The sequence below is a fragment of the Nitrosospira briensis genome (assembly GCF_900115125.1).
GTDB lineage: Bacteria > Pseudomonadota > Gammaproteobacteria > Burkholderiales > Nitrosomonadaceae > Nitrosospira > Nitrosospira briensis_A.
This window is the reverse complement of sequence record NZ_FOVJ01000003.1, coordinates 56829-172171: the sequence shown is the minus strand read 5'-3', so window position 1 is coordinate 172171 and position 115343 is coordinate 56829. Positions and strand designations below refer to the sequence as shown.

Annotated in this window: 92 protein-coding genes, 1 tRNA gene, 1 pseudogene and 1 riboswitch (2 of these 95 cut by a window edge); of the genes and pseudogenes, 29 read left to right on the top strand and 65 right to left on the bottom strand. The window is 54.2% G+C overall.

The window, feature by feature from the left end:
- A protein-coding gene (locus BMZ14_RS08830) for a GNAT family N-acetyltransferase (protein ID WP_074797057.1) crosses the window boundary here: on the bottom strand, nt 1–367 show its 5' end (the start). 794 nt of this gene lie to the left of the window's left edge; 367 of the gene's 1161 nt are visible here — the first part of the coding sequence; the start codon lies at nt 365–367; its stop codon lies off the left edge, out of view.
- A 124-nt stretch (nt 368–491) separates the two neighbouring features.
- Between BMZ14_RS08830 and BMZ14_RS08825 the strand changes: the two genes are divergently transcribed.
- The 10 genes from BMZ14_RS08825 (at nt 492) to glgX (ending at nt 14440) form a co-directional block, all read left to right on the top strand.
- Nucleotides 492–2108 (top strand): NAD+ synthase, encoded by a 1617-nt coding sequence (locus BMZ14_RS08825; RefSeq protein ID WP_074796830.1) that lies wholly within the window; start codon nt 492–494, stop codon nt 2106–2108.
- A 116-nt stretch (nt 2109–2224) separates the two neighbouring features.
- Nucleotides 2225–2563, top strand: coding sequence for a P-II family nitrogen regulator (locus BMZ14_RS08820; protein WP_074796828.1), 339 nt, complete (start codon nt 2225–2227; stop codon nt 2561–2563).
- A gap of 239 nt (nt 2564–2802) precedes the next feature.
- On the top strand, nt 2803–4449 hold the full coding sequence (locus tag BMZ14_RS08815) for a M48 family metalloprotease (RefSeq protein WP_256208520.1): 1647 nt from the start codon (nt 2803–2805) through the stop codon (nt 4447–4449).
- A 243-nt stretch (nt 4450–4692) separates the two neighbouring features.
- Nucleotides 4693–5841: an efflux RND transporter periplasmic adaptor subunit gene (locus BMZ14_RS08810; protein WP_074796827.1), complete on the top strand. Its 1149-nt coding sequence runs from the start codon at nt 4693–4695 to the stop codon at nt 5839–5841.
- A complete protein-coding gene (locus BMZ14_RS08805; protein ID WP_074796825.1) occupies nt 5841–6590 on the top strand; it encodes an ABC transporter ATP-binding protein in 750 nt (249 codons plus the stop codon). Before BMZ14_RS08810 ends, BMZ14_RS08805 begins: the two co-directional genes overlap by 1 nt.
- A complete protein-coding gene (locus BMZ14_RS08800; protein ID WP_074796823.1) occupies nt 6587–7810 on the top strand; it encodes an ABC transporter permease in 1224 nt (407 codons plus the stop codon). Before BMZ14_RS08805 ends, BMZ14_RS08800 begins: the two co-directional genes overlap by 4 nt.
- A gap of 23 nt (nt 7811–7833) precedes the next feature.
- Nucleotides 7834–8643, top strand: coding sequence for a potassium channel family protein (locus tag BMZ14_RS08795; protein ID WP_074796821.1), 810 nt, complete (start codon nt 7834–7836; stop codon nt 8641–8643).
- Between the two features lie 236 nt (nt 8644–8879).
- Nucleotides 8880–9812: a hypothetical protein gene (locus BMZ14_RS08790; RefSeq protein ID WP_143071937.1), complete on the top strand. Its 933-nt coding sequence runs from the start codon at nt 8880–8882 to the stop codon at nt 9810–9812.
- A 157-nt stretch (nt 9813–9969) separates the two neighbouring features.
- Nucleotides 9970–11853 carry a glycoside hydrolase family 15 protein gene (locus tag BMZ14_RS08785; protein WP_074796818.1) on the top strand — a complete coding sequence of 628 codons (1884 nt, stop codon included), beginning with the start codon at nt 9970–9972 and terminating at the stop codon, nt 11851–11853.
- Between the two features lie 457 nt (nt 11854–12310).
- The gene (gene glgX, locus BMZ14_RS08780; RefSeq protein ID WP_256208519.1) at nt 12311–14440 is read left to right on the top strand and encodes a glycogen debranching protein GlgX; all 2130 of its coding nucleotides are present in this window, start codon (nt 12311–12313) and stop codon (nt 14438–14440) included.
- A gap of 178 nt (nt 14441–14618) precedes the next feature.
- Here glgX and BMZ14_RS08775 read toward each other — a convergent pair whose 3' ends face one another.
- The 5 genes from BMZ14_RS08775 to glmU form a co-directional block, all read right to left on the bottom strand.
- Nucleotides 14619–19787: a malto-oligosyltrehalose synthase gene (locus tag BMZ14_RS08775; RefSeq protein ID WP_074796814.1), complete on the bottom strand. Its 5169-nt coding sequence runs from the start codon at nt 19785–19787 to the stop codon at nt 14619–14621.
- A gap of 58 nt (nt 19788–19845) precedes the next feature.
- Nucleotides 19846–21711: a malto-oligosyltrehalose trehalohydrolase gene (treZ, locus tag BMZ14_RS08770; RefSeq protein WP_256208518.1), complete on the bottom strand. Its 1866-nt coding sequence runs from the start codon at nt 21709–21711 to the stop codon at nt 19846–19848.
- Nucleotides 21712–21719: 8 nt separating this feature from the next.
- The gene (gene treS / locus BMZ14_RS08765; RefSeq protein WP_074796811.1) at nt 21720–25031 is read right to left on the bottom strand and encodes a maltose alpha-D-glucosyltransferase; all 3312 of its coding nucleotides are present in this window, start codon (nt 25029–25031) and stop codon (nt 21720–21722) included.
- Nucleotides 25032–25395: 364 nt separating this feature from the next.
- Entirely contained in the window at nt 25396–27240 is a 1845-nt protein-coding gene (gene glmS / locus BMZ14_RS08760; RefSeq protein ID WP_074796809.1) for a glutamine--fructose-6-phosphate transaminase (isomerizing), read from the bottom strand.
- Between the two features lie 67 nt (nt 27241–27307).
- Nucleotides 27308–28699, bottom strand: coding sequence for a bifunctional UDP-N-acetylglucosamine diphosphorylase/glucosamine-1-phosphate N-acetyltransferase GlmU (glmU, locus tag BMZ14_RS08755; RefSeq protein WP_074796808.1), 1392 nt, complete (start codon nt 28697–28699; stop codon nt 27308–27310).
- Nucleotides 28700–29171: 472 nt separating this feature from the next.
- Between glmU and BMZ14_RS08750 the strand changes: the two genes are divergently transcribed.
- Nucleotides 29172–30251, top strand: a complete 1080-nt coding sequence (locus BMZ14_RS08750) for a GNAT family N-acetyltransferase (RefSeq protein WP_083396727.1) — start codon at nt 29172–29174, stop codon at nt 30249–30251.
- A gap of 172 nt (nt 30252–30423) precedes the next feature.
- Here BMZ14_RS08750 and BMZ14_RS08745 read toward each other — a convergent pair whose 3' ends face one another.
- From BMZ14_RS08745 to BMZ14_RS08705, 9 genes are all read right to left on the bottom strand, one after another.
- The gene (locus tag BMZ14_RS08745) at nt 30424–30843 is read right to left on the bottom strand and encodes a F0F1 ATP synthase subunit epsilon (protein WP_074796804.1); all 420 of its coding nucleotides are present in this window, start codon (nt 30841–30843) and stop codon (nt 30424–30426) included.
- 62 nt (nt 30844–30905) lie between these two features.
- Nucleotides 30906–32285 carry a F0F1 ATP synthase subunit beta gene (atpD, locus tag BMZ14_RS08740; RefSeq protein WP_074796802.1) on the bottom strand — a complete coding sequence of 460 codons (1380 nt, stop codon included), beginning with the start codon at nt 32283–32285 and terminating at the stop codon, nt 30906–30908.
- 30 nt (nt 32286–32315) lie between these two features.
- Entirely contained in the window at nt 32316–33197 is an 882-nt protein-coding gene (atpG, locus tag BMZ14_RS08735; RefSeq protein ID WP_074796800.1) for a F0F1 ATP synthase subunit gamma, read from the bottom strand.
- A 3-nt stretch (nt 33198–33200) separates the two neighbouring features.
- Nucleotides 33201–34742, bottom strand: coding sequence for a F0F1 ATP synthase subunit alpha (gene atpA / locus BMZ14_RS08730; RefSeq protein ID WP_074796799.1), 1542 nt, complete (start codon nt 34740–34742; stop codon nt 33201–33203).
- 11 nt (nt 34743–34753) lie between these two features.
- Complete coding sequence (locus BMZ14_RS08725; RefSeq protein WP_074796797.1) at nt 34754–35290, bottom strand: F0F1 ATP synthase subunit delta; 537 nt, start codon at nt 35288–35290, stop codon at nt 34754–34756.
- Nucleotides 35291–35293: 3 nt separating this feature from the next.
- Nucleotides 35294–35764 (bottom strand): F0F1 ATP synthase subunit B, encoded by a 471-nt coding sequence (locus tag BMZ14_RS08720; RefSeq protein WP_074796795.1) that lies wholly within the window; start codon nt 35762–35764, stop codon nt 35294–35296.
- Between the two features lie 37 nt (nt 35765–35801).
- Complete coding sequence (gene atpE, locus BMZ14_RS08715) at nt 35802–36074, bottom strand: F0F1 ATP synthase subunit C (protein WP_074796793.1); 273 nt, start codon at nt 36072–36074, stop codon at nt 35802–35804.
- Between the two features lie 64 nt (nt 36075–36138).
- Nucleotides 36139–36945: a F0F1 ATP synthase subunit A gene (gene atpB, locus BMZ14_RS08710; RefSeq protein ID WP_074796791.1), complete on the bottom strand. Its 807-nt coding sequence runs from the start codon at nt 36943–36945 to the stop codon at nt 36139–36141.
- 15 nt (nt 36946–36960) lie between these two features.
- Entirely contained in the window at nt 36961–37350 is a 390-nt protein-coding gene (locus BMZ14_RS08705; protein ID WP_074796789.1) for an ATP synthase subunit I, read from the bottom strand.
- Nucleotides 37351–37634: 284 nt separating this feature from the next.
- On the opposite strand from BMZ14_RS08705, the gene BMZ14_RS08700 reads away from it, so the two are divergent.
- On the top strand, nt 37635–38636 hold the full coding sequence (locus BMZ14_RS08700; RefSeq protein WP_256208517.1) for a PEP-CTERM sorting domain-containing protein: 1002 nt from the start codon (nt 37635–37637) through the stop codon (nt 38634–38636).
- A 164-nt stretch (nt 38637–38800) separates the two neighbouring features.
- Here the strand turns inward: BMZ14_RS08700 and BMZ14_RS08695 are convergent, their stop codons facing one another.
- From BMZ14_RS08695 to cysC, 4 genes are all read right to left on the bottom strand, one after another.
- Nucleotides 38801–39355, bottom strand: coding sequence for a DUF3565 domain-containing protein (locus BMZ14_RS08695; RefSeq protein ID WP_256208516.1), 555 nt, complete (start codon nt 39353–39355; stop codon nt 38801–38803).
- Nucleotides 39352–40374: a polysaccharide deacetylase family protein gene (locus BMZ14_RS08690; protein ID WP_083396726.1), complete on the bottom strand. Its 1023-nt coding sequence runs from the start codon at nt 40372–40374 to the stop codon at nt 39352–39354. Before BMZ14_RS08690 ends, BMZ14_RS08695 begins: the two co-directional genes overlap by 4 nt.
- Before the next feature lie 79 nt (nt 40375–40453).
- On the bottom strand, nt 40454–41794 hold the full coding sequence (locus BMZ14_RS08685; RefSeq protein ID WP_074796787.1) for a putative O-glycosylation ligase, exosortase A system-associated: 1341 nt from the start codon (nt 41792–41794) through the stop codon (nt 40454–40456).
- A gap of 125 nt (nt 41795–41919) precedes the next feature.
- Nucleotides 41920–42594, bottom strand: coding sequence for an adenylyl-sulfate kinase (cysC, locus tag BMZ14_RS08680; protein ID WP_083396725.1), 675 nt, complete (start codon nt 42592–42594; stop codon nt 41920–41922).
- A 444-nt stretch (nt 42595–43038) separates the two neighbouring features.
- Between cysC and BMZ14_RS08675 the strand changes: the two genes are divergently transcribed.
- Nucleotides 43039–43254: a hypothetical protein gene (locus tag BMZ14_RS08675; RefSeq protein WP_218145002.1), complete on the top strand. Its 216-nt coding sequence runs from the start codon at nt 43039–43041 to the stop codon at nt 43252–43254.
- On the top strand, nt 43244–44221 hold the full coding sequence (locus BMZ14_RS08670; RefSeq protein WP_143071936.1) for a sulfotransferase family protein: 978 nt from the start codon (nt 43244–43246) through the stop codon (nt 44219–44221). Before BMZ14_RS08675 ends, BMZ14_RS08670 begins: the two co-directional genes overlap by 11 nt.
- Nucleotides 44222–44326: 105 nt before the next feature.
- On the opposite strand, the gene BMZ14_RS08665 is transcribed toward BMZ14_RS08670, so the two are convergent.
- Nucleotides 44327–45268: a glycosyltransferase family 2 protein gene (locus BMZ14_RS08665; protein ID WP_074796781.1), complete on the bottom strand. Its 942-nt coding sequence runs from the start codon at nt 45266–45268 to the stop codon at nt 44327–44329.
- Nucleotides 45269–45728: 460 nt separating this feature from the next.
- On the opposite strand from BMZ14_RS08665, the gene BMZ14_RS08660 reads away from it, so the two are divergent.
- Complete coding sequence (locus BMZ14_RS08660; RefSeq protein WP_074796779.1) at nt 45729–46775, top strand: glycosyltransferase family 4 protein; 1047 nt, start codon at nt 45729–45731, stop codon at nt 46773–46775.
- A 295-nt stretch (nt 46776–47070) separates the two neighbouring features.
- Nucleotides 47071–48612 carry a hypothetical protein gene (locus BMZ14_RS08655; RefSeq protein WP_143071935.1) on the top strand — a complete coding sequence of 514 codons (1542 nt, stop codon included), beginning with the start codon at nt 47071–47073 and terminating at the stop codon, nt 48610–48612.
- A 3-nt stretch (nt 48613–48615) separates the two neighbouring features.
- Here BMZ14_RS08655 and BMZ14_RS08650 read toward each other — a convergent pair whose 3' ends face one another.
- Nucleotides 48616–49581: a hypothetical protein gene (locus BMZ14_RS08650; protein ID WP_074796775.1), complete on the bottom strand. Its 966-nt coding sequence runs from the start codon at nt 49579–49581 to the stop codon at nt 48616–48618.
- A gap of 132 nt (nt 49582–49713) precedes the next feature.
- Nucleotides 49714–51207 (bottom strand): lipopolysaccharide biosynthesis protein, encoded by a 1494-nt coding sequence (locus BMZ14_RS08645; protein WP_074796773.1) that lies wholly within the window; start codon nt 51205–51207, stop codon nt 49714–49716.
- Between the two features lie 200 nt (nt 51208–51407).
- On the opposite strand from BMZ14_RS08645, the gene BMZ14_RS15465 reads away from it, so the two are divergent.
- Nucleotides 51408–51539, top strand: coding sequence for a hypothetical protein (locus BMZ14_RS15465; RefSeq protein ID WP_256208513.1), 132 nt, complete (start codon nt 51408–51410; stop codon nt 51537–51539).
- A gap of 425 nt (nt 51540–51964) precedes the next feature.
- On the opposite strand, the gene BMZ14_RS08640 is transcribed toward BMZ14_RS15465, so the two are convergent.
- From BMZ14_RS08640 to BMZ14_RS08615, 6 genes are all read right to left on the bottom strand, one after another.
- Nucleotides 51965–52912: a lysylphosphatidylglycerol synthase transmembrane domain-containing protein gene (locus tag BMZ14_RS08640; protein ID WP_177186950.1), complete on the bottom strand. Its 948-nt coding sequence runs from the start codon at nt 52910–52912 to the stop codon at nt 51965–51967.
- An 8-nt stretch (nt 52913–52920) separates the two neighbouring features.
- Nucleotides 52921–54006 (bottom strand): CapA family protein, encoded by a 1086-nt coding sequence (locus BMZ14_RS08635; protein WP_083396724.1) that lies wholly within the window; start codon nt 54004–54006, stop codon nt 52921–52923.
- The gene (locus BMZ14_RS08630; RefSeq protein WP_143071934.1) at nt 54003–55358 is read right to left on the bottom strand and encodes a phenylacetate--CoA ligase family protein; all 1356 of its coding nucleotides are present in this window, start codon (nt 55356–55358) and stop codon (nt 54003–54005) included. Before BMZ14_RS08630 ends, BMZ14_RS08635 begins: the two co-directional genes overlap by 4 nt.
- Nucleotides 55313–56647 (bottom strand): ATP-grasp domain-containing protein, encoded by a 1335-nt coding sequence (locus tag BMZ14_RS08625; protein WP_074796765.1) that lies wholly within the window; start codon nt 56645–56647, stop codon nt 55313–55315. Before BMZ14_RS08625 ends, BMZ14_RS08630 begins: the two co-directional genes overlap by 46 nt.
- Nucleotides 56644–57378 carry a class I SAM-dependent methyltransferase gene (locus tag BMZ14_RS08620; protein ID WP_074796763.1) on the bottom strand — a complete coding sequence of 245 codons (735 nt, stop codon included), beginning with the start codon at nt 57376–57378 and terminating at the stop codon, nt 56644–56646. The genes BMZ14_RS08625 and BMZ14_RS08620 overlap by 4 nt, the downstream gene beginning before the upstream one ends.
- A gap of 262 nt (nt 57379–57640) precedes the next feature.
- Nucleotides 57641–58549, bottom strand: a complete 909-nt coding sequence (locus BMZ14_RS08615; protein ID WP_218145001.1) for a glycosyltransferase family 2 protein — start codon at nt 58547–58549, stop codon at nt 57641–57643.
- Nucleotides 58550–59165: 616 nt separating this feature from the next.
- Here BMZ14_RS08615 and BMZ14_RS15275 point away from each other — a divergent pair.
- Nucleotides 59166–59387 (top strand): hypothetical protein, encoded by a 222-nt coding sequence (locus BMZ14_RS15275; protein WP_218145000.1) that lies wholly within the window; start codon nt 59166–59168, stop codon nt 59385–59387.
- An 81-nt stretch (nt 59388–59468) separates the two neighbouring features.
- On the opposite strand, the gene BMZ14_RS14820 is transcribed toward BMZ14_RS15275, so the two are convergent.
- The 12 genes from BMZ14_RS14820 to BMZ14_RS08545 form a co-directional block, all read right to left on the bottom strand.
- Nucleotides 59469–60845 carry a phenylacetate--CoA ligase family protein gene (locus BMZ14_RS14820; protein ID WP_074796757.1) on the bottom strand — a complete coding sequence of 459 codons (1377 nt, stop codon included), beginning with the start codon at nt 60843–60845 and terminating at the stop codon, nt 59469–59471.
- Nucleotides 60842–61963, bottom strand: coding sequence for a glycosyltransferase family 4 protein (locus BMZ14_RS14815; protein ID WP_256208504.1), 1122 nt, complete (start codon nt 61961–61963; stop codon nt 60842–60844). The genes BMZ14_RS14820 and BMZ14_RS14815 overlap by 4 nt, the downstream gene beginning before the upstream one ends.
- On the bottom strand, nt 61960–63177 hold the full coding sequence (locus BMZ14_RS08590) for a TIGR04063 family PEP-CTERM/XrtA system glycosyltransferase (protein ID WP_074796756.1): 1218 nt from the start codon (nt 63175–63177) through the stop codon (nt 61960–61962). Before BMZ14_RS08590 ends, BMZ14_RS14815 begins: the two co-directional genes overlap by 4 nt.
- Nucleotides 63178–63240: 63 nt before the next feature.
- The gene (gene rffA / locus BMZ14_RS08585) at nt 63241–64362 is read right to left on the bottom strand and encodes a dTDP-4-amino-4,6-dideoxygalactose transaminase (protein ID WP_074796754.1); all 1122 of its coding nucleotides are present in this window, start codon (nt 64360–64362) and stop codon (nt 63241–63243) included.
- 52 nt (nt 64363–64414) lie between these two features.
- Nucleotides 64415–64780, bottom strand: coding sequence for an EamA family transporter (locus BMZ14_RS08580; RefSeq protein WP_143071946.1), 366 nt, complete (start codon nt 64778–64780; stop codon nt 64415–64417).
- 14 nt (nt 64781–64794) lie between these two features.
- Nucleotides 64795–65499 carry a WbqC family protein gene (locus BMZ14_RS08575; protein WP_074796751.1) on the bottom strand — a complete coding sequence of 235 codons (705 nt, stop codon included), beginning with the start codon at nt 65497–65499 and terminating at the stop codon, nt 64795–64797.
- Nucleotides 65500–65511: 12 nt separating this feature from the next.
- Nucleotides 65512–66192 (bottom strand): acetyltransferase, encoded by a 681-nt coding sequence (locus BMZ14_RS08570; protein ID WP_074796750.1) that lies wholly within the window; start codon nt 66190–66192, stop codon nt 65512–65514.
- Entirely contained in the window at nt 66189–66425 is a 237-nt protein-coding gene (locus BMZ14_RS08565; protein WP_074796748.1) for an acyl carrier protein, read from the bottom strand. Before BMZ14_RS08565 ends, BMZ14_RS08570 begins: the two co-directional genes overlap by 4 nt.
- A gap of 8 nt (nt 66426–66433) precedes the next feature.
- Nucleotides 66434–68212, bottom strand: a complete 1779-nt coding sequence (locus BMZ14_RS08560; RefSeq protein WP_143071933.1) for an HAD-IIIC family phosphatase — start codon at nt 68210–68212, stop codon at nt 66434–66436.
- Nucleotides 68213–68229: 17 nt separating this feature from the next.
- On the bottom strand, nt 68230–68643 hold the full coding sequence (locus BMZ14_RS08555; RefSeq protein ID WP_177186948.1) for a VOC family protein: 414 nt from the start codon (nt 68641–68643) through the stop codon (nt 68230–68232).
- Between the two features lie 58 nt (nt 68644–68701).
- The gene (locus BMZ14_RS08550) at nt 68702–69424 is read right to left on the bottom strand and encodes a class I SAM-dependent methyltransferase (RefSeq protein ID WP_074796743.1); all 723 of its coding nucleotides are present in this window, start codon (nt 69422–69424) and stop codon (nt 68702–68704) included.
- Between the two features lie 18 nt (nt 69425–69442).
- Nucleotides 69443–70369 (bottom strand): glycosyltransferase family 2 protein, encoded by a 927-nt coding sequence (locus BMZ14_RS08545; RefSeq protein WP_074797051.1) that lies wholly within the window; start codon nt 70367–70369, stop codon nt 69443–69445.
- A gap of 297 nt (nt 70370–70666) precedes the next feature.
- On the opposite strand from BMZ14_RS08545, the gene BMZ14_RS08540 reads away from it, so the two are divergent.
- Both BMZ14_RS08540 and BMZ14_RS08535 read left to right on the top strand, forming a co-directional pair.
- Nucleotides 70667–72214 carry an MBOAT family O-acyltransferase gene (locus BMZ14_RS08540; RefSeq protein WP_074796742.1) on the top strand — a complete coding sequence of 516 codons (1548 nt, stop codon included), beginning with the start codon at nt 70667–70669 and terminating at the stop codon, nt 72212–72214.
- Between the two features lie 27 nt (nt 72215–72241).
- Nucleotides 72242–73489, top strand: coding sequence for a hypothetical protein (locus BMZ14_RS08535; protein ID WP_074796740.1), 1248 nt, complete (start codon nt 72242–72244; stop codon nt 73487–73489).
- 169 nt (nt 73490–73658) lie between these two features.
- On the opposite strand, the gene BMZ14_RS08530 is transcribed toward BMZ14_RS08535, so the two are convergent.
- A complete protein-coding gene (locus BMZ14_RS08530; RefSeq protein WP_256208501.1) occupies nt 73659–74987 on the bottom strand; it encodes a PEP-CTERM sorting domain-containing protein in 1329 nt (442 codons plus the stop codon).
- Nucleotides 74988–75858: 871 nt separating this feature from the next.
- On the opposite strand from BMZ14_RS08530, the gene BMZ14_RS08525 reads away from it, so the two are divergent.
- The 5 genes from BMZ14_RS08525 to BMZ14_RS08505 all read left to right on the top strand — a co-directional run bounded on the left by BMZ14_RS08525 (nt 75859) and on the right by BMZ14_RS08505 (nt 79495).
- Nucleotides 75859–76590: a GNAT family N-acetyltransferase gene (locus BMZ14_RS08525; RefSeq protein WP_143071932.1), complete on the top strand. Its 732-nt coding sequence runs from the start codon at nt 75859–75861 to the stop codon at nt 76588–76590.
- A gap of 24 nt (nt 76591–76614) precedes the next feature.
- Nucleotides 76615–76866, top strand: coding sequence for an acyl carrier protein (locus tag BMZ14_RS08520; RefSeq protein ID WP_074796737.1), 252 nt, complete (start codon nt 76615–76617; stop codon nt 76864–76866).
- Nucleotides 76863–77723, top strand: a complete 861-nt coding sequence (locus tag BMZ14_RS08515; RefSeq protein WP_074796735.1) for a hydrolase 2, exosortase A system-associated — start codon at nt 76863–76865, stop codon at nt 77721–77723. Before BMZ14_RS08520 ends, BMZ14_RS08515 begins: the two co-directional genes overlap by 4 nt.
- Entirely contained in the window at nt 77720–78592 is an 873-nt protein-coding gene (locus BMZ14_RS08510; RefSeq protein WP_074796733.1) for a hydrolase 1, exosortase A system-associated, read from the top strand. Before BMZ14_RS08515 ends, BMZ14_RS08510 begins: the two co-directional genes overlap by 4 nt.
- Nucleotides 78593–78883: 291 nt before the next feature.
- The gene (locus BMZ14_RS08505; protein WP_074796731.1) at nt 78884–79495 is read left to right on the top strand and encodes a tetratricopeptide repeat protein; all 612 of its coding nucleotides are present in this window, start codon (nt 78884–78886) and stop codon (nt 79493–79495) included.
- A gap of 21 nt (nt 79496–79516) precedes the next feature.
- Here the strand turns inward: BMZ14_RS08505 and BMZ14_RS08500 are convergent, their stop codons facing one another.
- Nucleotides 79517–80608 (bottom strand): SDR family oxidoreductase, encoded by a 1092-nt coding sequence (locus tag BMZ14_RS08500; protein ID WP_074796730.1) that lies wholly within the window; start codon nt 80606–80608, stop codon nt 79517–79519.
- An 18-nt stretch (nt 80609–80626) separates the two neighbouring features.
- Complete coding sequence (locus BMZ14_RS08495) at nt 80627–81907, bottom strand: nucleotide sugar dehydrogenase (protein ID WP_074796728.1); 1281 nt, start codon at nt 81905–81907, stop codon at nt 80627–80629.
- 370 nt (nt 81908–82277) lie between these two features.
- On the opposite strand from BMZ14_RS08495, the gene prsT reads away from it, so the two are divergent.
- Nucleotides 82278–85028: an XrtA/PEP-CTERM system TPR-repeat protein PrsT gene (gene prsT, locus BMZ14_RS08490; protein WP_256208499.1), complete on the top strand. Its 2751-nt coding sequence runs from the start codon at nt 82278–82280 to the stop codon at nt 85026–85028.
- A 269-nt stretch (nt 85029–85297) separates the two neighbouring features.
- Here the strand turns inward: prsT and BMZ14_RS08485 are convergent, their stop codons facing one another.
- The 6 genes and pseudogenes from BMZ14_RS08485 to BMZ14_RS08460 all read right to left on the bottom strand — a co-directional run bounded on the left by BMZ14_RS08485 (nt 85298) and on the right by BMZ14_RS08460 (nt 90690).
- Nucleotides 85298–86440, bottom strand: coding sequence for a fatty acid desaturase family protein (locus BMZ14_RS08485; protein WP_371265682.1), 1143 nt, complete (start codon nt 86438–86440; stop codon nt 85298–85300).
- Between the two features lie 53 nt (nt 86441–86493).
- Complete coding sequence (gene rfbC, locus BMZ14_RS08480) at nt 86494–87045, bottom strand: dTDP-4-dehydrorhamnose 3,5-epimerase (RefSeq protein ID WP_074796726.1); 552 nt, start codon at nt 87043–87045, stop codon at nt 86494–86496.
- Entirely contained in the window at nt 87042–87929 is an 888-nt protein-coding gene (rfbA, locus tag BMZ14_RS08475) for a glucose-1-phosphate thymidylyltransferase RfbA (RefSeq protein WP_074796724.1), read from the bottom strand. Before rfbA ends, rfbC begins: the two co-directional genes overlap by 4 nt.
- Nucleotides 87926–88828, bottom strand: a complete 903-nt coding sequence (gene rfbD, locus BMZ14_RS08470; RefSeq protein ID WP_074796722.1) for a dTDP-4-dehydrorhamnose reductase — start codon at nt 88826–88828, stop codon at nt 87926–87928. Before rfbD ends, rfbA begins: the two co-directional genes overlap by 4 nt.
- Nucleotides 88828–89889: a dTDP-glucose 4,6-dehydratase gene (gene rfbB, locus BMZ14_RS08465; protein WP_074796720.1), complete on the bottom strand. Its 1062-nt coding sequence runs from the start codon at nt 89887–89889 to the stop codon at nt 88828–88830. The genes rfbD and rfbB overlap by 1 nt, the downstream gene beginning before the upstream one ends.
- A 68-nt stretch (nt 89890–89957) precedes the next feature.
- Nucleotides 89958–90690 (bottom strand): annotated as a pseudogene (locus BMZ14_RS08460) (pseudouridine synthase).
- A gap of 117 nt (nt 90691–90807) precedes the next feature.
- On the opposite strand from BMZ14_RS08460, the gene BMZ14_RS08455 reads away from it, so the two are divergent.
- Nucleotides 90808–90884: transfer RNA gene (locus BMZ14_RS08455), tRNA-Val, on the top strand.
- A gap of 427 nt (nt 90885–91311) precedes the next feature.
- On the opposite strand, the gene BMZ14_RS15115 is transcribed toward BMZ14_RS08455, so the two are convergent.
- The 4 genes from BMZ14_RS15115 to wecB form a co-directional block, all read right to left on the bottom strand.
- A complete protein-coding gene (locus BMZ14_RS15115; RefSeq protein WP_177186947.1) occupies nt 91312–91881 on the bottom strand; it encodes an FxDxF family PEP-CTERM protein in 570 nt (189 codons plus the stop codon).
- A gap of 205 nt (nt 91882–92086) precedes the next feature.
- Nucleotides 92087–93535, bottom strand: coding sequence for a mannose-1-phosphate guanylyltransferase/mannose-6-phosphate isomerase (locus BMZ14_RS08445; protein WP_074796718.1), 1449 nt, complete (start codon nt 93533–93535; stop codon nt 92087–92089).
- A gap of 130 nt (nt 93536–93665) precedes the next feature.
- A complete protein-coding gene (gene galE, locus BMZ14_RS08440) occupies nt 93666–94706 on the bottom strand; it encodes a UDP-glucose 4-epimerase GalE (RefSeq protein WP_074796716.1) in 1041 nt (346 codons plus the stop codon).
- A gap of 203 nt (nt 94707–94909) precedes the next feature.
- Nucleotides 94910–96016 (bottom strand): non-hydrolyzing UDP-N-acetylglucosamine 2-epimerase, encoded by a 1107-nt coding sequence (gene wecB, locus BMZ14_RS08435; RefSeq protein ID WP_074796714.1) that lies wholly within the window; start codon nt 96014–96016, stop codon nt 94910–94912.
- Nucleotides 96017–96546: 530 nt separating this feature from the next.
- A riboswitch (cyclic di-GMP riboswitch) is annotated at nt 96547–96633 on the top strand.
- A gap of 532 nt (nt 96634–97165) precedes the next feature.
- Here wecB and BMZ14_RS08430 point away from each other — a divergent pair.
- Complete coding sequence (locus tag BMZ14_RS08430; RefSeq protein ID WP_074796712.1) at nt 97166–100312, top strand: right-handed parallel beta-helix repeat-containing protein; 3147 nt, start codon at nt 97166–97168, stop codon at nt 100310–100312.
- 210 nt (nt 100313–100522) lie between these two features.
- On the opposite strand, the gene BMZ14_RS08425 is transcribed toward BMZ14_RS08430, so the two are convergent.
- The 11 genes from BMZ14_RS08425 to xrtB form a co-directional block, all read right to left on the bottom strand.
- Entirely contained in the window at nt 100523–101296 is a 774-nt protein-coding gene (locus tag BMZ14_RS08425; protein WP_074796710.1) for a WecB/TagA/CpsF family glycosyltransferase, read from the bottom strand.
- Nucleotides 101289–102530 carry a glycosyltransferase family 4 protein gene (locus tag BMZ14_RS08420; RefSeq protein WP_074796708.1) on the bottom strand — a complete coding sequence of 414 codons (1242 nt, stop codon included), beginning with the start codon at nt 102528–102530 and terminating at the stop codon, nt 101289–101291. The genes BMZ14_RS08425 and BMZ14_RS08420 overlap by 8 nt, the downstream gene beginning before the upstream one ends.
- A gap of 202 nt (nt 102531–102732) precedes the next feature.
- Nucleotides 102733–104976: a beta-galactosidase gene (locus tag BMZ14_RS08415; protein WP_143071931.1), complete on the bottom strand. Its 2244-nt coding sequence runs from the start codon at nt 104974–104976 to the stop codon at nt 102733–102735.
- 154 nt (nt 104977–105130) lie between these two features.
- Nucleotides 105131–106462 (bottom strand): methyltransferase domain-containing protein, encoded by a 1332-nt coding sequence (locus BMZ14_RS08410; protein ID WP_074796704.1) that lies wholly within the window; start codon nt 106460–106462, stop codon nt 105131–105133.
- A 100-nt stretch (nt 106463–106562) separates the two neighbouring features.
- A complete protein-coding gene (locus BMZ14_RS08405) occupies nt 106563–107816 on the bottom strand; it encodes a glycosyltransferase (protein WP_256208498.1) in 1254 nt (417 codons plus the stop codon).
- The gene (locus BMZ14_RS08400; protein ID WP_074796700.1) at nt 107783–109312 is read right to left on the bottom strand and encodes a lipopolysaccharide biosynthesis protein; all 1530 of its coding nucleotides are present in this window, start codon (nt 109310–109312) and stop codon (nt 107783–107785) included. The genes BMZ14_RS08405 and BMZ14_RS08400 overlap by 34 nt, the downstream gene beginning before the upstream one ends.
- Nucleotides 109309–110802, bottom strand: coding sequence for a hypothetical protein (locus tag BMZ14_RS08395; protein WP_083396722.1), 1494 nt, complete (start codon nt 110800–110802; stop codon nt 109309–109311). The genes BMZ14_RS08400 and BMZ14_RS08395 overlap by 4 nt, the downstream gene beginning before the upstream one ends.
- Entirely contained in the window at nt 110789–111838 is a 1050-nt protein-coding gene (locus tag BMZ14_RS08390) for a GDP-L-fucose synthase family protein (protein WP_074796698.1), read from the bottom strand. Before BMZ14_RS08390 ends, BMZ14_RS08395 begins: the two co-directional genes overlap by 14 nt.
- 6 nt (nt 111839–111844) lie before the next feature.
- Nucleotides 111845–112948 (bottom strand): GDP-mannose 4,6-dehydratase, encoded by a 1104-nt coding sequence (gene gmd, locus BMZ14_RS08385; RefSeq protein WP_074796696.1) that lies wholly within the window; start codon nt 112946–112948, stop codon nt 111845–111847.
- A gap of 3 nt (nt 112949–112951) precedes the next feature.
- Nucleotides 112952–113638 (bottom strand): exosortase-associated protein EpsI, B-type, encoded by a 687-nt coding sequence (epsI, locus tag BMZ14_RS08380; protein ID WP_074796694.1) that lies wholly within the window; start codon nt 113636–113638, stop codon nt 112952–112954.
- A 1-nt stretch (nt 113639) separates the two neighbouring features.
- The gene (xrtB, locus tag BMZ14_RS08375) at nt 113640–114560 is read right to left on the bottom strand and encodes an exosortase B (RefSeq protein ID WP_083396741.1); all 921 of its coding nucleotides are present in this window, start codon (nt 114558–114560) and stop codon (nt 113640–113642) included.
- On the opposite strand from xrtB, the gene BMZ14_RS08370 reads away from it, so the two are divergent.
- Nucleotides 114487–114954 (top strand): VanZ family protein, encoded by a 468-nt coding sequence (locus BMZ14_RS08370; protein ID WP_083396740.1) that lies wholly within the window; start codon nt 114487–114489, stop codon nt 114952–114954. The two genes, xrtB and BMZ14_RS08370, sit on opposite strands and share 74 nt — an antisense overlap.
- Nucleotides 114955–115104: 150 nt before the next feature.
- Here BMZ14_RS08370 and epsG read toward each other — a convergent pair whose 3' ends face one another.
- Nucleotides 115105–115343, bottom strand: partial view of a chain length determinant protein tyrosine kinase EpsG gene (epsG, locus tag BMZ14_RS08365; protein WP_083396721.1) — the 3' portion only. The gene runs 691 nt beyond the window's last position; only the last 239 of its 930 coding nucleotides appear in the window; the start codon falls outside the window, past its right edge; its stop codon occupies nt 115105–115107.

Genomic DNA, 115343 nt, shown 5'->3' with positions numbered 1-115343 from the left:
GGTGCGCCACAGTCTCTGCCATTAGCCGCCGTCCCGTTACCGGGCTGAAAGGTATCGCGCTCAACAGTTTGGGATAATAGGCATGGCCATAGCGTTGATAGGCGTTTGCCCAGGCCCAATCAAAAACATACTCCCCATACGAGTGGCTTTTTTGATATAGCGGCATACCGCCACGCAAGATACTTCGTTCCCACAACGTAATGAATTGCGGTGACCATCCGGTTTCCCTGGAGACGCATCCGGATTCATGCAGAGCGGAGAAGAACTCATGCCGGAGAAATGGATCATCTCCCGCCAGCGTGTTCCATGCGGCGACAGGGATATCCTGAAGAGAATCGGCTATATGTATCGTGAACTTGGACATCATGAGGATTGTCGCGCCTGCGCGCCATCCGCGCAAGACGGTTCGTTCTGGTATTATTCGACCGGTTATTACTTGCCCTATTGCCCGATTACCACCTAAAGAGTCGGAATCCCATCCCTCCCTCACCATGAAGCTCGCCATCGCCCAAATCAATTGTACAGTCGGCGACCTTGGCGGCAACGCCAGGAAGATCCTCGATTACGCCAATCGGGCGAAACAATCGGGTGCAAAGCTGGTTATTACGCCCGAGTTGGCGCTGTCCGGCTATCCGCCGGAAGACCTGTTATTGCGCGAGGGATTCCGCGAAGCGTGCGGAAAAGCGATGGCGAACCTTGCAGCAAGAATAAATGGCGTGGCTTTGCTCATAGGCCATCCTCATCTCGCGGATAATAAACTGCATAATGCCGCCTCACTGATACGCGACGGTAAAATAATCGCAACATATTTCAAGAATGAGCTCCCCAACGATTTTGTATTCGATGAGCGCCGTTATTTTGCGCCCGGCGCCCATCCCTGCGTATTCGATCTGGAAGGGATAAAGTTCTCCATCAATATTTGCGCCGATATCTGGCAAAAAAGAACGGCGGCTTGCGCCAAGGAGGCGGGAGCAGACATAATCCTGGTACTGAATGCTTCCCCCTACCATATGCGCAAGCAAGCTTTGCGTTATGAGGTTATACGCGAGCGTATCAATGAAACGGGGCTTTCCTTCGTTTACGCCAATATGACTGGTGCACAGGATGAGCTGGTATTCGACGGCGCTTCCTTTGCCATGAACCACAAAGGTGAATTGACCCACCAATTTGATGAGTTCAAGGAAACCCTCGGCCTCATCGAACTTCAGAACGGCATCCCCATACGCGGGAAAATGCCCACGTCCCGACCTCTGGAAGCGTCGATCTATAGCGCACTGTGCCTTGGCGTCAAGGATTATGTGGGTAAAAATGGCATACCGGGCGTCCTGCTCGGTCTCTCCGGCGGAGTAGACTCGGCACTCACGCTGGCAATCGCCGTGGATGCGTTGGGCGCCGATAAAGTGAGGGCAGTAATGATGCCATCTCGATTTACCGCAGATATCAGCCTGTCGGACGCGCGCGCCATGGCGCGGGCAATGGGGGTGCATTACTGCGAAATTCCCATAGATACGGTATTTGAAGAATATCGGCAAACGCTGGCCCATGAGCTCCTGGCCCTGCCCCAGCACGGCCGGGCCGACGTCACGGAAGAAAATTTGCAGGCACGCATACGCGGCAATCTGCTGATGGCGTTATCGAACAGGTATGGTTCCATCGTGCTCACCACCGGCAACAAGTCCGAAATGGCGGTGGGGTACTGCACCCTGTACGGCGACATGGCGGGCGGCTTCGCGGTATTGAAAGATATAAAAAAAACCATGGTGTATCAGCTTTGCCACCACCGCAACACTCTGGGAAGTATTATCCCCGAGCGCGTGATCAACCGTGCGCCCTCAGCTGAACTCCGGCCGGACCAGACCGATCAGGATAGCCTGCCACCGTACGAAGTACTCGATAGCATCATCGAAGCGTATATGGAGCATGATTTGTCGCTCAGCGAAATTCTCAGCATGGACTACGCCGAAGCCGACGTGCGACGCGTGGTGCATCTTGTCCGCCTGAGTGAACACAAGCGCCGCCAGTCGCCCATTGGCCCTCGCATCACTCAACGAGGCTTCGGTAAAGACTGGCGCTACCCTATCACAGCACGGTATCTGGACGAGTTTTAATGAACCGCCAAGTTCACCTGGCACGAATCGCGCGAGGTTTTTCTGATATCTTTTATTTATAAACAAAATAAAATCCGTTCCGGTTTTACAAAAACACAACCCGATCAAGGAATTTCATGAAAAAAATCGAGGCTATCATCAAGCCTTTCAAGCTCGACGAAGTGTGCGAAGCCCTTAATGAGATCGGCATAAGCGGGTTGACAGTTACAGAAGTAAAAGGTTTTGGAAGGCAAAAAGGTCACACTGAGCTCTACCGCGGCGCCGAATATGTAGTGGATTATTTGCCGAAAATTAAGATCGAGATAGTGGTGGCTGAAAAACTTCTGGACAGCGTTATCGAGACAATTATCAATACTGCGCGGACGGGCAAGATCGGTGATGGCAAGATTTTCGTCACCTGCGTCGAGCAGATAGTGAGAATACGCACGGGGGAGACGGATGAGGCGGCGATCTAGGGTGTTTGCCTGCGACAGGGAAAAGTTATACCCGAGCAAATAAAAAGCTTTGTTCCAGACAGTTTCAGCCGGAAAAAACAGCCCGCTTTTTTTATATGTTCACCCCACCGGTCCTTTCCCTGCGCCGCACGGTCGCCGCCGAAAAGCATACTCCCCCTTATCTCTCCCCACCTCAGCACCTCCGAATATCCGCCCTGCTCGGCGAAGGAACTTCGCCCTGAGAGAACTATCTTATCGACATGAAAACGCGCTATGTAGCGGCTATATTGGCAATGATATTTACACAAAATGTTTTTGCCGATGGACTATTCAAACCCGATGCATCACCAACCACAATCTTGCACCGGCAGGAACAGGAGCTCGGCCTGGAAATCATGTCGAGTATCCGCGCTGGCAAAAGTTACCTGAAATTGTTGACGCCGGACGTTTTTGCCAGCGAGCTACCCGAACTTGGTGACGTATCGCAGGCAACTATTTCACTAAAGCAGGAACGAGACCTCGGCCTCAAGATCATGACGCAAATCCGCGCCGACCCGAGCTATCTGGATGACGCGGAAATCGCCGGCTATCTCGGCAACCTCGGCACAAGGCTGATCCTCAGCTCGAACGAGGCCCACTCCGACCAGGAGTTCGAATTTTTTGCGCTGCAAGATCCGACCATTAATGCGTTTGCCTTGCCCGGCGGCTTCATGGGCTTCAACACCGGGCTTATTCTTGCGGCGCAAACCGAGTCCGAACTGGCCGGCGTAATGGCGCATGAAATCGCGCATGTTACCCAGAAACATCTCGCGCGCATGATTTCCGCGCAAAAATACAACATCATTACCTCGCTAGCGTCGATGGCATTGGCGATTCTGGCTTCACGTTCCAATTCCCAGGCAGGGCAGGCCATTCTGGTCGCCTCGCAAGCACGCCAGATTCAATCGCAACTGGACTTTACCCGTGACCATGAAAAAGAGGCTGATCGTATTGGCCTGAACATATTGGTCGGCGCAGGGCTTGATCCGCGCGGGATGCCTGCATTTTTCGAGCATCTGCAAAAAGCCTCGCGGTTCCACGAGAATGGTGCTCCGTCTTATCTGCGCACGCATCCAATCACATATGAGCGTATCGCGGATATCGAGAACCGCACTCACAATATGCCTTACCGGCAGATTCCCGACAGTCTGGATTTCCAGCTCGTGCGCGCCAAGCTGCGTGCGTCTGTCGAAAAGCCTGTCGATGCGATAAGGTATTTCGACTCGATTCTGTCCGAGAAGCGATACACCAATGAGGCCGTGGAACGTTACGGCCTCGTCCATGCCTTGCTGCGAGGCGGGGACTATCTGCGCGCGGATAAGGAGTTGGGACGTCTGTATGATGCCTTGCAGTCTGACCCAATGGATGAAATGCTGGAAAATCACAGCCTGGGTACCTCCATCCAGGTTAAAAGCGTAGCAACGCCGCTCAATGCAATGATCGAGACCCTGGCTGCTCGAGTAAAACTCGCAGCCGGACAAACCAGCGAAGCGCTGGCCATCTATGAAACCGCGCTGGAAATATTCCCTCAGCACCGGGCCTTGGCATACGACTATGCCAAGGCACTCCTGCGCGGTGGCAATGCAGGCAGTGCGCTCGAGTTCATAACCCGGCAATTGCAGTTCAACCCGAATGACGTGCGTCTCTACAAATTACAGGCCGAAACACACGAAGCGCTTGGCAACCTCACGTCGCAGCATCGCGCGCAAGCGGAAGTTTACACACGGCAGGGAGAATTCCCCGCCGCCATTGAACAGTTGCAGATCGCGCTGGAAAGCGGCGATGGCGATTTTTACCAGATGTCGAGTGCAGAAGCACGCCTCAAGGAATTGCGCGAGCTCGCCGCCAGCCAGGCCGATGCGAAATAAGCTCCGGCAAGCCACCTTGTTTCGGCGATGGACGACAATCGATCCTGCCATTGCTCAGCTGGAGTGTCCTCCGGCCTTCACCCGTTCCCAGGTTTCCCTGAGCCGCCATGCCTCAATGCCCCGTGCCGTGCCGTGCCGCGGGATTATAAACTCCCTGATTCATAAACTTCTTATACTCAGGTAACATTCTGCCTTTTTGTTTTTGCCGCCTGGCATCGCTATCCCCGGTCACCACGTTTCCATATGTCTCTTAACCCACGCACCAGGCTGCTTACCATCCTGTTCACCCTGCTGGCAGCCACTACGGCAGGCTTATGGTACTGGACAACCAAACCTGGATCGGTACAGGAAAAGTACAAGACGCAAGCAGTTGACCGCGGTGATATCGTACAAGTCATTTCGGCAAACGGTACGCTTAACCCGGTCGTACTGGTTAATGTCGGTACGCAGGTATCGGGCACTGCTTACAAATTGCATGCTGACTTCAATGACCCGGTCAAGGCGGGACAAATATTGGTTGAACTTGATCCATCGTTGTTTCGAGCCCAACTGCGGCTTTCGGAAGCCAATGTCAGCAATGCTCGAGCTACCCTGGAGCTGGCAAAAAACAGGATGATACGTAATCGCGTCCTGCGGGAACAGGGCTTTATCTCCGCGGAGGCACTGGATACATTCGAACAACAACTGGAAGCAGCTCGCGCCCAGCTTGCGGCAAACGTGGCCCAACTGGAGCGCGACCGAACCAATCTCAATTACAGTGTTATCCGTTCACCGATTTCGGGCGTAGTGATCGCACGTAATGTGGATATTGGCCAGACCGTAGCAGCAAGCTTCCAGACACCCACCCTGTTCCAGATCGCGCAGGATTTGCGTGAGATGCAAATCGATACCAGCATAGCCGAGGCGGATATCGGGCAGATACACCTCGGTCAGGCGGTACATTTCACGGTGGACGCATATCAGGAGCGCGAGTTCGCCGGTACTGTGGAACAGGTACGCCTCAACCCCACCATTCAGCAAAATGTGGTGTCATATAATGTGATCGTTGCGGTACCCAATGAAGATGGGGCTTTGCTGCCTGGCATGACCGCCAACGTACGCTTTACCACGAATCAGAAAAAAGCAGTGCTACGGGTCGCAAATGCGGCGCTACGCTACAGGCCCGCCGCGGCCGATCTGGTTTCCGGGACAGTCGCTGGGCAGCCAGGCAAGCACCTGCTTTACCGAGCGGAAGAAGGCAAAGCTATGGCTGTGGATGTGAAAACCGGTATTTCCGATAACAACTTCACGGAAATCGTGGAAGGCGAAATCAGGGAAGGCGATAATCTGATAATCCGGGAAGCCACCGATAAGGAAAAATCCGGCAGCAAACTCAAGTTCAGAATGTTCTGATGGCGCTACCTGAGCAAACCGGCTCCGGCGAACCGCTGATCCAGGTAGAGAATCTCTGCAAAATTTATAGTCTGGATAGCGGCGCTGCTGGAAGCAAGGGGGGCGGGACGGTGAACAGCCAGGTACTGTTTGACGTGAGCCTCTCCATACATCGCGGAGAGTTTGTCGCAATCATGGGACATTCCGGTTCGGGGAAATCCACGTTGATGAACATACTCGGCTGTCTCGACACACCCACCAGCGGGCACTACTGGCTCGACGAACGCGATATTGCCCTGCTTTCGGATGATGAGCTTGCGCGCGTGCGCAATCGCAACATCGGATTTGTATTCCAGGGCTTCAATCTGTTGAAACGCATGACGGCGCTGGACAACGTGGCAACGCCGTTACTGTACGCAGGCGTGAACCGCTCGGACAGCCGCAAGCGCGCCCTGGAACTATTGCATCAGACCGGCCTGGGGAATTTTGCCGCGTATCAACCCAATCAACTGTCTGGCGGACAGCAGCAGCGCGTTGCCATCAGCCGCGCATTGGTCAACAATCCACAGCTTATACTTGCCGACGAGCCCACCGGCAATCTCGATACCCAAACCAGCCGTGAAATCATGGCGGTTTTTCAGCAGCTCAATCGCGAGCAGGGCATTACCATTGTGCTTGTCACTCACGAGGACGATATTGCCGCCTGTACACGCCGCCTGGTCCGTTTGCAGGATGGCCGCGTAGTGCATGACGCCGGGGTGTTGGCGTGAGCCTGCTCGCTATTATTGGGGAAGCGCTTCGCGCATTGCGGCTCAATCGCATGCGCACCGGCCTGACCATGCTTGGCATGATCATCGGCGTGGCTGCGGTCGTATTGATGCTCGCTGTCGGTCAGGGGGCGCAGACCATGGTAAATCAGGCTATCAGCTCGATGGGCAGCAATCTGCTCATTGTCGTGCCAGGTGCAACCTCCTCGGGCGCGCTGCGTTCCGCTAGCGGCAGCGTGCAAACCCTGACCATGGGGGATGCGCAAGCCATCGCCAGCCTGCCTTCAGTCAAGGCTGCGGCCCCGCTCATTACCGGTACCGCACAACTCAATTACGGTGCCAATAACTGGAGTACGGTAGTCACCGGTGTTACCCCGGATTATTTCCAGGTGCGTGACTGGGGGACGGATAGCGGCGCTTTATTTACCGAGGTGGATTTGCGTTCGGCCACACGCGTTGTCCTTCTGGGGCAACTCACGGCGAAAAACCTGTTCGGCGACGAAGATCCGACAGGAAAAACGGTGCGGATCAAGAACAGCCCTTTTCTGGTAGCCGGCGTGCTTGGCGTCAAGGGCCAGAGTCTCGATGGGCGCGACCAGGACGACGCGGTTTTTATTCCCCTTACCACCGGGCAACGCCAGGTTTTCGGCAACCAGTTTCCCGGAACGATACGTTTCCTGATGGCGCAGGCCGAATCGGCCGAGATGATGGAGGAAGCCGAAGCGGAGATGAATCAGTTGCTGCGCCAGCGCCATCGCATTGCTGAAGGCGTGGAAAACGATTTCACGGTGCGTAATATGGCAGCGCTTACCGCCGTCGCCTCGGGAGCAGCCAAGGTGATGTCCGTCATGCTCGGTGCAATTGCCTCGGTATCACTGTTGGTGGGCGGGATCGGCATCATGAATATCATGCTCGTATCGGTGACCGAGCGTACACGGGAAATCGGCATTCGCATGGCAATTGGCGCAAACCGCCGCGCCATCCTCGCGCAATTTCTGCTTGAGGCCTTGGTGATCTGTATCCTGGGCGGCGTTGCAGGTATAGCCATTGGTATCGGCGGCGCCTGGGCTGTAAGTCAGGCGGTGGGCATGGTGGTCGTGATAACGCTTGGCACCGTGCTACTTGCCTTCGCCTTTGCTTCCGCAGTCGGCATATTTTTCGGGTTTTATCCCGCGAGAAAGGCGGCAGCGTTAAAACCAGTGGAGGCGCTGCGGTATGAATGAAATCCAGTCGAGGAGGTTAGACGATGGATGAACAACCGGTCCCCTCAAGGGATAACATCGCAAGCGAGCGCCAAACACTCCTGCAGCAGTTGCAGGAGTGGTTCGAGATACCCATGCTGGTGCTGGCTTTCATATGGCTGGGGTTGCTGGTCGTCGAAGTAATCTGGGGACTAAACCCGCTTCTGGAATTTACCGGATATATTATCTGGGGAATCTTTGTTCTCAATTTCGTCCTTGAGCTATGGCTTGCGCCACGCAGAGTTGATTATCTCAAGAGGAATTGGTTAAGTGCAGCCGCGCTTCTCGCCCCGGCCCTACGGATATTTCGTATTATAAAACTGCTCCGCTTGACTCGCTTGGCGAGGCTGGGCGGTGTTGCTCGCGGCATGAAGGTGTTGCGCGTGCTCAGCAGCATCAATCGAGGCATGCGTGCCTTGTCGGCCGCCATGAACAGGCGCGGGTTCGGCTACGTTTTCCTGCTGACACTGATTGTTACTTTCGCGGGCGCGGCGGGAATGTATGCTCTTGAGAACAACAACCCGGAGGGCCGCAGTCTGACCAGTTACGGCTCCGCTTTATGGTGGACGGCAATGATCATGACAACGATGGGGTCGGAGTACTGGCCCCAGACCTCGGAGGGTCGTGTGCTATGTTTCTTTCTTGCGCTCTACAGTTTTGCAATGTTCGGCTATGTCACCGCGACCCTTGCCACTTTTTTTATTGGCCGGGATGCTGATAACCCTGACGCCGAATTACCGGGAACCACGTCTATTGATGCCCTTCGAGTGGAGGTAATGGCGTTACGTGACGAAATTCGAAGACTGAACAGGTGACTGGCAAAATGGGAGTCGTAGCGACTCAGACCAGGACAAACCGGGGGAAATAAACACACCTTGTATTCAAGCAAGAGATACGAAACCGTGCCGTCTCGCCATTGTTTCAGAAAATCATGCAAGTTCCCTACCGCTTGAATTGCAGTTTCAGTATTCATCGAGCAGAATGTCGTCGTTAAACCGGCTTTGGTCACCGTCACCACAGCCTGCCAGGCGCCTTATTCAAGAATATGAGCATGCACTTCACAGACCAGGTTACGCCTGCGGCAATCCTCGCAGAACTCGTTTGCCATCCTAAGGCGCAGCCCGAGGATACCGAGGGCTTTTGCCACCTGAAGCACGAAAGGGACTTGTGTCCCCGCTTCTATGACAAGGCTGAGCGAATTCTTTCCTCCTTCGATAAGTACACTGATATCACCTATGATATTCGGCGCCCGAACGGGGGGGCCGATATAGTCATGAGATATTCAGGCACGGCAGGTCCGGGTGGCGAAGAACGCTGCATTGCGATCCAGATAAAATCATTTGATGAATTCGAGTCGGACGAAGACTTCTTGCCGGAAATCAAGGCGCAAATCGAGGAGTTGGAGAAGGACTATGGGACGTCTCTGGAGCGTTACGTCCTGCTGCTTTGCACGGAATACAGCAAGCATCTCAACAGGGTACGTGCTATTTCTGACGAATTAAGGGCAAACGACAAGGTCGTTGTAGCTGAACCGCACTCTGCGTGGTCTCTCTTTGCCATGGATGACGCAATGATCGACGCCGTATCGGACAGATTGATTTATTCCAGGGATTATGTACGGCGGCAAGCCCGGGATGAAATAGCAGGCATCGGTAAAAGAAGACTCATGCTATTGCTGTCGTGCTTGATCGAGGGGATTGAAGAAAGGGGAGGCTTCGCCGTTTCCGATGACTTTGTCATGCACAACAGCCATGTCCAGGAATTTGAAGAACAATACCCCGGGGGCCAGGGCTCCCTGCCTGAAGATGTCACGGCAATGGAGGGCAAGTTCTTCTTTCGCGAAGCTGATGTGGATGGATTTGAAATCTATCAGGATAGTGTGTCCGCGGTTGTGGCTCTGTATTATGACGCAAAGGTTCGTTATGCGCATACGGGTGATGAAGCAGTACATTATTTGTTCACGTTCCTGGAACAGGATGCCTGATGCTCTGGATGAGGCTGTGGAATGCGAGAGTGATCGGGAAACTTGCTCGGCGATTGACAAATAATTATCGACTGCTATTTCCCCTCGATCAGCCACAGCAAGGCTGCAACGTTTGCCACTGGCGGAACGACGCTTTCCCGGTGGCCCGAGGTGCAGGATGAGCAAGCCCATCGAGGATTACGGATTCATCGGCAACATGCTGAGCGGGGCCCTTGTCGCACAGGATGGGTCGATGGATTGGCTTTGCCTCCCGCGGTTCGACTCCGACGCCTGCTTTGCAGCTCTGCTAGGGACACGCGAGCATGGTTACTGGCGTATATCCCCTGCGGGCGGCCCGCAGCGGTCCAGCCGGCGCTATCTTCCTCACGCGCCGATCCTTGAGACCACCTTCGAGACGAGGGATGGTACGGCGGTCCTCGTGGATTTCATGCCGCTTTCCGATGACCCCGAGAAAGTCGATGTAATCCGCCTGGTACGGGGCGTGTCAGGCCGGGTGACGATGCGGATGGAAATGGCCCTGCGGTTCGGCTACGGCAAGACTATCCCCTGGGTGCGCCGCCGCGACTATGGAATACACGCGGTGGCCGGGCCGGACGCAGTTGAGCTCGTGACCCGTGTCCCCCTTCATGGCGAGGACATGTGCACCATAGCAGAGTTCGACGTGAGAGAGGGCGACGTAGTCCCCTTCACGCTCGCTTATCATCCACTGCATCGCGAGCCCCATTTCATCGGCGACGCCCAGATGAGGCTCGAGCACACGGAAACCTGGTGGCGGGACTGGGTTCGCATTTGCAGACTCTCCGAATTCGAGAGTCCGGTGTGGAAGGACGCTGTGGAGCGCTCGCTTGTCACGCTCAAGGCGCTCTCTTACCAGCCCAGCGGTGCAATCGTCGCAGCCCCCACGACCTCCCTTCCGGAGGAGATCGGCGGGATGCGCAACTGGGATTACCGTTACTGCTGGATTCGCGACGCTGCCCTTACGTTATACGCGTTCATGAATGCCGGTTACTTCGATGAAGCTGGCGCGTTCAGGGAATGGTTGCTGCGCGCCGCCGCAGGTGCGCCCAATCAGATGCAGATCATGTACGGCGTGGATGGCGAGCGCCGCTTGACGGAAATCGAGTTGACCTGGCTGCCCGGCTACGAGAACAGCGTCCCTGTACGAATAGGCAACGGCGCCTGCGACCAGATTCAGATCGATGTATTTGGCGAATTGATGGACGCGCTTCATACCGCCCGCAAATCGCAACTTGGTCCAAATCAGGACGCCTGGCGGTTTCAGCAAACGCTGCTTTCGCGATTGGAGGGCCTGTGGCGGGAGCCCGACGAAGGCATCTGGGAGGTGCGCGGCGGACGCAAGCACTTCGTCCATTCAAAGGTGATGGCCTGGGTCGCATTTGACCGGGCGATAAAGGCCGTGGAGCAAAGCGGCTTCAGCGGACCAGTCGAGACATGGCGCGCACTTCGGGAGGAGATCCATCGGGAGGTCCTGGTGCGGGGCTATGACAAGGGCCGGAACACCTTCGTTCAGCATTATGACGGGACAGCGCTTGACGCTTCGCTCTTGCTGATCGCGGAAGTCGGATTCCTGCCGCCGGAGGATTATCGCTTTCGTGGCACTGTCGAAGCTATCGAGCGCGAACTCCTGGAAGACGGGCTTGTGCTGCGCTATCGTGTCGAGGAAACCGAAGACGGACTTACTGGCGAGGAAGGGACCTTTCTCGTTTGCAGTTTCTGGCTCGCCGACGCCTACACCATGATCGGCCGCACGGGCGATGCCGAAGCCCTTTTCGAGCGCCTCTTGTCTTTGCGCAACGACCTCGGGCTTCTTGCAGAGGAATACCATCCCCGCCTCCGGCGCCAACTTGGAAACTTCCCGCAGGCATTTTCCCACATCGGTCTGATCAACACCGCATATAATTTGCGCCGCGTCAGTGGTCCGGCACAACAGCGCGCGGATCTCGGCGAGCCGCCTCGCGCGGACGACGCATCCAGGAACAGAGCCGCCGGTGCGCCACGCGATGAGCCTTCCCTGGATTGAGCTGGTTGAGAACTGGTACAGCGAAGGATTTACTGTCGCATGTGATGCGTTCCGCAAGTAAATCGTACTCGCGGCAAGGATGTTCGAGCTAGCCATAATAGACGACATGCCGCCGAACAAACAGGTCGGTACCCGGTGCTGAAAGCGAGCGATAGCGTTCTGACAGAGCCAGACAGTGCGTGCTATAGTTAATTTCATCTATTTTTGGCTAGCCTCGAAAAGTAATCAAGTAATCTGAGATGACTAAAATTGGTGTTCGCGCGTGCGCTCGACTCAGCTTTGCGGACCCCTCGGGGCAGACTCGGGGGCCCTGCTTCCCTTCGCTCCCGGGGACCTACATCCACCGTACAGCCTCCAGCATGCGCCTGGTGATCAGCCGGATTTTTGCGGTAGCAAGCCCCACGGAGAATTTTTTTGGAGGCTCCTTGGCAACCGCCTGTTCTGTCCGCTGGAACCCATGTCTCCGATGAAAATATGGCCGGGAAACCCTTATCCGCTCGGGGCGACCTATGATGGCGCGGGAACGAACTTCTCGCTATTTTCGGAAGTGGCGGAGCGTATCGAGCTGTGCCTGTTCGATGAGCGCGGCAGGGAAACGCGGTTAGGCCTGCCAGAGGTCACCGGACACTGCTGGCACGGATACCTCCCCGGCGTGGAACCGGGGCAGCGCTACGGCTTCCGCGTGCACGGCCCATGGGCGCCTGAACAAGGGCACCGCTGCAATCCTTCCAAACTCCTGCTCGACCCTTACGCGAAGGGTATCGATGGGGATGTTACCTGGGACGAAGCCGTATTCCCCTACCATTTCGATGCCGACCCCGACGCATCGAATGACAGGGATAGCGCGCCATTCATGCCCAAGTGCATTGTTCAACAGCCTTTCTTCAACTGGGCCGGCGATCACCGGCTGCAACGGCCATGGCATGAAACCGTTATTTATGAGTTGCACGTCAAGGGCTTCACGGCACAGCATCCCGACATTCCACCCGAGTTGCGTGGCACCTATGCAGGGCTTGCTCACCCTGTCTCCATCGGATATCTGAAACAACTTGGCGTCACTGCTGTCGAGTTGTTGCCGGTGCACTATTTTGTGCATGACAAGCACCTTCACGACCGGGGCCTGCGGAATTACTGGGGCTATAACTCCATGGCATACTTTTCGCCGCATGGCGACTATGCCGCGGACAAGCGGCCGGGCGCCGCCGCCGCCGAGTTCAAGACGATGGTCAAGGCAATGCATCAGGCCGGTATTGAGGTGATCCTGGATGTGGTGTACAACCATACCGCCGAGGGCAATCACCTGGGGCCGGTGCTGTGCCTCAAGGGGATAGACAACGCCTATTATTATCAGCTGATGGAGGATCGGCGCTATTACAGGGATTACAGTGGCACTGGCAATTGCCTCAGTATGCGCCAGCCCCACGTACTGCAACTGATCATGGATTCGCTTCGTTACTGGGTGCTGGAAATGCACGTGGATGGTTTCCGCTTCGACCTGGCCTCGGCGCTGGCGCGCGAGCTGCACGAAGTGCAGATGTTGAACGCATTTTTCAACATCATTCAGCAGGATCCGGTGACAAACCAGATCAAGTTGATCGCCGAACCGTGGGATCTGGGCGAAGGCGGTTACCAGGTAGGCAACTTTCCATCAGGCTGGTCCGAATGGAACGGCAAGTATCGTGACTGTGTGCGCAACTTCTGGCGAACCCAGGCTCCGACTCTGAGCGAATTCGGTTACCGCTTTACCGGGAGTTCCGACCTCTACGGCGGAAACTCGCGCAGTCCGTTCGCGAGCATCAACTTTGTCTCGGCGCACGATGGGTTCACCCTGCGCGATCTGGTGTCTTACAACGAGAAGCACAATCTGGCCAACGGCGAGGACAACCGGGACGGCCACGACGATAACCGTTCCTGGAATTGTGGCGCCGAGGGTCCCACGGACGACCCCGAAGTGCTCACCCTCCGCGTCCGGCAGCAGCGCAATTTTATGGCTACTCTGATGCTGTCGCAAGGCGTCCCCATGTTACTTGCGGGGGACGAGTTCGGCCGCACACAGCAGGGGAACAACAATGCCTATTGTCAGGACAACCCGATTTCCTGGGTAAACTGGAGCAACGTGGATGAAGATTTACAGGAATTCACCGAGCGCCTCATTCGATTCCGTCATGAACACCCGGTCTTCCGCCGCCGCCGCTGGTTTCAGGGCCAACCCATCCACGGCGGGGACAAGGACGACATCGCCTGGTTCAATTACATGGGGGAACAGGCGAGCGAGGAGTTATGGGGTGGCGAGACAATCCAGACCCTGGGGGTTTTCCTCAATGGAGAAAGTTTTCCCAACCCGAATGCCCGTGGCGAGCCGGTGACGGATGACAGCTTTTACCTGATCTTCAACGCCCATTTCGAAGAGATGGATTTCATCCTGCCTCCTAACCACTGGGGGTTGCGTTGGCTGAAGGTGCTCGACACGGCTCAGGGTTGGCTGCAGGGTGGGGATGAGGATGCGCACGGCGCATCACCGCTCGAAGCCGGCGCGAGCCTGACAGTGGTGCCGCGATCGTTAGTGCTCCTGCAACGCCAGGCTTGAAACCACCCGCTGTATGACAAACGACATGTAGCGTCGCCGCATGAGACACACTCTGTCGGGATTTGCCCTGCATCACCAATCCACCACGTAGAAACGCAGATACCCGCTTTGGCTGGCAGGACACGTCTTGACGGGTCCTGCCAGACTTCTTCGGCTTCCAATGCCTGGTGATCACTCATCAGTCATTTGGTCTGTTTCCATATAACAGCGCATAGGGAAACGTTCCGAAAATTTGAGCCAGCTCCAGCCTCTGGCCCGCGAACGTCTCTTCGGTCAATATATTGGTCCACTTCCCGCGCATACAATCCGGCGGTAACTCAAGCCATGTGTCGGCCCAAGCAGCCTTGCCGACTGGAAAACCGCGCTGCTCCCCTATGAGCCCGACAAACAACCGGGGCACAACCACCAGCAGGACCTCATTTCCATGCCGCCGCGCGTAGGCGCACACATGCTCCGCGCGCAGGCCATGCGCTTTTAGAGTTACGTAGTCGCCATTACGGAAAAGCTGTTCGCGCTCGCGCCGAAAAGTGAGCGCTTTCCAGCTCAGGTAGAGCTTGATCCGGCCATCCCGGACGTTCTCCAGCAGACGTCGAGCGCATACGCTGGCGCCCTCTTCGGCGCATATCGAACGGATCGCAGACAGCGCGGCACCGCGCGTGCTGTAGTCCACCGGACGCCGGTTATCCGGATCCACCAGGCTGAAGTTCCATACTTCGTTGCCTTGGTAGATGTCCGGCACTCCAGGGGATGTGAGTTTGAGCAGCACCTGCGACAGGCTGTTGAAAGCGCCAATCCATGCAATCCGCTGCTGGAACGGCAGAAAATCACGCAGGAACAGATTGACCGGTTGGGGGGAGAGAAGCGTACGCACAAAATCTTGCGTCGCCTCCTCGTACTCCTTGTTCGGATTGATCCACGAACTATGCACTTTCGCTTCACGACCAGCCTTGAGCATGTAGGCGGCTACGCGATCCGAGAGTTGGGCCAGCTCGCCCGCAGCAGGCTTGTCAGAGGTGTCCAGGATGTCGAATGGCCATACGCCGAGCAGAGTCTGATATAGCAGATACTCGTCGTTGCGACTCGGCGCGTACCCGCTATCCAGCTTTCTGCGGCTACTGCGGTTGAGTTTCCTCCAGCGCAAAAGGACGCGGCTCCATTCGTCGGGTATTTCGGAGAGCACAGTAATGCGCCCACGCACGTCTTCCGATCGCTTGCTGTCGTGGCTGGAGGTGGACAGCATGGCATGCGGCCAACGGGCCAGCCGCTCCTGATTCTCCCGGTGAAATGCCGCGAGCGACACTCCAAAACGGCCCGGTTCGCTGCCAACCTCATTCTGCGATATCAAGCGGTTGTACTGATAGAAAGTGGTGTCCTCCATTGCCTTGGCCATTACCGGGCTCGTGTACTGCTGAAATTTCATTGCAAAGGTGCACACTGCATTTTGGTATGCCTCGCTCTTGCCCTTGGCCTGCCGCGCCAGCAGCACGTCCCGCACGAAATCGAAAATACCGGGATCTGCCGCCTGGCTTCGCTTTTTCGCAATCCCCACCGCCCAATCCACATAACGGGCGTCGGCGGCGGAGCTTTCGCAGCGAGAAACATAAGTACGGTAAACCGGAAAGCTGGCCACGATCTGGGCCAGCGCACTGTGTTGGCTATTGAAGGTAAAGTCGCAGGTGCGGCGATCGCCTTTAGCGATGCGAGCAAGTTGCGTAGCCAGCACCTGCAGTTCGCCGGAGAGGGCGTTTTCCATGATTAGATGCTTGTTCGCCTGCACCATGGCGTCAAGGTCCGGCCGTGCCCGAATAAAGTTCTCATAGATATGGGTGAAACGGTCAGCAGAATGGCCGTCGACAAACAGGCCGGTGCAAATCGCAGCGAAGTCATAACCCGTCGTGCCGTGGACCGGCCAGGATTCGGGAAGATGTTCATGCGCAGCGAGTATTTTTTCCACCACAATGTATAACGGCTGTGCATTTTCCTTCAGGGTCCCGGGAGAGAGCATCGCCGCCATTGCCTGCAGCCGCTCGAAGTATTCCTTTGGAGCGTATAAACCGTCCGGATGGTCGATGCGCAACCCGCCGACATACCCCCTTGCCAGCAACTCGCGTATCAGCCGGTGTGTGCTCTCGAACACCTCCGGATTGTCCATCCGCAGTGCTGCCAGATCATTGATGTCGAAGAAACGGCGGTAGTTGATTTCATCCGCAGCCGCACGCCAGAAAGCCAGGCGGTAGGCCTGGGCTTCCAACAGTTCGTGCAACAGGTCGAGATTCCCCTTGTCATCCGGTGCACGGTCGTTGAACGCGTTGAATACCGCCACATTCTCCTGGATGAATTGCGCAATGTCCGCACTGGTCGCGGAAAGGAAGGCGAGGCGGCGCTTGTGTATCTCCTTGTCACGAGCGCGCTCGGCCACCGCCTCGGGCACAACATTATCGCGCAATGGCAGGTGGCTGAAAACGGTGATCAGAGACTGCAGCTCCAGAAACTCCGGGTGCTGGCCGCCCAGCCGAGTCTCGAGACGTTCGAGGCCATTGCCAAGAATGCGCGGATACTCCCGGGGGTCAACGGGGAACCGGTGCTCGTAATAGAAGACGCTGAACGAGCCCTGTTCCGGGTCAAACGCAAGTTTGAGTTCGCCGCTCTCAAGGATTGCGCCATAGTGGTCGCCGAGTACGGGCAACAGCACCCGCCCTGGCAAGTGCTCCCCAAAAATATACCAGTCGATGTCGAAGTAGCTGGCGAACCGTGACGCCGGCCCGTTTTCCAGCACGTCGAGCCACCAGCCGCTATCAGCACCCGTGATACACATGTGGTTCGGCACCACGTCCATGATCTGGCCCATGCCGCGTCGTTTCAAGGCAGCGGAGAACTGTTCGAAGTCACGGAAGGTCCCGATCTCGGGATTGATGCTGCCATGGTCGGTGACGTCGTAGCCGTGGGAACTGCCGGGGCGGGCCTTGAGGATGGGGGAGAGATAGCAGTGACTTATCCCCAGCTCATCCAGGTATGGAATCAATTCGGCAGCCTGACTGAGGTTGAAATCCAGGTTCAGTTGCAACCGATAAGTTGCCCTCGGAATCTGCAGCTCTATTCCCTGTGCAGCCGCTCCCCTTAAGGAGGCGGACATTTGCGATGCCGGACGCTCCCGCTGCAGCGCACACAATATACCTTGCAAATAGATACTCTCGTGCCACTCCTCGAGATTGAGCGGTAGCTTGAGGCGCCAGCAAGGGTAAGCGGGCTCTGGCGCACCCGGCAGATTCGGCTGCTCGCGCACCCCGAAGCCGTCTTCCATCTGCACGAGCAGGAGCTTCGACGGCGCCTGCGCCAGATAGGTGTAGACTGCTGCCGCGAGCTCCGCTGTCATTTCCGGAAAGTTGACCGGGTGAAGCCCGGCGCCCGGCGGCAGCACGCCCTGGCCCTCCAGCGCCACCAGCAGCTGTGCGCGGTCCGCGGCGCGCTCAACAATTTGCTGATTGCGAACCTCGTCATCGGGGAACAGATGCTGCTGGTCGCGCAAATCAATGTCTAGCCCCTGCCAGAATCCAGCCAGTGTCGGGAGATCATGCGTCGTTACGGCAGCCACGGCATTTACCGGATACTCGTGCGGCGGTTTCAATCTTCCGTCGTCACGCCGCTCGAAATACAACAGCCGTGTTGACATCACGTTCATTGGCAGCAAGGCTTCCCGTACTTCATCCGGCACCGTCCCCAAATCCTCGCCTACTATCAGGCATCGGTTCCGCTGGCTCTCCAGCGCCAAAATGCCCAGCATATCTTCGAACGGATAGAGCACATAGGCACCCTCCGTTGCAGGCAGGCCTGGCGCTACCCAGAACAGCCGGCGTAGTCCCATGATGTGGTCTTTGCGCAACGCCCCGAAATCGCGCATATTGGCCTGTAGCATCTCGATAAACGGCTCATAGGCAGATGCTGTAAGTTCATGGGGAATCCAGGGTGGCAGTCCCCAGTCCTGGCCGAGACGGTTGAAGTCGTCGGGGGGCGCGCCTGCCCGCGCATCGAGTGCGTAAAGTCCGCGTCCCGCCCAGGTGGCCGCCCCGCCTTCCGCCACCCCTATTGCCAAATCGAGCATCAGGCCTACACCTAAACCCACTTCCCATGAGCGTGTCCTGGCCGCGCCCAACTGGGTAGAAGCATGCCACTGCAGGTATTCAAAGTACTCCACGCGGTCGAGATGAGCATTGCAGAACGCTTCCACCTCCTGCGCATTCGGCTCACGGTAGGCTTCCGGCCAGACAGGCCATCCCCAGACAACACTATCCTGTGCACGGAAATACTCCTGCAGCGCCTCGAATAACGCGTGCCTGCGCAGGCTCTGGCCGTACTCGGACTGGAAAGCGCGAAAAGCGCGTGCCCGATCGGTGCTTTGGCTCAGGTGAGCGCTGCGGAAATGAAGGTACAGGCAGTCAAGAACTTTGGACTTCACCTCTGCAACACCACGGTAATCCACTTGTTCGGTAGCGCGAAGCGCCCGTAGCTGCGCCTGGAATTGTGGCGCATGCACCATCGAGCGCACTTCCTCGCACTCGGCAAAATCAGGAATGGCCTCCACGTCGAGATAAAGCGGGTTGAACCAGGCGCGACTGGAAGGACTGTATGGGCTCGCGTGCTCGGGCGCGTCGGGAAATAACGCATGAAGCGGATTGAGCAGCAGCGTGCTTCCACCAGCTTCGGCGCAAATTTCGATCAGGCGGCGCAAATCCCCGAAGTCCCCGATGCCGTAGTTACGCTCGGAGCGTAAACCATACAACTGCAGGGCGAATCCCCACACGCGTCCCTCGCCCTCGATGACCGGCGGCTTGTAGCAGGCGGCGGGGGCAACGATAAACGCCATCTCGGCGGTAATATCACCCCCGCCAGCCCGTTCAATCGAGAAGCGGTGATAACCCGGCTCAATCGGGAGGTCCAGCGCCAGCACCCGCCGCACGAATTCCTGTCCGCCCGGATCATCGAGACGATGGCGCTCCATCTCCTCCATCTGCCCGGGAGTAAATTCTCCGTCATCCCGGGCACCGGACTCCCTGTGCAGATACCAGCGATAGGCGAGTTTATCCTGGGTTACGGGGAGAGCGATGGGGATGCGATACGGCCGCGCCGATTCGCGCACCACCTGTACCGGTGGCATCGCGCGCTCCCATTTGCGCCGCTGGAAAGCGTGCAAGGACGCGGCGGTCTCCTCTTCATTATTCGCCGCCACCCCCATTGCACCGAGCAGGGCACGCTTTGCTGCCTCCGAGGTGTAGCGGGTGTTCCCCCAGATATCGCTGTATTGGGGCAGCACGCCATACAAACTGCATAGTTGATCAAGCGGACTGCTCATACCCTTGGTTTTCCCTTACCCGATTTTTTTGACGATGACCAGCGGTAGGACTTGATATCTATTGCTCGTTGGCGCTGCCGGGCGTTCGCGTCTCGCTGGCCGATGGGAGCGGCTCGAGCGCCCACACCACCGAGCAAGGACCAAGCGTATTTTTTGCCGTATCCGATGATGCTGAATCGGGCAAGGAGGCGAACACGATGCGCCCTTCAGGCAGAGCCGCGCGCACACTCTCTCTGGAAAAATTTGCCAGCAACCGCAGCGTCGAGCCATCACCCAGTTGCCATTGCACCCGCAGGCCACCCGGGGCAAACACTTCGAATTGCGCCGAATGGCCCTTCATTCCCGGCAGGCGGGGTATCAGGACGTCCCTCCGAAGCTTCAAGAGCTTGCGGTAATAGTCCAGCCATCCATCATGCTTCTCTTCCTCGAGCGAACTCCAGTCGATTTTCGAGATAAGAAAAGTCTGCGGCGCATTGGGATCCGGTATCGCGGCCTCCATTGTGGCGTCGTTAAAGCGCGCAAACCTGGCAAATTCTCGCCGCCGGCCTTGCGTCACGGCTTTGCGCAGTTCCTCCCCGAAGTCACAGAAAAACTGAAAAGGCGACTTCGAGGCGAACTCCTCACCCATGAACAGCATGGGAATGCTTGGCGCCAGGAGATAGACGGCAACGGCGGCTCGTACGACGTCCTCCTGGCCAATATGCGTAATGCGCTCGCCAAAAGCCCTGTTGCCCGCCTGATCGTGAGATTGCAGAAAGGATACGAAGGCTTGTAGCGGCAAGTTCGTGCTCGTCTCGCCGCGCACCGTCTGCTCCCGATAGGCTGACACCTCTCCCTGATAGGCAAAACCTTCCGTGAGACAGCGCCCCAGGTGGCGCACGGGATCATCAGCGTAGTCCATATAGTACCCATCCCTCTCTCCCGTTGCGAGGACGTGGAGCGCATGGTGAATATCATCATTCCATTGGGCAACGTACAATTCCTGTTCCAGATAGCGCGCACTGTTGGCATCGTTTTCAAGAATCAGGTGCACATGTCGTTCCCGGCCAATCCCGGCATGAACGCGCCGCGCGAGTTCGATAAGGATGTGCGGACTGGAGTCGTCGATGATGGCATGCACCGCGTCAAGGCGCAGGCCGTCGAAGTGATACTCTTGCAGCCAGTACATGGCGTTATGGATGAAGAACTCGCGCACCTCCCGGCTGTTGCGGCCATCAAAATTGATTGCCGCGCCCCACGGCGTGTGGTGATGTTCGGTAAAGAAGTCCTTCGCGTAAACGTGAAGATAATTCCCTTCCGGCCCAAAGTGGTTGTAGACCACATCAAGCAGAACCATCAAGCCGCGCGCATGCGCCGCCTGAACCAATGCCTTCAGATCGTCCGGACGGCCGTAGCGACTGTCAGGCGCATAGGGCAGAACGCCATCATAGCCCCAGTTTCTCGTGCCGGGAAAATCCGCCACCGGCATGAGCTCGATCGCGGTGACGCCCAGTTCCACGAGATAGTCCAGCCGCTGAGCAACTCCGGTAAAGGTTCCCTCCGGCGAAAACGTGCCAACGTGCAATTCATAAATCACAGCCTCTTCCCATGAGCGTCCGCGCCACGTCGCGTCCTGCCAGGCAAAGGCCGCGGGGTCGATCACTTCGCTTGCACCGTGCACGTCGTCGGGATTAAAGCGGGAAGCCGGATCCGGAACGCGCAGGTCGCCGTTCACCTCGAACCTGTAGCGCGTTCCCGCCCCCGCTTGGGAAGCGGTCAATTCAAACCAGCCTCCCCCGCGCGCGTCCATGGCGAGCACCTGCTCGTGCTGCCCGTCGGCAAGGCGCAGCCCCACCTGTTTGCAACTGGGCGCCCAGAGACGGAAGCACACTCCCTGTTCCGTGAGTCGTGCCCCATAGGGCATGCCATAGGTCCGCGCGAGCACCCGTGCCCCTATCTTCTGCGTTGCATCAACCGGATCAGCCGCTGCATGGGGCCGTCCACTAATCTCAAATCCTGTGCAAGCGCGTTGCTCACGCTTGCCACGGCCTTTTCCACCATAAACAGCGTGACCAGTGTATCGACCCCTGCCGCATCGGAAGGAAACAAGGCGTGCCCCTTCATTGCAGTGCGATAGCTCTTGAAGAAATCACTGGTTGCGAGCGCTCGCCAGTTTTCCGCCTGCTGTTGCAACGCAGCGCCCACTTCAGGATATTCTGCGGTTACATGCTCCAGCGCTGCTCCTGCGGCCTCCCAAAACGAAAACAGCATACCCGCAACATCACGCAGCGGAGTATGTTTCCAGCGGCGCTCCCGCCACGCGAGTTCAGGTCCGCCGCCATAATTCGTGATTAGAAAATCATTGTTCGACAACCATACCTGACGGAGGTGGTAGTCGCCATGACATCGTGCTTTCATCGCCTCCGGACGCAGCGTCGCGGCACGACCGACGCGCCGGTAGAATCGCGGCCGGGCTGCAAGCAGGCTGTTGCCAATCAACCTCGCCGAGTCGGGCAGGCGTGGCAATTGCGCTTCCAGCAACATGTACATTTCGTCCATCTGTGTTCGAACATTGTTCACCCACTCGGCAACATCTTCAGGGGTGATGGCTTCGCTGCCAAAGGCTCCGGCGGGATCCGGTGGAGCGAGTGCCTGATGGAATTCAGCGGTGCGCAGTCCCAGCGTTTTTACAAGCGCCATATAAGCGGCATGCCGCGAATCAATGAGACGCTTCTGCTGCGTGCGGCATTCGTCCAGGTACCGTTCCAGATAGTCACGGGTATAAGCCCAGGCGCTACCCTGATTCTCAGCGTATCGCTCGAGGATCGCCAAGGTTGAGCTGTTCCCCTTGCTATCCGAGTACTCCACGGTGCCTGCCAGTTGCGCCATGTGTGCAAATTTCGCTGTCTCCGTCAGGAAATGCGACATCTCCAGCTCCGGATGTACACCGGCAAGCAGCCAGCGATAACCCTTCAACACGAGCCGGCCACCCAGATTCACCAACAGACGTCCCCGTTCTGATACGGTTCTTGTCACCTCTGCCGTATTTCCCTGATGGTTGAGGCCGGGAAAAGCGCTTGTTGCCCGGAAACGAACCTGTCCTCCACCAAACGAGAGCGTCGAGCCCTCTTCCATGCCTGAGATCACCGCGCGGCAGAAATCATCGTCCCAGAACGCGTCGAACAGCACTCCAGTCCGGTCGCGCCGCCGCACCTTTGCCAAGGTAGCAGGCAGTACGGCGCTCACGAGGCTCTCGCCTTCATCGTCCCACGCGAGCGCCATTGGTAGGGCATAGCGATTCCTTTCACCACTGCCAAGCGTTAACGTAACAATGGCCAATAGCCAACGGCCGCGCCCGATAGACCACTCATGCATCTCGCCAAGCTCGAACTTTTCCAGGACGGCGTTCCTGTTCCCGAACCACGGCTGGGAACGGAAGAAGCGGGGCATGATCTGCTGCTCAAGCTGCTCCCGCGCGCGCCGCGCCATCAGCTGGTCCGTACCCCCGCTGACCTCCCTGCGGCCGGACAGGGTGGCCCATCCGGTCTCCACAAGTATCAGTACAGGCAGATCGGGCGACAACTGCCGCTCCTCGCGCCCCTCGTGCCACGGTGGCGGTGCCACATCCGTAGCCAAACGGAAGGCATAAAACCCATGCCCGCTCAAGGAGAGCAGATACGGTCGCTCACCGGCCGGGGGGAATGCAGTGCGTCCCATCAATTCGACAGGCACTCTCCCCTTGAACTGGCTCAAATCCAGTTCCACCGCCTGCGCCGCCCGTGACATGTTTGCCACGCACAAAATCGTTTCATCCTCGTGCTCGCGCAGATACGCGAGAATCTTCCGGTTACCTGGCCGCAGAAAGTGCAGGGTGCCTCGTCCGAAGGCAGGGTGCGCCTTTCGCATCGCAATCAGACGTTTCGTCCAATTGAGCAGTGATGACGAGTTGCGACGCTGGGAATCCATGTTCACGGTTGCAAAGCCATACACGGGATCATCAATGGGCGGTAGAAACAACCGTTCAGGATCAGCGGTAGAGAAGCCCCCGTTGTGTCCTCCAAGCCACTGCATTGGGGTGCGCACACCGTTGCGGTCGCCCAGGAGAAGGTTGTCACCCATGCCGATCTCGTCTCCATAGTAGAGAATGGGCGAGCCCGGCATGGTCATCAGCAGCAGATTCATCAGCTCAATCCGGTGCCGGTCGTTCTCCAGCAGTGGTGCGAGCCGTCGTCGAATGCCCAGATGGAGGCGCGCCTGAGGATCGACCGCATACATTTGATGGAGATAGTCCCGCTCGCGGTCCGTGACCATCTCCAGGGTCAGTTCATCGTGGTTGCGCAGAAATACGGCCCACTGGCAGTTGTCCGGAATGTCAGGTGTCTGCTCCATGATCTCGACGATAGGATGGCGATCCTCGCTCGCGATAGCCATATACATGCGCGGCATGAGCGGGAAATGAAAGGCCATGTGGCATTCGTCGCCATCGCCAAAATACTCGCGCACATCCTCCGGCCATTGATTCGCTTCTGCAAGGAACATCCGGTTGCGGTGGTGTTTATCCAGTTCAGCCCGCATGCGCTTGATCACCGCATGGGTTTCCGGCAGGTTCTCGCAGTTGGTACCTTCGCGCTCGCACAGATAAGGCATTGCGTCCAGACGCATGCCATCAATGCCTGCGTCGAGCCAGAACCGCATCACCTGCATCATTGCGTCGAAAACATGCGGGCTGGCGAAATTCAAGTCCGGTTGGTGGGCAAAAAAGCGGTGCCAGTAATACGCCTGGGCCACCTCGTCCCACTCCCAGTTGGATTGCCCTATGTCAGTGAAAATGCTGCGCGCGCCACTGTACCTGGAGTCGTCGTCGCTCCAGACATAGTAGTCTCGTTCGACAGAACCCTTTGGCGCGCGCCGCGCGGCCTGGAACCAGGGATGCTGATCCGAAGTGTGGTTGATTACCAGTTCCGTGATTACACGCAAAGCCCGGCGATGCGCTTCGTCGATAAACTTGTGGAAGTCCGCCATGTCCCCGACATCCGGATGCACATTGTGATAGTCGGCGATATCGTAGCCGTCGTCACGCCCGGGCGAAGGATAGAATGGCAGGAGCCAGAGCGTATTCACGCCCAACTCCTGCAGATAGTCGAGCTTCGAGATCAAACCCGGAAAATCTCCGATTCCGTCACCATTGCTATCAAAGAACGTCTTGACGTGCAACTGGTAGATGATGGCGTCCTTGTACCATAGCGGGTCTTCTTCTCGCTTCATAGTTTGCTGTTTTCGATACCACAGTTTGCGGCGTCCGCCTTCCTGCCCGGCAAATACCCGGCTACCTTATTAAGAATAGATGCAGTTGCTCATTTTGCTTGAGTTTGGCAGAGCCTGCGCGGTCTTTTTTTGCGGCACCCGAGAGATGGCGCGATTGGTGCGAGGCGTACTGCCTCCTTCAACCGTACCTCATAAAGGCCGGATTGAAAATTTCTGATAATGATGTTGCCGGAGCGCTCCTTCCTCTTTGCCCTGTGAATCAAGAAGCGATGGTGGGACTGCCAGATGAGAGCCATGCTTCGGTACGGGATATCAATGGGAAGCATTCCGGAAATACCGGTAAGGCGGGCGATAATCTTAATACTTACTCAACTGTCACGGATTTCGCCAGATTTCTCGGCTTATCCACGTCGGTGCCTTTTTGCAGCGCAACGTGATAAGCAAGTAATTGCAGCGGGATGGTATGAAGGATAGGGCTGAGCGAGCCGGCATGTTCGGCCAGGCGGATGACGTGCAGGCCTTCGCTCTCCTGTATGCGGGAATCGGCATCGGCGAAAACATAGAGTTCGCCGCCGCGGGCGCGGACTTCCTGTAAATTGGATTTGAGTTTTTCCAGCAACGTGTCGTTGGGCGCGATGGCAACCACCGGCATATCCTTGTCGACCAGCGCGAGTGGGCCGTGCTTCAGTTCACCGGCAGCGTAGGCCTCGGCGTGGATGTAGGAAATTTCCTTGAGCTTGAGCGCCCCTTCCATGGCGATAGGGTAATGCATGCCCCGTCCCAGAAACAGGGCGTGACTTTTTTTTGCAAATCGCCCGGCCCACACTTTGACCTGCGGCTCGACCTGCAATGCAAGCTGTAGCGCAACGGGGAGGTGGCGCAGCGCAATGATCATCTCACGCTCCTTCTCACCGGTTAATCTGCCTCGCAATTTTGCCAGTGTCATGGTAAGCAGCATCAGGGCCGCCAATTGTGTGGTAAATGCCTTGGTGGAGGCTACGCCGATCTCGGGTCCTGCACGGGTGAGGAAGCGCAGATCGGTTTGGCGTACCAGCGCGCTTTCCGCCACGTTACAAATCCCAAGGCTGTAGCGATGTCCCAGGGACCTTGCATAGCCGAGGGCAGCAAGCGTGTCGGCCGTTTCACCGGATTGAGAGATTCCCACTACGAGCGTATTAGCGCCAACTGCCGGGTTACGGTAGCGGTATTCGCTGGCGATTTCGACGTTGCAAGGTAATCCGGCAACGGTTTCAAGCCAGTAGCGGGCGACGAGTCCGGCATGGTAACTGGTGCCACAGGCGAGGATCAGAATGCTATCGGTGTTGTTGAAAATATTTTCCGCCTCGCTGCCGAACAACCGCGGGGAAATGGATTGCGCGTTGAGGACCATTTCCAGCGTATTCGCCACCACGCCGGGCTGTTCGAATATTTCCTTCTGCATGAAATGGGCGTAAGGGCCCATCTCTACCGATTCATTGCTGAGTTCGCTTTCCTGCACGGCGCGCGCCACTTTCATGCGCGCGCCATCTTGACAATTGACAACGCTATAACTGTCGCTGTACAGCTCGGCCACGTCGCCGTCTTCGAGGTAGATCATGCGCCGTGTCACCTGAAGCAGAGCGGAAGCGTCGGAGGCGGCGTAGGTGCCGGACTCTCCAAGGCCCAGCAATAAGGGCGCGCCATTCCGGCAAACGACTATGCGCTCGGGGCGCGCCTCTTCCATTACGGCGATTGCGTAAGCACCCACCAGTTCGCCTGTTGAACGGCACACCGCTTCAAATAAATCCGGATTTTTCCTGAGATGGAAAGAAATAAGATGGGCGATAACTTCAGTATCGGTATCGGAAGTGAATGCGAATCCAGCACTCTGCAAATGCTGACGCAGCGCCTCATGATTTTCGATGATGCCGTTGTGCACTACCGCCACGTTCGGTCTTTCACCCGAAAAGTGTGGGTGAGCATTGCGCTCGGAAGGCGCGCCATGGGTAGCCCAGCGGGTATGCGCGATGCCGGTTTCGCCGCTGAAGTGCTGCTCATCCGCAAGTTTGCTTAATTCGGCAACCCGTCCGGTAGTGCGTAATCTGTGCAAACCGCCATTGTTAAGCGCGATCCCCGCAGAATCATAGCCTCGGTATTCAAGGCGCCGCAAACCTTCCAGTAGAGCAGGAACGATGTTGCTTTTTGCTACGGCGCCGACTATTCCGCACATCTGAGGAGCTCCTTGCGGCTACATGCCCAAGAAAAACAAAGCGGGCAGAACCCGGTTGCATCGCATTTCATTTATTACCCTTCGACTTTTTGACCGGCCGCTGCCATCCTTCAATGCTGATTTGCCTGGCACGTGACAGAGTCAATTTCTCCGGCGGGGTATCTTTGGTAATTGTCGAACCGGCGCCAATAGTGGAACCCTGGGTGACCGTAACCGGCGCGATCAGTTGCGTATCGGAACCGACAAAAACATTATCCTCGATGATGGTCTGGTACTTATTGGCGCCATCATAGTTGCAGGTAATGGTCCCCGCGCCGATGTTGACATTTTTTCCCACGATGGCATCGCCGATGTAGCTGAGATGATTCGCTTTGCTGCCGGCAGCAATGGCGCTATTTTTGACCTCTACGAAATTGCCGATATGAACCTCGTCGGCAAGCCTGGTTCCGGGACGGATGCGGGCGTAAGGTCCAATACGGCAGTTTCTTCCGATTTCAGACGTTTCCATCAGGCTGAAGGGCGCGATCACTGATCCTGCCGCCACCTTGACGTTTTTCAGGATGCTGTGAGCACCCACTTTCACGCCGTCGTCCAACTGTACGCGGCCCTCGAAAATACAGTTGATATCAATTTCCACGTCCCTACCGCAAATAAGCTGACCGCGAACATCGATACGGCCGGGGTCAATCAGGGTAACGCCTTGCTCCAGCAATTTTGATGCGGATTCCTTTTGGTAAATGCGCTCAAGCTCCGCAAGCTGCGCCTTGCTATTAACGCCGACCGTTTCCCAGGCATGATGCGGCTGTGTCGCCTCTACCTTGACGCCATCCTTCACGGCCATCGCGACAATATCGGTAAGATAATATTCCTTTTGTACGTTGTTGTTTTCAAGTTTGTTTAGCCATTCACGAAGATTCCGGTCCGGAATTGCCATGATACCGGTATTGGTTTCGAGAACTTCCCGCTGTGAGGGGCTTGCGTCTTTTTCCTCGACAATGGCGGAAATCTTACCCGTTTCGCTATTCCGTACGATTCTACCGTAGCCGGATGGATCGGTGAGTTCTACGGTCAGCAGACCTAGCGTTTTCTCTCCCGCCGTCGCGATCAACTTTTTTAAGGTTTCGACGCTGGTAAGCGGCACATCGCCATATAACACGAGTGTCATGCCATTCTTACCCGCATTATCCAGATGCGGGAGTGCCTGCATTACCGCGTGGCCGGTGCCCAGCTGGGGCATTTGGCGCGCCCAGGTAAGCGTCGCATCGGCAATCGCCTGTGGCACAGCCTCCCCGCCGTGTCCGTAGACCACGCAAATTTCATCCGGCGACAATGCGCGGGCCGTATCGAGCACGTGGGCCAGCAAGGGTTTACCCCCCAGGTGATGCAAGACCTTGGGAAGCGCCGAATTCATCCGCTTGCCGAGCCCGGCAGCCAGAATGACGATATTTAATTTAGACATCAATGAAAGATAGTAAAGAATGGCGAGCCCGGACGAAGGCAGCAGATATACGTATCGTTATTGCACTTATTGCTACGTGAGCGCTGCCGTCGCGGGACATTGTCCGTTGGTCCACGCAATTACCAACTGATGAAGACTCACGCCAGGAAATTGAGATGGAGGGTAATTTATCACATTGCGACGCTAAACCGAAGAACTTGCCCACGTTCTATCGGGCACAACAGCCCCGAAGTGTCCTGAAGGGAGTTTATCAACTTGCCCCAACCGTACCACCCGTAAGCAAGTCGGTCGCGATGCATCCGCAGGGAAGCAAATCAGAAACGTTAAGACGCCACCAGGTCTTCATGCTCAGGGGTGTACTTCAGTCCAATAGGAAATAACGTTCAAACGAGTACGATGCGGCACTGGCTTTCGTCATTGCTGAACGCACGGATTCAATCCCTTTTTACTCCCTAATTCTGCTCCTACAAAAATGCTTTCTTTAAACCGCGAAGAAATGGTTACGTTTGTGCGCGAACGGACCGATTTATTTGATACCGCTGGAAATCAGAACCCGTTTTCATCCAGCGCATGGATCTTGCATTTTCTCAAGAATATTGCAGAAACTGACTGGACATTTTTTGTTCCCGAGTCTCGGACCGATGGTGAAAGCGTCATGCTGTTATATAGCGAGCGCAGAGCGCCTCATCGACGCATGGCCCTCACTAACTACTATGCCTCGCTATATTCTCCGATGATCAGTTCGGCTCGGAATAAGAACACCGCACTCAGCCAGCTTGTTCATCAATTAGCGCGATCAAAACCCGGTTGTGCTGTTATAAATTTCTCGCCCCTGGATCAGGAGGCTTTCGATGGAATTAGCTTACGCCGGGCTTTCTCTGACTACGGATGGTACACCAGGAAATACTTCTGTTTTGGAAATTGGTATCTGCCGTGCGCCGGATTAACGTTCGAAGAATACATGTCTCAACGACCCCGCCAGATGTATAACACCTGGGTCCGCAAATCGATCAAATTCGAGAAAAAACAGAGTGCTCGCTTACAAATCATTACCGATCTCTCGGATACCGCAATGGCCATGGAAATTTATCACAATATTTATTCCAAAAGCTGGAAGAAGCCTGAGCCATATCCGGATTTTGTCACGGATTGGGCAAAGATCTGCGCTGAAAACGGGTGGCTTCGTTTAGGAATTGCGTGGGTAGATGATGTACCGATAGCGGTGCAATTTTGGTTCACTGTGAATGGCCGCGCTTATATCTTCAAGCTTGCCTACGACGAGGAATATTCCAAGTGGTCTGCCGGAACGATACTTTCTGCTCATATGATTAAATACAGTCTTGAAAAAGATCGCGTCATTGAAATCGATTATTTGACGGGGGATGACAATTACAAGCGTTCATGGATGACGCACCGGAGGGAAAGGGTCGGTGTGCTGGCCTGTAATCTGCGGAGCCCACGTGGATTGGCGATCGCCGCTACCGAGTTTATGGGCGAACTAAGTAAACGGTGGCGCAACCGTTCATCCAATATTGGGCCCATACACACATAATCCTAAATCCGGCACTTAACCGCCCATTTCACGGTTCTGCGCTATAAGTGCAAAGACTTCTGCATCACTTGACCTTCCCCTTTGCGGTGGGTTCGCTACAGGGGCTTTGAGAGGTTTTCGAGAAATAAAAAAGGGCGGCTATTGCCGCCCTGCCGAATCCGATCGCCGGCTGTCAGTGCCCGCGTTTCCGCAGTTTCTGGATTGCCGACAATTGCGCGATGGCTTCGGCGAGTTCGGCCTGTGCGCGTGCATAGTCCATCGCAGAGGATCGGTCTTTCATTGCTTCTTCGGCACGTTTCTTGGCTTCAATCGCTTTCAATTCGTCAAGGTTGGCCCCTCGCACGGCGGTGTCGGCAAGAATCGTTACCACATCCGGCTGAATTTCGAGTATGCCGCCCGAAACATAGACCAGTTCTTCTTCTTGAAGCGGCGCCTTGATGCGCACGGATCCAGGCTTGATGCGGGTGAGCATCGGCGTGTGCTGCGGATAAACTCCCACTTCTCCCGCCTCCGCCGGCGCTACCAGAAACTCCGCAGGCCCGGAATAAATCGATTCCTCTGCGCTGACAATATCCACGTGAAATACACCCATCTTAGCTCCCACTCATCTTTGATTCAATTGCATCACACGGCCGCCAGTTTCAATAAAATAACTTATTGCAAGGTCTTCGCTTTTTCGACCGCTTCGTCTATCCCCCCGACCATATAGAACGCCTGTTCCGGCAAATGGTCGTACTCTCCCGCTACAATGCCCTTGAAACCCTTGATTGTCTCTTTCAGCGACACGTATTTACCGGGCGAACCGGTAAATACTTCCGCCACGTTGAAGGGCTGTGAAAGAAAGCGCTGAATCTTGCGCGCCCGTGCCACGGCCAGCTTGTCTTCCGGCGAAAGCTCATCCATTCCCAGAATCGCAATGATGTCGCGTAATTCCTTGTAGCGCTGCAGGGTTTGCTGCACGTCACGCGCTGTACTGTAGTGCTCTTCGCCAACCACGAGCGGGTCCAGCTGACGCGAGGTGGAATCGAGCGGATCCACCGCCGGATAGATACCCAGCGAGGCAATATCGCGCGACAGCACGACGGTTGCGTCAAGGTGGCCGAAAGTCGTGGCAGGAGACGGGTCGGTCAAATCGTCCGCGGGTACATAGACGGCTTGAATGGACGTGATGGAACCAGACTTGGTTGACGTGATACGCTCCTGCAGGCGTCCCATTTCCTCAGCCAGCGTTGGCTGATAACCTACCGCCGACGGCATCCGGCCCAGCAACGCCGATACCTCGGTTCCCGCCAAGGTGAAACGATAGATATTGTCCACGAAAAGCAGCACGTCGCGGCCCTCGTCACGGAAAAATTCCGCCATGGTCAGGCCCGTCAACGCCACGCGCAGCCGGTTGCCGGGCGGCTCATTCATTTGCCCGTAAACCAGCGCCACCTTGTCCAGCACGTTGGAATCTTTCATTTCGTGATAGAAGTCATTACCTTCACGGGTCCGCTCGCCCACGCCGGCAAACACCGAAAAACCGCTGTGTTCGATAGCGATGTTGCGGATCAACTCCATCATGTTGACGGTCTTGCCCACGCCCGCGCCACCGAACAGCCCTACCTTGCCGCCTTTGGCGAAGGGACAGACCAGGTCGATAACCTTGATTCCGGTTTCCAGCAACTCTGTGGACGCGGAGAGCTCGTCAAATGCCGGCGCCTTGCGGTGAATAGACATGGTCTTTTCCGCACCGATGGGCCCCATCTCGTCTATGGGCTTGCCCAAAACATCCATGATCCGGCCTAAGGTCTTGGTACCGACCGGGACCTGTATCTGGTTGCCGGTATTCGACACCATCATGCCGCGGCGCAATCCATCCGAAGACCCGAGCGCAATGGTACGCACCACGCCATCACCCAACTGCTGCTGCACTTCAAGGGTCAGCTCTGTTCCCTCAAGCACGAGCGCGTCATATACTTTCGGCATCGCTTCGCGTGCAAACTCAACGTCAACCACTGCGCCGATACACTGAACAATTTTTCCCTGGTTCATGTTGTTCCCTAAAATGCTAATTCGAAATATTTAAACTGCGGCCGCGCCCCCGACAATTTCCGACAATTCCTTGGTAATGGCGGCCTGACGCGACTTGTTGTAAATCAGCGTCAACTCGTTGATCACATTTCCGGCATTATCGGAGGCGGCCTTCATTGCCACCATCCGCGCCGATTGTTCGGACGCCATGTTTTCCGTCAGAGCCTGGTAAATCAGCGCTTCGACATATCGCACCATGATGTCGTCTATCACGGGTTTGGCTTCAGGTTCGTAGATGTAATCCCATACGCCGCGCTGTCCGGTAGGACCATCCCCCGCCTTCAGGCGCTCGTCCGAAAGCGGGAGCAACTGCTCCATCACCGGCTCCTGTTTCATCGTATTGATGAAGCGGGTATAAAAAATATAGACGCGATCGAAACGGTCCTCGGTATATCCATCGAGCAGGATTTTTACCGCCCCGATCAATCTCTCCAGATCCGGCGTGTCGCCCAGACTTACCACGTGCGAGATGACATTTGCGCCCAGGCGGTTCATGAACCCGAACCCCTTGTTGCCGATACAGCACGCCTCGATCTGTTCGCCTTCCGCTTCCCAGGCTTTCATCTTGCTTATCGCCATGCGCAACACATTCGTGTTGAGCCCGCCGCACAAGCCCTTGTCGGAGGTCACCACGACAATACCGATTCGCTTCACAGAATCCCGATCTATCAGAAACGGGTGACGATACTCGGTATAGGCCCGGCTCATGTGCGCGGCGACGTTACGAATCTTGTCTCCGTACGGGCGCGCTTTTTTCATGCGCTCTTGCGCCTTCCGCATTTTGGAAGCCGCCACCATTTCCATGGCACGCGTGATCTTCTGCGTATTTTTTACGCTCTTGATCTTGTTCCGTATTTCCCTGCTGCCGGCCATCGCTTAGTATGTTCCGTTCTTCTTGAAGTCCTGAATCGCGGCGTCGAGATCTTTCTCGGTCTCGGCATCGAGATCTTTGGTGCTTTCTATTTTGTCCATAATGGCGCCGTACTTACTGCGTATATAGCCTTTAAGCGCCGACTCGAACGCGAGCGCGCGCTTTACCTCGACGTCATCCAGATATCCCTTGTTGACCGCATATAACGTAATTGCCATTTCGGATACGCTCAAGGTGCCATATTGCGGCTGCTTCATCAGTTCCGTCACCATCTTGCCGCGCTCCAACTGTTTGCGAGTCGCCTCGTCGAGATCAGAAGCGAACTGCGCAAACGCAGCCAGTTCCCGGTATTGCGCCAATGCGAGGCGTACACCACCGCCCAGCTTCTTGATCACCTTTGTCTGCGCCGCGCCACCTACTCGCGACACTGAAACCCCGGCGTTGATGGCTGGACGAATACCGGCATTGAACAAATCGCTTTCCAGAAAAATCTGACCGTCGGTAATCGAGATAACGTTGGTGGGTACGAAAGCTGTCACGTCGCCCGCCTGGGTCTCGATCACCGGAAGCGCCGTTAGGGAACCGGTCTTTCCTTTAACCGCCCCATTGGTGGCATTTTCGACGTAAGCCGCGCTAACCCGGGCGGCGCGTTCCAGCAGGCGCGAGTGCAGGTAAAACACGTCACCCGGATAAGCCTCCCGTCCCGGCGGACGCCGCAATAACAGCGATATTTGCCGGTAAGCCCATGCTTGCTTGGTTAAATCGTCATAAATGATGAGCGCATCTCTACCGGTGTCCCGGAAGTACTCTCCCATCGTGCAACCCGAGTAAGGCGCAATGAATTGCAATGCCGCGGACTCCGACGCGGTAGCCGCGACCACGATGGTATATTCCATCGCTCCGTGTTCTTCCAGCTTGCGAACCACGTTGTTGATGGACGAAGCTTTCTGTCCGATCGCGACGTAGATGCAAGTCATATTTTCACCCCGCTGATTGATAATCGCATCGATCGCAACGGCCGTCTTGCCCGTCTGCCGATCACCGATAATCAACTCTCGCTGGCCGCGCCCGATGGGGACCATCGCATCAATGGATTTAAGCCCGGTCTGCACGGGCTGGTTCACTGATTGACGCCATATGACCCCCGGTGCAATTTTTTCGATGGGCTCGGAACGCGTCGTGTTAATGGGACCTTTGCCATCTATCGGCTGTCCCAGCGCGTTCACTACCCGGCCTATCAGTTCTTCACCTACCGGTACTTCAAGGATACGTCCCGTACACTTGACGGTATCGCCCTCGGTGATGTGCTCGTATTCACCCATAATCACCGCACCGACGGAGTCACGCTCAAGGTTGAGCGCCAAACCGAAAGTATTGCCGGGAAATTCAAGCATCTCGCCCTGCATTACGTCGGAAAGACCATGGATGCGCACGATACCGTCGGTCACTGAAACAATAGTGCCTTGGGTGCGGACTTCCGCAGAAGCGGCCAGTCCTTCGATTCTGCTTTTAATCAGTTCACTGATTTCGGATGGATTCAAATGCATTTAATTTACTCCTAGCTTTTAAGTGCAACAGCCATGGCTTCCAGTTTACCCCGCACGGAGGCATCGAGCACTTCGTCGCCGATCTCGACTTTCACTCCGCCTATCAATTCCGGATCGATGCTTACTTTGGCTTCTATTTTGCGCTTGAACTTGACCTCGAGGTCAGCCACAAGATCTCTTAATTGAGTATCACTCATGGCAAACGCTGAAGTAATTTTAGCGTCCAACACCCCTTCCTGACGAATCTTGAGTTGCTCGAACAATTCGCTCACTTCGGGCAATATTTCAATTCTGCCATTCTCCGCCAGCAGTACAATAAAATTCCGGCCTTCACCGGTGAGCTTGTCCCCGCATAAGTCGAGAAGCAGTTCGCCTAGTCGCCTCGCGGGAACGTTCGGATTACCGATGAGTGCGCGAATGCGTTCATCCGCCGCTATCGCGGCGGCGAGTTGCAACATTCCGGACCAGGCCGGCAGTTCGTCTTTAGCTTTTGCCAGCTTGAAAACGGCCTCCGCATAAGGACGGGCGATGGTGCGGGTTTCAGCCATCGCTTAGAGCTCCGATTTGATAGACGCAAGCAGATCGGCGTGCGCTTTGGCATCCACTTCGCGACGCAGAATTTTTGTGGCACCTGCCAACGCCAGATCTGCGACGTGCTGTCGCAATGTCTCCCTTGCGCGAAATACCTCCTGCTCGACCTCCGCCTTGGCACCAACGAGAATGCGGCTGCCTTCATCTTTCGCAGCTACCTTCGCTTCCTCGACGATCTCCGCCGCACGTCTTTCTGCCTGAGCAATGATATCGGTTGCGCGCTCCTTGGCCTCTCTCACTGCATCGGCGGACCGATGGCTGGCCAACTCCAGTTCGCGCTTTCCCCGTTCACCGGCAGCCAGTCCCTCAGCAATGGTTTTCTGCCGGTTTTCAATGGCGCGCATCAGGGGTGGCCAAACGAATTTGACTGTGAACCAGATAAATATGGCGAACGCCATCGCCTGAGAAATAAGCGTGAAGTTTATGTTCATGGCTTGCCTCTGATTATGGCACCGAGAGCGGGCATTATTATTTGATGACGGCCAGCAATGGATTGCCGAACGCAAAGAGCATAGCCAGACCGACCCCGATAATGAATGACGCGTCGATCAATCCGAGTAACAGGAACACTTTGCCTTGCAGCGTCGGCATCATTTCCGGCTGACGCGCAGCGCCTTCAAGGAAGCTGCTGCACATGATACCGATGCCGATACAAGCGCCGGCTGCGCCGAGGCCGATCATCAGGCCGATACCAATGCCCGTGTAGGCCTGAATCATCGCCAAGTATTGCAAATTGTCCATCTCGTTTTCCTCTCGTCGTGGTAGTTAAATAGTGATAGTGATTTGATAAGCAGATGGCGTTGAATCAGTGTGACTCGTGCGCCATGGAAAGATAAACAACCGTCAGCATCATGAAAATAAACGCCTGTAATGTGACGATTAGAATGTGGAAGATCGCCCAGCCAGCGCCAAGCAACGTGCCGAATACGGTTCCGGCCAGACCGGTGGCGGCCCACATGCCGATCAGCAGAAAAATGATTTCACCCGCATAAATATTCCCGTAAAGGCGCAGGGAGTGGGAAAGCGGCTTGGAAACGTATTCGACCAGGTTGAACAAAATATTGACTGGCCATAATAGCGGATTTTTACCGAAGGGGGTGCAAACCAGCTCGTGTATCCAGCCGCCCAACCCCTTGACCTTTACGTTGAAAAAAATCATCAGCAGCCACACGGAGAGCGCCAGCGCGAACGTCGTATTCACGTCCGTGGTAGGTACACTGCGCCAGTTGTGCAGGCCCAGCAGTTCGTACACCTTCGCCATGATATCGATCGGCAAAAGGTCCATTGTGTTCATCATCAGCACCCATACAAACACCGTAAGGGCAGCGGGGGCAACAAACGCATGTCGGTCGCCATGGAAAGTACTTTTGACCTGATCATCGATGAACTCGATGGCCAGTTCGACAAATGCCTGACGCTTGCCGGGAACGCCGGATGTGGCGCCACGCACCACTACCCATAGAAAGCCAAAGGTGAGGATGCCCAGCAACACGGACATCACGAGCGTGTCCACATGCAGCGTCCAGAACGGATCTTCACCTAGTGAACTTGTCAAGTTCGTCAGGTGATGGTCCATGTAGGAGGTTGGGGTGAGTTCTGTGCCTGATGCCATTTTTTACCTGTTCAACTATTTTATTCGTTCAGCCCTTGGCTCATCCGTTACAAACAACGCCATCCCGAAAATCAGGACCGTAAGTGCGAATGTGCCAATAAATCCTATTGCGACAACGTCTTTGTAAAGTGTCAGCACAAGCCACAGCAGGATCACCATAACGATGATTTTTACTGCTTCCGCTTTCAGCGCCGTAACCAATACGCCGCCTGCTGTAGCGCCCTGGTACCGGGATATGATCGCCGAGAAAGCGGCAGCGGAGATAATGCTCACCACGCCTCCCAGTAATGCCGAAGCTGCGCCGTGAAACCCCCACCACGCGCCGAGGGTCAATGCCACCCCCACAGTGACGATCAATTGCCAACGCACGACGACGCGAACTGGCTTGTTTCGTATCAAAGGCATATTTTTTGGTGCGTCAGAACGCAACTGCTTCGTGTGACATTCGGCGGGTTGCAATTCTGTTCTCGGAAGACCTGATTTTCGTCTCCAACCTTCGTCCTCTTCGGGTTCTTCTTTTTCTTTTTATACCCGATATGTAAAACAGGTCTTTGGCTGATTTCAAACCACGCGGATTCTAATCTGCTTGAGCGCTCCAGTCAATGGAAAGTCCACTCTCATGGTGAGAAATCAGGCCCAAACTCTGGAAAGCCAGCAATTACCTGATTTGTATTTTCTTGAAATCTTTCTTGAATCAGATACTGTTATTACACGTTATCCTGTTCATCAATGGAGGGATCAGGATGAAAAATGTTTACCCATGGATGCTGTTCGCGGCGCTCGTCGCGAGCTTGAGCTTTACCTCATTGACGCAGGGAGCTTCAATCGGCGTCTTGTGGTATACCTATGCGCATCCGGACTCCAGGTATCGACAGGATACCTCCTGGCTGTCCCGGATCGTTCATACTCTTCCCCGGAGCAAGGGGACGCGCTGGAACTTGACGTTCTGGGATGCCGGCAGCGCCATGCCGGATCTTGCGCGGTTCGACGTTCTGGTAATTGAAAGTGGAGAAGCTTTTCTTACCGGACCGCCCAACGGCCCACTTGCGGTGCCGGATTACCGCGGCATTCTGAATAACAGAGCAGCGATAGAAGCTGCTCGCGGAGACCGAACCTTCATTACCGGTGCCGATTCTGACTTCCATGCAATCCGCGGGGATACGGGAAACATTCCTGACGATTCCGGTGCGCCGGATGGCGGGGGCAAATGCATTCCTGCCATGATCTCACCGGATTGCTGGGATGGCGCGCTGGGACATCTGGTAAACGCTGTCAACTGGGCGGGAAGCGGCAATGGCCTCGGAATTGTCTCCTTTCTGGATGGAGAACACGCAGGGTCTTTCTGGTGGACGCATGAAAATTCTTTTCTGCGTGGCGAACTCGACGGGAAGGTGGATTACGCCGACTCGGAGCAAGCCCCTACCCTTGATCCATTACAGGCAAGGCATCCGCTCAATTGCGGATTGACTTCCCAGGGGCTTTCAGACTGGGACAAGTCATTCCACGCCTTCTTTCTCCCGGTGGAAGGTTACACGCCGATTATCGGCTCAAGTCAAAACCCCGGCCGGGCTGTTGCAATCGCGACATCGGTTGTGCCTCCGCCCACTGAAGCCGAAATATATATCATGATGATGACGGATCCAGACTGGGCCGATGCTGTAGTCCTGCCGCAGAATCCCTGTCTTTTTTGAATACCTGCGCGCTTTTGCACACCGCCAGGGGGCGAAAATGGGATGAGGGTCGCGGCTAACCCGCGCCTCGGCAACCGCCGGTGTAACCTCTAAATCTTCTATACCCATTTTAGAAAACCGTCCAAAACGCCGGATAAAACCATGCAGATTCTTCCTTGACTTCCCTAGGCATCCTCGTCCGGCGACCGGTAAAATTCAACGAAGAACTGCGTCGGGCCGAGTGGCTCCACATTATGCAAAACGTCGGGGATAACGGTTCCACTCCTGTCCTTCGACAATTCCATGTCTGCGTCCAGAGAGGGTACGCGGTAGCGAAGTTTTCCTTCCGCCACGACGATCTTTCCCCATATACCTGTTTTTGTGGAATGGTCTTTCCGCAGTCCGCCCGGCACCGATTCCTCAGTAAAAACGGGTGTTCTTTTATATGGAATAAAGTTATCGGGCAGTTCGAATTTATCGCATCGAACGCAGTTGAGCATTTTTCCCAGCATGCTCTCACGCCCTTGCTCGGAGATAACCCATGGGCGGTTGATAAATGGAGGGTTATGCCGGACGTGCTGCGCATGCCCGCAACTGAGAATTGCTACCGGTTCTCCGCCGCCGTCGAGTTCAAAGCTGGTAATTGGTCTTTCCATAAGTTGAAAAAGTGCGGTTTCGTCAAGATTGGTAATGCCGCGCACCTTGAAGTCCGGCCGCTGGTCACGTGAATAAGCTATCAAACAGTTTCTACTGTCCTCAGCATGTTCCGGGCCATCCGGAGGGTGAAACGCAACGTTCCCCGATCCCACGGGGTAAATCGCGGCAACTGGAATAAATCACTGTCTGCTCTGGCGGCGCCATGAGCAGTAGAGACTGCGGCATCGAACCCGAGACTCTTTACCATCCTGACATGTTCCGGCAAATAGTCTTGCCCCGGCTTACCGTTTGGATAAGCGAAAAATCGAAGCCGCTCACCGATTATACCTTCAAGTATTTCCTTGCCGCTAGCAATGTCGGCGCGGGCTGCGCTATTTTCCATTTGCGACAGGATGGGATGGCTGGCCGTATGCCCGCCAATTTCCATCCCTGATCCATGCAAAGTCCTGATCTGACCCGAAGTCATCATGAGATTGGACGCCGGGATGACGGGGATGAGGGCGCTCATCGCATCCACTGTCGATTGCCGTCGCTCGATGGGCAAATACTTGAGCTTGCCTAACAACTGATCTATTGCTTGACGGCGTTGAGTCATCGTTTCCACCGGAAATCTTCCCAGGCCTAAACTGTCAAGGTCAAGCGTGTTTCCCGGAGCATGGCGAATCAATTCTATCACCGTGTCGTTAAACATCCTCCCACCGTCAAGGAAGCTGGTTGCCACAAAAAAAGTGGCGGGGAGCCCGTGTTTTTGCAGGATAGGCAACGCGACTTCTGCATTGTCTGCATAACCGTCGTCAAAAGTAATACAGGCTGCACGGGGAGGCAATTTCCCGTTCCGCAGACCCCGAATGGCATCACGCAGCGATATTATCCGGAAGCAGGCTGCAAGCTGCCCCATATGCCGGTCGAAGCTCTCCGCGTCACCTTCACCGGGGAACAAGGGGTCGGGTTGAGGCAGCACCCGATGATAGATCAGTATGGATAAGCGGCTGTGTAATCCCCCAGGAGAAAACCGCTGCAGGAGCACGCGGCTCGGCAAGGAAACCCAAGCGGGAACGGGCGCGACACGGTTTTTCTTGTACCCGGATTCATGCGCTTGCATACGCAGTGCCCACGAGTGTTGTCAGAAAACTGACAGAAAAACAGCTCCTTTCGTTTCTTCCGATAGCAATACGCATGCCCTAGCTTGAATCCCCGGCAATTGTCCCGGCCTGCGACGGGTTTAACTGACCAAATTGGCGTGGAGCGCCCGTTCCTTTTTTATCGGAAGCTGACGAAGCTTTCTGCTTCAGTTCCTTTGCCACCAGAATGCGGGTCGCCACCATGGCGCCCAGGAGATAATACGGTACGTCGAAATAGAGCAGGCTGAGGAATGCTCCACCTGTCAAAAAGCCAACCAGAGACACCTGGATCATTCTTGCCAGGTTGTAGGCCCACTTGTATTCTTCAAGCTTCCTGGTATTCCGGATTATCCATGAGCCCGTACGCCATGTTAATAATCCGAGTAACAAATACAGGCCCAGGCCGACGAAGCCGTGCTCACCGAGCGCCTGAAAATAAATGCTGTGCGCAGCGTGCAAATCTTCCGGGTTGGGAGCATAAAGGTAAAATAGTTCAGGCGTAATAATCTCGAAACCGCCACCGGTCACGGGCTTGTCCTTGGCGAGATTATAGGCCATCCACCAGGCATTGAAGCGCCCCTGTGCAGAGGCGTCCTCTTCATACGAATTTATCGAATCCATTCTTTCCGTCCATTGCTCGGGCATGAATGCAACGGCTGGCGGAATAGCCACGATCAACAGCATCCCGATGCGGACCTTATGCTGGCTTTTAAGCCACAGAAACGCGCCCATCGCTGCAATTGCGAGCAAAGCACCGCGCGAATAGGAGCCCAGTGCCGCGAGCGAACTAAGCAGTATCGCGGCGGTTAAAGCATGGCGAACCCAGATTTTAGGCGTAATCGTCTGCAAAAAGTGCATCAGAGGTATAGTCATGATAAGTGCCAGCGCTATTTCGTTGTTTCCTCCGATGAAAGTTTGTTCCGGGCCCAGGACCATATCTACTCCGCCGCCTATTATCGTAAAAATCCCGCCCTTGACGCCGTAATATCCAAGCGAGATAACTATTGTCCAGACGAGAAGCTCAATATGTTTTCTTGTCTTGATGAGCATGAACACCACAAATGTCATCAACATGATCTTCATGACCTTGACCCACTGGTCGTGTATTTCTTCTGGATAAATGGCAAAGATCGAGGTCACATTCATCCATAATACGAAAGCAATAAAAACCAGGGTTGCCGACGTTAGAGGCAGGCTTTTCTCCTCCCTCGAAAACAAAAGGCTTACTATTGTTACCGCGGCGATAATTGCGGCAAACGGAAATGTGGTAGCGAACCCCCACCCCTGCGTATGGGGGTTCATGACACTGATCCACACCCACATCAATGCCCCCATATAAGGCTTTTTAAAGACCAGGGGCAACCAGCCAAAGACGATCAGGGTAACAAGAATATCTCTCATGCTTGTGCGCAGGGGCTTTGAACTTTTCGCATCTCTTGACGGTACAAAATATGGAAGGGGGTATCAAAGAAAGTCAACGAGGCCATGATACCCTTATCCGGTTAAGCCTCATCACTCGCTGGCCGTCAATCCGGGGCGCCGTCAACGATTCTGCCGCGACCGGCCGGGAGCCCGCTTTCATCTCCACCGCTCGGATTCTCTCTGAAAACATTGCGCTGACGCAAATATTCAATCACCTGCGCGACACAATCTTCAAGCGGCAACTCGCCCGTCCTCACGGCAAGCTCGGGATTGGCGGGCGCTTCATAGGGCGACGAGATTCCTGTAAATTCCTTCACCTCCCCGGATCTGGCTCGCCTATAAAGTCCTTTCACGTCGCGCTGCTCACACACGTTCAGACTGGCTTCACAAAAAATTTCGATGAAATCTCCATGCGGGAAAATGCTGCGTGCCCGTTGTCGGTCGCTCCGAAACGGCGAAATAAATGCGGTCATGGCGATGACCCCGGACTCTACCAGCAACTTGGCTGCTTCACTTATACGGCGTATGTTTTCAGACCGGTCCTGAACCGAAAACCCGAGATCGGAACATAAACCTTGACGCACGTTATCACCGTCCAGTACAAACGTGCGACAACTCCGCTGGTAGAGCTCGTCCTCCACCGCATGCGCCAAAGTCGATTTACCCGAACCGGAAAGACCGGTGAACCACAATACGACCGAACGATGAACATTCAACTGCTCCCGGTGGGCGCGGGTAATGGTGGCGCTATGCCAAACCGTGTTGGTACTCTTGTTCATGCTGCCGGTTCAAGTCCTTCATATTGGCGATCTGGATTATATATTTGCATCAATACATACGTAACGGCCCACGGGCGTGTAACCTTTGATCTATTCTCCAGATCGCTTGCTTTGCGGCCGAAATAAGGGAAACGCCTGCTTTCCACGTATGGATTTTTCGCACTCGGACGTATACGGCAACGGCAACGATGTAAGGTCTATGAGATGGGAAACTTCACGCGACGATATATCTAAAGTTCGCACCGCCAAATCCGGCGGAATTCGGGACTGATCGATTGCTTGGGATGGCTTGAGATCGGGAAAGCAGTCGGGAAATCGACCGGCAGCCATTTCCAATAATTATGGCAGCAAGATGCTACCCGCACAATGGAATTTAGGCACCACTTTGACGAGACGATCTTAAGTTGAACTAGAATGCCTGTACGGTTCTGGCCGAACGACGTCATGCATGAGATTCCTGCGGATAGCGATAGCAGTAATAAGCCGCCAGCGTTACAAACAGGAGAGACGGGTAAAACTCTGCTGGATCTGGGAGAAAGCCGCCTTCCATCCGTTCAAATAAAAATTGTGCCGCGGATTAAGGAAACGGCGCCCGCGTCCGTACTAGACAAGTTTGCCGCTACTGGATTTCGAGAGAAAGAGGTTTTAAGTGAGAAATAATAACGCGCTGATAATTTTGGGAATGCACCGTAGCGGCACCTCGCTGCTGACGGGACTTCTAAGCCAGGTCGGGGTCAAAATGGGGAGGCGCCTGTATGCGCCCCAGAAGAACGTGAATGAAAAGGGCTTCTGGGAACATGAAGATATTGTCGATACGCATGATGAACTGCTGCTGAGCCTGGGCTCTCAATGGGACGATTTGTTGCCTTTAAACGATAAATGGTGGGAAGCTGAAGCGATTCAACCATTTGTTGCCCGGCTGGATAAACTGGTGCGACGGGATTTCTCGGATGCCGAAGTCTGGGCGCTCAAGGACCCGCGCATGTGCCGGTTACTTCCGCTATGGCTTCCTCTGCTCGAGGCTCAACAGACTAGACCAACTTTCATTTGCATGAACAGAAATCCTGTGGAGGTGGTAGCGTCCCTGCAAAAACGGGACGGTTTTTCCAGGGAAAAGGCATTGGTGCTGTGGTTGAGCCACTCACTGTCCGCCGAGTTGTATTCCAGAGGGATGTCTCGGGTGTTTATTGGTTTTGATCAGGTTGTCAACAATCCTGTCGAGACCCTTTTGAAAATAGAACGTGAAGCAAATCTCGTCTTTCCCATATCCGTGAAAGAAGCGAGCGATAATATCAATGGCTTTGTTTCTCCTGATCTTCGCCACCATAAAGCTGATGCAGCGCTGAAGCAGGCGGATGAAGGGCTGTCACGGATGGCTAATGAGCTGTACCGCCTCTTTCAGGAAATGGAGGTTGAGACCAGCAGCCACCACCAATTGATTGACCGCATTGCGTCAGATTTTATCGCGTACCAGAAAAAATGGAACGTGGAACTCCTTGAGCAAATCCGTTATCTGAATGAGGAGCGAGCGGACTACAGGATCAAGTTTTTTCGGATTTATACATCATGGAGTTGGCTACTGGCAAAACCTGTGTGGTTAATCGAAAAATGGTGGCGCAGATACTGAGGTCCTTATACGTGCATGAATAGGGCCACATGCACCGCATGGCCCCGTATCGGCTTCTATTGAAGAGTATGCAACAGGTCGAGGAATGCCATGGTTATGCAGTACTCACCACTTCGGCCGCCAGCCCAAAAGCCCGGCGGGAATATATGCCAGCGTTTTTAACTTGGCGGGGTGTTTCAGCCAGGCCCTGATCAAGAAATGATTAGCCATTTTCAGATTGCCCGACGCGAGGTGCCTGAGGCCGAATTCCATCTGGTAGTAAGCGATATTCTGTATGAACCGGCTCTTCGTAATGCAGCGGCCATCGCGGCTGCATAATCCCCACTTCTCGGCTGCACCGCATAACAGTTCAGCCCGATAATCGATATCCCTTGCCATACGATTTCCCTGTTTCGGGTGCTGGCGATATAGCGTCAAGGATTTATTCAATTTGATAATCCGGTATTGCCGGGAAATGCGCAACCAGAGATCCCAGTCCTCGCTGTAAGGAAGAGACTCATTGTATACGCCGCATTCATCGAAGACTTCTGCGCGTATCAACGCTGCACTGGTTAATATCCAGCAATCGAGAAGGAGCAGATGATATATCCAGCCCGAAAACTCCTCATCAATTCCGGTTGGGAATGACGCCGGGTCAAAGCTGTCAGGATGGGGGAACACGCCTTTTTCGTCCGGATGCCACCAGATGAACGAACTGTAGACCAACCCGGTTTCCGGATGCTGTTCCATCTGCTCCACCTGAAGCGCAAGCTTGTCTGGGTACCAGTAATCATCATGATCCATTAGACAGACATACCGGCCCGCTGCCTCACGGATTCCGTAGTTGCGCGCGGCGCATACGCCTGAGTTGACCTGCGATAGAAGCCGGACCGAGGTCCCGAACGATGCAACGATTTCTCGCGTGCGATCCGTGGAACCATCGTCGACCACAATTAATTCCAGATTCTTCAGAGTCTGGCCGAGTACACTATTGATCGTCTCCGCGATGTACGCTTCGCAATTATAAGTCGGAATAACAATAGAGACAGTTGGCTTGGTTGCTGCCATGAAGGAAGGTTTTTTCTGTAAAAAATAATATATCGGAGGTTTAACGTCGAGATCCGATCTCTAAACACCATAATCGGACTTCTCTGGCAATACAATTCAGATGCATTGACCATTATAAATTAGATGCCTGGGGAAACCTCCCTCCTTTTCCTGTAAATCCTGTAGCCGGAAAAATTACGGGAACGAGGATCGGCGGCGGTATCGACTATTGCACGAAACTCCACTGACGGATCTTGAAATGAGCGGCACAAACATGCCCGATTTCCCGCCAATAGGTGTTCAGGGTAATTCAGTAAAAACCCATTTGCCGCTTCTGCCGATGAGGTAAGATCAAACGAGCGGCCCCACATAATTTGGGTGAGAGACAACGGAAATACGTGTCATGTGCCAGCAAAGGAATTGCCATCCGGGGACATGAACCATCACCTCACTTGACGATAAAATATCTCGACAGAGCTTTATGAAAGATAGCGTATTACAAGTCGGCATCTATCAGGGTCCGGAGATTCCCCAGAGCTTCAGGGTCTATGCCGAGAATGTGCGGAGACATCTGCCGAAGCAGGAAATAGCGATCATTCCTTTCAAGGATGAGAGAGATCTGCCGAAATCAGCGGATGTACTTTGGGATATTCGTTCCGGGGGAGGGAATCCTCCTCCTGGTTTTCTCCTGAAGAACCATCTTCCACCCCTGGCTGTGACCGTGCATGGTTTCGCTCCTGTAACGCTAAATGGTTGGGAATATTTTCGTACGGTGAAAGGCTGGATTATGTCGGGCCATTACGCCAGACTCAAGCGCGAGCGTTGGCAACAGGCTCAGACCTCCGTAGCAGCTATCATTGCTGTATCTGCGTTCGTCAAAGATGAAACTATCCGCTACACTGGGGTTGCCGCCAATAAGGTCTACGTTTGCCATCATGGCGTGGATAGTGAAGCTTTTACACCGGGTACCGCCACCGAGCCGGGTAGCTACTTTTTTCATATCTCCAATGATGAGCCACGGAAGAACATCAATAGGATTTTGACTGCGTTCGGCAAACTCAGACGTGATAATAATAATGTTCAGCTTGTGCTAAAGCTTCCCGAGCATGTCGCACAGCGCTACGCCGGGATAGATGGCGTGCAGGTAATGACGGGTTCGCGTACAACTGACGAATTGGCCGACCTCTATCGCAAAGCCCTTGGTTTCGTCTTTCCGTCTCTGTATGAGGGTTTCGGCCTCCCCATCATTGAAGCCATGGCGTGCGGCTGTCCTGTCATCACATCCAATGTTTCAGCTTGTCCTGAAATAGCCGGAGAAGCGGCGGTAACTATTGACCCGCGCGACGAAGATCGACTGCTGGAAGCCATGCGCACTTTCTGCCAAAACCCACGGGTGAGAGCAGAACGGGCGGCGGCCGGCCTCAAGCGGAGCCGATGCTTTTCCTGGTTAAAAAGCGCGCAATGCCATTCAGATATTCTTCACGCCGCCGCATCAGGTGGAAAACAGGAAACATTCCAGAATGTTTAGGAAGTGAAGCGACAACAGCTGTGTATGTGGAGCAGGCCCACTGCACGCATTCCTGGAATGTCCGCCACGGGGCCGCCAGGTCGAGCTACAAGTCACCGATGCAATTCCTGGATGATTACCTCGCTACTTGGCGGAAGAAGCAACCGGCAACATAAATCACACCGGTTGGAAGACGAAAAACCGGGGCAATCTCGGGTTAAGCACCTGATCGCGCCGGGACAGTTCCCTTTTTTAAGCCTGAAAACACGATGAGACAATGACACCGACGTACAACTCATATCGCGCAAACCTTTTCGTGGCGACAGTAACTGCGGTCGGTCTTTCAGCCTTTTGGTTCTGGCTTACCTGGCGATACGACTTTGACCTGGCTGATGAAGGTTATTATTGGTACGGGGCGCAGCGCGTCTTGCAGGGGGAAGTGCCGCTGCGAGATTTCATGTCCTATGATATCGGCAGGTATTACTGGACGGCAGCTTTCATGCGCCTCATGGGAGATGATGGACTCTTTGCTGCTCGTCTGAGTGCTGTCGTCTATCAAACCCTTGGGACGCTATTGGGCGTGTTCACGTGCCTGCTGGCCCTGCAACGGAAAGGTGCTGTGCGATGGCTGTTCGCGCTGCTGGCAGCCTTCATTCTTACCATCTGGGCGATACCGTATTACAAGGCCTATGATCATGCCACCAGCATCATTATTGTCGCAATGCTGGTTCTCATGCTAAAAACTGCCAAACCTGCCACATGGCTTTTTGCAGGTATCTGTCTTGGCATTGCAGCCGTTATGGGACGCAATCACGGCGCATATGGCGCGGTCGCATTCATTTTGGTGGTATCGGCACTTTTGGTCCAGATGCCGTCCCGACGGGCTTTGGCAGGCTTGTGTGGTTATTTTTTCCTGGGCGTTTTGATCGGCTTTTCACCAACGCTAATCATGATGCTCGCCACTGATGGTTTCGCAACTGCATTCGTAGGTAGTATCGCCAGGATGTTTAAGCATGGCGCGACCAACATTCCCCTGCCTGTTCCCTGGCCCTGGTCTATGAAACCGGGAGAGGTGGGAGTTTTTTGGACATCAGTGACAATATTCACTGGAATCGGTTTTGTGTTTTTATTGGCTTTTCCTCTGGTTGGAATCCTCGCCCTGGCATTTAGACGTTTTGATATGAACAGCGATGGGAGAAAAGTCCTTTTTGCGACAGTTGCTGCCACTATTCCTTATGCTCACTATGCTTTTTCCCGTCCGGACCTGACGCATCTGTCGCTAGGCATATTCCCAGCCTTGATCGGTCTAATGGCTGCAGGCGGGTTAATGAAAGGGTCGCGTCCGCTGGCGCTGGTCGTTAGCTTGCTTGGCGTATCGTTGCTTACCCTGAGCGGCTCGAACGCGTATCTGGCGCACAATTTAATCAAAATAGATCATGTAAAAACCGATGTTGCTGGTGAGCAACTATGGATAAGTCGTGGCTTGTCGGAGAGACTGCAACTGATAACCAGGGAACTGCAAGAAATGACCGGCCCTCCCGGAAGGTTCTTGGCCTTACCCAACATGCCGAGCATACATGCTATTTTCCACGTCAAGATGCCAATATGGGAAACCTATTCCTTGATTCCAAGAGGCAGGGACTTTGAAATTGCTGAAATCATGCGCCTGGAATCGTCTTTGCCGGAATTGGTGCTCCTATCCGACCATGCCCTGGACGGCAATCCAGAATTCCGATATAGCCGAATGCATCCATTAACTTATGCCTGGCTCATTTCCAGATACCGGCCTGCCGACCGGAGTCCTGAACTTGAGGATCTTAACCTCAAGGTTTATTTGCTGGACCAAAGCAGTCAATAGCTGTTATTTATGCTGCTTGATGAAGCGAGAGAAATCACCATTGCCCCGCAAATAATTCAAGTAACGGTCTGGATCAGAGAAATACGCTTCAAAAATATTCGTGATCGCCTGAGTTTTTCTCTGGCCAATTCGCTCCCGTTGCCAAGCACGTAATCGATCCAGCAGTGATCCCGGCTGGAAGTACATGAGATTCTCGCCAATCCAGTTAATTGTACGAATAAGGCGGTCATTCATTAAGTCTGCACCGTTATATTTGATGTTTCTGGAGGTCGAGCCAAAGTGAAAAATAAGATCGCCATATATACCGGCAAAAAGAATATCGTCGTTATTTATGTTAGTGCGTTTTAGCCGGGTCCAGTTTAGACACTTACGATGAATGATCTCAGATATACCCACGCCAGTATCGGGACGCTGACCGGTTTCCATACGATATTTGATAAATTCATCACTGGAGAAAAATGAATCGGGTGGTATGAAAACAGGAGAAAATTTCTCGTAAAACGTAATAGGCATCAATAATCCGCACGGGTGCGTCAGATCGGTATCGCCATTTTCGGCTCGAAACACAGCCACGACACCGCTCGAAGATGCTGCGGATTGTTCTGACATGACGTGGAACCAATCATCACGGACAGGAAACGAGTCCATATCCATTGTGCAAATATGGCTGCATCCATCCGCGAATGCAAGCCCGGTCAGTTTATCCAGATAAGAACCATGTTCGCGTGCATCGGGATGCACTACGGTACCAGCACGACTTGGCGTATCAGAAGCGAAATCGTACAGCTTCATGTTGGGATGAGAGCCGATACGTAACTGAGCTATTAATGGTTCGGGTGTCCGAATAATAGTTCCGTATATAGTGTAATCGATTGTTTTAGTGTGACGTTCTATCCGACGAAGGTGTTCCTGAAGAATCAGACGGGTATTTTCATTCACCAGATAAACGACAATAATACCGAGTTTCATCTCGGGGCCTCCTTCAAGTCCAGTTGAAACCGGACGGCCATCTGCTGCAAGCCGGACAGTTTATTTGTTTTCTACACCTCAAACCGAGTTGGAATACCGATAGGTCAAACGCTGTATTATTGATCGTCCGGTTCAGAGGGCGGAGGAGTGCGCTGAAGACTCGGGACTTTTGCCTCTTCGGAAGAATAGTTCTATCGTATCCATCAATCTTTTTCGATAAAAAGTGCGTAAGGTCAAAAAATAGCTGGCCGCGCCAACGCCGATTTCAATAATCAGCCCCTCTATGCCGGCCTGTTGACCAAATATGTATTTGGTACCAAGTACGCATCCTGCCATAACAACCGAAGAAACAATTGCCGGATATAAACACTGTCCAATCTTCGTAAAAGAAATATTGAAAACAACCCCACTTATGCTGATAGTATAAAAAGCAACGATCAACTCGCTCGCCAATACGGCCACCGCCAAGCCAATTGACCCATAATTGGCGCCAATTAACGCCAGGGGCAATAGAACTGCCAGCCCCGCGAGCCCGGATCTTACTGTCAAATCTGCGCGTCCCATGCTGTTTATTACAGGTCTGAGGAAAGATGTTGTCATCCTGAACGGCATGCTGATCGACAATAATATAAGAGGTGTAACGGCAGCGGACCACTTCGCGCCCAATACCACGGGCACAAACTCTGGGGCAATGCAGGCAGTGCCGATCATCACAGGCAACATGCCGAGCGATATGATACCGAGAGATTTGCCTAGATAATGTGCCGCGTCATCGCGCTGGTCCTGAAACTTGGAAAATGCGGGGAAGATAATTGGATTAATCACTGCCATTATCTTGGAGAGTGGGAGCAAGGCAAGCTCAAAAGCGGCAACGAATATACCCAGTAACTCAGCACCCAGGATCGGTCCCACCAGAAGAAATGCAAGACTCTCGGTAACCTTGATAATCGTGCCCCCTAAAACCAGAACTCCGCCAAAGGCCATCATTCGGCGAACTGCTGAAAAATTAAGTGAAGGCACAATAAACCACGGTTCCAGGATCATCAGCAAAATTATCTGAAGCATATTACTTACCAGTGTGCCTGCAACGAGCGCCCAAATTCCTGCACCCTTGATGGCCAATACCAACGTAGTAATAGCAGCGGAAACGCCAGTGATTAATTCTATAAGTGATTTGAATTTGAATTTAAGATGCCGGTCCAGAATCGCGTTGGGAATAACCCTGAAAGGTATTAGCAGAAAGATAAATGCCAGTGCCTTTGCCAGCTGCTCGAGGCTGGGTTCGTTGAAATAGGCAGCTATCAGGCTGCCTCCAAAGAAATAGGCAAGAAAAAGCAGACCATTAATAAGCAGAAGCCACCCGAAAATGTTGGGCAAGTCATCCTGCTCGATATTTTTTGCCCGTATCAACGCGAGGTCGAGACCGAGAGTACTGAGCAACAATAATAGCTCCAGCGGAGCTCTAAGCATGGTGTTAAGCCCATAGTCATCGGGGGTGATAAAGCGAACCACGACGATAGTACTAACCCAACTGATAATTTGAGCTACCAATCGAAATACGATAGACCAACGAGCGCCGGACAGAATCTTATTAATAATTTCTGTTTTATTTTGTTGCTCGTCCATGGGGTTTCTTCAAGAAAATGAACAGAAGTCCACTAATGTGATTTCTCTACGCCAGCAACCTGCGGGGCCGATGGTTGAAATTTGCATATAAACATCGACACCGGGCTAGAGTTTCAAGTGATGATTCATTTAATCCCGAATTCCAGCCAGCGTCACCCGATTCTACTCACATTTAACCTTGCCTAGTCTAGGCAAGGAGAATGGCACCCAGCAATAGTTACGTCGATGCGTCCTTTATCGCCTCACTTAACTACCAGGGTGAGGTCAAAGCGAACGTGCTGAGCAGCATGAGGAGTTCGAGCGGCGCGTCCAACATGGCATTAAGCCCATAATCTTCTGGACTTGAATCGCAATATTAACGGCTTGATCCAATCCACCCTTGAATCCAGTACCTGCGAACACATCGCGATAATAGTGGACGTGCGTCTCGACGCGGGAGGAGCCGCTCCAGTTTGAGAAGCCGGCGCGTCTCCCGATGTTTCGTATCCCGCCTTTGAGGTGACTCCATCTCTTTGCGAACCGCAACACTATCGTGATTTTGGATGCACTCGTGCAGGGAAAAACAAGGCTGGAGAGCAGGAATGTATATAAGTTCATACTGAAGAATCTTGCGGACTGGGGGCCGAACCGGGTTAGGACAACGGGCAGGGAAGGATGCCACCGGGGTACGGGCCTACGATATCCACCAGCCGCTTGATTCCCGGTTTTTTAAGCCCTTGCATGGTTTTCCCAAGCTTTTCCCATTTATAGTTGCCGCTCATCCGCGCGGAATGCTGCTCTCCCGGCCGCGATCAAACAGCAGCAGCAACCCGCCCAGCAGGGACGGGACGCCGATGACCAACAAGTAGGTCATCAGGGAGACGCCCACTGCCACCTCCGCTGGTGCGCCGACCAGCGAATAGAAAAACACGAACGCCCCTTCCCGAACCCCAAACCCGCTCACGGTCAAGGGCACCACCGTCAACATCCCGATCAACGGGTACAGCAACAGGTTCTGCACGAAGGGCACCGGTTGGTCGAAGGCCAGGAAAAGCAGGTGAACGACAGTGACCAGCGACAGTTGAAAAGCCGCGATCCACAGCACCGTGGGAAGCAAGCCTCGACGGTAGGGAAAGCGCTGTACCGCCTGGTGCAAGCGATGCAGATACTGCAACGCTCGGCCGACCATCCGGGCGACGCGCGAACCGCCCGGCGCCGGCGCCTTCCAGCGTACCAGAAAGACCGCCAGTAACAGCAGGACCAGCCCACCGTCCATCGCCAGCACCAGGACCAGGACCGGGCGGAACCGATCCCCATCGTAGACAAAGGGTAGTGCCAGAAGGGCAAACAGGCCGAGCAGCAGGAAACCGATCATCCTTTCGATGACTACCGTGCTCCCGGCCACGCCGCGACTGCCGGGGTGACGGCGCTCGATGAACAGAATGCGGAAAAAATCCATACCTTGCGATCCCGGCAGGAAGAGACCGAGAAAGGTTGCCTTCCAGTTGAACCCCCAGAGCACAGTCATGCGCTCTTTGATACCACTTAAAGCCAGCAGGTAACTCCAGCGGCTGGCGGACACCCATGGGATCAATGTCAACGGCAGCAGGGCCGCGACAACCACGAAGCCAAAATTGCGCAGGCGGTCGAGGATGCCGGCAAGGGAAATATCCAACAAGTGGAACAACGCCAGCAACAGAGCCAGCGTCAACGCGAGTTTGACCAAGCCGCGTGTCATTGCTCCAGGCGGCCGATGACTGCGGCGGCGAGACGGTTCATCACGTCCTGACCGTTGAAGCTACGATAGACCTTCAAGATGTCAGCCCAGCTTCCTGCAACCGTCGTCTGATACTCTTTGCGGATACGCACGTTTTGCCGCGCAATGGCCGGCGTTTGCCGGAAATAGGCGCGCAGATAGGAGAGGCGTGGCCCCGCCAACAACTCCGCCATGGCCGTTATCTGGGCCCGGATGGGGGCACTGCCGGTGGCGTCCAGCAGATGCGCGCTGGTATCCGTCAGCCGGACCACGTGCACAGCGGCATCATACTGATGATCCGGCCGGATTTGGACGCTAACGACGAGCCCCTCCTGCAAGCGTGGGTCATTGGGCACAGGCGACAAGCCATCAAAGACTCGCGAGTGGAAGATGAAATTGCCAAGGCTGTAATAAATCTGCCGGCCACGATATGTCTCACACGCCTGCCAGACATGGGGATGGGCACCGATGACCAGATCTGCACCGGCATCGATGCAGGCATGGGCGATACCCCGCTCCCGCGGCGACGGCACATGGACGTATTCATAGCCCCAATGGAAATAGGGCACGACAAAACAGCCATCGGCCTTAAGTCGGCGGATGACGCTCCGCAGCCGCGAGGGACGCTCGCTGGCGGTGCCAGGCAGGCCGTCCCCGGCATTGGCGTAGCGGGTGGCTCCGAGCAGGGCAAGGCGCACGCCATCACGTTCGAGAATCAGCGGCGTGAGTGCGGACCGCTGATCGGGCCCGAGGCCAAAATGACTAATGCCTGTCTGCCCGAGTGCCGCGAGCGTATCCCGGCAGCCCGTCTCGCCGTAATCCTGTACATGGTTATTCGCCAGGGACACGGCAGCAAAACCCTGCAGTAGAGCCAGCGATTCCGCCGGTGCGCGAAGGTTGCGTACCTGGAGCGGCTTCGGAACCTCATGGAGGGTGATCGGGCATTCCAGGTTACCAACATTGAAGGCGTCGTCCATCAGGGTCCGCAGTGCCGGGTCGAACTCAAATCGTTGCCAGTCGATGCCGTCCAGGCAGATATCGCCGAAGAAATTGACTTTCATCATGCGGATCCCGCACTCAATCGCTCAATGTTCTTGAACTTGCCGGTGCGCGCATCCACCGGCATGACGGTGTCGACGAACTCCACCGCCAGCGGCACCTCGGCAAAGCGCGTCCGCCAGCGCGCTAGCGCTGCGTCGCGCACCGCCTCAGGCGCCTCGCCGCTGCGCAGGCGAAGCCTCAGGGCCAGCCGGCCGTCCGGGTACTGGACGAATTTGAACTGGGTGCAGAGCTGGAAGTCCATGAATAGCGCATGCGCATGGTGATGGGCGAACCGCTGGCCACCGGGCAGGGTCAGCACATCATCCACCCGGCCGAGGATCAGCCCCAGCACTTTGGCGGGGCAGTCTGGCCCCGGCAGGACCTCGCTGGTATCCCCGGTCCGATAGCGAATGAAGGGCATGGTGTGATTTACCAGATTGGTCAGCACCACGTCCCCCAACGTGCCGCCACCCCCTTCAACGCGGGCGTTAACGAGTTCGAGCATGCAGGCATGGCTCTGGATACGGAAATAACCGCCGTCGCCGGGATGGTGACCGATGGTCGGGCATTCCTGGAGGCCATAGTGGCTCACCACCGGCGCGCCGAGCAGATGCTCGCAGCGCGAGCGCAGCGTCCGGCTGAGCGTCTCGGAGGTCAGCACCACCAGCCTGAACTGGTAGCGCCGGCCCTGCTCCTCGAGAAAGTCGCACAGTATCGTGATGATACCCGGCGTGGACCAGAGCACAGGAGCGTTCGCATGTGAGTCGAGCCAGCGCAGAACCTCCGTCAAAGGGGTGTAGATCGAGGCGATATCGCGCTCGAACAGCCCTAAACCCCTACGCAGCCGTGTCAGCAGCCCCAAATCCTGTTCCACCTGCAAAACCGCGCTGGGTTCCAGCCGGGTCAACATCAGGATGCGTTGCCAAGGCCGCCAGCCCAGCTCGCATAGCATCGCGAACACGCGCACATGAGAGGTGTATTGCTCGGTCCGGGCCTGGTAGATTACGAAGGGTTCGCCGCTGGATCCGCTGGTGGTGATGCGCACTAGATCCGGCGTGATCGGCCGGGTCATCAGGTCCTGAGTTGGCACCGTCCGAAGGAGGGCCTTATCCACCATTGGCACGCGCTCGATGTCGGCCCAGTCGCGGATCACCAACCGGTCCACGCCGGTCTCGCGGTACAGGTGCCGGTAGAAAGGCGAATGTTCGCGGGCATGCTCGAACAGGCGCCGGAAGCGGACGAGTTGGCGGCAGCGGACCGCAGAGGAGGACAGCCGCGCAAACCGCACGCTGTCGGCGTAATGGTTAACCAGGGAACCGTATCGAAACATCAGGGCAGCGTTCTCCGCGTGGGTGACAGTTGCTGAAGATCCCATGATAGCGGCACAGCATCCAGCGAAAACGAGCCCAACATCATTGAAGCGCCTTCGATGTCGGTGATCGACAAAAGCGCGCGCACTTGTGCAATGGCGACGAGCAACCGATGCTTGTCCGCCGCACACAGGTAGATTCGGGCAAACACCTGATTCAGTGTGCCGGCCTCAGTCAGGACGTCGCCCTCATCACGCAGCCGCAGTGTGGCATAGACCGCTGAATGGGCGCAGACCTGCTCCCAGCCCCCGATTCGCCCGATTATCCCGTTGCGCAGTAGTATGACGAGCACGCAATGCGGTCGCTTGAACCGTGGGTTATCGGCGGTGCGCAGATCCCAACCCGCGAACTGGCCGGTCAGCGCATAGGCGACGTGCATTTTGACCTGATCGATGCCGTTCTCTTGAGCGATGGGCAGGTAGCCGGCGCCACCAGATAGCCGCAAGCCCATCTCAAATAGCGTGATGGTGCCATCGAGCACGAAGCCCTGGACGAAAAAGGTGCCGTTGCGAAGACCGAGGTCGGCGACGAGCGACCTCATAGGTTGTACGAGGCGGGCAAACCAATTGTCGATGTAGCGCGACGGGAACAGGTAACCCATCGGTTGCGGCGCAAAGCCAGGCTGTTCGGTGTTCATCAACCGGTCGGCCATCGCTGAGAGGCTGAGTATTCCATCCTGAACCGTTAGATACAAATAGACGTCGTCGGCCTCAATATAAGGTTCTGCGATAAACTCCCCGCTACCGGAGTAGCTGAGCGCACGCTCAATGGCAGGCGCTACCTCTGCCGGGGTCGCACAGACTGAGATACCCCGGCTGCTGTAGCTATCGGCGGGTTTGATGATCACTGGGTACGGGGCCTGCTGCGGCTGCTCGCGCAACTGCACCGGGTCGATGTCTGGGACCACCGGGATGCCGTGTTTGCGGCACAGGGCTTTGAAGCGGCGCTTGTTCAGGGTCTGTTCAAGCTGGGTGCGACTGGCATAGAACGGCAACCTCAGTGCGTCACAGACCGCGCGGCAAGGCAGGAGAGTGATGTCCGAATAGCCGGTAAACACCCCGTCGGCACGGACGGTGCGAGCCAGGTCGACGAGCCCGGGCACGTTCAGGGTACTGACCGCATAAGCCTCCTCAGCCTCGACCTTTGCTGGAGCTCGGTGCTCATCATAGTAATCGGTAACAATGGTGTAGACGCCAAGCTCACGAGCCTTGCGCACGACATGGCACATAAGCGGTGTGCCGCCGAGGAGCAGCAGGCGTTTGCCTTCAAGAAAATCTGGCGCGACGAGGGTCAAGCCACCTCCTTGGCGGCGACAGCTTCGAACAATAGCGCGCAGCTTAGTTCCGGGTAGCCGATGCCCACCTCGCACATGCCACGAATAATGTCCGATCCAAGTTGCAGGGAGATCAGTTGGTGGGTCATCAAGGGTTTCAGAAAGATGCCTTCCCGACGCGTGATCATCCAACCTGCCGCTGTAAGATCCGCGTCCAGCGTGGTGACGGAATAAGAGCGGTGGTGGCCGAGCTCCAGATCGCCCTTACCCAATGCCGTCATGTCCAGTAGCAATCCCGCGGCATGGCCGATGCGCCGGTGCAGAGATTCACCATTTGGAACCGCAACAAACAATCGACCGCCTGGTTTCAGAAATCGACGGATATGCTTCAACAGTGCAACCGGCTCGTACACATGTTCGAGGACGAAGCCCATCACTATGGCGTCAAACCGCTCCTCGATATCGAGTTTTTCGAAGTAGGACTCCAGCACCTCCGCCGTACACTGTGGAAACTGTTCGCGAAAGCGGTTGATAACGACAGGCGACCCGTCGACGACCACATGGCGGACAAAATGTCGGGAAAACGCCTCGGTCGTCACACCCCGGCCGATGCCGAGTTCGAGGAGACTCCCGGACTCGCGAGACAGCGCCATAATCCGGTCCGGGTACCAATTGGAAATGATGTTATTGTCGAAGGCGTAGTCGAAACCCGCGCCATAAGCATGGGCATGCCAATCAAGCTCGTTACTCATCGATCACAGATCCTTTTGTTAAATTCGTCTCGCCCACGTCCCCAAATATATCCTGGCGCTTCTGCCCAGCGTTGAACAGCAGGTCCAGGATCGAGACCTGACCGTCGAAGGGGTTATAATAGTTGAGGGCGGTTTGGGTAACCATAGGGTGGAAATAACCACACTAGGGAATGAAGCTGGGCTGCAGAATCACACAACTCATCGGCGAAGTCCTGAGAGTATCCGTGGTCGCACGTCTTGGCGCCATGTGGGCCGCGGAAGTTTAGAATCCGATGGTCCGACGCACCGGCACCGCGTCAGTATACTGCAACTCGCGCAGCACCCGGAGGAGATACTCGCCGATCACCCCGAGGGAGAGCAAGATCATGCCGGAGAAGAAGGTGATCAGAATCACCAGCGTTGCCCATCCGGGTACGCCGAAACCAGTGGTGAAGTAGCGCACCAGCGTGCCCAGCACCATAATCGCACTCACCATAGCGGTAGCAATCCCTAGCCCGGCGATGAGACGTAGTGGTAACAGGCTGACAGCGAAGAGGTTGGTCAGCGCCAGTCGCAACTGACTTATCAAGGTGTAGTTGGAGCGACCGAAAGCACGCTGATGGTGCTCGATGGGCACTGATTTGATGTGCCTGGTCGCTGCGAGCATCATGGCGCCCGGGCTGGCGATGGATGATTTGTTGGCACGGATGAAGTCCGCCACCTGCCTTCGCATCAAACGGTAGGATGAGATCTTCACCTTGCCGAGGCCGAAGGCACGGGCGTTGAGATAGCGTACGATGCGCGAGCCCAAGTTACGCAAGCCACTGTGCTGCTTGTCCGGAAACCAGGCGAACAGTCCATCGTATCCGCCGTCACTATCCAACTCGGCAAGCAGCATAGGCATAGCCTCGGGCTCGTGCTGCAGATCGTCGTCCATGGTGACCACGATATCCCCAGTTGCTGCACGGATTCCGCACAGCGTGGCGCGAGCCTGGCCCATATTGCGGCCAAGGAGGATACCCCGAAATCCTGGCCGGTCCCGCGCGATATCTTCAATGACACGCCAACTATTGTCCGAGGAGCCATCATCAACAAGTATTACTTCCCATGACTTTCCTGTGCCATTGACCACACAGCTAAGCCGATCGGCCAGCAAAACCAAACCCGCCGCATTGTTAAATGTGGGGATCACGATACTTATTTCTGGTGACATGGAAACTGGGTTATCCATCATTTAGCTCAGATGATTCATCCATGAGCAAGCGAGCGCCCACCAACTGGTATTGTCTCAGTATTGGGGCAATACCGACCAGATGCAGTCACGCCATGCAAGGCTGCGGCCTCGCGCTCGACGTCCCGCTGCAGTCGCCAATTCGAATCTCTTCGAGCGTGGCATACGATAGAGAACGGGTGTCTCGTTTTTTCCATATTTAATTATCGCATACATACATTCTTCAATATTCTCAAAGCAGCGTGCTTCTTTGAAAGCAATAATTATCCGGCAATGCGAAGTTGCGGGTGGAATTGAGGAGAAGATCGACGGACTGCTAGGCGGCGGAATTTGCCTTATGCCTTCTTAGGAATAGCTTTATCGCATCCTCCAGCCATTTTAAATAGAAACGCCACAGGGTTAAGAAATAAATAAGCGCGCCGCCAGCGATTTCGATAAACAATCGTCCAAGGCTATCCTCGCCGACAAATACGGCCCTCGCGCTTAGCAGGCAGGCAGCCATGACAGCGGACGAAACAAATGGCTGGGAAAGCTTAGCGCGATTTTTGTGAAAGACGTTTCCAGAACAGCCTTGCTCATGCGGACAGTTGAAAATGCGACAATCAGTTCGGTCGTCATCAAGGCCGATACAAGGCTGATTACCCCATATTGCGCGCCAATCAATGTCAGGGGCAACAAGATAATCAATGCAATGATCGTAGACTTCAGCGACAGGTCTGCACGCCCCATGCTGGCCAGTACGCTCCAGCGTCCTTTATTGCACTTGCATATAGTTTCCGACAGCGTGATACGGTTATAGATTGCTCACCTGATTCGATGGCAGCCACTGCAGGAAACGATGCAATTAAGCAATAAGACGTTGCAACCGCGGCTCTTTCAATTAAACCGTTGCAACCTTGCTTACCACGTAGCGAAACTTGCCCGATTTTTCCAGCGGAATTTCATTCACCTCTTCGACAACGATTTCCACGCCCCGACCCAGCCTGGCCTTGAACCCCTCCTCGATTTTACTGGACAGCCCGACCTCTAGCCTCTCATCCGTAACCACCCATACACGCGTCAGATTCAAATCTTCCTGGATGATCTTGAAGTTGCGTATCTGGGGGAGCTCGCGCAGGATATAGATCAGGGCCAGGCCATGCATGACAGTACCATCCTGCGCGACAAGGAAATCGGTGCTGCGGCCCTGAATTTCCCTAAGCAGGGGAAGGCCGCGTCCGCAAACGCAGAGCTTGCTGTCCAGTACGCCTATATCGCCGGTACGATAGCGGATGAAGGGAAAATCGCCCGTGGCCAGATGGGTGACGATAATCTCTCCGGCCTCCCCGTAGGGCAATGGCGTGCCTTGCTGATCCACAATTTCTACAATAATATCCTCGGCGGTGATGTGCATGCCGCCTTGAGGACATTCGTGGGCGATAAAGCCTGCATCGCGGCCTCCATAGCCGTTCGCTACCGGACAACCGAACGTTGTGCTGATCTGCTGGCGCTGTTCGGCATAAAGACGCTCCGAGGTAACAAACGCGACCCGGATTCCCAGATCATCCATACGCCGCCCCCTTGTCTGGGCATGGCGGGCAATGTGCGACAGGGAAGAAGGGTAACCGAAAAGCATTTTGGGACGCATTCCCTCTATTTCGTCCAGGAACTGGTCGAGTTTTTGTTGCGACATTTCAAAGGCGGGGAGCAGTTTGGTCCTGAGCAGTCGATCACGAAAGACGCGGAGGCTATCCTGGGCACCAAGTTCGATTGGTGAGCCCCACACCACTATTTCTTCATCTCCGATATCCACATCCCACCAGCGTGTGGCGCGCCATTTCGCGGCCACATCGTGACTGATTCGTTCCTTGCTGATGTAGAAAATCAACGGTTCTCCGCTGGAACCGCCGGTGTTAAACCGGGCAAGGTCCCGGCAAAGTTCGGATTTCATTTCATCGGTATTGGCGCGGATCGCCGGTTTGTCCAGAAGGGGCAAACAGGCCAGATCGGCAAGACAGCGTATATTTGATGCCTCGAAGCCAATCTCTGCGAAGAGTCTGCGGTAGTAGGGGACGTTTGCCTGGACCTTGGCAAGCAAGCGCTGCAGTTTGGAAAGCTGGAGCGCTTCCAGATGTTTCCGGTCCCACCATTGGGACGCCTCCATCTCTTTACGGACAGCAACGCTGTGATGGTGCTTGATGCGCTCGTGAACCGGAAAGAAAAGACCTGATATGAGCGAGGTATAAAAATCTTTTTTTCTGCCCGGGCTTGCGTTCACTTGACGCACGCCATGGATCTGTTTGAATTTTCCAGGACGTTTCCATAAACGCGAAACAAGGAATCACGCACGTTGGGCCACGCGTACTGCTGTACAGACTCAAGGCCTGCCTGGGTCATCTGCTTCGTTTTCAAGGGATCGTTGAGTAATGAAAGGACCGCTTCGGCCATGGCTTCCGGGTCTTGCGCCGGAACAAGCAAGGCTGTTTTTTCATGTTCTACCAGATAGGGAACCCCGCCCACGTTAGTACTCACAACCGGGATGCCGCTGGCCAGGGCTTCAAGGACCGAGATGGGCATATTGTCCACCAAGCTGGGGTTGATCATGACATCGGCGCTGCGGTAGACAGCCGCCATGCCTTCGTTATCCAGTCGACCTGTAAAGGTAACCGCGTCCGCCAGCCCAAGCCGGCATGCGAGCGCCTCCAGCGCTTCCCCCTCGGGACCTGACCCGGCCAAGGTAAGTTTTGCCGTGGGAAGCACCCGTTTCACAATGCTGAATGCACGCAGGGCGGTAGCGTTGTCGTAAATCGGCTCCAGGTTGCGGGTAACGATGATATGGGGAAACCCTGCTTCTGCTGTGGAAGATGCAGGGTGGATTTCCGCGCCGAACCGGCTCAGATCAATGATATTGGGCACGATGTCGGTTGAAAAACCCCGTTTTCCAAATACCGCTTCAAGAAAGCCGGAAGGAACGATGATTGCATTTGCCCGATGCAGGGAGGGTTTTACCCAGAAAAAAGCTTTGTCGAAAAAATTGTCTGCTTCGCCCCCCCGGTAATTGATGATGACCGGTTTCCCTTTGATGCGGGCTATCCAGATGGCCGGGGCCGCAAAGAGGTGCCAAGACCAGCCCGAATTCGCCATTACATGAAATAACTGAACCCTGTTCGCGGAAAACCAGAGGTGGCCAAGATACGGCAGCAACCGAAATCCCGCTCTTATTCCCTTGATTCTTCCAATCCAGCCCGGGCGATAGGGGCGATTGACCTGAATCAGTTCAACCACGGCGTCTTCCCCACGCAATAATCTGGCCAATTGCAGTGTCTGGTTGGCCATTCCACCGGAAGGGGGGGGTAAAGGTCCAACCAGTCCGATGCGCAATCCCGCCGGCTTCACGGCCCTGACGCCTTCGAGACGAGCGAGCCGTAAATATCCTGATACCGTGCCACACTGACGGGCCAATTACGTTGTGTTTCCACAAAACTCCTGGCCGCCAGGCGGAGGCCAGGCCACAGTTCGGGACTGGAGAAAAGATTCAACACCTTGGAAGCGAGCGCAGCCGAATCGCCGGCAGCGAAAAGGACGCCGGTTTTCCTGTCCTCGATGAGTTCCCGATGGCCACCGACATCCGAAGCCATAACAAGCCTGCCTTGCGCCATGGCTTCGAGCGGCTTCAACGGCGTTACCAGATCGGTAAGCCGCATCTGCAGTCTCGGATAAACAAGGATATCGATCAGATTGTAATAACGCTGGACCTGCTCATGAGGAACCCGGCCGACGAAAATCACCTTGTCTTCCAGGCCAAGCTGCGCAGCGATAGCTTTTAATTCTTTTTCTTGCGGACCGCCCCCGACCAGCATGACGCGGATATCAGGATTGGCGGACAGCATTTCCGGTAATGCCTTCAACAGAATACCCAAGCCTTCATAAGCATAAAAAGAACCAATAAAGCCCAACAACGGCTTGCCCTCGACCCCCAGGTCTTGAGCGAGTTGCGAATCACGGCTTTTGCCTGCGCTGAAATTCTCGATATTGACTGCATTGGGAATGACCGTCACCTTTTCCGGCGCGATGCCCCGCGCAAGAATATCACTGCGTAGTCCTTCGCAAATTGTGGTGACGGCATCAACCCGCTTCAGTGCATAGCTCTCCAGTGACCGGGTAAGTCGATACCTGAGCCCCCATTCGCGACTGGTCCCATGGTCTACCGCTGCGTCTTCCCAGAACGCCCTGACTTCATAGACGACCGGAATACCCAGACGCCTGCCCACGCTCAGGGCAGGTATGGCGTTCAGGGCCGGGGAATGGGCGTGCAGGATATCCGGCTTGACAATTTCCGCCACCTTGCTTAAACGGGCCGTCAAGCCATGAATGACGGAAACCTGGTTCAGGACGGGCAATCGCGAAATCGAATTTGCAGCGGCCGGGGTGCGATAAAAATGCCACCCCTCGACATCCTCTTCCGGAATGCTGCAATTTCCCTGTTTCGATCCGGTCAGGTGATAAGTTTCCCAACCCAGGGTACGCTGTTCCCGGAGAATGGAGAGCGTCCGGAATGTATAGCCGCTGTGAAGCGGAATGGAATGGTCAAGGATATGCAGGATGCGCATCAATTTTTCCGCTGCGTTTTCAACTTTTACTCAAGGCGTACACACCGGGAGCAGTCATTTTTTTCATAACTCCGCAATGACTTGGCGGATGACTTCGCTCTGGAACTCTTCCAATCCAAGCCACAGCGGCAGCCTCACCAATCGATCGCTGAGGAACTGGGTGTGGGTTAACGCTCCGGACTTGCGGCCGCACTTTTCACCCATGGGGGAACTGTCAAGCGGCACGTAGTGAAACACTGTCCCTATTCCCTTCTTCCTGAGTGCATCGATAAAGGACGTACGTTTGTTCAGATCCGGTAATAGCAGGTAATACATATGCGCGTTATGAGTGCAGTCGAACGGAACAATGGGGCGGCGGATTTTTCCCTCCATCTCCTGCGCCTCGAAATTGTCATGATATACATCCCAGATATCAAGCCGGCGTCGAGTAATTGCGTCCGCTTCCTCCATCTGAGCCCACAGAAAAGCGGCGATGAGCTCACTGGGAAGATAGGATGAACCAAAATCCACCCAGGTATACTTATCCACCTGGCCGCGGAAAAAAAGAGTTCGATTAGTGCCCTTTTCCCTGATTATTTCCGCTTTCTCCGCAAAACAGGGATCATTCACCAACAGCGCACCGCCCTCCCCCGAAATGATGTTCTTGGTCTCGTGAAAACTCAGTGCGGCGAGATGCCCTATACTCCCCAGCGGCCTCCCTTTGTAGCTGGACATGATGCCCTGCGCCGCGTCTTCGATCACCAGCAAGCCGTACTTTTCCGCGATTGACATAATGACATCCATCTCGCAGCCCACCCCGGCATAGTGAACTGCCACAATCGCCCGCGTTTTCGGCGTGATAGCCGCCTCGATCAGAACCTCGTCGATATTGAACGTGTCAGATCGAATGTCAACGAATACCGGCACCCCTCCCCTCAATGCAAAGGCGTTTGCGGTTGAGACAAACGTATAGGAGGGCATGATGATCTCGTCGCCGGGCTGGATGTCGGCCAGAATGGCCGCCATCTCCAGCGCCGCCGTGCAGGAATGCGTCAGCAATGCTTTTTCGCAGCCTATGCGCTGTTCCAGCCAGGCATTGCATTTTTTGGTAAAAATTCCATCGCCCGCGAGTTGTCCACTTGCGTGAGCCTGGCTGACGTACCATAGCTCTTTTCCGGTCATGTAGGGTTTATTGAAAGGGATCACGGCTGAGATTGCGCCTGAATTGGATTTATGGACAAAAGCATGTGTCAAGGTGTTAAGCGCGGGAAATGACTATCAAACCCGACACCACCATCACTGTCCCCAGAATACTCTGCGGCGTCAAGGACTCGTTCAGGAAAAGCACGGAGAAAAACATGACGATGATAAACGCGAGGCTCATGAAAGGATAAGCGTAATTGAGTTCGAAGCGTGTCATGGCCGCCATCCAGGCGAGAGAGGCAAGGAAGGCCGAAAAAAAACCCGACATGATCCATGGGTTAAAAAACTGCTGGAGAAGAAACAGCAGTTTGTCCAATCCTCTGTCCGGCATGGCGGGCGCCTGCCCCATCTGCCATTTCAGCACCAGTTGGCCATACACGGTGAATAGCAGGGTCAGCAGGATATAAATATGTCCTGCCATGTCGAATCGTTCCTTCATTCTTGTTCGCGCCGTCCCCAGATGTAAGAAGGTGCTTCCGGTCCCACATTCAATAGCAAATCCAGCACGGTGACAAAAGGGGAGAATGGGGAAAAGCATTGTGGATAAGCTGGATAAGCGGGGTATTCCTTATACACCAGTTCAATGCCGGCCTCGGCAAACATGGGTTCTTCAATATAGTCCCGGGCTGACGGCCCGCTGATGTATTGAGTGGCGCCCACCTTCTCAAGAATGCCTATTAACCTCTCGGTTTTCCCGCCCTCGACTTCGAGAAGCCGGCTATCGGCAAACCGGGTATGAATGCCGAGAATACCGGAGAGATGCTTTATTGCGCGCTGATTGTAATCGGAAAGATTTGTTATGTCGTTCTCATACAGGAAATCCAGCAGGGATTGCGATTTCCGGAAGAAGGGCGCGTGCCGGTAACTCTGTTCAATCGTGCTTCTATGCTGCCGCTTCCACCTTTGATCCGGGATTTCCACCTCGCATATCAAGCGCTTCAAGTCGTGGCCCGCGGGGATCGATAACCACCGGGGACCGTCCTTGGTCATCAATTTGTTCCGGTGGCGCCAATCCGAATGCGTATATTGGACATCGTCATAAAAAATGAAGAGGTCAACGTCATGGATGAGATCGAAGTAACCCTTCCAGGGGATATAGTTGGATTGCAGGATGGCAACCTTGTTGTGCCTGGCTTGCATTGATAGGATCTGTCAGAGCAACGATTGCAGCCGGTGGCTGGGGATGCCTGCCTCGGGGCTGATTGCGGCAAGATAGGCGGTATTCTCCTCGGTGCTGGCGGCAACCAGAGCACCTGCGCCGATCAGTGTGCGCTCCCCCAATGTGATCTTGTCGCGCAGCGTCGCGTTTACGCCGATGAAGCTATGCGCACCTATCTTTACATTACCCGATATGACTGCATGGGCAGCGATGAAGCAATTATCGTCAATCTCGACGTGATGACTGATGAGGCTGCCGCACCAGATGATAACATTGTTGCCTATCCGCACGAATGGCTGAATTATGTTTCCCTCCATGATGAAACAGTTCTCACCGATGGACAGGTCTGGCCAGGTCACGCTGCGACTGCTGACATATGACGCCAGGCGATAGCCGCGCGATCTGGCTTCCAGGCATTTTTGGGCTCTGGCCTTGTTCAGGCGGGCATAGCCCACGGCCACGAACATATCGTATTCCTCAGGGCCGCAGTGTGCGTCTATCTCCTCGAAGGCAAATACCGGCAGGCCCATACATCGGTCTTCCTCGAGATGAGAGCCATCGACGGTGAAGGCGGCGACCCTGCGAGGGCTGTCGTGCGTAAAGTAATAGCAGGCCAACTCGGCCATTTCTCCCACGCCGAAAATGACCAAAGGTCTATCAGACTGGTCATTCATGAACGCTTGGTCCGCAAGGCGTCCACTAAAAAATGCAGGCTGTTCAGTTCGACTATTTCCTTGTCACTGAACTCGATGCCAAACTCATCCTCCAGCGCCAGCATCAGGTTCATGTGCTTGAGTGAATCCCAGGCGGGACGATTTTTGCGTGAAATGTCTGGTGAGATATCTTGTGGTGAGATTTGCAGGACTTTCATCATAACGTCACGGGTACGATTCTCTATATCGGACATGGCGCTGCCTACTCTCTTTCAATATGGATAAAGCCGGGTAAATCCATTTTCGGCATGGAGGCCGGCAACCCATAGCGCCGGCGGCCTTCCGTTTGTTCCAGCAACGCAAAACCAAGGGTATTCCAGAAATCGGCCGCTTGACTGTTTTTGGCTGTAGACAGATATTCTGCCTCCCAGCTCAGGATTCCCCAATCCGCAACGATGCGCCGCATGCACTCCAGGACGAAGGCAAACTCGAGACGGCGGCCCAGCGCCCTGCAGCTCATCAAAAGGGAATCTACCACCGCCGCGTCCTGCCGCCGCGCGGCGATAAATACGCCTACCAGGCCGAGAGAGCCAAAACGGTCGCTGGCAGACAAAGTATAGACGCAAGCGTCAGCGGAAGCGCGAAACTTCGCGACGTCGTGGTCGGAATAGCGCCGCGTCGTCAGGTTGAACTGATTCGTTTTCTGCGTCAGCTGTACAACACGCATGGCTTCCCCGTCCGTTGCAAGGTGAATCGCCGCCGTCAATCCCAGCGACGAAAGGTAGCTTTCCAGGTCCGGATGTTGATTAAGTTCCGCTTTACGCTTACCCTCGGTTTGATAGAGACTGGTGCGCAGCTTATCCTCCTGGCTGGTTATCAGCCTATCAAAGAGGCCGTCGCGCCGTAGCAACGCTGGGTATTCATAGAGCCTGTCCGGAACCTGCAAGATCGTCACTTGCGGTAGCACCTGCCTTATCAATTCCAGCTCTCGCGGGTTATCATCCACGAATACAAAAGCATCGAGGCCGATGTTCAGCTCCTTTGCCAGCTCGGCCAGGTTGGCGGCCTTGTCTTCCCAGTTGATGCGGAAGCCGGACAGATGGTCGCGTTTGAGCAGGCTCCACGGATGTTTGTCCAGGACGTCGAGCACATCCTGTTCGTTGTTTTTGGAACAGAGTGTCACCAGCACGCCACGCTCGGCCAATTGCAGGACGGTCTTCTGGAAATCGTAATATGCCCGGCCAGGATAATCATGGGCATCCAGATGGATACCTTCAATGCCATCCTCCCCGACGATGCCGCCCCATAAAGTATTATCGCAATCCAGAACCAGGCATTTCTTGCCATGCCCCTTGAGGGCAAGCACAACCTTCATCAACTCCCGCGCCAGGGCATCGAGAAAGGATCGCTTGAAAGGAGCCTTGGAAATATACCAGTACCGGTAGTCCATGGCCTCGGCCTCGCCAATACGATGTGCGAGCCGGTCCCAGTCCATGAGGCAGAAGCGGGGACTGTGCTCGCGGACAAACGCCCGCACAAATTCATTGAGCCTGGCTACCTCGCCGGCGGCGTCGGGAGCCGCGATCAATGCGCCCGTCTCGGGGTGAAAGGGAACGATGAACGTATTGAGACTGATGGTAGGGGCGTCGCTTGCCGAGAGGGCGTCAAAAATACTATTGAGTTCCTCCCGTGAATGTGCCGAGTTCCACCCGGGAAAACCATAGCGCGGATCCAGCTCCTCAAGCATCAATGCCGTTACCAGAATGTCGGGGCAGTGCTTGACCAGCGGCGAGTCGGGTAACATCAGATCCTGGCGCATGGATCCGTAACCTCCGAAGATCAGATCGGGGCGAAGCCCCATCCTCAACATGTGGTACCGCAGATAAGGCTCAATCCCTTCCAGCGTTATATTGCGCAGGAAGCCGAAGCGATACGTCGGGGCGGCGGGTGGCATTGCCGCGTGCAAGGTATCGGAAGCGCTGATGAGATCCGATAGCGTGGGGGGAAGATCCTTGGAGAATGAGGGAACGGCTGTAAGCACTTTTCTCTGGCGACAGGTCAACTGGATTCCAACAATTCAATTATGCCAAAATCCTTGACCATATAGAAACTGACCTGTCTGTTGCCGAAAAGGATTGCAGGCTTTGGGGATGACACGCAGATGACGCGAAACCCGCCTTCCTTCAAGGCTTCAAGGCTGGCCTTGAGATTCTCGGTTTCATAACAGAGATGGTAGATGCTTTCGCTCGATGTGGTAAGGATTGCATCGAGGGGACCCGGCCCCTGTGCTGGAGCGACCAACTCCACAGTAGGCATGGAAGCATGGGGGCACAACCATAGGTTCACGTTTTGCAGTGGATCATAGACCTGCCTGATCACTTCATGGCCCAGGCCCCTGAGAAAATTCAGCGTCTGCTCCGGCCGCCTGCTGGCTAGGCCAAAGTGATGGAAACGAAGAGCGAACGCTTGCATGGAAAACTGCATTTGGGACCGCGAGCCCAGCCGGGTTTCTTCTTATGGAATCCACCCGTCATTGCTGCGCTGACCTGCTCGCCTGGATCAACAAGGAATTGCACAGCTCGGGATAGTCGACACCTACTTTAAGCATGGCCTGTAAAATTGCTTCGCTAAGATTCAAATCGATCATCTGCTGCGTCGTGATCGGCTTGAGCAAGAGGCCTTCAACCTTGCGTATTTCCAATGCCTCGTTTTCAACCATCGCAGTCAGCGATTCCAGGGTGAAATAGCGCTTGTGACCAAACTCCAGATCAGCTGGACTCAAGGCGCCGATGTCGGGAAGCAGGCCGGCCGCATTGCCCAGCCGCCGATGCAAGGATTCGGCGTTCGGGACGGCAATATAAATGGATCCCCCGGGAGAAAGAAACCGGGCGTAGCGGCGGATAATCGCGGCAGGATCATCCACATGCTCAAGAACAAACCCCATGCCAATCGCATCAAACCGCTCGTCCGTCTCGAAATCCTCGAAATGGCCCTGAACGATATCCATGCCCTCGATTGCAAAATGCTCCTTGAAGCGGTCAATCATCTCCCGGGATCCTTCAATGACCCGGTAGCGCTGAAAGGTCTTCGCGAAATATTCTGTGGAGTATCCATGCCCCAAGCCCAGCTCCAGCATGCTGCCAGCTTGCGCCATGGCCGCAACTCTTTCGGGATACCACTGGAGGGTCAGGCGATTGTCCAGGACATAAGTGCGATCGTAGGCGGTTGGATCCTGCTCATCTTCCAGGCTCATGGAAACCTTCTTTTATCGTCAGCGATAGATATCTTTCACTATATACGTAGGCCTGTTCTGCACCTGATTAAATACCTTGCCGAGATAAATGCCGACAAGGCCTATTGCCGTCGTCATGATACCAAGACTGAGCGTCATCACAGTCATTACGGAAGTGAAACCTATCAGGGCGTCGTCAAAAAGCAGTTTTCGCAGCACAAGATAAAAAGCCAGCAGGAAGCTTAGCAGTGTAATGGTAACCCCGGTGTTGAACAACCAGATCAGCGGTTGAGCCGAGAACGAACTGACTGCGTTGACCATCACGCCAATGCGTCGCGCGATCGTATATGTACTTTGTCCACCCCTTTGTTTCTTGATTACAGGCAAGCCGATCTGGTGGAACCCGGTCCAGCTCATCATGCCTCCGAGGAACAGATTACGATCGCCCATTTGCAGTAGTGCTTCGACAAAACGGCGAGTCATGATCCGTTCGGTAATGATATTTTCAGGAATCTTGATGTCGCTGAGAAAATTGAACCCTTTCCAGAACAAATTACCGGTGATCTGCTCGAACCAGCCCCCCTTCCGCGCTTCCTGGTAACCAAAAACCATATCGCAATCCGATTCGCGGAGCTTGCGGTAAAAATCCGTCAGTACAAGCGGTGAGACCTCAAGGTCGCAATCGATGAGGAAAACCAGATTCCCGCGGGCATGTCGCAATCCCGCCTGAATAGCGTGGTGATGGCCAAAGTTGCGCGAAAGATCGACCACCGCCAGTTGAGGAATATCGGATCTACGGGTGAGCGCATAAGCCAGGGAGTTATCTGGCGACCCGTCATTGATCAGTAATATCTCGAAGTCATTACATTCTATTTCTGACACAGCCTGAAGGCACTCCGCAAGAAACCGCTCAAGAAAGGATTGCGATCGATACATTGTTGAGACAATGCTGATTTCGGGGGGCATATTGTTAGCCTTGGATTCCTTCATTATCTTATTGGCCGACTCTGCCATATTCTATTCTCAATTTCCACAAATTATGGCTGGCCTGGTGCAACTCTCCATGGCCCGAGAAAAAATAAAGTATTCGAAATGATCGAACATCGCCTTTCAATTGATGGCCCCGGTCGGGATGGGGCCTGATCTGCTGGGCAAGAGCCAGACGAGTATCGCCCGATAGTGATTAAGCGGTTACGAAAGTATTTTTGCATTTTATAATGCCTCCCTGTCGCAATCGTCCCCTCTGTCAGGTTTTACCCGAGCATGCTGTTTAATTCCTTTATTTTCCTTTTTGCCTATCTGCCAGTCGTGCTTGGAGGTTTTTTCTGGCTAGGTCGCAGGAACCACACATGGGCATCGGGATGGCTTGCTTTCGCGTCTCTGTTTTTTTATGGGTACTGGGATTATCGCTACGTTCCACTGCTGCTCGCTTCAATAGCATTCAATTACTGGAGCGGGCTGCATATTTCGCACGCAGCCGAACCTTCCCGGAAGCGCTGGCTGGTCCTGGCCATAGCCGCCAATTTAAGTCTCCTCGCCTATTTCAAGTACGCCAATTTCTTCCTGGATACAGCGAGCTTCATCAGTAATGAAGACTTTTCCAGCCTGGATATCATTCTGCCAATCGGCATATCATTTTATACTTTCACGCAAATCGCTTTCCTCGTCGATACGTACCAGGACAAGGTGCGCGAATACCAGTTTGTTCATTACCTTTTATTCGTTACTTATTTTCCACATCTCATCGCAGGTCCCATTCTCCATCACAAGGAAATGATGCCCCAATTCGCCGATGGGCGGATGTACAGGCTCTCGGCAACCAATTTTGCTGTCGGCGTCACTATATTCTCCTTTGGCCTCGCCAAGAAAGTATTGATTGCAGATAACCTGTCTCCTTACGCAAGCCCGTTGTTCGAAAGTCCGGATTCGCCCTCGCTGTTTATCGCCTGGGGTGGCGTTCTTGCTTACAGTTTTCAGCTTTATTTTGATTTTTCAGCTTATTCGGATATGGCCATCGGCTTGTCTCGTTTGTTTGGGGTCCGGCTTCCTCTTAATTTCAATTCTCCATATAAAGCGGAAAACATCAGCGAGTTCTGGCGAAGATGGCATATGACCCTGTCTCGCTTTCTTCGTGACTATCTGTATTTTCCGCTGGGTGGGAACCGGACCGGCCTGTTTAAACGCTACCGCAATCTGATGTCTGTTATGCTGTTGGGCGGAATGTGGCACGGGGCTGGCTGGAATTTTATCATTTGGGGCGGGCTGCATGGTTGCTATCTGGTGATTCACCATGCATGGGCTGTCATATCGAAACGCCTGGGCTTTCCCTCGGAGTCGGCAGTTTGGAAGTTGACCGCCACTGCAACAACCTTTGTTGCAGTGTGCTTCGCATGGGTATTTTTCCGCTCGCCGGACCTTGCCACTTCATGGGAAATCGTTCGAGGCATGACCGGCGGCTTCGGTATTGGATTGCCCGATGCCATCGGTAATCGGATCGCAATACTGGTACCGGCGCTTCAGAACCTGGGCGTGAACTTTTACTTGGGCGGGGGCTTGCATTTTGTAGAAACGTGGGGGTGGATTGCATTTGCTGCAGCGATTGCTTTTTTACTGCCCAATACACAAGAGCTTGTTCACCGCTTTGACCCGGCGCTTGATTTCAACCCCGCTGCGCAGACGCCAAAAAGGGGAATGGCGTATAGGCTGACCTGGATGCCATCGCGCCTGTGGGCTGTTTTCCTCGGTTCTCTGACAGTAATCAGTTTGCTGTCGTTGAATCGTCCAAATGAATTTCTTTACTTCCAGTTCTGATATACGCACGGGCTGCGTGATGCGACCATGACGAAACCGCTCGAGCCCTCGCGTTTTATGCGCTGGTTTACGATTTCCACTTTGACTGGAATCGCGCTCGTCGTGGCCCTGGTCGTAATCGTGGACCCTTATGATCAGTACCGCGTCGTGACTCGCCCCGGATTCAATCTCATCAAGCCCGGGTTAACACGGCATCAAAGCGAGATCAAGCTCACACAGGCCGTTGAAATGCGGGCGGATGCGCTTATCCTGGGTCACTCCCGCGCCGAAGTGGGCTTTGATCCGGAGGCACCGGTATTTGTCCGGCAGGGTTTGTCAGCTTATAACCTCGCCATCCCTGGGGCTGGCATCAGCAATGCTCGCGGGCAAGTAGAATACCTGCATCAGATCGGGATCAAGCCAAAGGTCGTCGTGCTTGGCGTCGAGTTTCTGGATTTCATGGAAGCACCGCAAAACGCGGCTTCTACGATATTGCATCAACATCCCGCCAATGATAGACATCCGGTTACCCACTGGTTCTGGCGTTTTGATAGCCTTTTTTCGCTAGGGTCTGTAAAGGACACAATCCGCACATTGTTCATTCAATATGATAACGAAGCGGCAATCATGACTTCCAGAGGGTTTAATCCGTTGAACGAATATGGTCCGATCATGCGGAGAGAAGGTTATTACCCGCTGTTTCGGCAAAGAGCGCAGGAAAACACCAAAACTTATCTCAAGAAGGCGAAAGGCTCGCTTTCTTCTGCTGATTTTGACCACTTGCGAGCGATTCTCGATATTGCGGCTAAGTCCGGCAGCGACGTGAAATTGATCATCTATCCGTATCACGCCCAAATACTTGCTCTTTTCGAGGAGACAAGGCTATGGTCTTCATTCTGGAAATGGAAGGATCTGTTGGTGCGCGAGGTATCAGCCGCGAAACAACGTCATCCTGGCGCACGTATTGCCTTGTTTGATTTCAGCGGCTATGGCAACTACAACTGCGAAAAGATTCCCGCAAAAGGAGATCGCACGACGGCTACCCGCTGGTATTGGGAAGCAGGGCATTTCAAGAAGGAGCTTGGGGACATTGTGCTGGAGTCCGTTTTTTCCAACTCGGCTAACACCTTTCAGATGATAAACGTCGAGCAAGACAAGCCGGATACATTTGGGTTCCAGCTGAACGAATCGAATACGATACTGAATCTGCGGCGCATCTATCAAGAACGCTCAAGGTGTATGAAAAGCCACCCGGCACTCTTTGTAGAGGCAATAGAACTTGTTGCGGGCGCGTAGCCAATGAAGAAACAGGATAAGCTGAAACCCGGAGGATTATCTGCCTGCATCTGGATATGAGCAGAGCGGTATGCTATACCTGCGCGATGCCAATCGAGCTGGCATCACATTATGGCATGCGTTTAGTACCGCACCGAGGCCGGTGCGGTACTGATTTGACAAACGGTATTCAGGCGCGACGTCTGCGAGCGGCCCATCCGATCAGGCCGAGCCCTGCCAGGAGAAGCGCATAAGTTTGCGGTTCCGGAACGGCTGCCATCGGTTTGTACAGCCAGACGTCAGCATTCCACCTGTTTCCGCCAGCCGAGGAAATCTCGTCCAAAGCGACAAACGCGCCCAGTGATGGATCATAATGCCATTTTCCTAGAACACCTGTGAAGAAACTGCCATGGGGGTGCTCCGCGGTGGAGCTGTCAACCTCATGGATGGTCCAGGTAGTGTTAGAACCGATGTCGCCGGCTTCATCAGTGAGAACATCCGCGTACCAGACCTTTCCCCCGCCATCTTTTCCATCCCATAACACTATTCTGTTATTGGCCTCATCGTAATCGAGGCCGTAAAAACTTGTCATTACAAAATCGCTGCCATCACTATTTACCAGGTTGATTCCGATATCGCGGTTTTGGTTGGGGTTGATCGGGTTGGCATTGTCCAGATCCCATATCGTCAGATCCGACGTGTACGAGCCCACGACTCTCGCGGTTTTAATGTAGAGGTTGTGTGTATTGTCGAGCGTCCCGGCGCTTTGATCTCCGACCGTGTTCCACGTAACTCCAATTTTTTCCCGTGTATCTTGCCCGCCGTTCCTCACATCTCCCAAGGTGTAGCGGTAAAGTGTCGGAAACCCTGATGCGACTTGCTCGGCAGTAAAGTAAACCACGTCTTTGCCGTTCTCGATCCTATGGGCGCTTGTTCCATTGATGTGACTTTCATTCCGCACTTCCCGGTCAATCCACATGTTTCCACCCTGGGCGATATCGGTAGTATTCCAGCCCGAACCGGTAGTCCCCCCGACTTTGTTTGGATCTGCCTTGATCGGATCCCACAGAAAAGGCCCGGTACCCGTTATGGTCGTGCCGTCCGTCTTCTGAAATCCTCCCCCGGTCGGCCAGGACGCTCCTCCCAACGTAAGGAACATGTCATTAACGGGAAGATATAAATTGTTGTCGTATGTATGGGAAGATTGGGGAGCTGCGCTGTCAACAACAAAACCGTTTTCCAGCCTGCTTGGCAGCGAGCCCCGTCCCCAGTCGCCCGTGGCCCCATCCCATACATATACCTCATTACCGGCGTAATTCGCATGGCCGCCACCCCAGAGTATCAGGTTTCCGCGAGTTGTATCCCAGGCAAAAGAGCTCCACGCTTTCACAATCGCACCTGGAAACTGTTGGGTGCTTATCGGTACCGCATCTGCACCGGTTGGCCAGACATCGGAAAAAGCGTTGGTACTTGCCTTGACCCACCCGCCCTCCGGCGTTGCGGCCAGCAATGATGACAACCGTTCGTATGAGGCTTGCGCATGTGCTTGCGCAATAAAGAATGGGAATGAGCTTGTGATAAATAATGTAGAGAGCGTGAGGCCTGCCGTCTTGATCCGACTCCTGCTGAAGAGAAAGAAGGAGTTCGAAAATGCCGATTTATTCACTCGCCGTTTTTTTGATACGCTCAGCCTGCCCATGGTCCACCCCCCGAAAGAAAGAACAAAATTGTTATTTTATTTAGTCGTCGGTTAGTACCAAACCCGACGGCGCCGGCTGAAGCTCAGCTGCCACTATTGCTCCATTTTCTTTCCCGGGACATCGGCGAACACAAACCCATGATCCTCGATTAACCTTTCCGGAGGATCTGGGTGATATGTTGAACTTCGGCTCTGAGGCCTCGGCTCTTGTGAGGCCAGGGAAGATATGAGAACGAAGCGTACAAGAAAATGCGCTGAAAAGTAAAGATGTTTTTCACTTCACTTAATACCTCATATGACTTATAGTAGTTAAGTTTTTGTTGATATGTTAGCAAACAAGGCGGAACAGGCGGAAGCTCGTTCTATGGAACATCTGGACAAGTCTCGATTTTTCGGCGCCGTTATCAGCTGAGCGTCTCTCCATGACTTATTTAAGGGCCTTCCACGGAATAAGCGCGTATTCCTGGAAGACATTGTGACTCCGGGTTTCAATCGTTCCAACGGCAACCTTCACTGAGAGTTGTTGGAAAAATTCGGGAGATTGTTGGAAGAGCTCTCGCTCGATTCTTATATCCTGTTCGGCTTACAGGCTGTTCGGCAGCCTGGCCAATTGTCCGACAAATTATCCAACTCCTGAACCTCATTGGCCGCCGCTACCGGACATTCAGGCTAATCAATTGTTACAAAAGTAATGGCATCGATAGCGGGACGAAAAAAAGAGTTCTACAAGATGGTGCAGCAGTGGGGCTGGGTTAATGTCGGCCTTTTCGCGCTCGACAGACTTATGGGCGTGATGTCAAGGGGAAATCTGCGAATCTACAGGTATTACCTGATCGCGCAGCCAGTGGCGAAGACTACTTTACTTCCGCCAGGAAGGGGCGAGAAGATTGAAGTTCGGCTGATTAACGAACAGGACGAGATTGCCCGGCAATTCCCCAGGCCTGCTCCGGCGATCCAAGCGCGATTCAAGCAAGGAGCAAAATGCCTGGTCGCTCTTAAAGAGCAGCGCTTCGTGGGCTTTCTGTGGCTATTGCTGGGCAGCTATCAGGAAGATGAAGTGCGTGCGCGTTATATACCGCTTCCGGCAGGCCGGGCTGCATGGGATTTCGATGTGTATGTAGCGCCGGATTCCCGGCTGGGACTGACTTTCCCACGCCTATGGGATGGGGCGAACCGGGTCTTGCGCGAACATGATGTGCTGTGGTCGTGCAGCCGTATTTCCCCCTTCAATGCAGGCTCGCTTGCCGCCCACGCCCGTCTCGGAACCTTATCCCTGGGCAGCGCGATCTTCCTTTGCGCCGGCCGTTGGCAAATCACGTTCGCCTCCATATCCCCCTACTTTCATCTATCGTCCCATCCCGGGTCATTTCCCGAATTTCACCTCAACACTCAGGGGCTCGGTGAAATCCCGCCCATCCTTTAAGACAAAACCTACTACGGAGCAATAATGCAGCACCTTGAAGAAGTGAAAAACATTCTGTCTGACGTACTGAGCCTCGGCGAGCGAAAGAATTTCCTTAAGGAGGATTCAAACTTGCTGGGTAGCCTCCCCGAATTGGATTCCATGGCGGTTGTTAATGTAATTACTGCTATGGAAGAGCATTTTGACATTGCTGTGGATGATGATGAGATCAGCGCAAGGACTTTCGAAACGCTTGGCAGTCTGACACGCTTCGTTGAGCAGAAGCTTGCTGAATGAAGGAAGCTCCGAAGGGTGTCGCTCCTGCCAGGCCCTTTTTTCTGAACGCAGATTCCGGAAAGCGCTTCTGTCTTTATTATGCACCCCTTCCCGGCATGGAATGCCGCGGAGCGTTTATCTACGTCCATCCCTTCGGAGACGAAATGAACAAATCCCGGCGCATGGTCGCGATGCAGGCAAGGGCTTTCGCCGCGATAGGGTTTGGCGTACTCCAGATGGATCTCTTCGGTTGTGGCGACAGTAGCGGGGAATTCGGAGATGCGCGCTGGAATGTCTGGAAGCAGGACCTGTTTGTCGCAATGAATTGGCTTGGGGACAAGGTCAATGCCCCCGTCAGCCTCTGGGGTCTGCGCCTTGGGGCATTGCTTGCACTGGACTTCGCCAGAAGTTGGGAAAATACCATTGACCAGATCGTCCTGTGGCAACCGGTAATCAATGGAGAATCGTTCGTGAATCAGTTTTTGCGGCTGCGGCTGGCTAACGAGATGCTTGCAGCCGGCGTAGATGGCGTAAAGGCGACAGGGACAGGCACCATGCGTACTCAACTGGCAAACGGGGAAACGCTCGAAGTGGCAGGGTATGAGCTTGCGCCCGGCCTGACTATGGTTATTGACAAGTTGAAAGCGGCTGACCTGGCGGTGGCAAAAAGTACTATTCACTGGCTTGAGATCGTGGCTGAGGCTGGCCGCCCCATGCCCCCTGCGGGCGCGAAGGTTATAAGCGCCTGGAAGCAGAAAGAAGTCGATTTGCATTTGCACCTTGTACCTTGCTTGCCATTTTGGGCAACCCAGGAGATTTCCGAGTGTGCCGGGCTGGTGGCGGCTACAACAGACATTTTTGCCGAAAAGCGCTTATGAATTTCGAGGAGCACGCTCTCGCTTTTCCCTGTAACGATGCCTGGCTATACGGGGTTTTGAGCTTACCGGAGAAACCCGGGGCACGAGGTGTGTTAATTGTAGTAGGCGGGCCTCAATATCGCGTGGGAAGCCATCGCCAATTCACGTTACTTGCTCGCCATCTGGCGGCACATGGAATTCCCGTCCTCCGCTTCGACTCCCGCGGAATGGGGGATAGCGAGGGGGATACAAGAACCTTTGAAGAAGTGGAAGATGATCTGCGTTGCGCGATTGATACATTTTTCAAGGAGATGCCTCCACTCAAGGAGCTGGTGATTTGGGGACTTTGTGACGCCGCATCTGCCGCTGTCTTCTACGCATACATGGATCCCCGCGTGACTGGACTGGCGCTGCTGAATCCCTGGGTAAGAACGAATGAAGGGGCCGCTAAGGCTTATCTGAAGCATTATTATGCTGCACGCATTCTGGAGCGAGAGTTCTGGGGCAAGGTATTGACCGGGAAGTTTAGCTATTCGGATGCAGCTCGATCCCTTGTGAAGACCGTCTTTCAAGCCGTGTCCGTAAAGAAACGAATTGTAGTTAACGCAACGGATAGGGCTTGCGACAGGTCTTTTAATGACGGTCTGCCGGCGCGCATGCTTCACGGTCTCGGCCATTTCGAGGGAAAGGTGCTGCTGATAACCAGTGGAAAAGACCTTACTGCACAAGAATTTCAGAGCGTTGTGAACAGTTCTCCCGAATGGCAGAAGCTGCTGGACTCCCCACGCGTGTCGCGTCTAGATTTTCCCGAAGCAAATCACACCTTTTCCCGTCGTGCGTGGCGTGACACAGTAGCAAACTGGACAAGAGAATGGATACACTCGTGGTAACACGTATCGTGATGAATCATGACGTGAACCTGCTCCCTGCGGCTTGAGATTCGCGTCGTGCCGACAAAACGAATAGTTGTTACGCATGTCAGGAATGATATTATAAGGACCACCTCGCATTTTCTGGCGGTCCCGGATAAGTCGCGGCGGTTCAACAAATCGCGGCGAACCGCGAAATCTAAAATCAGCGAGCCGGGCAATTTTCACCCCGGATGAAAAAGGGGCCGGCATTACCACTCTGAAGCGGGAAATGCAGTACGGTCGAAACATGCTAAATTGCAAGGAGCATAATTGAAAGGCATATTCGGTATCGGAATATTAGCAATTTCGATAATTTCCACAACCCTTGAAGCAGCCCCTTATTGTGGGGAACTGGAAAACGTACGGGACTATACGAGTGCTGAGCAAAAAATCTTTTTGGCAACTGTCGAGCGACATCATTTTACCCCCGAGATAGAGAATCTGCGCCATGGAAACACAGGAACGCTTGGCGCAGATCTGGCTTATACACTGATACTGTTTCCTAATCATCACCGCGCACTAGCGGCATTTGGGAAACTTTCCCTGCGAGACAAGACTTTAAAACCGGCCGGCTCGAAATATTCTGTTGGTTGCTTTTTTGATCGCGCCATCCGGTTTAAACCGAATGATGGTACGGTCCGTATGGTATATGGCAATTATTTGTTAAAAGCCGGGCAAATTGATGAGGCTGCCGAACAATTTCGGATTGCTGTTGACCTTGAGCCCGAAAATCCCACCATCAACTACAATCTCGGGTTGCTCTATGTAAAGAAAAAAGATTACGAACAGGCAAATATCTATGCAAAGAAAGCGTATGAACTGGGCTTTCCGCTGCCTGGCCTGAAGAATCAGTTGATGGAAGCAGGCAAATGGAACGATTAGCGGAACAAAGTGCCGATCGGCTCAGGGAAAATCTGGCCTTTCGTTGGAAGCGCTAGCCACGCCTGCGGCAGGTTCCTCCTTTCCAGGCGTAAGATAGGCTGTATACCACCCCATCGCCTGCTTTAGCCCTTCATCAATCCGATGGGTCGGATCGTAACCCAACATTTCGCCAGCTTTGGAAATATCGGCCTGAGAATGCAGCACATCTCCCTTGCGAAAATCGGCATATACGGGTTTATGAGCCCGCAGGGCGGGAAACTTCTCTGACAAAAGCGCGCGCATCATCTCGTAGAGGCGGTTCAAGCTGGTGCGTTCCCCCACCGCCACATTATAAATCTGATTGACTGCCTGGGGCATTTCAGTCAGCGCCGCAAGAAAATTGATCTGAATGACGTTGTCGATAAAACAGAAATCCCGGCTGGTTTCGCCATCTCCGTTGATGTACAACGTTTGATTCCGGATGAGTGCAGCAACCCATTGCGGAATCACTGCCGCATACGCTCCATTCGGGTCCTGCCTGGGGCCAAAGACGTTAAAATAGCGCAGGCCGATGGAGTTCATTCCGTAGCAGCGGGCGAATACATCTGCATAGAGTTCATTGACATACTTGGTAACAGCGTATGGCGAGAGCGGGAGGCCGATGACCGACTCGACCTTGGGCAATGCGGTGTGATCGCCATAAGTGGAGCTGGAAGCCGCGTAAATGAAGCGCTTCACACCGGAATCACGCGAGGCCACCAACATATTCAGGAAACCGGAGATGTTGCTCTCGTTTGTATGGATGGGGTCTTGAATTGAACGCGGCACCGATCCGAGAGCCGCTTCATGCAATACATAATCCACGTCCTTGCACGCATTCCTGCAGGCATCCAGATCGCGGATATCGCCTTCGATAAAAGTAAAATTGAGCCAGGCATTTTCCCCGACCAATTCCCTGACCTGCTCCAGATTGTGGCGGTAGCCGGTCGAAAGGTTATCCAGGCCGGTTACCTTCTGGTTCCGCTTGAGCAGGGCTTCCAGTAAATTAGACCCGATGAAGCCGGCAACACCGGTTACCAGCCAGTGCGACCGGTGATTTTCCAAATGCTGAAGCACCTGTTGATATCTTGTCATTATCAGGCCAGCCTTTTTTCAAAGTCTCCAGACATTGAAGCCCGCCCTACGCAGCGCGAGGGAATCAAATTGCGATTTGACGTCGATAAAGCATCCTTTATCGGTAATTTTGGAGTGAAAATCGGCCAAGGGGGTGTTGATGAATTGCCGATGCGAGACTGCAACAATTAGCGCATCGGCGCGCGGAAGATCATCCCATGATTCGAGTTCCAGACCATATTCGTGGCGAGCTTCTTCAGGGTTCGCCAGCGGGTCATGGACATGGATCTCTATCCCGTAGGATTTGAGCTCGTTGATCAGATCGGCAACCTTGGAGTTTCTCAGATCAGGGCAGTTTTCCTTGAAGGATAAGCCTAAAACGTTCACGCGCGCACCCCGCACGTTGATGTCTGCCTTGATGATATGTTTTATCGTCTGTTCGGCCACGAACTTGGCCATGCTGTCGTTGATTCTACGCCCCGCGAGAATGACCTGGGGTATATAACCGATCATCTCCGCCTTGTGAGTGAGGTAATAGGGATCCACACCGATACAATGCCCCCCGACCAGACCGGGACGAAAGGGCAGAAAATTCCATTTCGTGCCGGCGGCCTGGAGGACCTCCAGCGTGTCAATCCCGAGCTTGTCGAAAATGATTGCCAGTTCATTCATCAAAGCGATGTTCAGGTCACGTTGTGTATTCTCGATTACCTTGGCGGCCTCCGCCACTTTGATGCTTGACGCTCGGTGCACCCCAGCTGAAATTACGCTTTCATAAAGAATGGCTATTTTCTCCAGCGTATCTTCATCGTCTCCCGATACAACTTTAAGGATGCTGGTAAGCGTATGTTGTTTATCGCCAGGGTTGATACGTTCAGGAGAAAAGCCAACGTGAAAATCTTCTTTCCATTTCATACCCGAATACTTCTCCAGAACCGGAACGCACACTTCTTCCGTTGCCCCTGGATAAACCGTAGATTCATAAATAACGATGGCGCCGCGCTTCATGTGTTTTCCGACCGCCTGACTTGCGCCAACAAGCGCGGCAAAATCGGGCTGATGAGCAAGGTCTACCGGTGTCGGAACAGCGATGATAACAAAATCGGCGCGCGCTAGCTCAGCCGCATCAGTGGTAAAAAGAAGATTGCTTGCCGCCTGCAAGTCATCCAGAGAAACTTCGCCGGTAGGATCGATATATCGCTTGTAACTTTCGACCTTGCTGTTGGATACATCATAACCTATGGTTTCCCGTTTTTTTCCAAGTTCAACTGCCAATGGTAATCCTACATACCCTAATCCAACTACAGCTACAACATTCATCAACGATCTCCCCTTCTATTTGTGATTCAGGCCCGAAAACAACTGCTATACGGAAAACAATCCGGTATCATCAGGCCGCAAGCCTTTAAATGAAACTGTACCAAGGTGCAATTTCCATCCGGCTCATGCCAGCATATCATACCGAAGAGCACGGAGCGAAGGAGCGACTCGAACCTGCAGTTTCCGGGATTGGCGCTGGCCTGCCTTGTGTGGCTCGAACTCCAGCATGAAACAATCCATTGTAATATGGCCGCAACTTCGGTTGCTTGAACTGGTTCTGAAAAAACCTTGCGTGGCGATTACGCAAGCTTTATGGGAGAGAAGGGAATTTTATATGCTTAAGTTAAGCGCGGCTGTAACTGAAAATCTCTTGACGTTAATTATCTCCGCAGCACTGATCGGGGGCGTGGCCGGTTGCGCAAAGTCCGAGGACCCACAAACCCTGATTTCGGACGCCAGACGCTACGATGAAAAAGGGGACCACAAGGCAGCCATTATCCAGCTTAAAAACGCTTTGCAAAAAAGTCCCGATGATCCTGAAGCTCGCTATCTCCTGGGCGTTATCTATAACAAGACCGGCGATTCTCGATCGGCCGAGAAAGAGCTTCGAAAGGCCCTGAGCCTCGGAATGAATCCAGCAAAGGTGATGCCTGATTTGGGACAGGCGTTGCTCAGTCTGGGCCAATTGCAACAGGTTCTCGATGAAACAAAGCAACTTTCTGAAGATAAAAATTCAGCCGAGATTTCAACACTGAGGGGGACCGCGTTACTGGGCCTGGGCAAGGTTGAGGACGCCAAAGACCTGTTCAACCACGCACTTGAGGATAAAACGGATTTTTCGGATGCGTTAATCGGTTTGGCTAAATATTCCCTCTTTAAGAGAGACATCGAGGCGTCAATGCAGTATTCGGAGCGGGCTGTAACGCGGAATCCGCAGGACGCCGGGGCCTGGCTTTTCAAAGGGGACCTGCTGCGCGCCCAGGGGGAAAATGGTCCTGCCCTTGCCGCTTATGATCAGGTTATAAAGTTAAAGCCTGACAGTGCCTCTGCCTACATCAATAAAGCCTTCATAGAAATCGACAAGAGAGAATTTGAGGCTGCCAAAGCCAACATCGAAACGGCTCGCAAGTTGTCGCCGGGTAATCTCATGGTCTTCTACAGCCAGGCCTTGCTGGATTTTAATCAGGGGAAACCTGCCGTCGCGCTGGAATCCTTGCAACAGGTATTGCGTTCATACCCCGACCACATGCCGAGCTTGCTACTTGCAGGTGCAGTGCAGATCGCACTCGGATCAGTGCCGCAAGCAGAACAGCACTTGAAGCAATACCTGGAGAAGGACCCGGAAAGCCTCTACGCTCGCAAGCTCCTGGCTTCTGTTCTTTTGAAGAACCGGGAAACCCAGCGTGCCATTTCAATACTGAACCCCGCACTAAAGGTTGAGAAGCAAGATGCGCAGCTATTTGCTCTCGCGGGCGAATCCTATATGCAGGCCAAGGACTTTTCCAAGGCGGCGGAATATTTTGAAAAGGCAAGCAATATCGTCCCCAAAAGCGCGGCATTCCACACTGCCTTAAGCATGAGCAGGATGGGGCTGGGAGACAGTTCCAATGCCGTGGCCGAACTGGAAACGGCAACAAGGCTGGACCCCAAGTCATCTCAGGCAGGCATCCTCCTGATCATGACTCATCTCCGTCTCAAGGAGTTCGACAAAGCCCTTGCAGCAGCAAAAGCGCTCGAGAAGGAACATCCGGATAACGCTCTCATACATAATTTGAAGGGTGGCATTTACCTGAACAAAAAAAATGTTCCTGGTGCGCGGGAGAGTTTTGAAAGAGCGCTTTCGCTGCAACCCTCCTATTACGCCGCCGCGGCAAACCTAGCGCAGCTTGATCTGCGGGAGAAGAAGCCGGAAGCAGCGAAAAGGCGCTTTGAAGCCATCCTTGAAAAAGACAAAAAGAATATCCAAGCCATGGCCGCGCTATCACGTCTTGCCCTCAATCAGGGACAGAAAAAAGAAGCGACAGCCTGGCTGGAACGCGCTACCCAGCAGAATCCTGACGTACTTCAGCCTGCCTTACTTCTGACGGCCCATTATCTACGTACTGGGGAAAAGGAGAAATCTCTTACCCTTGCCCGAAAGCTTCAGGGTGCGAACCCGGATAATCCGGATGTGCTGGATTTAGTTGCGCAGGCACAATATGTAAACAATAATAAATCCGCCGCGCTTGAGAGCTACAATAAACTCGCCGGGATGCGGCCGGATTCCCCTGTTGTTCAATTCCGCATTGCCTCTCTCTACATGGAAGCGCAGGATTTCCCGGCGGCCTCCGACGCGCTGAAAAAAGCACTGGCTATAAAACCGGATTACCTGAACGCGCAATTGGCACAGATCGCGCTTGAATCACGCCAGCAGGATTATGAGAAGGCAATGGCAATAGCGCGACGGATCCAGAAGCAGCATGAAAAGATACCGGCGGGCTACGTCGCCGAGGGAGATCTGTTAATGAAGCAAGGAAATCCTGCGCTCGCCGCCAAGGCTTATGAGCACGCATTTGCCATCGGCAAGACGCCGCCATTATTGGTGAAGTTGCATACGGCGCTCAGCCAGGCAGGAAAAGGCAAAGAAGCGAATCCCCGTTTGCTTCAGTGGCTGAAGGAGCATCCCACCGACGATGCTGTTCGTATGTATCTCGCCCAGGTTTATATCGCTGACCAGCAGGCGAAGCCCGCCATCGAGCAATATCAGGCTATCTTGAAGCAAAATCCGAAACATGTACCGGCCTTGAATAATCTCGCTACAACTTTGCAGCAGGAAAAAGATCCTCAAGCCGTGGAATATGCCGAAAAAGCATATCAGCTAGCGGCCGACAACCCGGCAATATTGGACACGCTGGGATGGATCCTGGTAGAACAAGGCAATACCGCCCGAGGTCTGCCGCTCTTGCAGAAAGCAGTCTCGCTCGCTCCGGGAGCACCAGATCTTCGCTACCATCTGGCGCATGGGTTGGTCAAGACAGGCGAAAAAGCTAAAGCCCGCAAAGAACTGGAGCAGCTCCTTGGTACCGGCAAGAGCTTTCCAAATATCGATGAGGCCAGAACATTGCTGAAGCAGATACAGTAAACCGGATAGTGAATGCAGGAACGGTTGAAGAGACAGTTGGATGATGAAAAAAAAATGCTTTCGACTCTAGGGGACGCGGAACGGATCGGTATTATTTCACATGCATGCAGCAGATTCGGCTTTCTGTCAGTTTAATTCATGCGCCGCTGACATCCTCCGCGGCATGTGCGGCCTGCAGAGGGGATGACAGAGCTCGCTTCAACCGACACCAGCCCGGGGCCCGGCGAGCCGTCCGGTTTTTCCACATGTCATAACAGGGCATTGTTTCATCATGCGTTTTTTTCCCTGCCTACGGCATCTTCAAATGTAGTGTGGGGATCGGACACATCAGCTTGCCGTGTGTTTGAAACAGCTTCACCCCAAATCCGCCGCAGTGCATCCCACATACTGGTCCTGACAGTCTTCAGATAAAGCGTGTTATCGCTCAAACCGTTTACTAAACGACGCTGGGCCTCGCCCAGGTTATGGTAGGGCATGCTCATGAAAAGGTGATGTGTCGCATGATAGCGCAGGCCCACCGGAGCCCATAAGCCAGTAATGAAGAGGTTGCCCGGAACATTGATGGAGTCGAGATATTGCTCTGCAAATTCCATTGGGCGATCGCCGGGGTTACGATAAGCATGTGCGCTAAGCGTACGCAAGGAATTTATAAAAAAGATAAACATGGCTATCACGTACCAGAGAACCAGGAACCGAGGGCTTAAAACATCCCAGGCAATGGCTGCAACCACTCCCGTTATGAAAACAAAAGCGGCGAATTCCTGGATCTTCCAGTGCTTGTCATTACGGATCGCAGTTTCCGCACGTTTATAATTCATGTCGATAGTGAGAGAAGAAGCGCGTTCCCAGACGAGCTTACGCAACGGCGGAATCAGATAAGACAGGGGTGTAAGAAGCAGAAAACGGATTATGAAGAATAGCGGCAAAATAAATGACAGCATTACATAGCCAATCATGACTACAGGCTTCAGGGTTGCGAAGGGGACATACTCGCCATCCTTGTCTGTGCCATAGATGTCCCGCTTGTGGTGGTCGTTGTGCACGCCATCATAGGTGAAGGAAGGGATCAGCAGCGGTATGCCGCAGGCGACATTCCACACCAGGCGGAATAACCGGAATGTGCCCTTTTTCAGATGCGCCAGTTCATGAATGAAAATAGCAGCGCGATAAAAGGCGAGCATGGCGATGATTCCGCCCAGAAGCTGCCAGGGGAGAGACAGCGGCATAGACAGGATCGTAATAAAGGCGCCCCAGCCCAGTGAGATATGGACGAGAAAATCGATCCAGTAGATCCATGGGTTAGGCGTCATAAGATCGCGGACGAGGCGATGCGCCTCCCGCAATGGAAACTCCTGGCCTGTTGTCGCTTCTATCATTTCCGAATACTCACCTTTGCGGTCAACGACGCTCACACCTATCCGTTTTCCTTTCCTCTACGTGACAGACCATCGGATAAGCCGAAGCCTCATTCAAAAACCTCGGCGTCTGCCAGTCTCGCCGCGTTTGTGTCCTTTGTGGAAATGGTGGGTTGAGCACCAGTCCCGATCGGCCATGAAATGCCAATATCACGGTCGTTCCACAACACGCTGCGTTCAAAATCGGGGATATAGTAATCCGTGGTCTTGTATAAAAAATCGGCGCTTTCGCTTAGCACATAAAAACCGTGGGCGAATCCCGGCGGAACCCATAGTTGACGGTAATTATCTTCAGATAGTTCCACCCCGATCCAACGGCCAAAGGTCGGAGACGACTTCCGGATGTCCACGGACACATCGAACACAGCCCCACGCACTACTCGCACCAGCTTGCCCTGAGGCTGCCTGATCTGGTAGTGCAAGCCCCGCAATACGCCTTTGGCGGAGCGGCTATGGTTGTCCTGCACGAACTTCACATCAAGCCCGGTTTCCTGGCTGAAATTCTTCTGGTTGAAACTTTCAAAAAAAAACCCACGGCTGTCGCCAAAAACTTCGGGTTCGATAATCAAGACATCGGGAATGGAAGTGGAGATTACTTTCATGTGACCACCCGCTCGTCCAACAAACGCAATAAGTATCGGCCATAGCCATTTTTGGCCAGGGGTTGCGCCAGTCTCTCAAGCTCTGCCGCGTTGATGAAACCCTGGCGATAGGCAATCTCTTCCGGACAGGCCACTTTAAGACCTTGCCGGTGTTCAATGGTTTCGATGAAATTGCTGGCTTCTATCAGACTTTCGTGCGTACCTGTATCCAGCCACGCATAACCGCGGCCCATGATTTCCACGCTCAGCCCGTTTTGTTCCAGATAGCAGCGGTTGACATCAGTAATTTCCAGTTCCCCGCGCGCAGAAGGTCTGAGCCCTGCCACAATGTCCACCACGTGATTATCGTAGAAATACAAACCGGTAACCGCATAGTTGCTCTTGGGTCGGGCCGGTTTTTCTTCCAGCGAAGAAACCTGGTTATGGGCATCGAAAGTGACGACACCGTAACGTTCCGGGTCTTGTACGTGATAGGCAAATATTGTCGCTCCCTCCTGCTTTTCCATCGCTCGGCGGAGTTGCACATGCAGATCGTGTCCATAGAAAATATTATCGCCCAGCACAAGTGCACTGGGATCGGGTCCGATAAAATTCTTGCCAATGGTGAAGGCATGTGCCAACCCATCCGGCCTCTGCTGCACCGCATATTGCAAGTTCAAGCCCCAATCGCTTCCATCGCCCAGGAGTTGTTCAAAACGCGGGGTATCCTGGGGAGTGGAAATGACAAGGATGTCGTGAATACCTGCCAGCATGAGCGTACTCAGGGGATAGTAGATCATCGGCTTGTCGTAAATGGGCAGCAACTGCTTCGAGACCACCTTTGTTACAGGGTAGAGCCGTGTGCCGGAGCCGCCGGCGAGTATGATGCCTTTGCGTTGGGTCATGGTGCCTTCCCAAGAATTTCGGTAAGCATGCGTGCCACCCCTGTTTGCCATGAGGGCAAAGTCAAATCGAAGGTACTTTGCAATTTTCTGGTATCCAGACGCGAGTTTTTCGGTCGCCGGGCGGGGCAGGAAAATGCGCTGCTGGTTATCGGGAGAATACTCTCCGGCTCGACAGTGAGCCTTACCCCGGCTTGACGAGCGAAATTCAATACAAACTGCGCGTAGCCGTACCAGGAGGTCTCACCCGCGGGGACCAGATGATAAAGGCCGGAAGTGCCTGTCCGTTGCATTGCCGCACGAATAGCATGCGCGGTAACGTCAGCGAGCAGGTCAGCGCCCGTCGGCGCGCCAATCTGGTCATCAATTACGGTGAGGCTATCTCGTTCCTGGCCTAGACGCAACATTGTTTTTGCAAAGTTGCCGCCACGCGCGGCAAAAACCCAGCTGGTGCGAAAGATCAGATGACGGCAGCCCGATCCGATTATCGCTTCCTCGCTCTCCAGCTTGGTTACGCCGTATACATTCAATGGTCCCGCCGAATCCGTTTCCACCCAGGGTGTGCTTCCACTTCCATCAAACACATAATCAGTGGAATAATGGACCAGCCAGGCGCCAAGCTTGCCGGCTTCGTGAGCGAGTACCGCGGGAGTCATGGCGTTAATCACGCGGACACGCTCCGGCTCGCTCTCGGCCTGGTCCACCGCGGTATGCGCTGCAGCGTTCACGATCACGTCGGGAGCGATTATCCTGACGGTTTCAGCAATCCCGTCAGGACGCGTAAAGTCTCCACAAAATTCCCCGCTGTCGAAATCCAGGGCCACCAACTCGCCCAAAGGTGCAAGACTGCGTTGCAGCTCCCAACCGACCTGGCCGTCCTTTCCGAAGAGCAGTATCTTCATCAGGCACGCCTGCTGTAATTCTTCTCAACCCAGGTGCGGTAGGCCCCGGATTGAACATTACCAACCCAGCCTGGGTTATCAAGATACCACTGCACTGTTCTGCGAATACCTGTTTCAAACGTTTCCGCGGGCTTCCAGCCCAATTCCTGCTCGATTTTCCTCGCATCGATTGCATACCGGCGGTCATGGCCAGGACGATCTGTAACGAAATGGATCAGGTCACCGTAGGGTCCTGCGGGTCGCGGCCGCAACGTATCCAGCAGGCCGCAAATGGTATGAACAATATCGAGGTTGGGCTTCTCGTTCCATCCCCCGATATTATAAATTTGCCCCGGCCTGCCGGCTTCCAGGACACGGCGAATGGCGCTGCAATGGTCCTCTACATAAAGCCAGTCGCGGACTTGCTGACCATCACCGTATACTGGTAACAGCTTCTCTGCGAGGGCATTGACGATTATGAGCGGAATGAGCTTTTCCGGGAATTGATACGGACCATAATTATTGGAACAATTGGTTGTAAGCACAGGCAAGCCATAGGTATGGTGATACACGCGCACCAGGTGATCGCTGGACGCCTTACTGGCAGAGTAAGGACTATTGGGCTCGTAGCGATGCGCCTCATCGAAGGGTGGCTCACCCTTGCCCAGGGAACCATAAACCTCGTCAGTGGAAACGTGGAGAAAACGAAAATCCTGCTTTTTGCGTCCGTTCAGGCCGTTCCAGTAGCTGCGGGCGGCTTCCAGGAGGCGGAAGGTACCGACAATATTGGTCTGGATAAAATCTTCCGGACCGTGGATAGAGCGATCCACATGGCTTTCCGCAGCGAAATTGATTATGGCGCGGGGTTGGTAGCGGCCGACCAAGCGAGTCACGAGGGCACTATCGCAGATGTCGCCCTGAACAAAAACGTGCCGCTCATCTTGCATCAGTGTGCCGAGACTCTCCAGGTTTCCCGCATAAGAAAGTATGTCGAGATTGACGATCGCCTCGTCAGACTGCGAAAGCCACTCCAGTACAAAATTTGCGCCAATGAACCCAGCGCCACCGGTTACCAAAATCATTTGCCGTGATCCTGAAATTCGTGAAATTAAACGTCGATACCTATAAAGAAGGCGGCTGTAAAGCTGTCTTAAAACTCTTCCCCATCCCTGAGATAGCGCCACTTTCCTAGCGGCAACTCCCCCAGTTTTACTTTGCCGATGCGGACGCGCTTCAATCCGGTGACCTTTAATCCTGCCAGTTCGCACATTCTACGAATTTGGCGCTTTTTACCTTCGCGCAAGATGAAGCGTATCTGATCCTGATTCTGGCGTGTCACTTCAGCGTGTTTCAGTGCTTCGCCATCCAGGCTGAGGCCATGATTGAGCAGCCTTAATCCCTGCTTCGACAGCGTCCCCTCCACGCGTACCAGATACTCCTTCTCGATCCCCGACTCCGCACCGATCAGCTGTTTGGCGACACGACCGTCCTGTGTGAGCACCAGCAAGCCCCATGAATCAATATCCAGCCTGCCGGCAGGCGCCAGGCCCTTCAGATATGCCGGATTGAACTGTCTTGTTGAGTGATCGCCCTGAAAGCGTGATTCCTGGCTGATCAGGCTTATCGCCGGCTTATATCCCGGTTCTGGTTGACCAGATACGTAGCCGACAGGCTTGTTCAGCAGTATGGTGACCTGGGTCGACTGCTGCGCTTGCGCCATATTATGCAGCTTTATCTTTTGTATCGGTAAAACCTTCGCACCCAATTCACTGACACGCTCTCCATCCACGAACACCCACCCCCGTTCGATATAGCTATCCGCTTCTCTCCGGGGAACAAATCCCTTGCTGGGACATGAGTTTGGATAGCCGGATTTTTTCCATGATGTGATATAGCCAAATAGAAAAAACTGTAGTTGCCAGCAAAACTGCCAATCAGGATGTGGCATCAGCATTATAATTTGAACGCTCGTTCTGTTTCAGATAAAATTCGGTCTTCTCAGGCGCGTAGCTCAGCTGGTTAGAGCACCACCTTGACATGGTGGGGGTCGTTGGTTCGAGTCCAATCGCGCCTACCAGGACATCGGCAGGTACATTTTCCGCTGCTAATCATCGAGGCGGCGTTTCTTATTTTTCTCTTGTTGAAAAATAATTGACCCGTTTAAAACGACTTAGGGCGAAGGACGGCCTGCTGCTGCTATTCAGGACCCTTGATTCTTGCGTAGTCGAACCGTGGAAACATTCCTGAGCGAGTGGTAACCGGGCGGGAAATGTGAAAGCACACAAAGAGAGCAGGGCCGTCCTGAACCAGGTTCAATACCCGGATAAACCAGCCTGGCGGACCAAATAATCTAACCGATTGGAAGGCCGGAATATTAACTGATCACCGGCGCTTTCGGACGGCTATCGGATTCTGAAGAGAAAGTTGCAGCAGTAAGAACGGCCTCCGGAGGAGGCCGTTCTTAACCATCAAATAGAACCTGCATAGAACCTGCCTGACAGAACTCAGGAAGATTTACGCATGCCCCGGCGACGTACAACCGCCCCCATCAACCCAAGGCCAGCCAGAAGCATGGCATAAGTTTCGGGTTCGGGAACGGCTGCAGCGATCGAGCCACTGTATACACCGCCCAGCGAGCCGCTGGTGACCCCAGTAATGTTGAGGTAATGCCCACCGACAAGCGGTTCGTCCCATGCAAGGCTCAAATGATCCTGAGTGTTCCCGGCTGAAGGAAGCACGACCGACTGCAAGACCTGATCATCCGAGGTTCCTTGCGTATTGTCAGCACCATAAGAGACGAGCGACATGGTGGAAAGTACCGTTCCCAGGGTGCCTACCTCTCCGAGATCCACCGGGAAATTAACGACATCATATCCTGAACTCACATTGGGTTGCTCGAGAGTAAAGTTAAATATATCGCTAAAGGTCGTTGCCTCTCCCAACACCGTGCCCGTGAACGTCGTCGGCACACTGGCAGATACTTCACCCAGGTCCGTTGTCGTGGCATGTGCTCCGAAACTGGCACTGGCCAGCATTGCGGCAGCAATACCGACTTTCAAAGATGGCTTAATCATTTTTTACCTCCTTTATATTTTTGAAACAAATGTGCATATACCATTCATACGACTCAAGTTGCCCCCTAACGCGCAACATCCTATGCTGTTAAACAGGCACTCATCAGCCGAGTCAGGAGAACGTCTACAAAACCCGACGTCTGAAAGGTTACACCTCATAGGAGAATGATCAATAGACCGAGTGGACTAGAGGCAGATACTCCAGTCAGCTTTCGTTGCGTCCGTAAACATCATCAAAGCGCACGATATCATCTTCGCCCAAATATGAACCTGATTGGACTTCGATCATTTCGAGGGGTACACAACCAGGATTTTCCAGGCGGTGTCGCGTCCCTAGCGGAATAAAAGTCGACTCATTTTCCGATACGAGATAGCTTGCGTCACCGCGCGTCACTTGAGCCGTGCCGCTTACCACTATCCAGTGCTCCGCGCGATGATGGTGCATTTGCAGCGATAAGGCCGCACCCGGTTTTACTACAATACGCTTTACCTGAAAACGCTTGCCGGAATCGACGCCGTCATACCACCCCCAGGGGCGGAACACCTTCCGATGCAATTCGCTCTCGGGGCGGCCCTCACGCTTGAGGCGATCGACAATTCTTTTTACATGCTGGGTTTTGCTCATATGAGAAACGAGAACGGCATCGGGCGTTTCAACCACCACCATATCCTCAACCCCTATGCACGCGACCAGTCGATGCTCCGCCATCACCAGCATGTTATGGCAATTTTCCAGCAACGCATCGCCTTGCGATACGTTGCCCTGATCATCCTTCGGCAACACCTGCCACAAGGAATCCCACGCCCCTACGTCCGACCAGCCTGCGGATAGCGGAACGAATGCGCCTACTGGCAAGGAGCTTTCGCACCCGGCAATACGCTCCATGACCGCATAGTCGATAGAGTCGCTCGGACATCGCATGAATGCTTCTTTGCCTACACGCAGAAAATCGCCATCGGCCGAACCCTGATCCCAGGCTGCGCGACAAGCCGTTAAAATATCCGGGCGACAGTAGCCGATGGCCGAGAGCCAGACGGAGGCTCGCATCATGAACAGGCCGCTATTCCAAAAGTAAGAACCGGCATCAAGATAAGCTTGTGCCGTCGCGAGATCGGGCTTCTCCACAAAGCGGGCGATGCGACTGGCTCCATCCCTTCCCAGAGTCTCGCCGGCCTGAATATACCCGTAGCCCGTCTCCGGGGAATCGGGCGTGATGCCAAAGGTAACTATCTTGCCTTCAGTGGCAAGCGGCATGGCTAGACGTACGACCCCCTGGAAGCTCGCCACATCCATGATCACGTGATCCGCCGGCATGACCAGCAGAGTCGGATCTTCTCCGTCACGCATCGACGCCAAGGCGGCGAGGGTGAGCGCGGGTGCCGTGTTACGGCCGACGGGTTCAAGCAGAATGGCTCCTTTTGTTCCCATCAGCCTTAACTGCTCCGCGATCACGAAACGGTATTCCTCGTTGCAGACCACCAGCGGCGCCCCAAGCTGGACATCAGTTAGTCCCTCCATGCGCCGAAGGGTCGCCTGCAATAGAGAATCTTCCCCGATAAGAGGCAGAAGCTGCTTTGGATACTTCTCGCGTGAGAGAGGCCAGAGGCGTGTGCCGGAACCACCGGATAGCACAACAGGGATCAATGATTGCATCGAACTTCCAACGAGAATTTTCCCATTCGTTCTAACCGGCCCCACATAAAATTTGCCATCAAATCACGCTCCGGCTACCAGTCAGGACCGGGCCAGGGGCGCGCTTCGCAATACTTTCAGTTGTTATCAGTCAAGTCCTGCCTGCATACCCTTCAGGGTTCGCGCTTTGCCAGCGCCAGGTATCGAGGCACATTTCTTCCAGCCCCCGCTCCGCGCGCCAACCCAGCAGGTCTGAAGCGAGTTTTGGATCGGCATAACAGGAGGCAATGTCACCCGGACGGCGGGGACCGATCTTGTATGGCACCGACCGGCCGCTTGAATGTTCAAAAGCCCGCACCATATCGAGCACGCTGTAGCCTGTTCCAGTCCCTAGGTTTACCGTCAGACATCCACCCTGCTTTCGCAAATCCTCGGTGTTCATGGCCTCCAGGGCTTCCAGCGCCTTAAGATGACCCAATGCCAGATCCACCACATGAATATAGTCCCGTACTCCGGTCCCGTCCGGAGTTGGATAATCGTCGCCCCATACACTGAGAACTTCACGTTTCCCTACCGCCACTTGCGCGACGAAAGGCATCAGATTGTCGGGAACGCCTTGCGGGTCTTCCCCGATCAAACCGCTGGGATGGGCTCCTACCGGGTTAAAGTAACGCAGAATACCGCAACGCCAGGAAGAATCGCTGCGGTACAAGTCACGCAGAATCTCCTCAACCATCAGCTTGCTGCGCCCATAAGGATTCGTGGCGGACAGCGGATGATCTTCAGTTAGCGGGAGTCGCTTTGGATCGCCATAAACCGTGGCGGAAGAACTGAATACGAGGGTTTTCACACCGCATTCGATCATCGCTTCCAGCAGGCGTAGCGTGCCAACTACATTATTGTCGTAGTAGGCCAGCGGGTGTTTAACCGATTCTCCTACCGCCTTGAGCCCGGCGAAGTGTATCACGGCGGTGGCGCCGCTCTCGCGCAGGGCCGTTACCAGCGCGGCACGATCCCGGCTGTCGCCGCACACCAGGCGAATTTTTTTGCCGGTGATGCGTTCCACCCGCGCCAGTGCCTCGGGGTGACTATTGCAAAAATTGTCGAATACCGTAACTTCGAAATCTGCGTTGAGCAGCTCTACGCAGGTGTGCGAGCCGATATAGCCCGCCCCGCCGGTCACAAGGATCATGGTTTTCCTTTGAAAATAATGGCGTCTGGAATCATTTTGTAACATCCTCACCTGTACGCGAAATTATTAGCTCAATTGTTATCTTGACCGGGCACAAATTCTTTCAGGAGTAATCTGAAAAAAATATGACGTCATGAATAGTGACTGAACATGCGGCCAGCCCTCCTGACGATGGTCCATTTGCCAATACCCGCATCGGCTCGTTAAAGCTCCTTCGCCAGAACGTCGACAATGCGCCGGGCTGCCTTGCCGTCCCATAAATACGGACACCGGCCCCGTTTGGCTTCGCCGCGCAGTATCTTCCGTACCTCGGCAACGATCTGTACCGGGTCAGTGCCGACCAGCACATTTGACCCTTCTTCCACCGTTACAGGGCGTTCGGTATTTTCCCGAATCGTGATGCAGGGAACACCCAGGGCTGTGGTTTCCTCCTGAAGTCCACCGCTGTCCGTCATTACTACAACCGCATCCTTCCAAAGATTGAGGAAAGCCATATAAGCCTGCGGTCCCACCACTGTAATGTTTGGCCCCAGATTAATGCCGAATTTCTCAAGATTCCCCCGGGTGCGCGGATGCACAGGAAAAATCAATGGCAGTTCGCTTGATATTTCAACCAGCGCGCTGACGATGCGCTCCATTATCTCCGCGCTATCGACATTACTCGGCCGATGAAGCGTAATCACCCCATACTGAATGCCATTAGCCCTACAGTTCGCCTTAAAGTCACTGGTTTCAAAGTCGGAAGCATCCATCCGAACTAATTTTTCTGCTTGGTACAGTAAATTATCCACCATCACATGCCCGACATAGTGGATGGCAAGATCCGGCTTTCCCTCTCGCTTCAAGTGTTCAATGCCGCTTGGCTCAGTCACGAAAAACCAGTCTGCGATACTATCGGTAACTATGCGGTTAATCTCCTCTGGCATGGACATGTCGCCGCTACGCAAGCCAGCTTCTACGTGGGCTACCGGAATGCTCAGCTTCTTGGCTACAATCGAGCAGGCCAATGTTGAGTTCACATCGCCCACTACCAGCACCGCATCGGGGCGCATGGTTTCGCAGAGTTCCTCGAAAGCCAGCATGATTTTACCCGTCTGTTGTGAGTGACTGCCGCCGCCCGCAGCCATGAAGATATCGGGTTTGGGGATTCCTAATTCTTCGAAGAATACGTCGTTCATGTCCCGGTCGTAATGCTGACCGGTATGGATGATTTTGAACGCCAGGCCACCGTGGGCTTTGAGGGCACGCACGATAGGGGCAATTTTCATGAAATTAGGGCGCGCCCCGGCAACCAGATAAATAGTTTTCATAATTGAGCGTATCTTATTGCGCTACCTGGCCCCTCCTGTTCGAGTGAAGAGAGTATGCCACCAACAGTCAAGTCATTGAACGATTCAAATATGCTTCGATTACCCGTTGGCGCACTATCTTCAATGAAAGAAACAGCCTGAAACCGGTCAGGCTCCCTTTATCCTGTCAATTTCCAAAAAGATAACTTAGGGACGGATGAATTTCATTTCGCGCATTTCGACGTCCGGTTTATTGAAATGAATCAGCCAGAATCACCTCCTCGGCGAGGGCTTCGCTTCAAATGATGGATCCTGCCTTAAAACATCTAATTCATAGTGGCTATTTTTATAACTTTACCTCATAGAAAGAGAATGTAGAAGGATAAAAAAGCGCATGCGATGACAGCTGCCAGTCCAGCACTAGGGGTACAGCATCAAACCGGCACTTCAAACAAAAACTGCTTGACATATTGAAATTGCTGCCGTCGAATCTCGAAAGATTTCAAAATAGGAGAGCTTGTGTTATAGTTATCCCACGATTCGGTCTATGAATCTGAAAAAGGCATACCTCGTGAAAGCGGGGGACGCAAAGTCATCGGTCTACAGGGCATAAGCCCCAGGACGGCAGGACTGCCAGATAACGCCGCTCATCTCACCTGAGCGAGGTGGGGAGGTTTATCAAGCAAAACTAATCGGCGCGCCCGTCTTCGGCGGTTCGTGCCCGAGCGGTGGTGTTTGATCCACCAGGCATATTCACGCAGTTCCTCCTCCCAGCTAGAAAAGGAACTGAACGTGGAAATCAACCCGCAACTTTCCCGCCTCGCCTCCAAGCTTCAATTAAATCTTCCGCGTGATCCAGGGTTAGTGCTTGCGCTATCAAGACAGGCTCTGTCGCTGGATCGCTCAGCCCTGCGCATTTTACTCGACCGGATAGCCAAATCGCTTTTTCACAGAAGTTCGAGTGAGCCGACGCCAAACTCTCAATGCCTGATACCGTGCCATTCGGCAATGATTAACGGACAGCTCCACGACGGCGCCACTAACGCAACATAGTGAAATACGAAATGGAAACAAGCCTTGGCGGTACGTCCACGACTGTAACCGTGAAATTAGCGGATTACCTCAGGCTGTGAAATTACATTTCTTTCATTAAATCCAAGACACAATCCAATGATAAACCTTAAAAAGATTTTCATTATCGTCGCGCTCTTTACCATCCAGCAATCTGCCCACTCGGCAACTTACTATATTGATGCCAACCTCGGCAACGATTCCTGGTCCGGCAATTTCCCGTCTCCATCCAGCGCTCCTGCCGCTGATGGCCCCTGGTTGACGCTCGCCAAAGTAGCGACGGCAAAACTTCTCCCCGGCGACACCGTCCTCTTGCGTTGTGGCCAGACCTGGTACGAGACGCTACGGCTTTCAGCGTCCGGGAGCGTCTCGCAACCGATTCGCATTGGCTCTTATCCTGCGCCTTGCAATAACAGGCCTTTGATTGATGGTTCGGCTACAGTACCGAAAAGTGCCTGGAGCCTGGACACCGATGGCTCTTACCGCAGCAAGTTTCCGGCTAACCTGGTTACAAATGGCGAATTCGATAAAGGCACCACCGGCTGGTATCGGTGGTCATCGGACGATTCCATTAGTCTCGGCACTGATAACACGAATTGTATTTCCGGCGCCGCGCCGTGCATTTCGGTCCTTGGCGGCGCCAGTTCCACACGGAACTGGATAGCCAGCACCCATCACATCGCAGTTGAGGCTGGAAAAACGTATCAGCTTACCTTGGGCATACGCGTCCCCCTGGGAAAAACGATCCTGGTCAAGATGCGGCGCGGGTCTCCACCCTGGGATACGGTCGATAATGCGGTTGCTCCCATCACCGGAAATAATGCCTGGCAGACCGTCAACCTTTCCTTCCGCCCTCGACAATCGCTTCAGGATCTGCGCGTCGATATCGAAGGAACTGGAAGCGCCAATTTCTACGTGGATAATGTGAGCGTCGTCCCGGCCGTAGGAACACCTCTCGGGCTTTACATCGGCAATACAGCCCACGTTACCGCCCACCATCCGAACCGGGGACACGACTCCAATGAGCCAGAGTCGCCTTACATCGTCATGGCCTCGGATTCCAACTCCGTAAGCAACACAACGGCCGGCAGCAGCTATATTCCGCTTCATCCCGATCCAGCCGTGCCCAGCGCTACCCGCCTGATGGCTCCCGGCGTTTCAGTTTTTGTCCGTTCAGCTCCCTGGATGCTTGAGCGGAAGACCATCACTTCCGTTCAGCAGGATAAAATACTGCTCGATTCGCCTACGAAATACCGGCTACGGGCGGGGTACGGATATTTTCTCACTGGCGCTCGATGGATGCTCGACGACCCGGGCGAATGGCTCTATGACACAGGCAGTCGAGCGATTCACTTGCGAACCTCTGATATGGCCGCGCCGGGTTCCCGGGTTTCCGTTATCCACCTCCAGAAAGGCGTGGATCTCTCGGGACGCGCAGACATTGAATTACGCGGCGTGGCGATCAGGCGCACGGGAATAGGGGTCGATCTGTCCCGTAGCACCGGTGTCGCCGTCGTCGATTGTAAAATCACGGATACTGCCAACGAAGGGCTCCTTCCGGCAGCAACAACAAATGCCCTGATCGAAAAAAATCATATTGCCAACACAGGGCTGGATGCCGTAAGAGGACTGAAGGATGGATTCGCCGTAGCTTCGGGCCTGAGGGTCTTCAACAACCGGATAGAGAACAGCGCTGTGCTGATTCAGAATGGCCGCATTCTCTCTCTTCCGGTATCTGCAGTCGCCGCCATCAGCTCAGGCCAGGGCGCTTCCATTGAGGGCAACCACGTCCGTAATGCGGCTTATCACGGCATCACTTCATGGCATGCTGCTCCTAGCGGCAACAGTACAATTCGACGCAACCACATAGAGAATGCGTGCTCTATACTCGATGATTGCGGAGGAATCTATGTCTCTCGGCAGGATAACAATAACCGGATTGAAGATAACATCATCCGCAACATGAGAGGTAATTCCCATGGCCGGCCCGGCGGACGAACCCATGTGGTCGGAATTTACCTGGATGAGCGCAGCTCTGGTGCTACCGTATCAGGAAATACCGTCGAGAATGTCGATTACGGTATCCAGCTCCACAATGCGGAGAAAAACTACATCGACGCGAATACGCTCTTTGGCAATCGCAGCTATCAGCTCTGGCTGCATGAAGATAGCGCGGCCGGGGACATCTCGGGCAATAGCATTACCAATAATCTCATATTTCCAACCGGCAGCGCGCTCGGCATAGTACAGGATACGTCTTTTGCAAGCACTAGCCTGTTCGCGAGTTACGATTTTAATCGGCATTCGGCGCTCATCTCCAGGCATATCGCCCGAGAACGGTCACGTAGCGGTGAAAGCAGGTACGACTTCATGGAATGGCAAAGAGCGAAGGATAACGGAATATCGCGCAATCTCGACCCGAACGGCAGGCATATTGTTCATGCAGGCTATAGCGCTTTCCAGGTTCAGGGAACGAGTCTCATTGCCCCAATCAATATCGCAGACGACATGTCAGGTTGGCGAGCATGGAACAATGCAAGCCCGCGCGCAGTCATCTCCGTCGATGAATGCGGGGCTTTGCCCTGCGTGAAACTGATTGCCGGCGCGAGTCGGAGCGTGCTATCCACTCCTAATTTTTCCGTTGAGGCAAACAGATGGTATCGCCTCACATTTGACATGAAGACAAAATTCGATGGCCAGAAGGTTACCGTTTCGCCGCGCAGGGGCGGCGGAGGCGCCAACGGCTTTGAACTTTTCACGAAAGCAATTACTACGGTTCATGGAACCCTTGGCTGGAAGCGCCGCACAATTCTCATCGAGGCCACGCTTACCATTCAAAAAAATGATCCCGTGACCGGAGACGCTGGTGCTCGCATCGACTTCGAGAATATCATGCCCGATGAGGAAATTGCCGTCGCCAATGTAGAGATGGTCCCGCTACGGCAGGTTGCGACTTTGCGCGCCGCGCTCTTGAGTAACGCCACAACAGAGGAAGCGGAGGTTCCATGCCCTGACGAGGACGCTGCGCCAGCAGCTTGCAACCATTACGTTTCGTTCACCCGGGACGCAACCATATCCTGGCCGCATCGGCTCGCGCCCCACTCCTCGGAGATAGTATATGCCCTGGCCGGCGCCCTGGTTGATTCGGACGGAGATGACATCGCCGATACCCAGGATCAATGCCCGGAGACGCCGCAGGCTTTGATTGCCAACAGCCTCGGCTGCCCTTTCCCGCTCGGTTTCTGATTGATGCCAGCCGCGGCACACGGACTCTGGATTCCGATATCCGAATTCGGAAAGGTAGAATAGAACTGCCGAAGTCGAGATTGGGATAAGACTTGTATCCGTCCCACTATCTGATCTCGACAGAATGGAACTGAAGCTAAGCTGTCCGGCTCAGTGTTCGCCGGCCGATGTTACTCCAGTAAAATGCTCATTGGGGAATTGTCGCGCAAGCTACAATTCCCCTTTGGCCCATTCGCGCGCAGTCTTGACGATAAACAGGAAATTGGTAACAAAATAGCGCCGCCATAGGCGGCGGGGCTCCGAGTACAGACGATACAGCCATTCGAGGCCCCTCGCTTGCATCCAGACTGGGGCGCGTGGAATGATTCCGGCATGATAACTGAATGCGAACCCCACGCCGATCATCACGGCCCGTACCCGGCCGCGATGTAGCGACATCCATATTTCCTGCTTGGGACATCCCAGACCGACGAACAGGAGTCCGATGCCACTGGAGTTGATTCTGTCGCAAAGCTGGTGATCCTCATAATCAAACTGCCCAAATGGTGGCGAGACACAAAAGGGAATATCGAGTCCTGGAAAAGTCTCTGCTAATGCTCCACGTAAATTTTTCAACGTGTCGGGCGTAGAACCGAAGAGCCCGACCTTGACGTTTCGTCGCGACGCGTCCTCGCATAATTGCCACATCAGGTCGGGACCAGTGATCCGGGCTTGTCCGATAAAGCCCTTTCGCCTCAAAGTCCAGGCTACGGGCGCTCCATCCGGAGTCGCCATATCCGCTTCGGCGATGACCCGGTGGTAACTGCCATCCCGGCTGGCTGTGATTACGGAATGAACATTACAAATGCAGACGTAACGGGATTCCTGTGCCTCGGCCCAATTGCCGAGCGTCTGCCGCGCCGTCTGCCAGTCCACTGCGTCGATTGGTATGCCAACAACGAGGCCACGATGACGCTCGGGATAGCTCGGCTTTGCTTCATCCATGCGTTTCTCTCAGTTTCCTGGCGCTCCGGCGAACGGCGAGTTCCCGATAGTTGTCATACACCGGCTTCAGTATTTCAGCCGGGTGGAAAGCCCGAACCGACCGTACGGCGGGCTCACCACGATAGTTACCCCTATGATCGAGCACATCTTCAAGACAAGCGGCGAACCCTTCAACGCTGTGATCTTCTGCAAGTGCGCCGTTCACCCCCGGAAATACAGTTTTACGCACTTCCCCAACGTCAGTGGCGGCCACGGGGAGGCCGCACCCAAGTGCTTCCAGAATTGCCATCGACATGCCCTCGTATGCCGACGCCAGCGCGAAGACGTCTGAGGCCGCGAGAATAGCGGCGATTTCATCCTGCCGGCGAAGCCCCAGAAAGCTTACTCGTGCCGACATACCCTCAAGCGTGACACGGCTTTCCAGTTCGGCGCGTAAAACGCCGTCCCCGATCAAAAGGAGCGCAACGGACCGACCTGCAGTTACCAGCCGGGCGAAGGCTGCGAGCAGGAGTGCCGGATTTTTCTGCATATCTAGCCTGCCAACCGAGACAATCCACGACATGGCCGGATCGATATTGAATTTCGCGGCAAATTTTTTTCGCTGCCCCGCGCGCGCCTCCGCATCGAGAGGGAAAAATACATCAGTATCCACCCAGGTGGGGATAAACCTGATCGTTTCGGCTTGTGATGGGTAACGAGCTTGCAGGGCGGAGACACCGTCTTCTCGCACACACCAGGCCGATGCGAGCCCCGCCATGATTCTATGCTCGATAGCCTCATAAGCTGCCGGCAGGTACTTCCACAGAATGTCAGCCTCTTTCGTTCGGATCACCGTCGTGTTCTGATGAAAAAAAGCGTTCTTTGGCCGCGGGTCAGCGCGGAATAACACGCCCGGTTCAACGCGATGAAACTCGAAAATGTCGAATTCGCGCCCAAGGTTCCTATATGCCAGCGCGGTGGCAAGCGTATAGCGAAGCGAGAGCGGTATGCGAGGGTGATTGCCGGAAGCGACCACCTGGACAACCGGAAAAAAATCAAACTCACGCCTACCCACCCTGCAGCGGGTCCAGCGGGCAACAGGACGCAAAACCGGGTCGGTGGTTATACCGATCAGGCTGAATTCGATATCGTCAGGCGACCACTTGATAATGCCCCGAATAAAAGTGTCGATACCACCGGGCACAACACCGGCCGGATCCGCAGGATAAAAGGTACGAACCCGTATAGTACTCATGAGTACGTTTTTCTGCGGTTCATTGATCTGTATTGATATCTCAGTCTCGCAATCCTGGTAAACAGGATAGAAGTCTATTTTTTTATCGGATTCAAGCGCTGGCGGGAGCCATTGATCGTGCCTGAGTTCGCTTCAGGCCTTTGAACTTCGTGCTTCAGAAGTTCGAAAGCCATTTATCCCTTTATCTTGCAGCCGAGGCGCATCATTTGGTAGCAATCTCGAAAAAAACCGCGGGGCCTTCGGGCATCCTGGCAGTATCCAGCTGCAATTCGACCGCATCTCCCACGCGGGTAAGAGGGATCGGCTCACGTCTCACACCACTCAGGCTGAGCGGCCAGGCCTTCAATTCGGCACCGTGTTCCGTAGCAACTTTTATAACGGCGGAGATCGTTTGCAATTGCGGTGGAAATTTACCGATGGCTTTGAGCGTTGTACGTTCCGCATCTGCAAATGTCATGCCGGTGTTGATGGCATCCGTCAAGGCCCAGAGCAGCATGCGTCGGCTTTGGGTAATGGGTTTGCCGTCCAGCGACGACACCGCAAATAGTACCGGCACACTTGCGGAGCGTATGCTCAAGGCACCGGCAGAAGCATTACCGCCATTGAACACCAGTGCAACTGTACGGTCGGTGTTTACCTTGATCAAGCCCGCCCCCGAGTCGATCAGGAACTGCCCCGTGTCGGACTGAAAACGTCGGTTCCCGGGCTGGGAGAGATTACCAGAGTCTATGATTCCCCTGTCGCGCAACGCCGCTACGCTATCAGAGCGCAAATCCCGTCCGGCGGCCGGGCCCTTCTCCGTTTTCACGCTCCACCACGGTTGCGATCCTGTAAGGTTGACCCACAACTCACCAGACTTGGGGGCCTGTGGAATCGGGCGGAAGTCCAGCCCTAGGGGAGAGATGAAGGCGAGCTTGGAAAGTTCTTCCGGCATATATTCCCAGCCGGCGCTTCTGGCATGGACTTTGTCGGCATCCCAGTGTACGCGGATGTGATTGGGTGAAGCAGCCACGTCGCCACGGAGGAATAATACGGCGGCGAGTCGCTCACCGGCACGAGCTATTGGATCAGCGCCAATGTTGTAGGGGTAGATGGCCTGACGCCGGGTATAAGGCGAAGAACCATAATCAACTTGAATCGGGATTTCACCGTACTGGCAAATCGCATCAAAACCCTGGTGCGCAGCAAAGGCGGGAACCAGCGCGGCAGACTCATGGCGAAAACGGTTCCAGAATATCTGGCCATATTCGGAAACCGTAAATGGTTTGCCCCATTGCCGCGTGCTGCTAAGTCCGCGCACAAATTTTGCACTGTTGCTGTGTACGCTGGTTTGAGGAATACGGGAACCCGGGTCGGCCATCTTGGTGGGATAGGCGTGGTAGGCATGCATATCGACCCAGTCAAGCGCTTGACGAGAGATGTCCGGACCCATCTCAGGCCAGTTGTCGTAGGCAGTGGTCAACCCCTTGAACCCTAGCTTCCGTACGTGTTCGTTCATCTTTGTGTAAGCGCTGCGCTCCAATTCCGATACAAAGCGGGCAAAGTCCGCGTCGCGCGGCGATTTGCCGCGTATGGTTTTGGGCATGCGCACTGAAGCCGCAAGAGATTCTCCCTTCTCCAGCGTCCTGCCCCACGCCTTTTGCAAGGCTGCATCCGTACCATACCTTGTCTTCAACCACGACTGGAACAGTGGGGCTAACACATTGGGGTAAACTCCTCCGTCAAGGGTGGCCATAAAGCCGACGGAGCCCTCGTTGACCAAAATAATCCCCAGCATTGCAGGGTCTTGCAGCGGCACACTCCCGGTATACGGATTCTTTGCACCCCACACGCGTTCAACTAGCGTCGCCCAATGCCGGAAGCCTTTTTCACTTGTAAGCACATCCAGCTTTGCACGGTGTTTTTTCACCCAGCGGTGAGGCTGCACGTTTCCCCAGGCACCGTTATCGGAGGCCAGGCCGTCGACGATCCAATAGATGCCTGCGGCCTTGAGTTGCGCAAGCAGATAATGCAATCGGTCGAACTGCTCCGGATCGAAATCGAAATCCTTCATCCGGTCGTGCATCAGATAAGCGTCTACGAAATGCAGACGCACGAGGTTGTAGCCACTGCGCTTGAGCTGCTGAACTAGACGCTCCGTTCCTGCCTTGTCGGGCACTCCTCCATTATTCGATTTGGTGAAGACCATGGATGCAATCAGAAATCGCTGCGGCGTCGCGCGATGTTCGAAGCCGAGATGCCCCTCTGGTAATGCAATGGCCCAGCCATTCTTTCCGGCCGGACCAGGTTCCACGAGAGCAGAGAAATCAAGTGCGCTTCCAGCGTCTACAGAAAGGTCATGATCGGCAACCTGGCGCCAACCGTCTTTAGCTAGCACCGCGTTTGCCATAATCAGCGGAAATATAACAAACGGCACAACCATGAAACCACGAAGTAATTGGAACACTGCGTACTCCCCATGTTCGTTCTTCCCGCTGAACGCGGTTAGGTCAAGGCGAGGTCAACTCGGGATGAGCAAAATCACCTGAAACTGAACAGCTTATAAATCATGATAGTCCATCCGTAAAAATCCACCCGGTCAATTTGCGTCTGCGGGCAATTTACCGAACGAGTTTGTAGATTGTGCGTCCATCACCTGCTGAGTAAATGGGGGTCGAGGATCGAAAGTCGCCCCAGTCTTTTATCAGCCCAACAAATTCTTCCGGGGATGGATTGAAAAACGCCCCCTGCATCTGCGGCTCATCCAGGCGATGCGGCTCGAAGAACATGATATCTGCCCGAACGCGTTTCATAAACTCCTTGAGCCTTGTATAGCCAGTTTCGGTCTTTATGAAGTGGTGAAATATATTCAGGGCATTTACGATACCAAACCTGAATGTCCCAATATCGCGAAATAACTCTGCGGCGAGAACGTCACCTGCAACTATCTTAAAGCGCCGTTTTTCCGCCTGTGAGATTTTTCGGGCGGCATACGCGATATCAGGTTGATATTCGATACCAAAGCACCTGTATCCCAGGGCTTCGAGCTTGTGGCAGAAAAAACCGAGATTGCAACCGATATCCAGTGCAGTCTCCGTCGCGGCAGGAATATGTTGCGAGATCGCGTTCCACCTGTCTTCACAACCATGCTCGGATGGAATATCGCTCAGATCAAAATGGATCGGCATCTGATAGAGAAAACCTGCTTTGCATGCTCCACCGCTCCCGCGCGCCATCCGATGCATGAACTCACGAAAAACCTGCCACTCGACATGCCTGATCATTATCTGTACCGGGATTTCTTTAACACCGAGAACGCGCGCAATAGCAAGTCGATGGCGTCCGTCTTGAAATAAGGGAAAACCGTCACGGCTGATATTTATCAGAACTTCACTCTGGCCTAGCGAGGTATCTGCCCGGGACCGGTTGTCAAATTCCTTGCTTTCGCGATAGCCGTGCTTCACGATCGAGTCGATTAACCGATCGATCTTGTTGCAATGTTTATTGAAATCAGCGCGGTTCGTGCAACCCCAAACCTTTCGGCCCCCCTCTATCTGCCTAACGGCTACCTGATAGTATTCCGACGTTTCCCAGCTCTCCCCCTGCTTCATGCGCCCCTCGATTGCGGTACATATGCGCATGGAGGCGACCGGGTACTTCAATAGGTCCCACTCCCCGTCATGCACACGCTTCAGGCGCCCTGTTTGACGGAAGACCCAATCCTCCCAGTCAGAACTTTCATTCTTCAGGCAAGTGGCAAACTCGATTTGCTCAGGAGGCAGCCAATGGACAACGCGCGGATCGGGCAATGTCATGCCCCCGAAATGGTGCGTCAATTTACTTAGAGCGAGCTCTTTGCCCACCAGGACCTTACGTACGGAAGTTTTTATTATTCTGCCTTCATCCGGCAAGACTTCAAGAACGCCTCTTGCAAGTTTGCTAATTTTTTTCATTTCGACACCTAATAGTAAGATGCTAACAATTGCTTGAATCCCCGTAAGCAAAACGCCGACTCTCAAAAACCTCAATGCGTTAACAGCCGCTGGGTAAGGCTTATTTTAAAAATATTGATTCATATTGTCGCGCGACCATGTTCGCGAGCAGGCGGTAATCCCTGTTTTCGGCGACGTAGCGCTGGCCGGAAGCACGCATGTTGCTGCGACTCTGCCCATCCAGCTCCAACAATTCGCACACCGCATCCGCAAAATCGTCTGCAGTGTATGGTACACACCGACCAGCCCCGCTGGCGCTGATTACCGCAGCCTGGTCCGGGTTGTTGTTGCACACTACGGGAAGCCCGAAGGCAAGATACTCAGGCACTTTTGTAGGAGATGCGGAGTCCAGCAGGAAACCGGAGGGGAATGGTGAGAGGCCTATCTCCGCAGCTTTGACATAGCGCCAGGCTTCACGGGTGGGCAACCAACCGGTCCAGAGCACGTCATCGGCCACGCCCGCGTTCTGTGCCTGCCCCTTCAGCCATGCTCTATGCACATCGTCTACCGTATCGCCAGCCAATACTAACAAAGCCTGCGGCACTTGTCTTTTCACCAGTGCCAGCATCTCGAACAAACGTTCAATGCGACGTGGCCGTTCCAGCGTACCGAGATAAACCAGGACGCGCCGGCCCGCCAAGCGCGAGTTTGACGCCGGCACGATTTCTGCGGGAAGACAATCCTCTAAATGTATGCCCATTGGCACCGGCGTCATCCGCGCCGCCGCGATGCCTCGCGCGACCATATCCTGCTTCATCCGCTCGGATTGTACAAAAACATGATTTGCGCGTGGCAGAACAATGCGATACAGCACGAAGCGTCCCACCCGGCCGCAGGTCCAGGGGACAGCAAATTTTATCAACCCGGCCGAGAGACCGCGCTCGCGTGCCAGCGCGATCTGTCCTTCCGGTACGGGATATGACATCCAATAGAAAAATGGCAACCGTTTAAGCCGCGCCGTTAGCAGGCCAAAGACACCAAGTACCGGCATATCGCGCACCTGGATTGCATCATACCTGTCAGGAGTCGCGCCGAACAAATGGCGAAGACCATGCAGAAACATGGTGAGGCGCATCTTCACATTTCCCCCGGATACTTTGCAGAGGAAAGCCGCACCAGCCTCCCAGGGCACCGCTCCCTCACTGGCAGGCGTTTCGCCAGTCACGATGTCGGAATGAATACCATGATGCGGCAGATATTTGCCAAACAGAACTGCGACGTCGGCGCGGAAGGTCGGCCATGTTTCGACCGTAAGATAGAGCAGGCGAAAAGACACGCCCATCACCAAATGAAAAGCGGCCGCTTTATCAAGCAATTGATGCGATCTCGCTCGCCCTCCGCAAAAGGTTTGATGAGCCAGGCGATGAAAAGGAAGGCAACCATAACCATGGCAGCATGTACCAGCACCTGTAGCCACAGCGGGGACAGCGGCGGTAACCAGACCGTCCCGAGAAAACCTACCGCGGCCGCCGTGATGAGCTTGTAGAACCCAGCGAGGTCGGGACGGTAACCGGTGTAGCGCGCCAAATAGAAGAGAATTACCAGATTGAACAGCAGATGCCCTAACGCCAGCGCAATTATGGGAGCCCAGAGCCCTAGCCCAAGGTTTAGCAAACCCATCATCAGTGGTGGCATCAGCAATCCGCTCGCAGCCGCGCGGGGGCATAAACCGGCGTGCCCGGTCGCGACCGCCATGCTCTCCATAAGCTGGCGCTGGCTAAAGGGAATTAACGCCAGCATGAAGCCAAGAAATAGAAATCCGGTATCTGTAAAGCGCGCTCCCGAGAGCCAGCTGATCAAATCTGCTCCACCCACGGCAGCGAAGACGATTAGCGGCATAAGTCCGAACAGGCTCAGCTTGCCCGCCATGTTGGCATTGCGGCCAAGCTCTTTGATTCCGCCCCCACCCACGAAGGAAGCCACCAATTTGGGACGGATGAGGTTAAACAGCAGAGCAGCGGGAAGATAGTGCGCGACTTGAACGTAGAGGCTGCGCAAGAAACCGAATATTGCCGCCGCCTCCGCCCCGAGGGCACGCAATACTACCACCTGGAAGACCTGGGGGCTGTAAAGCAGCGTAAGCAGGTACGCGACGTACATGTTGAGACTGGTTCGCCACATTTCCGCCAGGCGAGGTTCCTCCCAATCAGGTTTGCTGGTAACACACTTCAGGCTCGCCAAATGCTTCCACAAACCGATGATTGCAAGGGACGTGCCAAGGAAGGATGCCACAAGCTCCGCGCGAACCACGTCAACCAGTTGCATATCATGGAAGAAGGAGGTCAGGAGCAGCAATGCAAAAAGCATTAATTGGCGGAGCACGAGACTGGACCGTACCACTCGCTGCTGCATCAAGGGGCTTAGCAAGCTTACAATTACCAAACGCCCGATGCCCTCGATATATAGTACCAGCAAGTAAAGGGTCGCAGCTTCCTGAAAAGCTGTTAGACCGGTCCATGACAGATAATGAGGCAAGCCCGCTCCCAGCAGTCCCGTAAAAATGGCGAGAGATACGGCCAGCCAGATTAGCAGGAGTCGCGCCAGCCTTTGAATCTTTGCGCCGGACGCGTGCAGGCGATAATCCGGCAGGTAGCGCGCAGCAAGCCAGGGCAGCCCCAGCCCGGAAATAGCAATCGCTAATTCCAGTTGAGCGACCAGCGTAACGTAAACACCATATTCCGTGACCGGTAGCAAGCGTACGATCCATAACAGGATAACGAATGTCATCACTGCGGACGCAATTTTTCCTGTCAGGAAATGCCAAATTTCGAGCCGGAGGGACACGCCGGAATAAGGGGACTTGCTTATCATGGGATTGTCCGCGATCCCATCGCAACGTGTCGGCGGTGCAGCCAGGCGAGATACCCTAGCAAGGCTGCGAAGACTATCTGAAAGCTAAGAGTTTCTAAAAGCGCCAGGCGATAGATCAGGTAAAAGGCAAATAGTACCAGGGACGCCTGGATGGCAGCCGCGTCCGCCCGTACAACGGCTTCCGTGGATTGGCGCCGCAAAGACGCGGCGGTGCGCCATGCGAGGACAAGGACGGAGAGGAACAGCGCGGTGCCGACGATTCCATGGTCCCATAGCAGGGTGGACATTGCGGTGAGGCCGACGCCAAAATGAGAATAGCGTCTCGCAATATGGCCGCCTGTGTGTTCGTGTGCGCTGCCCAGGCCATTGCCGAAGACGGGGCTTACGGGGTTGTCCAATCCCTGCTCGGCTGCCCAGAAAGAGAGCGATGACGTGCGATTCAGTTTCAACGCGCCATGACCCTTGTCGTAAACGTTATAGTCGAGGGTATTCGTTATCAGGTCGTCGAGTGAGTGATATTGCGTTGTATTGAGATAGGCGTAAGCCGCCGCAACCGACAGCAGGCCCCCGATGCAAAACCACAACAAGGCAAAATGGGGCCTTGATACTATTTCGCCGCGAAAGAGGATAAGGAACATCAAAGGGAGGAGAATGACAACAACTTTTGTTTCACCCATAAACAGCGGAGCCAGCACAATCGGGGTCAGGCAAAGTAGAACGCGTGCTCTCAGCACTTTTTCTCGACGACGTGCGAGCAAAAAGGCTAGAACGATAATGAGAAAAGTAGCCATCTCCGCGTTGGCGCCGCCCGAGTAAAGATGGGCGCCAAATGTTCCCGCCACGACGTCAATCGGTACCATGCCCGGATAGGCGTAACGAAGGCTCTCCCGCAAGGGAACAAGACTTATCAATTCATACACCGCAAACGGCAATTGCAACAGGGCGACAATAACGAATAGCTTCCGCCAGCGTTGAATATCGTTCTCGCTTATTGCCAGCCAGGTCAACGCGAACAGCAACCCGAAGACCTGAAAGTAACGCTTGAAGCCTCCAACGAATTCACCCAGGGAATACCACTGGATCAGCGAATTGAATATCGCGTAAAGCATGAAAGCCAGCGCCATCCAGACAAAGGCAGGAGTATTTAGCGCTACGCCCGGCTTGGTAATCATCCTGAACAAAGCGCTGATCATGAGTATGAAGCCGAGTATCGAGATGCCCCAAACGGCCTTGCTGGCAAGGTCGTCGGCCCAGATAGGTATGAGACCGGCCACTGTAAGTCCCAGCGCCAGTATCAGCCAGATATTCCAACTGGCTTTTGCCAGCAATAACGCGCCGATTAATAGCCCTCCAGCCAGGCCGGCGAAGATGGGACTGCCAGTCGCGGCGATCAAACCAAAGAAAATTGCCAGCAATGCTGCGCCAAGAAAAAGTCCAATAGAGACTGATAGGGGCTGGGAAGGCGCGCTGGTCAGGCTACGTGTGCTCATTCGTCACTCCGGAATTAGCATCTTCGAGCTCGAAGACTGGCTTTTTATAATTGCAATGCCCAATAAAATTACTATAGACCCTGCATAATCCTTCGCGGAGCATAATACGTCTCTTCCATCCCATCGCATTAATGCGGCTTGAGTCCATCAGCTTTCGTGGAGTTCCATCCGGCTTGCTGGTGTCAAAGACGATTTCGCCTGTATATCCTGCCACTTGTTTAATCATTTCGGCCAGTTCACCGATTGCAACGTCAACTCCTGCGCCGATGTTCAGTAAAGGTGCAAAACCCGGGGCGCCCGATTCAACACGAGTGCCGGAACGCCCGAGTAATTTGGCGTATTCGTCATCCCGCAGGCTCATCAGGAACACACAGGCATCGGCCAGGTCGTCGCTGTAGAGGAATTCGCGCCGGGGTGTGCCGCTGCCCCAAACCGTAACTGTCGTCGCGCCGTCGACCTTGGCTTCATGGACCTTGCGGATCAGTGCGGGAATAACATGACTATTGTTCAGGTCGTAGCTGTCCCCGGGACCGTACAAGTTGGCCGGCATGACGGCTAGATACTGGGTGCCGTATTGGCGATTATAGCTCCAGCACATTTCTATGCCTGCAATCTTGGCCAAGGCATAAGGACGATTGGTCGGCTCCAGCGGCCCGTTAAGCAGGTACTCTTCTTTGATCGGTTGTGGCGCGAACTTCGGGTATATGCAGCTTGAGCCGAGGTAGAGCAACCTCCTGACATTATTCCTGTACGCCTCATGAATGATGTTGGTCTGAATCATGAGGTTGTCGCGGATGAACTCGGCCGGGTATGTGTTGTTGGCGTAAATTCCGCCTGCCTTTGCCGCGGCAAGAAAAACGTGGTCGGGCTTTTCGTCGGCGAAAAATGCCTCTACGGCTTCCTGCCTGGTAAGGTCCAGTTCAGCATGGGTCCTAACTAAAAGATTGCGGTACCCCTTCTGCTCGAGGTTGAGCACGATCGCGGATCCGACGAGACCGCGATGACCAGCTACATAGATTTTGTCATCCTTGTCCATCGCTTCCTATTCGTGATAATCGTAGACGCCGAACCCGTGCTTTTTTACAAGCTCGTCGCGTTCCGCACTCTTGAGATCCTCGCGCACCATTTCGCTGACGAGCTCCCTGAAATTGGTCTTGGGGACCCAGCCAAGTTTCTCCCTCGCCTTGCTTGCATCACCACACAACGCCTGTACCTCTGTGGGGCGGAAGTAACGCGAGTCAACCCGGATAATGATACGTGACTCGGGGGCTGCGTGAACCTCCTCAAGTGCCCCGACTTCATTTATCCCCTGACCATGCCACCTTAAGCGCATTCCCAGCTCTTCAGCCGCAGTGTTGACGAAGTCGCGGACACTATGCTGAGTGCCGGTGGCAATGACATAATCTTCGGCCTGCTCCTGCTGAAGCATCAACCATTGCATCTCCATATAATCGCGAGCGTGGCCCCAGTCGCGCTTTGCATCCAGATTGCCAAGGTAGAGGCAGTCCTGAAGGCCAAGCTTTATACGGGTAAGAGCCCGGGTGATTTTGCGAGTAACAAAGGTTTCGCCACGAATAGGGCTCTCGTGATTGAAGAGAATTCCATTACATGCATAGATGCCATAGGCTTCGCGGTAGTTTACGGTAATCCAGTAACCGTAAAGCTTGGCAACCGCATACGGACTGCGCGGATAGAAAGGCGTGGTTTCCTTCTGGGGCGTTTCCTGCGCAAGACCGTAAAGTTCAGATGTGCTGGCTTGGTAAAAGCGCGTTTTTTTTTCCAGGCCGAGAATGCGGATCGCCTCCAGAATGCGCAGAGTACCAATGCCATCCGCATTGGCCGTATATTCAGGTGTTTCGAAACTGACTGCGACATGGCTCATCGCGGCGAGGTTATAAATTTCGTCAGGCTGAACCTGCTGTATCGTGCGGATCAGGTTGGTCGAATCGATCAGGTCCCCATAATGCAGAATAAGATTGCGTTGGGGAACATGCGGATCCTGATACAGATGATCTATACGATCGGTGTTGAACAGCGAAGAGCGGCGCTTTATTCCGTGAACGATGTAGCCCTTCTTGAGCAGGAATTCAGCTAAATAAGCTCCATCTTGTCCGGTTATGCCGCTGATAAGCGCGGTTTTTGTCATCGTTCAGTTGAGTTGCGCCATGCCATCCAGCTTTTTTCGATGTTCCGGTGTTAAAACGCCCAGCATCTGATCGATAAACCGGGTTTGCATTTCATACGCGCGAGTCGCTTCGCCATCGATGGAAGAAACACGTACCAGCATGCCGTCCGGAATCTTGCCCTTCAGGCCGTACCTCATTTCGGCGAGTTTCTTCTGGACGCCGCCTTGAAATACGAGATCACCCACTGTTGTCCAGTAGGTAACCGGCTCGTTGCGCTGGCCGAGATTCGTCAGAATACGGGTTACGGGAATTAACCCATTTTCTGTAGGCAAGGTGCCATTCTGTTTGCTTTGCAGCGAGAAACCCTGTGCAGGGTAGCAAACCTCGGGATAATGCATCTGCATCGAATCTCTCTGGTCGTCTCCATACGCAATCGCAAGCATGATGCGGTAGCCATGGTTGTTTATGTAAGTGCGACTGAGTGTCTGGGTATAGATTTTCTCGATCATTTCCTGCTGCTGCGGATCAACCATCTGCACCGAGTTGTGCTGCTCTTCGCTCCAATCCCCGAATGCATGCGGGATCATCGTTTCCAGATCGATGGCGGGCCCCTGATCTGCAATTTTCTGGGTAGGGCGCAAGGCCAGTGCAAGGCCTGACGCGGCGAGCATGAGAACCAGAAGTACTGAATTTCTGAACCACAGATTCATGTCAGGCTCCGCTCAAAGCGCTGCTACGGTCACCCCGCAGCTTGACGGTGAGCTGCAATAGCGAGTCCACTCCAATGATCAGCAGCAGAGCGCTAAGGAAGAGCACCATCCCGGCGAACCCATGCAAGAACCCCTGCCCGGCCTCATCGCCAAAATGATAGGTAATAAGCGTTAATACAATGACACGGATGACGTTGGCGGTAAAGGAGATAGGTACGATCAGAATGGCCAGGGCAACATTCCGAAACAAGGAATCGTGCCGGATAATGTTAAGGTAGAGCAGGCCCAGCGCTTCCAGTGTAAAAAGCGTGTGAAGACCCGCGCATGCATCTGCTACTAACAATTTGTATTGCCCAATCTGGAGAATAACGCCGGTACGGGCGATGGGATAGTCCGCCCAGAAAAGGATGGTTTCGGCCACGTAGGAAACTGCCATTTTCATGGGCATGGTCAAGGCATCCACTATTGCCGAGGGTAGGGGAATCATGAAAAGCATGAAAAAGAGCGGAAACCACTGCGCTTTTAGCGCGGCGCCCCCACGCATGAGCAAAAGGATGGCGGCAAGCAACCAGATGACCGAACCAATTTCGAAGAGCAGGATGTCTTGCGAGCGCCCTATTACATAGAGCAGCAGCCCAAAAATAAAAATGGGCCATCCGGTTGCCGGGGCAAGGGACTGTCCTTCACTCAAGCGCCACATTTCTGGCCACTTGCGATAAATGAGCCAGCAGGCAATGCCAAGTACAATAGGGCCATGCGCTTGCTGGTCGGTACCCCAGACGCCCCGAAAGAGATCGACCAGGCTGGGTAAATAAAGTACGATTAAACCCGCAATAATAGGCAACCAGATGGGTAACTGGTTGCGCCATCCCTCGGGCCGCGGGGTTTTTCTGCCGAATATAATTGAAGAATTGGTACTCATTTTGTTTTCGCAACGTTCACTATCTCGCTCCACCCGCATCATGGCCATGCTCCTCACGCTCGGGATCGTGGTCAGCTTGTTTGTAGGAGGAGCGCAACCTGTCGCCGTAAATCTGATACCTTCCCCCTGGGACAAGCTGGCCCACGGCGTTACTTTCGCCTTGCTGGCCTGCGCAATTGGCGTGGCAAGCGGACTGTCTGATTGGCAAAGGCTGATCCTCGCATTTTTCGGCTCGCTGCTGGTCGGTTTGCTTGATGAGTGGCATCAAGTGTATCTGCCCGGCCGGCAGGCGGGATGGCCCGATCTGATAGCGGATGTGGTGGGCAGCGCTCTCGGCACGGCATTGCTGGCGATGGAGAGAATATGGCGTAATCAGCACGATAGCAGTATTTGACGAATGGTTATGGCCCGGGTTTCTGTCCCCCTGGACTAGAGGAAAGCGACAAATATCCGGATACCGGAACTTGTTCGCGAGCAAGAAAATATTCGAACAGCAGGGGGGCAACTGCTGAAGCAGAGCCTTATCCCCTTCACCCTGCTTCGCTCAGAAGTCGTTCAGCACGCACCCCACCGGGGTGGTGCCGGTTTGCTGCAGACTCTTGGCCAACTCGGTTGTATCCGGCATTGAAGTACGGTCCTTGCGGGCCACTATAAGAGCAGCAGATGCGCGCGCTGCGATGATCTGGGCTTCGCCATATTCACGTGCAGCCGGTGTGTCGACAATAACCACGTCAAATTCCCGGCTCAGCGTTTGCATCAGCTCGGAAAAACCCGCGCGTCCAA

Bases quoted from the DNA above. Each gene is read 5' to 3' on its own strand.
- BMZ14_RS08825 (WP_074796830.1), top strand. From the start codon at position 492: ATGAAGCTCGCCATCGCCCAAATCAATTGTACAGTCGGCGACCTTGGC.
- BMZ14_RS08820 (WP_074796828.1), top strand. From the start codon at position 2,225: ATGAAAAAAATCGAGGCTATCATCAAGCCTTTCAAGCTCGACGAAGTG.
- BMZ14_RS08815 (WP_256208520.1), top strand. From the start codon at position 2,803: ATGAAAACGCGCTATGTAGCGGCTATATTGGCAATGATATTTACACAA.
- BMZ14_RS08810 (WP_074796827.1), top strand. From the start codon at position 4,693: ATGTCTCTTAACCCACGCACCAGGCTGCTTACCATCCTGTTCACCCTG.
- BMZ14_RS08805 (WP_074796825.1), top strand. From the start codon at position 5,841: ATGGCGCTACCTGAGCAAACCGGCTCCGGCGAACCGCTGATCCAGGTA.
- BMZ14_RS08795 (WP_074796821.1), top strand. From the start codon at position 7,834: ATGGATGAACAACCGGTCCCCTCAAGGGATAACATCGCAAGCGAGCGC.
- BMZ14_RS08790 (WP_143071937.1), top strand. From the start codon at position 8,880: ATGCACTTCACAGACCAGGTTACGCCTGCGGCAATCCTCGCAGAACTC.
- BMZ14_RS08785 (WP_074796818.1), top strand. From the start codon at position 9,970: ATGAGCAAGCCCATCGAGGATTACGGATTCATCGGCAACATGCTGAGC.
- glgX (WP_256208519.1), top strand. From the start codon at position 12,311: ATGTCTCCGATGAAAATATGGCCGGGAAACCCTTATCCGCTCGGGGCG.
- BMZ14_RS08775 (WP_074796814.1), bottom strand. From the start codon at position 19,787: ATGAGCAGTCCGCTTGATCAACTATGCAGTTTGTATGGCGTGCTGCCC.
- treS (WP_074796811.1), bottom strand. From the start codon at position 25,031: ATGAAGCGAGAAGAAGACCCGCTATGGTACAAGGACGCCATCATCTAC.
- glmS (WP_074796809.1), bottom strand. From the start codon at position 27,240: ATGTGCGGAATAGTCGGCGCCGTAGCAAAAAGCAACATCGTTCCTGCT.
- glmU (WP_074796808.1), bottom strand. From the start codon at position 28,699: ATGTCTAAATTAAATATCGTCATTCTGGCTGCCGGGCTCGGCAAGCGG.
- BMZ14_RS08750 (WP_083396727.1), top strand. From the start codon at position 29,172: ATGCTTTCTTTAAACCGCGAAGAAATGGTTACGTTTGTGCGCGAACGG.
- BMZ14_RS08745 (WP_074796804.1), bottom strand. From the start codon at position 30,843: ATGGGTGTATTTCACGTGGATATTGTCAGCGCAGAGGAATCGATTTAT.
- atpD (WP_074796802.1), bottom strand. From the start codon at position 32,285: ATGAACCAGGGAAAAATTGTTCAGTGTATCGGCGCAGTGGTTGACGTT.
- atpG (WP_074796800.1), bottom strand. From the start codon at position 33,197: ATGGCCGGCAGCAGGGAAATACGGAACAAGATCAAGAGCGTAAAAAAT.
- atpA (WP_074796799.1), bottom strand. From the start codon at position 34,742: ATGCATTTGAATCCATCCGAAATCAGTGAACTGATTAAAAGCAGAATC.
- BMZ14_RS08725 (WP_074796797.1), bottom strand. From the start codon at position 35,290: ATGGCTGAAACCCGCACCATCGCCCGTCCTTATGCGGAGGCCGTTTTC.
- BMZ14_RS08720 (WP_074796795.1), bottom strand. From the start codon at position 35,764: ATGAACATAAACTTCACGCTTATTTCTCAGGCGATGGCGTTCGCCATA.
- atpE (WP_074796793.1), bottom strand. From the start codon at position 36,074: ATGGACAATTTGCAATACTTGGCGATGATTCAGGCCTACACGGGCATT.
- atpB (WP_074796791.1), bottom strand. From the start codon at position 36,945: ATGGCATCAGGCACAGAACTCACCCCAACCTCCTACATGGACCATCAC.
- BMZ14_RS08705 (WP_074796789.1), bottom strand. From the start codon at position 37,350: ATGCCTTTGATACGAAACAAGCCAGTTCGCGTCGTCGTGCGTTGGCAA.
- BMZ14_RS08690 (WP_083396726.1), bottom strand. From the start codon at position 40,374: ATGCAAGCGCATGAATCCGGGTACAAGAAAAACCGTGTCGCGCCCGTT.
- BMZ14_RS08685 (WP_074796787.1), bottom strand. From the start codon at position 41,794: ATGAGAGATATTCTTGTTACCCTGATCGTCTTTGGCTGGTTGCCCCTG.
- cysC (WP_083396725.1), bottom strand. From the start codon at position 42,594: ATGAACAAGAGTACCAACACGGTTTGGCATAGCGCCACCATTACCCGC.
- BMZ14_RS08675 (WP_218145002.1), top strand. From the start codon at position 43,039: ATGCATGAGATTCCTGCGGATAGCGATAGCAGTAATAAGCCGCCAGCG.
- BMZ14_RS08665 (WP_074796781.1), bottom strand. From the start codon at position 45,268: ATGGCAGCAACCAAGCCAACTGTCTCTATTGTTATTCCGACTTATAAT.
- BMZ14_RS08660 (WP_074796779.1), top strand. From the start codon at position 45,729: ATGAAAGATAGCGTATTACAAGTCGGCATCTATCAGGGTCCGGAGATT.
- BMZ14_RS08650 (WP_074796775.1), bottom strand. From the start codon at position 49,581: ATGAAACTCGGTATTATTGTCGTTTATCTGGTGAATGAAAATACCCGT.
- BMZ14_RS08645 (WP_074796773.1), bottom strand. From the start codon at position 51,207: ATGGACGAGCAACAAAATAAAACAGAAATTATTAATAAGATTCTGTCC.
- BMZ14_RS15465 (WP_256208513.1), top strand. From the start codon at position 51,408: ATGGCACCCAGCAATAGTTACGTCGATGCGTCCTTTATCGCCTCACTT.
- BMZ14_RS08635 (WP_083396724.1), bottom strand. From the start codon at position 54,006: ATGATGAAAGTCAATTTCTTCGGCGATATCTGCCTGGACGGCATCGAC.
- BMZ14_RS08630 (WP_143071934.1), bottom strand. From the start codon at position 55,358: ATGGGATCTTCAGCAACTGTCACCCACGCGGAGAACGCTGCCCTGATG.
- BMZ14_RS08620 (WP_074796763.1), bottom strand. From the start codon at position 57,378: ATGAGTAACGAGCTTGATTGGCATGCCCATGCTTATGGCGCGGGTTTC.
- BMZ14_RS15275 (WP_218145000.1), top strand. From the start codon at position 59,166: ATGCGGACAGTTGAAAATGCGACAATCAGTTCGGTCGTCATCAAGGCC.
- BMZ14_RS08590 (WP_074796756.1), bottom strand. From the start codon at position 63,177: ATGCGCATCCTGCATATCCTTGACCATTCCATTCCGCTTCACAGCGGC.
- BMZ14_RS08580 (WP_143071946.1), bottom strand. From the start codon at position 64,780: ATGGCAGGACATATTTATATCCTGCTGACCCTGCTATTCACCGTGTAT.
- BMZ14_RS08575 (WP_074796751.1), bottom strand. From the start codon at position 65,499: ATGCAAGCCAGGCACAACAAGGTTGCCATCCTGCAATCCAACTATATC.
- BMZ14_RS08570 (WP_074796750.1), bottom strand. From the start codon at position 66,192: ATGAATGACCAGTCTGATAGACCTTTGGTCATTTTCGGCGTGGGAGAA.
- BMZ14_RS08565 (WP_074796748.1), bottom strand. From the start codon at position 66,425: ATGTCCGATATAGAGAATCGTACCCGTGACGTTATGATGAAAGTCCTG.
- BMZ14_RS08555 (WP_177186948.1), bottom strand. From the start codon at position 68,643: ATGCAAGCGTTCGCTCTTCGTTTCCATCACTTTGGCCTAGCCAGCAGG.
- BMZ14_RS08550 (WP_074796743.1), bottom strand. From the start codon at position 69,424: ATGAGCCTGGAAGATGAGCAGGATCCAACCGCCTACGATCGCACTTAT.
- BMZ14_RS08545 (WP_074797051.1), bottom strand. From the start codon at position 70,369: ATGCCCCCCGAAATCAGCATTGTCTCAACAATGTATCGATCGCAATCC.
- BMZ14_RS08540 (WP_074796742.1), top strand. From the start codon at position 70,667: ATGCTGTTTAATTCCTTTATTTTCCTTTTTGCCTATCTGCCAGTCGTG.
- BMZ14_RS08535 (WP_074796740.1), top strand. From the start codon at position 72,242: ATGACGAAACCGCTCGAGCCCTCGCGTTTTATGCGCTGGTTTACGATT.
- BMZ14_RS08525 (WP_143071932.1), top strand. From the start codon at position 75,859: ATGGCATCGATAGCGGGACGAAAAAAAGAGTTCTACAAGATGGTGCAG.
- BMZ14_RS08520 (WP_074796737.1), top strand. From the start codon at position 76,615: ATGCAGCACCTTGAAGAAGTGAAAAACATTCTGTCTGACGTACTGAGC.
- BMZ14_RS08515 (WP_074796735.1), top strand. From the start codon at position 76,863: ATGAAGGAAGCTCCGAAGGGTGTCGCTCCTGCCAGGCCCTTTTTTCTG.
- BMZ14_RS08510 (WP_074796733.1), top strand. From the start codon at position 77,720: ATGAATTTCGAGGAGCACGCTCTCGCTTTTCCCTGTAACGATGCCTGG.
- BMZ14_RS08500 (WP_074796730.1), bottom strand. From the start codon at position 80,608: ATGACAAGATATCAACAGGTGCTTCAGCATTTGGAAAATCACCGGTCG.
- BMZ14_RS08495 (WP_074796728.1), bottom strand. From the start codon at position 81,907: ATGAATGTTGTAGCTGTAGTTGGATTAGGGTATGTAGGATTACCATTG.
- rfbC (WP_074796726.1), bottom strand. From the start codon at position 87,045: ATGAAAGTAATCTCCACTTCCATTCCCGATGTCTTGATTATCGAACCC.
- rfbA (WP_074796724.1), bottom strand. From the start codon at position 87,929: ATGACCCAACGCAAAGGCATCATACTCGCCGGCGGCTCCGGCACACGG.
- rfbD (WP_074796722.1), bottom strand. From the start codon at position 88,828: ATGAAGATACTGCTCTTCGGAAAGGACGGCCAGGTCGGTTGGGAGCTG.
- rfbB (WP_074796720.1), bottom strand. From the start codon at position 89,889: ATGATTTTGGTAACCGGTGGCGCTGGGTTCATTGGCGCAAATTTTGTA.
- BMZ14_RS15115 (WP_177186947.1), bottom strand. From the start codon at position 91,881: ATGATTAAGCCATCTTTGAAAGTCGGTATTGCTGCCGCAATGCTGGCC.
- BMZ14_RS08445 (WP_074796718.1), bottom strand. From the start codon at position 93,535: ATGCAATCATTGATCCCTGTTGTGCTATCCGGTGGTTCCGGCACACGC.
- galE (WP_074796716.1), bottom strand. From the start codon at position 94,706: ATGATCCTTGTGACCGGCGGGGCGGGCTATATCGGCTCGCACACCTGC.
- wecB (WP_074796714.1), bottom strand. From the start codon at position 96,016: ATGAAAACTATTTATCTGGTTGCCGGGGCGCGCCCTAATTTCATGAAA.
- BMZ14_RS08430 (WP_074796712.1), top strand. From the start codon at position 97,166: ATGATAAACCTTAAAAAGATTTTCATTATCGTCGCGCTCTTTACCATC.
- BMZ14_RS08425 (WP_074796710.1), bottom strand. From the start codon at position 101,296: ATGGATGAAGCAAAGCCGAGCTATCCCGAGCGTCATCGTGGCCTCGTT.
- BMZ14_RS08420 (WP_074796708.1), bottom strand. From the start codon at position 102,530: ATGAGTACTATACGGGTTCGTACCTTTTATCCTGCGGATCCGGCCGGT.
- BMZ14_RS08410 (WP_074796704.1), bottom strand. From the start codon at position 106,462: ATGAAAAAAATTAGCAAACTTGCAAGAGGCGTTCTTGAAGTCTTGCCG.
- BMZ14_RS08400 (WP_074796700.1), bottom strand. From the start codon at position 109,312: ATGATAAGCAAGTCCCCTTATTCCGGCGTGTCCCTCCGGCTCGAAATT.
- BMZ14_RS08395 (WP_083396722.1), bottom strand. From the start codon at position 110,802: ATGAGCACACGTAGCCTGACCAGCGCGCCTTCCCAGCCCCTATCAGTC.
- BMZ14_RS08390 (WP_074796698.1), bottom strand. From the start codon at position 111,838: ATGGACAAGGATGACAAAATCTATGTAGCTGGTCATCGCGGTCTCGTC.
- gmd (WP_074796696.1), bottom strand. From the start codon at position 112,948: ATGACAAAAACCGCGCTTATCAGCGGCATAACCGGACAAGATGGAGCT.
- epsI (WP_074796694.1), bottom strand. From the start codon at position 113,638: ATGAATCTGTGGTTCAGAAATTCAGTACTTCTGGTTCTCATGCTCGCC.
- BMZ14_RS08370 (WP_083396740.1), top strand. From the start codon at position 114,487: ATGGGTAACTGGTTGCGCCATCCCTCGGGCCGCGGGGTTTTTCTGCCG.
- xrtB (WP_083396741.1), bottom strand. From the start codon at position 114,560: ATGAGTACCAATTCTTCAATTATATTCGGCAGAAAAACCCCGCGGCCC.